The sequence below is a fragment of the Mycobacterium sp. E2479 genome, from assembly GCF_001667925.1.
Taxonomy (GTDB): Bacteria; Actinomycetota; Actinomycetes; order Mycobacteriales; family Mycobacteriaceae; genus Mycobacterium.
The window spans coordinates 57672-173014 of sequence record NZ_LZJR01000086.1; the positions used below are offsets into that span (position 1 = coordinate 57672).

General features: G+C 65.1%; 97 protein-coding genes and 2 pseudogenes (2 of these 99 cut by a window edge). 52 read left to right on the forward strand and 47 right to left on the reverse strand.

Annotated elements, in window-relative coordinates:
- The 7 genes in view from mbtG to A5686_RS12555 are tightly spaced (at most 6 nt apart) and all read right to left on the reverse strand, a layout consistent with a single transcriptional unit that may run on beyond the window.
- A protein-coding gene (gene mbtG / locus A5686_RS12525) for an NADPH-dependent L-lysine N(6)-monooxygenase MbtG (RefSeq protein WP_067934506.1) crosses the window boundary here: on the reverse strand, window positions 1–1286 show its 5' portion. The gene continues 1 nt to the left of window position 1, outside the view; the window shows 1286 of its 1287 coding nt (coding positions 1–1286); the start codon lies at window positions 1284–1286; its stop codon straddles the left edge of the window (only 2 of its three bases are visible, at window positions 1–2).
- Window positions 1283–5722 (reverse strand): non-ribosomal peptide synthetase, encoded by a 4440-nt coding sequence (locus A5686_RS12530; protein ID WP_067934508.1) that lies wholly within the window; start codon window positions 5720–5722, stop codon window positions 1283–1285. The genes mbtG and A5686_RS12530 overlap by 4 nt, the downstream gene beginning before the upstream one ends.
- A complete protein-coding gene (locus tag A5686_RS12535) occupies window positions 5719–12294 on the reverse strand; it encodes a non-ribosomal peptide synthetase (protein WP_067934510.1) in 6576 nt (2191 codons plus the stop codon). Before A5686_RS12535 ends, A5686_RS12530 begins: the two co-directional genes overlap by 4 nt.
- A gap of 1 nt (window position 12295) precedes the next feature.
- Window positions 12296–15343: a mycobactin polyketide synthase MbtD gene (gene mbtD / locus A5686_RS12540; RefSeq protein ID WP_067934720.1), complete on the reverse strand. Its 3048-nt coding sequence runs from the start codon at window positions 15341–15343 to the stop codon at window positions 12296–12298.
- On the reverse strand, window positions 15343–16674 hold the full coding sequence (locus A5686_RS12545) for a polyketide synthase (RefSeq protein ID WP_067934512.1): 1332 nt from the start codon (window positions 16672–16674) through the stop codon (window positions 15343–15345). Before A5686_RS12545 ends, mbtD begins: the two co-directional genes overlap by 1 nt.
- 6 nt (window positions 16675–16680) lie before the next feature.
- Window positions 16681–17442 (reverse strand): thioesterase II family protein, encoded by a 762-nt coding sequence (locus A5686_RS12550; protein ID WP_067934513.1) that lies wholly within the window; start codon window positions 17440–17442, stop codon window positions 16681–16683.
- Window positions 17439–20954 (reverse strand): non-ribosomal peptide synthetase, encoded by a 3516-nt coding sequence (locus tag A5686_RS12555; RefSeq protein WP_067934515.1) that lies wholly within the window; start codon window positions 20952–20954, stop codon window positions 17439–17441. Before A5686_RS12555 ends, A5686_RS12550 begins: the two co-directional genes overlap by 4 nt.
- Before the next feature lie 104 nt (window positions 20955–21058).
- Here A5686_RS12555 and A5686_RS12560 point away from each other — a divergent pair, with 104 nt between their 5' ends.
- Window positions 21059–22723 (forward strand): (2,3-dihydroxybenzoyl)adenylate synthase, encoded by a 1665-nt coding sequence (locus A5686_RS12560; protein WP_067934516.1) that lies wholly within the window; start codon window positions 21059–21061, stop codon window positions 22721–22723.
- 39 nt (window positions 22724–22762) lie between these two features.
- Here the strand turns inward: A5686_RS12560 and A5686_RS12565 are convergent, their stop codons facing one another.
- A complete protein-coding gene (locus A5686_RS12565; protein WP_067934518.1) occupies window positions 22763–23827 on the reverse strand; it encodes a 3-deoxy-7-phosphoheptulonate synthase in 1065 nt (354 codons plus the stop codon).
- A 363-nt stretch (window positions 23828–24190) separates the two neighbouring features.
- Between A5686_RS12565 and A5686_RS12570 the strand changes: the two genes are divergently transcribed.
- Window positions 24191–24556 carry a cupin domain-containing protein gene (locus tag A5686_RS12570; RefSeq protein ID WP_067934521.1) on the forward strand — a complete coding sequence of 122 codons (366 nt, stop codon included), beginning with the start codon at window positions 24191–24193 and terminating at the stop codon, window positions 24554–24556.
- Here A5686_RS12570 and A5686_RS12575 read toward each other — a convergent pair.
- The 3 genes from A5686_RS12575 to A5686_RS12585 form a co-directional block, all read right to left on the reverse strand.
- Window positions 24553–25170: a TetR/AcrR family transcriptional regulator gene (locus A5686_RS12575; RefSeq protein ID WP_067934522.1), complete on the reverse strand. Its 618-nt coding sequence runs from the start codon at window positions 25168–25170 to the stop codon at window positions 24553–24555. The two genes, A5686_RS12570 and A5686_RS12575, sit on opposite strands and share 4 nt — an antisense overlap.
- 102 nt (window positions 25171–25272) lie before the next feature.
- The gene (locus A5686_RS12580; protein WP_082947612.1) at window positions 25273–26019 is read right to left on the reverse strand and encodes a DinB family protein; all 747 of its coding nucleotides are present in this window, start codon (window positions 26017–26019) and stop codon (window positions 25273–25275) included.
- A 141-nt stretch (window positions 26020–26160) separates the two neighbouring features.
- Window positions 26161–27819: an NAD-dependent malic enzyme gene (locus tag A5686_RS12585; RefSeq protein WP_067934524.1), complete on the reverse strand. Its 1659-nt coding sequence runs from the start codon at window positions 27817–27819 to the stop codon at window positions 26161–26163.
- 1070 nt (window positions 27820–28889) lie between these two features.
- Here A5686_RS12585 and A5686_RS12595 point away from each other — a divergent pair.
- The gene (locus A5686_RS12595; protein WP_067934723.1) at window positions 28890–30263 is read left to right on the forward strand and encodes a PPE family protein; all 1374 of its coding nucleotides are present in this window, start codon (window positions 28890–28892) and stop codon (window positions 30261–30263) included.
- A 72-nt stretch (window positions 30264–30335) separates the two neighbouring features.
- Complete coding sequence (locus A5686_RS12600) at window positions 30336–30821, forward strand: hemerythrin domain-containing protein (RefSeq protein WP_067934725.1); 486 nt, start codon at window positions 30336–30338, stop codon at window positions 30819–30821.
- 109 nt (window positions 30822–30930) lie between these two features.
- Here A5686_RS12600 and A5686_RS12605 read toward each other — a convergent pair whose 3' ends face one another.
- On the reverse strand, window positions 30931–31368 hold the full coding sequence (locus A5686_RS12605) for a group III truncated hemoglobin (protein ID WP_067934527.1): 438 nt from the start codon (window positions 31366–31368) through the stop codon (window positions 30931–30933).
- Complete coding sequence (locus A5686_RS12610) at window positions 31361–32095, reverse strand: metalloregulator ArsR/SmtB family transcription factor (RefSeq protein WP_067934726.1); 735 nt, start codon at window positions 32093–32095, stop codon at window positions 31361–31363. Before A5686_RS12610 ends, A5686_RS12605 begins: the two co-directional genes overlap by 8 nt.
- A gap of 130 nt (window positions 32096–32225) precedes the next feature.
- On the opposite strand from A5686_RS12610, the gene A5686_RS12615 reads away from it, so the two are divergent.
- From A5686_RS12615 to A5686_RS12640, 6 genes are all read left to right on the forward strand, one after another.
- On the forward strand, window positions 32226–33206 hold the full coding sequence (locus A5686_RS12615) for a nitroreductase family protein (RefSeq protein ID WP_067934529.1): 981 nt from the start codon (window positions 32226–32228) through the stop codon (window positions 33204–33206).
- 89 nt (window positions 33207–33295) lie between these two features.
- A complete protein-coding gene (locus tag A5686_RS12620) occupies window positions 33296–36091 on the forward strand; it encodes an aconitate hydratase (RefSeq protein WP_067934728.1) in 2796 nt (931 codons plus the stop codon).
- Between the two features lie 44 nt (window positions 36092–36135).
- Window positions 36136–36462 (forward strand): carboxymuconolactone decarboxylase family protein, encoded by a 327-nt coding sequence (locus A5686_RS12625; RefSeq protein ID WP_067934531.1) that lies wholly within the window; start codon window positions 36136–36138, stop codon window positions 36460–36462.
- Window positions 36463–36467: 5 nt separating this feature from the next.
- Complete coding sequence (locus tag A5686_RS12630) at window positions 36468–37589, forward strand: mandelate racemase/muconate lactonizing enzyme family protein (RefSeq protein ID WP_067934532.1); 1122 nt, start codon at window positions 36468–36470, stop codon at window positions 37587–37589.
- A 111-nt stretch (window positions 37590–37700) separates the two neighbouring features.
- Window positions 37701–38156: an OsmC family peroxiredoxin gene (locus tag A5686_RS12635; RefSeq protein WP_067934534.1), complete on the forward strand. Its 456-nt coding sequence runs from the start codon at window positions 37701–37703 to the stop codon at window positions 38154–38156.
- Window positions 38157–38172: 16 nt separating this feature from the next.
- Window positions 38173–38646, forward strand: a complete 474-nt coding sequence (locus tag A5686_RS12640) for a hemerythrin domain-containing protein (RefSeq protein ID WP_067934535.1) — start codon at window positions 38173–38175, stop codon at window positions 38644–38646.
- Window positions 38647–39053: 407 nt separating this feature from the next.
- Here the strand turns inward: A5686_RS12640 and A5686_RS12645 are convergent, their stop codons facing one another.
- From A5686_RS12645 to A5686_RS12660, 4 genes are all read right to left on the reverse strand, one after another.
- Complete coding sequence (locus tag A5686_RS12645; RefSeq protein ID WP_067934730.1) at window positions 39054–40472, reverse strand: wax ester/triacylglycerol synthase family O-acyltransferase; 1419 nt, start codon at window positions 40470–40472, stop codon at window positions 39054–39056.
- Between the two features lie 573 nt (window positions 40473–41045).
- Window positions 41046–42575: a fatty-acid--CoA ligase FadD4 gene (fadD4, locus tag A5686_RS12650; protein WP_067934537.1), complete on the reverse strand. Its 1530-nt coding sequence runs from the start codon at window positions 42573–42575 to the stop codon at window positions 41046–41048.
- 176 nt (window positions 42576–42751) lie between these two features.
- Window positions 42752–43357: a nitroreductase family protein gene (locus A5686_RS12655; RefSeq protein WP_067934539.1), complete on the reverse strand. Its 606-nt coding sequence runs from the start codon at window positions 43355–43357 to the stop codon at window positions 42752–42754.
- 44 nt (window positions 43358–43401) lie between these two features.
- The gene (locus A5686_RS12660; protein ID WP_067934732.1) at window positions 43402–44487 is read right to left on the reverse strand and encodes a dihydrodipicolinate reductase; all 1086 of its coding nucleotides are present in this window, start codon (window positions 44485–44487) and stop codon (window positions 43402–43404) included.
- 126 nt (window positions 44488–44613) lie between these two features.
- On the opposite strand from A5686_RS12660, the gene A5686_RS12665 reads away from it, so the two are divergent.
- Together A5686_RS12665 and A5686_RS12670 are read left to right on the forward strand one after the other, a co-directional pair.
- On the forward strand, window positions 44614–45522 hold the full coding sequence (locus A5686_RS12665) for an enoyl-CoA hydratase (protein ID WP_067934542.1): 909 nt from the start codon (window positions 44614–44616) through the stop codon (window positions 45520–45522).
- Window positions 45523–45560: 38 nt separating this feature from the next.
- Window positions 45561–45977: a PaaI family thioesterase gene (locus tag A5686_RS12670; RefSeq protein ID WP_067934544.1), complete on the forward strand. Its 417-nt coding sequence runs from the start codon at window positions 45561–45563 to the stop codon at window positions 45975–45977.
- Here A5686_RS12670 and A5686_RS12675 read toward each other — a convergent pair.
- On the reverse strand, window positions 45956–46975 hold the full coding sequence (locus tag A5686_RS12675) for an acyl-CoA dehydrogenase family protein (RefSeq protein WP_067934733.1): 1020 nt from the start codon (window positions 46973–46975) through the stop codon (window positions 45956–45958). The two genes, A5686_RS12670 and A5686_RS12675, sit on opposite strands and share 22 nt — an antisense overlap.
- Window positions 46976–47081: 106 nt before the next feature.
- Between A5686_RS12675 and A5686_RS12680 the strand changes: the two genes are divergently transcribed.
- Window positions 47082–48239, forward strand: a complete 1158-nt coding sequence (locus tag A5686_RS12680; RefSeq protein WP_067934545.1) for an acyl-CoA dehydrogenase family protein — start codon at window positions 47082–47084, stop codon at window positions 48237–48239.
- On the opposite strand, the gene A5686_RS12685 is transcribed toward A5686_RS12680, so the two are convergent.
- A complete protein-coding gene (locus A5686_RS12685) occupies window positions 48228–49016 on the reverse strand; it encodes a TetR/AcrR family transcriptional regulator (RefSeq protein ID WP_064951555.1) in 789 nt (262 codons plus the stop codon). The genes A5686_RS12680 and A5686_RS12685 overlap by 12 nt on opposite strands.
- Before the next feature lie 311 nt (window positions 49017–49327).
- On the opposite strand from A5686_RS12685, the gene A5686_RS12695 reads away from it, so the two are divergent.
- Window positions 49328–50515: an amidohydrolase family protein gene (locus A5686_RS12695; protein ID WP_067934548.1), complete on the forward strand. Its 1188-nt coding sequence runs from the start codon at window positions 49328–49330 to the stop codon at window positions 50513–50515.
- Window positions 50516–50549: 34 nt separating this feature from the next.
- Here the strand turns inward: A5686_RS12695 and A5686_RS12700 are convergent, their stop codons facing one another.
- Genes A5686_RS12700 through A5686_RS12715 form a run of 4 tightly spaced genes read right to left on the reverse strand, consistent with a single transcriptional unit; the run spans window position 50550 to window position 54485 of the window.
- On the reverse strand, window positions 50550–51374 hold the full coding sequence (locus A5686_RS12700; RefSeq protein WP_064951552.1) for an enoyl-CoA hydratase/isomerase family protein: 825 nt from the start codon (window positions 51372–51374) through the stop codon (window positions 50550–50552).
- Window positions 51375–51418: 44 nt separating this feature from the next.
- Window positions 51419–52498, reverse strand: a complete 1080-nt coding sequence (locus A5686_RS12705) for a hydroxyacid dehydrogenase (RefSeq protein ID WP_067934550.1) — start codon at window positions 52496–52498, stop codon at window positions 51419–51421.
- A gap of 28 nt (window positions 52499–52526) precedes the next feature.
- On the reverse strand, window positions 52527–53642 hold the full coding sequence (locus A5686_RS12710; RefSeq protein WP_067934551.1) for a TauD/TfdA family dioxygenase: 1116 nt from the start codon (window positions 53640–53642) through the stop codon (window positions 52527–52529).
- 48 nt (window positions 53643–53690) lie between these two features.
- A complete protein-coding gene (locus tag A5686_RS12715; protein WP_067934553.1) occupies window positions 53691–54485 on the reverse strand; it encodes an HpcH/HpaI aldolase/citrate lyase family protein in 795 nt (264 codons plus the stop codon).
- An 89-nt stretch (window positions 54486–54574) separates the two neighbouring features.
- Here A5686_RS12715 and A5686_RS12720 point away from each other — a divergent pair, with 89 nt between their 5' ends.
- Entirely contained in the window at window positions 54575–55720 is a 1146-nt protein-coding gene (locus A5686_RS12720; protein WP_067934555.1) for an acetyl-CoA acetyltransferase, read from the forward strand.
- Complete coding sequence (locus A5686_RS12725) at window positions 55720–56124, forward strand: Zn-ribbon domain-containing OB-fold protein (protein WP_067934556.1); 405 nt, start codon at window positions 55720–55722, stop codon at window positions 56122–56124. Before A5686_RS12720 ends, A5686_RS12725 begins: the two co-directional genes overlap by 1 nt.
- A gap of 21 nt (window positions 56125–56145) precedes the next feature.
- Here the strand turns inward: A5686_RS12725 and A5686_RS12730 are convergent, their stop codons facing one another.
- Window positions 56146–57669: a class I adenylate-forming enzyme family protein gene (locus A5686_RS12730; RefSeq protein ID WP_082947620.1), complete on the reverse strand. Its 1524-nt coding sequence runs from the start codon at window positions 57667–57669 to the stop codon at window positions 56146–56148.
- 108 nt (window positions 57670–57777) lie between these two features.
- On the opposite strand from A5686_RS12730, the gene A5686_RS12735 reads away from it, so the two are divergent.
- Window positions 57778–58644 (forward strand): SDR family NAD(P)-dependent oxidoreductase, encoded by an 867-nt coding sequence (locus tag A5686_RS12735; RefSeq protein ID WP_067934560.1) that lies wholly within the window; start codon window positions 57778–57780, stop codon window positions 58642–58644.
- Window positions 58645–58647: 3 nt separating this feature from the next.
- Here A5686_RS12735 and A5686_RS12740 read toward each other — a convergent pair whose 3' ends face one another.
- A complete protein-coding gene (locus A5686_RS12740) occupies window positions 58648–59475 on the reverse strand; it encodes an enoyl-CoA hydratase/isomerase family protein (RefSeq protein ID WP_067934735.1) in 828 nt (275 codons plus the stop codon).
- Between the two features lie 53 nt (window positions 59476–59528).
- On the opposite strand from A5686_RS12740, the gene A5686_RS12745 reads away from it, so the two are divergent.
- The 9 genes from A5686_RS12745 (at window position 59529) to A5686_RS12785 (ending at window position 68454) form a co-directional block, all read left to right on the forward strand.
- Entirely contained in the window at window positions 59529–60779 is a 1251-nt protein-coding gene (locus A5686_RS12745; RefSeq protein WP_067934561.1) for a hypothetical protein, read from the forward strand.
- Window positions 60780–60782: 3 nt separating this feature from the next.
- Entirely contained in the window at window positions 60783–61589 is an 807-nt protein-coding gene (locus A5686_RS12750; RefSeq protein WP_067934562.1) for an enoyl-CoA hydratase/isomerase family protein, read from the forward strand.
- On the forward strand, window positions 61586–62833 hold the full coding sequence (locus A5686_RS12755) for an acyl-CoA dehydrogenase family protein (RefSeq protein WP_067934564.1): 1248 nt from the start codon (window positions 61586–61588) through the stop codon (window positions 62831–62833). The genes A5686_RS12750 and A5686_RS12755 overlap by 4 nt, the downstream gene beginning before the upstream one ends.
- Window positions 62830–63645: an enoyl-CoA hydratase/isomerase family protein gene (locus A5686_RS12760; protein ID WP_067934737.1), complete on the forward strand. Its 816-nt coding sequence runs from the start codon at window positions 62830–62832 to the stop codon at window positions 63643–63645. The genes A5686_RS12755 and A5686_RS12760 overlap by 4 nt, the downstream gene beginning before the upstream one ends.
- Window positions 63642–64442, forward strand: coding sequence for an enoyl-CoA hydratase/isomerase family protein (locus A5686_RS12765; RefSeq protein WP_067934565.1), 801 nt, complete (start codon window positions 63642–63644; stop codon window positions 64440–64442). The genes A5686_RS12760 and A5686_RS12765 overlap by 4 nt, the downstream gene beginning before the upstream one ends.
- Window positions 64439–65890 (forward strand): class I adenylate-forming enzyme family protein, encoded by a 1452-nt coding sequence (locus tag A5686_RS12770; RefSeq protein WP_067934566.1) that lies wholly within the window; start codon window positions 64439–64441, stop codon window positions 65888–65890. The genes A5686_RS12765 and A5686_RS12770 overlap by 4 nt, the downstream gene beginning before the upstream one ends.
- A 10-nt stretch (window positions 65891–65900) precedes the next feature.
- Window positions 65901–66452 (forward strand): SDR family NAD(P)-dependent oxidoreductase, encoded by a 552-nt coding sequence (locus tag A5686_RS12775; protein WP_067934738.1) that lies wholly within the window; start codon window positions 65901–65903, stop codon window positions 66450–66452.
- A complete protein-coding gene (locus A5686_RS12780) occupies window positions 66449–67207 on the forward strand; it encodes an SDR family NAD(P)-dependent oxidoreductase (RefSeq protein WP_067934567.1) in 759 nt (252 codons plus the stop codon). The genes A5686_RS12775 and A5686_RS12780 overlap by 4 nt, the downstream gene beginning before the upstream one ends.
- Before the next feature lie 113 nt (window positions 67208–67320).
- A complete protein-coding gene (locus A5686_RS12785) occupies window positions 67321–68454 on the forward strand; it encodes an amidohydrolase family protein (protein WP_067934740.1) in 1134 nt (377 codons plus the stop codon).
- On the opposite strand, the gene A5686_RS12790 is transcribed toward A5686_RS12785, so the two are convergent.
- The 5 genes from A5686_RS12790 to A5686_RS12810 are packed head-to-tail and all read right to left on the reverse strand — an operon-like array spanning window position 68451 to window position 74352.
- Complete coding sequence (locus A5686_RS12790; protein WP_067934569.1) at window positions 68451–69407, reverse strand: LLM class flavin-dependent oxidoreductase; 957 nt, start codon at window positions 69405–69407, stop codon at window positions 68451–68453. The two genes, A5686_RS12785 and A5686_RS12790, sit on opposite strands and share 4 nt — an antisense overlap.
- A 32-nt stretch (window positions 69408–69439) precedes the next feature.
- On the reverse strand, window positions 69440–70996 hold the full coding sequence (locus A5686_RS12795; protein WP_067934571.1) for a class I adenylate-forming enzyme family protein: 1557 nt from the start codon (window positions 70994–70996) through the stop codon (window positions 69440–69442).
- On the reverse strand, window positions 70993–72195 hold the full coding sequence (locus A5686_RS12800; RefSeq protein ID WP_067934573.1) for an acyl-CoA dehydrogenase family protein: 1203 nt from the start codon (window positions 72193–72195) through the stop codon (window positions 70993–70995). Before A5686_RS12800 ends, A5686_RS12795 begins: the two co-directional genes overlap by 4 nt.
- Window positions 72192–73148, reverse strand: coding sequence for an acyl-CoA dehydrogenase (locus tag A5686_RS12805; RefSeq protein ID WP_067934575.1), 957 nt, complete (start codon window positions 73146–73148; stop codon window positions 72192–72194). The genes A5686_RS12800 and A5686_RS12805 overlap by 4 nt, the downstream gene beginning before the upstream one ends.
- Before the next feature lie 7 nt (window positions 73149–73155).
- Window positions 73156–74352, reverse strand: a complete 1197-nt coding sequence (locus A5686_RS12810) for an amidohydrolase family protein (RefSeq protein ID WP_067934577.1) — start codon at window positions 74350–74352, stop codon at window positions 73156–73158.
- A 265-nt stretch (window positions 74353–74617) separates the two neighbouring features.
- On the opposite strand from A5686_RS12810, the gene A5686_RS12815 reads away from it, so the two are divergent.
- Both A5686_RS12815 and A5686_RS12820 read left to right on the forward strand, forming a co-directional pair.
- Window positions 74618–75724 carry an acyl-CoA dehydrogenase family protein gene (locus A5686_RS12815; RefSeq protein ID WP_067934578.1) on the forward strand — a complete coding sequence of 369 codons (1107 nt, stop codon included), beginning with the start codon at window positions 74618–74620 and terminating at the stop codon, window positions 75722–75724.
- A gap of 10 nt (window positions 75725–75734) precedes the next feature.
- The gene (locus A5686_RS12820) at window positions 75735–76637 is read left to right on the forward strand and encodes a TIGR03619 family F420-dependent LLM class oxidoreductase (RefSeq protein WP_067934580.1); all 903 of its coding nucleotides are present in this window, start codon (window positions 75735–75737) and stop codon (window positions 76635–76637) included.
- A gap of 7 nt (window positions 76638–76644) precedes the next feature.
- Here A5686_RS12820 and A5686_RS12825 read toward each other — a convergent pair whose 3' ends face one another.
- A complete protein-coding gene (locus A5686_RS12825; RefSeq protein WP_067934582.1) occupies window positions 76645–77082 on the reverse strand; it encodes a nuclear transport factor 2 family protein in 438 nt (145 codons plus the stop codon).
- Window positions 77083–77133: 51 nt separating this feature from the next.
- Between A5686_RS12825 and A5686_RS12830 the strand changes: the two genes are divergently transcribed.
- The 3 genes from A5686_RS12830 (at window position 77134) to A5686_RS12840 (ending at window position 79524) form a co-directional block, all read left to right on the forward strand.
- On the forward strand, window positions 77134–77769 hold the full coding sequence (locus tag A5686_RS12830) for a cysteine hydrolase (protein WP_067934584.1): 636 nt from the start codon (window positions 77134–77136) through the stop codon (window positions 77767–77769).
- 88 nt (window positions 77770–77857) lie between these two features.
- Window positions 77858–79051 carry an amidohydrolase family protein gene (locus A5686_RS12835; RefSeq protein WP_067934586.1) on the forward strand — a complete coding sequence of 398 codons (1194 nt, stop codon included), beginning with the start codon at window positions 77858–77860 and terminating at the stop codon, window positions 79049–79051.
- Entirely contained in the window at window positions 79048–79524 is a 477-nt protein-coding gene (locus A5686_RS12840; RefSeq protein ID WP_067934588.1) for a MaoC family dehydratase, read from the forward strand. Before A5686_RS12835 ends, A5686_RS12840 begins: the two co-directional genes overlap by 4 nt.
- Before the next feature lie 49 nt (window positions 79525–79573).
- Here the strand turns inward: A5686_RS12840 and A5686_RS12845 are convergent, their stop codons facing one another.
- Together A5686_RS12845 and A5686_RS12850 are read right to left on the reverse strand one after the other, a co-directional pair.
- Window positions 79574–81970, reverse strand: coding sequence for a CaiB/BaiF CoA-transferase family protein (locus tag A5686_RS12845; protein ID WP_067934590.1), 2397 nt, complete (start codon window positions 81968–81970; stop codon window positions 79574–79576).
- Entirely contained in the window at window positions 81967–83427 is a 1461-nt protein-coding gene (locus A5686_RS12850; RefSeq protein WP_067934592.1) for an aldehyde dehydrogenase family protein, read from the reverse strand. Before A5686_RS12850 ends, A5686_RS12845 begins: the two co-directional genes overlap by 4 nt.
- Before the next feature lie 198 nt (window positions 83428–83625).
- On the opposite strand from A5686_RS12850, the gene A5686_RS12855 reads away from it, so the two are divergent.
- From A5686_RS12855 to A5686_RS12890, 8 genes are read left to right on the forward strand one after another with little or no spacing between them, the layout of a single operon-like run.
- The gene (locus A5686_RS12855; RefSeq protein WP_067934594.1) at window positions 83626–84858 is read left to right on the forward strand and encodes a cytochrome P450; all 1233 of its coding nucleotides are present in this window, start codon (window positions 83626–83628) and stop codon (window positions 84856–84858) included.
- Window positions 84858–86069 (forward strand): acyl-CoA dehydrogenase family protein, encoded by a 1212-nt coding sequence (locus A5686_RS12860; protein ID WP_067934596.1) that lies wholly within the window; start codon window positions 84858–84860, stop codon window positions 86067–86069. The genes A5686_RS12855 and A5686_RS12860 overlap by 1 nt, the downstream gene beginning before the upstream one ends.
- Complete coding sequence (locus A5686_RS12865; protein ID WP_067934598.1) at window positions 86066–86614, forward strand: MaoC family dehydratase N-terminal domain-containing protein; 549 nt, start codon at window positions 86066–86068, stop codon at window positions 86612–86614. The genes A5686_RS12860 and A5686_RS12865 overlap by 4 nt, the downstream gene beginning before the upstream one ends.
- Window positions 86614–87027, forward strand: a complete 414-nt coding sequence (locus A5686_RS12870; RefSeq protein ID WP_067934601.1) for a Zn-ribbon domain-containing OB-fold protein — start codon at window positions 86614–86616, stop codon at window positions 87025–87027. Before A5686_RS12865 ends, A5686_RS12870 begins: the two co-directional genes overlap by 1 nt.
- A 21-nt stretch (window positions 87028–87048) precedes the next feature.
- On the forward strand, window positions 87049–88155 hold the full coding sequence (locus A5686_RS12875; RefSeq protein ID WP_067934603.1) for an acyl-CoA dehydrogenase family protein: 1107 nt from the start codon (window positions 87049–87051) through the stop codon (window positions 88153–88155).
- Complete coding sequence (locus tag A5686_RS12880) at window positions 88152–88604, forward strand: MaoC family dehydratase (protein WP_067934606.1); 453 nt, start codon at window positions 88152–88154, stop codon at window positions 88602–88604. The genes A5686_RS12875 and A5686_RS12880 overlap by 4 nt, the downstream gene beginning before the upstream one ends.
- Window positions 88601–89770 carry a lipid-transfer protein gene (locus A5686_RS12885; protein ID WP_064951520.1) on the forward strand — a complete coding sequence of 390 codons (1170 nt, stop codon included), beginning with the start codon at window positions 88601–88603 and terminating at the stop codon, window positions 89768–89770. The genes A5686_RS12880 and A5686_RS12885 overlap by 4 nt, the downstream gene beginning before the upstream one ends.
- A gap of 21 nt (window positions 89771–89791) precedes the next feature.
- Window positions 89792–90394 carry a TetR/AcrR family transcriptional regulator gene (locus A5686_RS12890; protein ID WP_082947613.1) on the forward strand — a complete coding sequence of 201 codons (603 nt, stop codon included), beginning with the start codon at window positions 89792–89794 and terminating at the stop codon, window positions 90392–90394.
- Window positions 90395–90443: 49 nt separating this feature from the next.
- Here the strand turns inward: A5686_RS12890 and A5686_RS12895 are convergent, their stop codons facing one another.
- From A5686_RS12895 to A5686_RS12910, 4 genes are all read right to left on the reverse strand, one after another.
- Window positions 90444–90929 carry a hypothetical protein gene (locus A5686_RS12895; RefSeq protein WP_231986369.1) on the reverse strand — a complete coding sequence of 162 codons (486 nt, stop codon included), beginning with the start codon at window positions 90927–90929 and terminating at the stop codon, window positions 90444–90446.
- 57 nt (window positions 90930–90986) lie between these two features.
- The gene (locus tag A5686_RS12900) at window positions 90987–92225 is read right to left on the reverse strand and encodes a cytochrome P450 (protein ID WP_067934612.1); all 1239 of its coding nucleotides are present in this window, start codon (window positions 92223–92225) and stop codon (window positions 90987–90989) included.
- Window positions 92222–93454, reverse strand: coding sequence for a CaiB/BaiF CoA-transferase family protein (locus tag A5686_RS12905; RefSeq protein WP_067934613.1), 1233 nt, complete (start codon window positions 93452–93454; stop codon window positions 92222–92224). Before A5686_RS12905 ends, A5686_RS12900 begins: the two co-directional genes overlap by 4 nt.
- Window positions 93455–93590: 136 nt before the next feature.
- Entirely contained in the window at window positions 93591–94121 is a 531-nt protein-coding gene (locus A5686_RS12910) for a nuclear transport factor 2 family protein (RefSeq protein ID WP_082947622.1), read from the reverse strand.
- 107 nt (window positions 94122–94228) lie between these two features.
- Here A5686_RS12910 and A5686_RS12915 point away from each other — a divergent pair, with 107 nt between their 5' ends.
- The 3 genes and pseudogenes from A5686_RS12915 (at window position 94229) to A5686_RS12925 (ending at window position 97672) form a co-directional block, all read left to right on the forward strand.
- The gene (locus A5686_RS12915; protein ID WP_067934619.1) at window positions 94229–95842 is read left to right on the forward strand and encodes a class I adenylate-forming enzyme family protein; all 1614 of its coding nucleotides are present in this window, start codon (window positions 94229–94231) and stop codon (window positions 95840–95842) included.
- A gap of 154 nt (window positions 95843–95996) precedes the next feature.
- A pseudogene (locus A5686_RS12920) lies at window positions 95997–96562 on the forward strand (SDR family oxidoreductase).
- Between the two features lie 30 nt (window positions 96563–96592).
- Window positions 96593–97672, forward strand: a complete 1080-nt coding sequence (locus tag A5686_RS12925) for a dihydrodipicolinate reductase (protein WP_197520563.1) — start codon at window positions 96593–96595, stop codon at window positions 97670–97672.
- Here the strand turns inward: A5686_RS12925 and A5686_RS12930 are convergent.
- Window positions 97669–98451: an SDR family NAD(P)-dependent oxidoreductase gene (locus A5686_RS12930; RefSeq protein ID WP_067934622.1), complete on the reverse strand. Its 783-nt coding sequence runs from the start codon at window positions 98449–98451 to the stop codon at window positions 97669–97671. The two genes, A5686_RS12925 and A5686_RS12930, sit on opposite strands and share 4 nt — an antisense overlap.
- Before the next feature lie 107 nt (window positions 98452–98558).
- Between A5686_RS12930 and A5686_RS12935 the strand changes: the two genes are divergently transcribed.
- Window positions 98559–99371: a mycofactocin-coupled SDR family oxidoreductase gene (locus A5686_RS12935; RefSeq protein ID WP_067934624.1), complete on the forward strand. Its 813-nt coding sequence runs from the start codon at window positions 98559–98561 to the stop codon at window positions 99369–99371.
- Here A5686_RS12935 and A5686_RS12940 read toward each other — a convergent pair.
- Genes A5686_RS12940 through A5686_RS12950 form a run of 3 tightly spaced genes read right to left on the reverse strand, consistent with a single transcriptional unit; the run spans window position 99333 to window position 102203 of the window.
- A complete protein-coding gene (locus A5686_RS12940) occupies window positions 99333–100055 on the reverse strand; it encodes an alpha/beta fold hydrolase (RefSeq protein WP_067934625.1) in 723 nt (240 codons plus the stop codon). The two genes, A5686_RS12935 and A5686_RS12940, sit on opposite strands and share 39 nt — an antisense overlap.
- Window positions 100052–101155, reverse strand: coding sequence for a dihydrodipicolinate reductase (locus tag A5686_RS12945; protein ID WP_231986372.1), 1104 nt, complete (start codon window positions 101153–101155; stop codon window positions 100052–100054). The genes A5686_RS12940 and A5686_RS12945 overlap by 4 nt, the downstream gene beginning before the upstream one ends.
- A gap of 16 nt (window positions 101156–101171) precedes the next feature.
- Window positions 101172–102203 (reverse strand): hypothetical protein, encoded by a 1032-nt coding sequence (locus A5686_RS12950; RefSeq protein ID WP_067934627.1) that lies wholly within the window; start codon window positions 102201–102203, stop codon window positions 101172–101174.
- A gap of 245 nt (window positions 102204–102448) precedes the next feature.
- Here A5686_RS12950 and A5686_RS12955 point away from each other — a divergent pair, with 245 nt between their 5' ends.
- The 3 genes from A5686_RS12955 (at window position 102449) to A5686_RS12965 (ending at window position 105156) form a co-directional block, all read left to right on the forward strand.
- The gene (locus tag A5686_RS12955) at window positions 102449–103222 is read left to right on the forward strand and encodes an SDR family oxidoreductase (protein ID WP_067934629.1); all 774 of its coding nucleotides are present in this window, start codon (window positions 102449–102451) and stop codon (window positions 103220–103222) included.
- A 4-nt stretch (window positions 103223–103226) separates the two neighbouring features.
- Window positions 103227–104030 carry an SDR family NAD(P)-dependent oxidoreductase gene (locus A5686_RS12960; protein ID WP_067934631.1) on the forward strand — a complete coding sequence of 268 codons (804 nt, stop codon included), beginning with the start codon at window positions 103227–103229 and terminating at the stop codon, window positions 104028–104030.
- 88 nt (window positions 104031–104118) lie between these two features.
- Complete coding sequence (locus A5686_RS12965; protein ID WP_067934743.1) at window positions 104119–105156, forward strand: dihydrodipicolinate reductase; 1038 nt, start codon at window positions 104119–104121, stop codon at window positions 105154–105156.
- Between the two features lie 68 nt (window positions 105157–105224).
- Here the strand turns inward: A5686_RS12965 and A5686_RS26625 are convergent, their stop codons facing one another.
- From A5686_RS26625 to A5686_RS12985, 5 genes are all read right to left on the reverse strand, one after another.
- On the reverse strand, window positions 105225–105683 hold the full coding sequence (locus A5686_RS26625; RefSeq protein ID WP_156750051.1) for a hypothetical protein: 459 nt from the start codon (window positions 105681–105683) through the stop codon (window positions 105225–105227).
- A gap of 9 nt (window positions 105684–105692) precedes the next feature.
- Complete coding sequence (locus tag A5686_RS26630) at window positions 105693–106166, reverse strand: SDR family NAD(P)-dependent oxidoreductase (RefSeq protein WP_082947615.1); 474 nt, start codon at window positions 106164–106166, stop codon at window positions 105693–105695.
- An 84-nt stretch (window positions 106167–106250) separates the two neighbouring features.
- Window positions 106251–107246 carry a hypothetical protein gene (locus A5686_RS12975; RefSeq protein ID WP_067934632.1) on the reverse strand — a complete coding sequence of 332 codons (996 nt, stop codon included), beginning with the start codon at window positions 107244–107246 and terminating at the stop codon, window positions 106251–106253.
- Between the two features lie 47 nt (window positions 107247–107293).
- Window positions 107294–108358, reverse strand: a complete 1065-nt coding sequence (locus A5686_RS12980; RefSeq protein WP_067934634.1) for a dihydrodipicolinate reductase — start codon at window positions 108356–108358, stop codon at window positions 107294–107296.
- 12 nt (window positions 108359–108370) lie between these two features.
- The gene (locus A5686_RS12985) at window positions 108371–109609 is read right to left on the reverse strand and encodes a cytochrome P450 (protein WP_067934745.1); all 1239 of its coding nucleotides are present in this window, start codon (window positions 109607–109609) and stop codon (window positions 108371–108373) included.
- A gap of 116 nt (window positions 109610–109725) precedes the next feature.
- Here A5686_RS12985 and A5686_RS12990 point away from each other — a divergent pair, with 116 nt between their 5' ends.
- The gene (locus tag A5686_RS12990; RefSeq protein WP_067934636.1) at window positions 109726–110799 is read left to right on the forward strand and encodes a dihydrodipicolinate synthase; all 1074 of its coding nucleotides are present in this window, start codon (window positions 109726–109728) and stop codon (window positions 110797–110799) included.
- Here the strand turns inward: A5686_RS12990 and A5686_RS12995 are convergent.
- Window positions 110791–111936: an ABC transporter substrate-binding protein gene (locus tag A5686_RS12995; RefSeq protein WP_067934638.1), complete on the reverse strand. Its 1146-nt coding sequence runs from the start codon at window positions 111934–111936 to the stop codon at window positions 110791–110793. The genes A5686_RS12990 and A5686_RS12995 overlap by 9 nt on opposite strands.
- A gap of 146 nt (window positions 111937–112082) precedes the next feature.
- On the opposite strand from A5686_RS12995, the gene A5686_RS13000 reads away from it, so the two are divergent.
- The 5 genes and pseudogenes from A5686_RS13000 to A5686_RS13020 all read left to right on the forward strand — a co-directional run.
- On the forward strand, window positions 112083–113207 hold the full coding sequence (locus tag A5686_RS13000; protein WP_067934639.1) for a dihydrodipicolinate reductase: 1125 nt from the start codon (window positions 112083–112085) through the stop codon (window positions 113205–113207).
- A gap of 55 nt (window positions 113208–113262) precedes the next feature.
- Window positions 113263–113895, forward strand: a complete 633-nt coding sequence (locus A5686_RS13005) for a TetR/AcrR family transcriptional regulator (protein WP_067934641.1) — start codon at window positions 113263–113265, stop codon at window positions 113893–113895.
- A gap of 120 nt (window positions 113896–114015) precedes the next feature.
- Window positions 114016–114369, forward strand: a pseudogene (locus A5686_RS13010) (amidohydrolase); the annotation flags it as partial.
- 130 nt (window positions 114370–114499) lie between these two features.
- Complete coding sequence (locus tag A5686_RS13015) at window positions 114500–115294, forward strand: SDR family oxidoreductase (protein ID WP_067934645.1); 795 nt, start codon at window positions 114500–114502, stop codon at window positions 115292–115294.
- A protein-coding gene (locus A5686_RS13020) for an aldehyde dehydrogenase family protein (protein WP_067934647.1) crosses the window boundary here: on the forward strand, window positions 115288–115343 show its 5' portion. The gene runs 1417 nt beyond the window's last position; 56 of the gene's 1473 nt are visible here — the first part of the coding sequence; its start codon is at window positions 115288–115290; the stop codon falls past the right edge of the window. Before A5686_RS13015 ends, A5686_RS13020 begins: the two co-directional genes overlap by 7 nt.

Consider the following 115343-nt stretch of genomic DNA (forward strand, 5'->3'; position numbering starts at 1 on the left):
CAAAGCGGTTGACGCTCATCGTGTCTGCGTCCCACCGAATACCTGGACGGGCTCACGGTGGATCCCAACACCCGGTCGGATAGCAGTCCAAGGCAGCTCAGGTTGGGAAAACCGGGGCCCTGGGTGAGTCCTGATAAGTTCGGCAGGAACAGCTTTGGTGTCACGTCTGCGACGGCCAGGTCATAACCTATCGACTCCTGCAGCCGCTCTGAGGTCAGCGGCCCACCCAGACCGAGTTCTAGCAGATCGAGTGCGTCCTGACTGAACAACGTTGCGAACCAAAGCGAGTCAGCGCCCGACCCGTCGATCACGAGATCAAACCCGTGTACCGTCTCGAGATTCTCGCCGCCGCGGTTGGTGGACAGCGTCAGCCGGATCTGCCCCTCCTTGCCTACCGCATGCGCGACACGGCCCCGCAGGTGGTGAATGCGATCGTCGGCCAGCAGCGCTTCCTGCACACTGGACGAAAACACCCCACGGTCGGTGCGGGCCAACGCATCGCGGCGTTCGTCAAGGGTGAGGGCCGGCCAGTTGGTGGGATCGGAGAACAGCGAGTTCTCGAAAAACCCCTCCCCGCGGGTGAACAACGTGGCCTGTGGTGAAATCACGGTGATGCTCGATACGCGGTGGCGGAACAGTTCATAGAGCATCGCCGCGGCCGTCTCACCCCCGCCGATCACCGCCACCCGCTCCGCATTGATCCGGTCGTGATTGGCGGCGCGATCCCAGAATTGGGCAATCGACAGCATGCGCGGATTGCCCGGAAGCAAAGACCTTTCGGCCTGGCCGGGGCCGGTGATCATCAACGCATCGGCGTGCACCGTGGTCTCGTGGGTGTGCAGCGCCCAGCGGTCCCCGGTGATCGCCAATCGCTCGACGTCTCCGTGCACCACGTTCATTCCCACATGGTCGGCGACCCAACTCAAGTATTGGCTCCACCGGCGATGCGTCGGCGCCGGTCTGCCGCGGTCGATCCACTCGGCGAACGACGCGGTTGCGATGAGATATGACTGCCAGCTATAGCGGGTCATCCGCTCGTCGAGTTCGGCATTGCGGCGCGGCACCAGCGCGGAACGGTAGGGAAACCCGACGTCCTTTTCGGGGCTGGTGCCCAAGCGGTGCGCGCCATCGGTCCAGCCGCCGCTGGCCTGCCAGTTCGCCGCGACGCCGATCCGCTCCACGGCGACCACGTCGGGGACCTCGACGCTCATTTCGCGCAGCGTGAAGGCTTTGGCAGCCACCGCCACCGCTTTGGCGCCGGCACCTAGGACCGCCAATGTGCTCATCTCACCATCTCCCGCAGTGAATCGATCCAAATCTCCTGTAGTACAGCGATATCCGCGTCATCGAGGATGTCGGGCAGGGCGCGCCACTGCGCTGCCAGTACCCGCTCCCCGCCATAGGTCAGCACCACCGCCGCGATGGCGAGCTCATGGCGCACGGCCAGCTCTGGCTCCGGCACCGGCGACGTCCCCGCGAGTAACTCGCGCTCGAGCCGCAGTCCCGTGCCGCCGTCGGTGTGGGCGGCACCGAGATAATTCAGCAGCAGTTGCGGTGGTGAAAAACCGGCCAGGCGCTCGGCCGTGTCGTCGCGTAGGTAGCGCAGCAACCCGTAGTCGAGCCCGTCGCCGGGGATCCCCGATAACCTCTGCCCCACCTCGTGCGGATCGGTCGAGTGCAGGCGTACCGGGTAGATGGAGCTGAGCAACCCGACCGTGTCGCTGGTGTCGATGGTGTGTGCACCCGGGCCGTCCACCAAATTGTCGGCGCGGCCATGTGTTTCGAGTGCGAGCAACGGCGGCGCGGTGCGTTGACCGCGCCGCTCGCGCCAGCGTGTCACCGTCGCAGCGGTGGCGGCCACCAAGAGCATGGGCAACGACAGGCCCGATCCCAATAGCCGTCGCGTGACTTCGGCGTCGGTGGCCACGTTACGAACGATCAGGTTGCGGGCCCGGTCGCGGCTTGGATCGATCCGGCGGGCACCGAGGTCGGGATCGTCGCCGTCCAGTTGGGATGCCCAGAAGTCCACCGTGTCCAATCGGTGTGCCCGAGCGGTGAGCGCGTCTGCCCAGCGCCGATAGCTGGTGGGTTCCCGAATGGGTGCCGGTGAGCAGCCGTCGGCCGAGGCCGCTATGGCGGCACCGAGTTCGCCGAGGACGACCCGCCACGACGCCGGGTCCAGCGCGACGACGTGCGCGGCCACCAGCAGAACGCTCTCTCCCGCCGGCGGGCGTAACCACACCACCGACAGCAGCGTTCCGTGTTCGGGGTCCAGTCGGTCGACCGCCTGAGCGACCTGGGCGGGCACCGCGGCAACCAGATCGCCAACCACCTCAACCTCTTTGACGATGCCGGCGATATCGAAGGCCGGTACCGGCTCCAACGTCATGGTGGAACGGTTTACCCGGGTGCGCAGCACTTCGTGGCCCTCGATGATGCCGGCCAAGGCCGCATCCAACTGTTCGCGGCGCACTGTCTCGGGCAAGCGGATGGCTTCGGTTTGGGCGAGCCTGCGCGGGTCGCCGAATTCGTAGAGCCACCGGCCGTTGGGCAGCAACGGCATTGGCCCTGTTCCGGTGTCCACCTGCTGGGCGGCGGCCGTGGTCTCCGAGTCGATCGCTTCGGCCAATTCGCGAACATTGCTGCACTCGAGGATAAGCCTGGCGCGCAGCGCTATTCCACGTGCTCGAGCCGCTTGTACCACCGACAGCGCCATGATGCTGTCTAAGCCAAGTTGCAGGAAGTCCGCCGTGACGTCGACGCGCGGTTGCCCGAGCAACTCGACGAGCAGTTCGGCCAGCGCGGATTCGGTGGCGGTCTCGGGCATCGCCGCGCCGACCTCGGACCCCTCCTGATCGAGAGCGGCCAAAGCCGCTTCATCCAGCTTTCCGTTGGCGGTCAAGGGAATGTCGTCGACCAGGACGATTCGCTGTGGAACCATGTAGCGCGGCAACCGCCTACTGAGCATGCTCCGCAGCTCGGCCGTCGCGGGCCGGCCGGTGGCCGTGTCGGCGGCCACGTACGCGGTGAGCCGCGTGGCGCCCCGGTGCTGCTGTGCCAGCACTGCAGCGTGCCGCACGGCCGGGTGCGATTCGAGGGCGGCGGCGATTTCGGCGGGTTCGACGCGGTGGCCGCGGATCTTCACCTGGGCATCGGCGCGTCCGACGTATTGCATTGAGCCATTGGGCAATCGGCGCACCAGATCTCCGGTGCGATACATCCGTTCTGCCGGTACAAACGGGTCGGCGACAAAGCGGGCCGCGGTCTCTGGAGCGCGGCCCAGATAGCCGCGGGCCAGCTGGGCACCGGCCAGATAAAGCTCGCCGGTCGCTCCGCAGGGCGCCGGGCGCAGCGCGGAATCCAGCACGTAGCCACGGGTGTGCCGGGTCGGCCGCCCGATGGCCGGCTCGTCGTGCTCGGCTATGACGGCGACCACCGCCTCGACCGTGGTCTCGGTGGGTCCGTAGCAGTTGTATGCCGTCATCGACGTGGCGCCGCACATGTTCCGGATCCGGTCCCAGGCCGAACTGCCGACGGCCTCGCCGCCCAATGCCAGCACGCTCAGGGACGCCTCGATCAGCAAACCAAAAGCCTGCAGTTGCGCAAACATCGAAGGCGTGGTGTCGATCATGTCGACACCGTGCGCAGCGATCAACGCGACAAGCGCCTCGGCATCGGTCTGGGTCTGCTCGTCGACGACATGCAGGCCGTGCCCGTCGAGCAAGCCGACCAGCGGCTGCCACGCGGCGTCGAACGCGAACGACCATGCGTGGGCGATGCGCACCGGCCGGCCCAGCTTGTGTGCCGCGGGCCGCAACACGAGGTCCAGATGATCGTCGGCGTAGGCGCCCAGCGCACCGTGAGTTCCGATGACGCCCTTGGGTTCTCCGGTCGTTCCCGACGTGAACACGACGTACGCGGCCTGGGCGAGTGGAACTTCTACCGGGTTGAAGTCGTCGCCGTGCGGTTCGCCGGCCTCCAGCAGCTCGTCTGTCAGCTTGTCGTCCAACACGATCAGCACGCCCGATTGACGCAGGATCGAGTTCACCCGTTCGGAGGGCATTCCCGGCTCCATCGGGACGCACATGCCGCCGGCTTTGAGCACGGCGAGTATCGCAATGACGTAACGCGGCCCCCGGTAAAGCCGGATTCCCACCGGCGTTTCGGCTTTGACTCCATTTCGGGCGAGTCGTGCCGCCAGCCGGGTGCTGAGAAGATCCAGTTCGCGATAGCTCAGCGTGCCGCCCACCCAGCTGATCGCAACGTGGTCCGGTGTCCTCGCCACGACGTCAGCGAACCGGGCGTGGATACTCAACGGCGATATCGGCTTTGGCGTGCCTGCGGAGTTCGGCGGGTCCGCCTCATCGTCCAGCAGGACACTGACGTCACGCAGCGGACACTCCCAGCCCCGCAGCAACCTTGCGGCGGTGGTGAGCAACCGCTGCCCGAAGGTGGCGGCCGGAACGGCGCCCAGCGCCCCGTCGATCGCTTCGATCAGCACCACCAGCTCGCCGCCTTGCAGATGGGCGGCGATGGCAATGGGGAAATGTGACAGGGTTTGCAGGGCGGACGGGCGGAACGTCACACCGCCCGCGGACAATTGGCCACCTGCGGTCAGCCGGTCCATCGGAAAATTCTCGTAGACCAGCAGGGTGTCGAACATTTCGCCGACCCCGCCGAGGGTCCGAAGTTGGGCATGCCCGAGATGGCTGTGCTCGCGCAGCAGCGCGGCGGTGCGCTGCACCGCGCGGCACTGCTCGCCGACCATCGCGGCCGGATCGAGACGCACGCGCAACGGCACGGTGTTGATGAACAGACCCACCATGGTCTCGACGCCGGTCAATTCGGGCGGCCGACCGGAAACCGTAACCCCGAAAACCACATCGTACGTGTCGGTCAGCCGTGACAACACCAGCGCCCAGGCCATTTGCAGCACGGTGTTGATGGTGACGCCGCAGGATCGGCTCTCGTCGAAAAGTCGCGCGGTGGTCTCGGCCGGCACCCGCAGCTCGGTCGTGCGCGGCAGCGCCGTCTGTCGGTCCTCGGTCTGCTCGATGGATCCCAGCGAGGCGGCCAGCAGGGTGGGTCCTGGCATACCCGCCAGGTGTTCGCGCCAGACCCGGTGGCTGGCTTCCGGATCGCGGCTCGCCAGCCAGCCGATGTAATCGCGGTACGGCCGCGGGGGCGCGGGCAGCGCCGACGCATCGCCGCCGGCCTGGTACAGGATCATCATCTCGTTGACGAAGACCGGCAACGACCAACCGTCGATCACGATGTGATGGGCGGTCAGCACCAAACGCCATTGCGCGCCAGGCAATTCAATCAGTAAGAAGCGGAGCGCCGGCCCGCGTTCCAGATTGAACGGTCGCCGACGTTCGCCACTTTCCAGCGCCGGCACGTCGTCGGGTGTGGCGGCGATCAAGCGCCAAGGCAGCTCGACGCGGGACGGCACGATCTGCACCGGTCGCGGGATTCCCCGGCTGAAGAAGCTGGCCCGCAGATTCGGGTGCCGCACCAACATCTGCTCCGCGCAGCCGCGTAGCAGCGAGACGTCGAGTCCGCCGAAGATGTCCGCCGCTATTCCGATCACGTAGGGGTCGTCAGCCGCTTGCCCGTCGGCGAATTCGGCGAGCGTGGTCAGCGAATACAAGCCCTCCTGCAGCGGGCTCAGCGCCATCACGTCGTCGATGTCGGGCGCGACATCGGTTCTGGCGGCCGTCATGTCGCACCTTCGCGCGACGACGAGAAAAGTTGCGTCACGGCAGCCAAATCCGATGGCGATAGTCCGGAGGTACTCATCGGCTCGAAACGGATGTCGGTCGCCGTCTCGTCCCGTGCGATGTCGGCCCCGTCGTCGCTCGGGGCGTCCAGCGCGGCGGCCAACTGCTGCACCGTCGGGTTCTCGAAGATCATGCGCGGACTCACGGCCAGGCCCGCCGCCCGCGCCCGCGCGGCGAGCTGGACGGACAGGATGCTGTCGCCGCCGAGGGCGAAGAAATCGTCGAAGCGCCCGATTTCCGGGGTCGACAACAGTTCCACGAATACCTTGGCCAGCGCCCGTTCGGTGTCGGTGCGCGCGGGTTCGGCCTGGCCGCCGGTGCTGACCGCCGGCCGCGGCAGTCCGGGTCGGTTCAGCTTGCCCGATTCGGTTTTGGGGAGGACGTCGAGCACGGTCAGCGACGACGGCAGCATGTAACCCGGCAGGACCGTGGCGATCGCAGCACGCACCTCCCCTGCAAATGTCGCCTTCTCCGCGTCGTCGGTGATCGACCGTTGGGGCACAATATATCCGGCCAACGACGTGCCGCCGTGCACCTCCCAGGTGCGCGACGCCGCGGCGGCGACTCCGTCGGCTGCCGCCAGCGCCGCCTCGACCTCCGCCAGCTCTACGCGGAAACCCCGCACCTGCACCTGGTGGTCGGAACGTCCGATGAATTCCAGTTGGCCGTCCTCGGTCCATCGGGCCAGGTCGCCACTGCGGTACAACCGCGATCCCGGCTCCGTCCCATGGGGATTGGCGATAAATCGCGCGGCGGTCAGGCCCGGGCGTTTCCAATAGCCTCGGGCCAGCTGGTCACCGGCGTAGTACAGCTCGCCCACCACGCCGACCGGCACGGGACGCAGCCCGTCGTCGAGCAGGTAGGCTTCGGCACCCGGGACCGGCCTTCCGACAAGCGGATTCGGCAAACCCAACGGTCCGCGGGACACCGCGCCTGAGGTCTCGGTGGAACCGATGTTGTTCAGCAGCTCGGTGCCGGCTCCGGCGTCATCGCCGCACACCGACACCAGCCGGTGCAGCAGCGCCGTGCTGACCGGTTCGCCACCGCACACCAGCCGTGACAGTGCGCGCACGGCGTCGGGCCGGCTATCCACCAACGCCGAGACCAAGCTGGGCACCGCGGTCACCTGGGCCACCGAATGCCGGTTCATCAAGTCCCCGAGCATCTCCGGATCGCGGTGCTCGGCATCGTCGGCCAGGATCATGGTCGCACCGGCCGCCAGGCCGGCCAGCATCTCCATGCCGCCTTCGAGGAACGTGATCGATGCCTGTGCCAATCGGACGTCGTGCGTTCGCGGCGGGTAGTGCCGCAACTGCCAATCGAGCCGGGCCGCCATCGAACGATGGGTTCCCACTGCGCCTTTCGGCTTGCCGGTGGACCCGGACGTGAACACCAAGTGCATCGGGTCGTCGGGGTGCGGTAGCGGCAACCCGCTTGACTGCGGGCTGATCTCGTCGTTGTCGACCATGGCGCGTACCTGTGGATCGTCCAGCGAGATCAGCTCGACCCCGGGCACCTGCGGCATGCTGTCCACCGCTTCGACCGTGGCGACCACGACCGGCGGTCGCACGTCGTCGAGCATGAATTGCTTTCGCGCCAGCGGATAACCGGGGTCGATGGGAAAGTAACCGGCGCCGGCCTTCATGATGGCCACCAACGCCACCACCAGCTCCACGCTCCGCCGGGTCGACAACCCGACCAACGATCCGGGACCCACCCCGTTCTTGACCAGCAGCGCGGCCAAGTTGTCCGAACGGCGGTGCAGGGCAGCGTAATCGATGCTCTGTTCGCCGCAGCGTACCGCGATGCGATCGGCGCCCCACGCCCGGCTGGGTTCCAGCAATTCCGGGATGGTGCGCGGCCGGTCGCGCGGCGGCCGCTCGCCGCGGCTCCATTGCCGCAGAATGCGGTGCTGCTCCCCGACCTCGACCAGCTGGACCTCCCGCAAACTCTGGTCGAGGTCGTCGGCAAACGCGGTGAGCGCCCGGGTCAGCCATTGGGCCAAGCGCTCGACGGTGGTCCTGGCGTAGAGCTCGGTACGAAAGATGACATTGCAGTGGTAGCCGATGTCGCCCGAACCGTCGGTACCGAAGAAGTTGACGCTCAGATCGGCGTGCGCCATGTCGAAGATCGGGTCCAGCGACGTGCACACGGTGTCCTGCTCTTCGCTGCCCTGGGTCGCGGTCTCGATGACCCGCGTGGCGGACAGGTGATCCCGGACGTGCACGACGACCTGGAACAGCGGGTTTCGTGACAGCGAGCGCACCGGGCTGACGCTGTCGACCACGCGGTCGAACGGCAGGTCCTGGTGCGCGTAGGCGGCCAGGGCGGTGTCCCGGGCCCGCTCGAGCAGTTCACGCAGCGTCGGGTTGCCGCCCATGTCGTTGCGCAGCACCAGGATGTTGACGAAAAACCCGATCAGCTGGTCCAATTCCGCTTCGGTGCGGCCCGCGACCGGGGTACCCAGCGGAATGTCGGTTCCCCCACCGGCTTTGTGCAAAACCACGGCGACGGCCGTTTGCAGCAGCATGAATTCGGTGATGCCCAGCTCGCGACACAGCTCACCGAGCCTGGCGCGGGTTTGCGAGTCGATGTGAAAGTCGACGGACTCCCCCTCGCCGCTGGGCACCGGCTGGCGCGGAAAGTCCGGACGCAGGCCGGTGTCCTCCGGCATCCCGGCCAGCTGCCGCGTCCAGTACTCCCGCTGCTCGGCGGCGATCGGCGATTCCTGGCCGCCCGCGTCCCCCAGGAACGTGCGCTGCCACGCCGCGTAGTCGGCGTACTGCACATGAAGCGGCGCCCAGGACGGCGCTTGTCCGCCGCGCCGGGCCCGGTATGCCGTGATCACGTCGGAGAACAGCACGCCCGCCGACCAGTGGTCGGAGGCGATGTGGTGCACGACCAGCGACAGCACGTGCTGCGCCGTGTTCTCGGTGCGCAGCAGCGCGACCCGGATCGGCAATTCGGCGTCCAGCGCGAAGCAGTGGCACCGCTCGACGTCGAGCTGCCGTTGCAGCCAGGCGTCGTCGGGTCCCTCCTCGCGGCGCACCGGAAACTCGAGGTCGGTTGGGCCCACCACCTGATAGGGCACACCGTCCAACTCGACGTAGCTGGTGCGCAGGATCTCGTGTCTGGCGACGACATCGCCGATGGCGGCGATCAGCGCATCGATGTCCCACGGCCCGGTCAGCTTCGCCGCAAACGGGATGTTGTTCACCCAGCTGGGCCCGTCGACGCGGTAGGCGAACCAGCTGCGCAGCTGCGACGCCGAGAGCGGCATGGGCTCGTCGTGCGCAGTGGTGATCAGCCTGGGTCGCCGCGGCGTGAGTTCACCCGAACCCAACCGGTCGATCCGCTCGGCCAGCGCACCGACCGTGGCGAGTTCGAACACGTCACGAATGCCGATTTCCACGCCGCACTCCGCGCGAATCGCGATGACCAGTTTGGTGGCCACCAGCGAGTGGCCACCCAGGTCGAAGAACGAGTCGTCGACGCCCACCCGCTCATGGCCGAGCAGGCCGGAAAACAGTTGCGCGATGCGGTGTTCGGTGGGAGTGGTGGGATCGCGGTATTCGGTGACCACCGCGATCTGAGGTGCTGGCAGTGCGGCATGGTCGATCTTCTGGTGCGCGGTGATCGGGATTTCGTCGAGCACCACATAGGCGGCCGGGGCCATGTAGTCCGGGAGCGCTGCGGCCACCCGGGCCCGGATGCGCTCCACGTCAACCGTTTCCGTGCCGGAGCCCTGAGCCGGCGTCACGTATCCCACCAGGCTCTTGCCCAATTGGGGCAGGTCCATGGCCAGCACGACCGCCTGCCCAACGCTGGGGTCGACCGAGATCGCGGCCGCGATCTCCCCCAACTCAATGCGGAAACCGCGGATCTTCACCTGTTCGTCGGCGCGGCCGACGAACTCGATGTCCCCGTTGGCGTTGCGGCGGGCCAGGTCGCCGGACCGGTACATCCGCCCGCCGGGCGTGAACGGGTCGGCGACGAATCGCTCGGACGTCATCTGCGGCCTGCGGTGATATCCATGCGCGACATGTGTTCCGGCGATGTAGATTTCACCGATCACGCCGACGGGAACCGGCTGCAACGCGTTGTCGAGCAGGTACACCTGGGTGTTGATCTTAGGCCGGCCGATGGGCACCACGCGGGTACCCTGGGCGCCCTCCACGGGGTAGCTGGTGCAGTTCACCACGGTCTCGGTCGGCCCGTAGAAGTTGTACAGCGAGGCGTCGAAGGTGGCGTGGAACTTGTCGGCGACCTCGCCGGGCAGGGGCTCTCCACCGATGGGCACGCGCCGCAGGGTCCGCCACTGGCCGACGCCGGGCAATGACAGGAAGAGCCCCAACAGCGACGGCACGAAGTGCATCGACGTAATGCCCTCATGCGCCAGCAGGTCGGTGAGGTAGCCGATGTCGCGCAGCCCATCGGGCCGCGGAATCACCAGGCGGGCGCCCATGATCAGCGTGCCGAAGATCTCGCCCATCGAAACGTCGAAGCTGGGCGAGGCGACCTGCAGCAGACGATCGGTGTCGTCGACGCGGTATTCGTCGCCGAACCAGACGAAGTATTCGGCGATGGGTGCGTGCGGCACGGGAACGCCTTTGGGCAGCCCGGTGGAACCCGAGGTGTAGATCAGGTAAGCGGTGTTTTGTGGGCTGAGCGGTCGGACCAGCTCGGACGGCGCGGTGACCGGATAGTCTGCGGCCATAACCGGTTCACGCAACACCAGTTTGGCGTCCGCGTCCTCGAGAATGAACGTCAGCCGGTCCTCCGGGTAGGTGGGATCCACCGGCAGATAGACCCCGCCCGCTTTGAGCACCCCGAGCGCGGTGATCACCAATTCCGGAGACCTGTCCAGCAGTACCGCGACGCGATCCTCGGTGCCGATTCCTTGCGCGATGAGCCAGTGCGCCAACCGATTCGACTCTTCGTCGATTTCCCGGTAGGTATAAGGGCGGCCCTCGTAGACGACGGCGACGGCGTCGGGCGTCAGGCCGGCCCTGCGGCCGACCAACTCGGGCAAGGTGCTCGCCGGGGTGACGAATTGCTCGCCGGTCGAAACGGCGCGCAGCCACTCGGCGTCTTCGGCACTCATCAATGCGCAGGCCGACAGCTTCGCGTCGGGCTCAAAGAGCAGACCGTCGAGCAAGGCTCCGTAGTGGCGCAGCAATTGCTCGACCAGCGGCCGATCCAGCACCTCAACCAGGTATTCGGCCTCGACGAGGCCGCCGCCGGAGCCGTCTGGCGTCCGATCCAGCTCGACCATCAAACTCAGCGGCAATTGGTTGAAATGTCCGCGCAATTCACCGCGTTCGCAACGCACGCCCGGCGGGCAGAAGCCGACACCGTCGGGCTCTCGTTGCCCGAAGCTCACGCGGGTCATCCGGTCGGCGCCATGGCGACGATCGGGATTCGATTCCCGCACCAGCCAGTCCAGGTCGGCCCGCGAATGGGCGAAGGCGCCCACCGCCTCGACGCGGGTTTGGTGCAACAGCTCGCGAAACGTCTGGTGCGGCGCAGGCCGCAGCCGAATCACCACGGTGTTGCCGTAATAGCCGATGACGTCCTCGGTGCCCACGCCGCGGTTGAGCACCGGGGCCGCGACCAAGAAGTCGGTTGACTGGGTATAGCGGTGCACGAGCGCGGCGAAGGCGGCCATCAACACCATGTACGGGGTGGCGCCCGTTTCGCGGGCCAGCGCGGCCGCCCGATCGACGATGTCGACCGACAGCTGCGCGGACGCGCGCTGCGCGCGCCAGGTGGTGGGCACCACCGAACCGTTGGGCCCGGGAAGCTCGAGGGGCTCCGGCAGGTCGGCCATCAGCGGTCGCCAGTAGTCCAGGTCCGACTGGCGAATGGAGGTCGGATCCGACGAATGATCCCTCGGTACTGGCCCATCGGCGAAGGTGTCCGGGTCGGTGTATGCGCGGGTCAGATCCGCGAAGAACGGCTCCCACGAGCCGTCATCCCAGGCGATGTGGTGCGCGGTGATCAGCAGCATCAGCTCGTCGTCAGTCAGATGCGCCACCGTGATTCGCAACGGCGAATCCTTACTCAGGTCGAATGGCCGACGAAAGTCGCGCTGCGCCAGCACATCCAGCCGCAGCCGGCGCGCTTGATCGGTCAACTCGGCCAGGTCGTGCTCGGCCCATTCCGGTCGCAGGTCCTCGCGGATCACCGGATGCGGGACGCCCTCGCCGTCTGCTGCGTACGTCGTGTGCAACACGGGGTGCCGCCCGGCGACGGCGTCGACCGCATGGTGCAACCGCGCGGTGTCGACCGTGCCGGAAAGGCGGTAGGAGACGCAGATGTTGAGCAGCGCGCTGTCGGGATCGGCGGACTGCACGAACCACATCCGGTGCTGGCCCACCGACATGCGTGGCCCGTCGTCGGACACCTGCGCCGGGGCCGTCGTCCTGGCCAGGCCGCGTTCAGCGAGCATGCGGCGCAGTAATTCCAGGCGCTGTTCGTCGAGTGGGGTGCCGACGCCGGTGGTATTTGTCACGCTAGGAGTCCAGCCTTTCTAGCATCGCGAGCGTTGAGTGATGTGCACCGTTGGCGACGCCCGCGCGCCCGAATGAGGGTGGCGTCGCGGGCCCGCCGGTCGAGTCGGCACGCAACGCCTCGATCAGCTCTGTCACGGTGATGCCGCCGAGCATGCGGGACACCGGAACCGAATTGCCTACCGTGCGGCGCAGGCGCTTACGTAGATCGAGTGCGAGCAACGAGTCCACGCCCAGGTCGATGAGCGATGTGCCCGGGTCAATCGAGAGCGAATCGCCCAGGTGCAGCGTTGCGGCCAATTCGGCCCGCACTATCTCGGCGAGCGGCTTCTCAACCGAGACTTCACGGTCCGCACCGTCGCCGCAGGGCGAGACGATGAACGGCATTGGCATTCCCTGGCTTTCAAAGAACACCTGGAGCCGCTTGAAGTCGGCGTCGAAAATCAGTGGATCGCCCGCGTAGCGATACAGACTGGCTTCGATCGCCTGCTCCGGCTCCATTGCCACTAAACCTGATCGTTCGGTGCGGGTGATCTCGTGGCCCGCCACTACGCCGGCACCGTGCCACAGGCCCCATCGGATCGCGGTGCAGTCGCGTCCCGTGGCACGCAACTGGGCGGCCAACACGTCGAGCATCCGGTTGGACGCCGCGTACGCCGCGTGGGCGTGCCCGCCCCAGACTCCGAATACCGATGAGCAGGCCAGGATCCGGCAATCCGGCCGCAGCGGCCACACGTCGGTCAGCGCCGCCAATCCGTCGACCTTGGCCGCGCAGACCGCCGCCACATCCGAACCGGTGAGATCCGAACTCAAGCGCGCCTGCGCGATGCCTGCGGCGTGAATCAGCAATGACGCGCCCGACCCCGCATAATTCGCCGCGATGGCGGCCAGCGCGGCGCGATCGGTGATGTCGCACCGGGGGGCACGCACTTCGGCATCATGCCGGCCACCGAGTTCACGCAGTACGGTCGGATCAACGCCGTTGCGGCTCAACAGGGTGATGGTCCGGGCGCCGCGCCTCAGGCAATACCGCGCGTACTGCAATCCGATGGCCCCGCTGCCACCGGTGATCACCACGTCGTCCAGCGCAGCCGCATCGAGCGGTCGCCGCGTCGTCGACTCGCGGCACGCACTCAACGTCCGGCCGTAGAGTCGCGGCGATTCGGCGCCCCGCAACGCGACCTCGGCCGCCTCGCCGAGCAGCACCTCGACGACGGCTTGCGCCGTGGCGGGATCGACATCGCGGTGCGTGAGGTCGAGATGCCCGAAGGCCTGGTCCGGGAACTCGAAGCTGACGCTGCGATGCATGCCCGCCAGCGCAGCCTGCGCCGGAGAGGCGGGGGCATCGTCCCGGTCGATCTGTTCGGCACCGGCGGTGAGTAACCAGACGGCCCGACACCTAGGGCCGATCAACGCGGGGTAATCGGGCAGGCCCGCATCGGGCCGACCGGCGATCTGCTCGATTGCCGCGGGGGCGTCGAGCTCGTCGAGTTCCGGGGCGGCCACCACGAGGACTTCCGCCTCGTTCGGTGACACCGCTCGGCGGTCATCATGTCCCGCAACGGCGTCGACGAGTCGCTGCGTCAGGGCACCTGGACCGAAGAAGCCGATGTCCACGGTGGTTACGCTCGTCGTGATCGGTGCCGACATCGGCCGCCACTTTTCGACAGCCACGGTGAGCGCCGGCGCAGGCGCCGGTTCGGTCACTCGTTCCGGTGCCGCCCAGAGGTGCACCGCCCGCATCGGCGCGTTCGGGAACCCCCGCAGCGCGGGCCGCTCGGCACCCGGGACCGCGTCGGCCCACCTTGAGCCGGGGTCCGCGATCGCAATGGCGGCGATGTTCGCCGACAGCGAATCGGTGATGGCGCGGTCGCGATGCCCCGAGCCGACGATGACGCTCGCCTCGTCATCGACGATGCCGCCCAGAGGATACAGCAATGACGGGTGCGCCGAGAGCTCCACGAACGCGTCGGCCCCGCAACCGCGGGCATACTGCACAGCGAGATCAAATCGCACGGTGCCGCAGAGGTTTTCATACCAATAGTCACCGAAGTCGGTGGTGTCAGCCAACTCGGCGCCCAGCGTGGAGCCGATGAATCTCACCGGCCCGTCGCGGAATGCCGACTTCGGCGTCAGCTCGGCCAGACTCGCTCGCAACGGCCGAAGCGCGCTGGTGTGTCCGGGATAGTCGACGGACAGCTGCTGGCTGAAAATGCCACGCTGTTGGGCCAGCCGCACCGCGCCGGCCACCGCCTGCTGGTCACCGGCGACGACGGTCGACGACGGGCCGTTGACCGCCGAGACTTCCAGCCAGCCGGGCGCCTCCGCCAGTAGCGACTCCGCGATGTCGAGTCCGGTCCCGAGCACCGCCATCGCGTAGCAGCCGGTCAACTGGTCGACAACCGTGGCGCGCGCAACCACCAACGCGACCGCGTCCGACAAGGCAAGCGCTTCCGCCACATACGCGGCCGCCACCTCGCCGAGGCTATGACCGATGGCGATATCGGGCAGCACCCCGTAGGACCGCCACGCTTCTGCCAGGCTCACCGCGTGGGTGAACTGCGCCGCCTGAATCTCGGAGCGCGACCAGCCGCGCTCTTCATCGCTGACCAGATATGGCAGCGGAGAAGGGAATCCGGCAGATACGAAAGCTTGCGTGCACCGATCGGCGGCCGCACGGTAAGCCGGCAGCTGCCGGTACGCGTCGGCTCCCATCGCCTGCCATTGATTGCCCTGGCCCGGGAACACGAACGCGACGCGCCGCGGCGTCGTCTGGGCGCAGTGCGAGACCAACTCGTGGTCCTCGTCGCGAGCGATCGCGGACAGTGCCGCGACGAGTTCGGTGCGGTCCGCCGCTCGCACCACCGCACGGTGACGTCTCACCCGGCGCAATCGCAGCAGGGTGGAGGCGACCGCGGCGGTCAGATCTGGCGAGTCGTCGACGCGACCCAGGTAGTCCGCGATCGCCGAGGCGTCCCGGCGAATCAGCTCCGGGTCGTGGGCGCTGAGCAGCACCGGAACGCGCCCGTCCGGAAGTCGATGGGTGAGCATCATGCGACCTCGGGGACGGAAACGATCAGATGTGCGTTGGTGCCCGCGATCCCGAACGCGGAGGCCGCGGCGGTACGTTGCCCATCGATGGCCGGCCACGGTGTCAAAGTCTGCGCCAATCGCAAACCCTGTTTCTCCCATTCGATTTCGGGGCTTGCTTCGCTCGCGTGCAGGGTGGGTGGCACGGCGCCGTGTTCCGCAGCTACCAGCACTTTGGCCAGCCCCAGCGCGCCGGCCGCGGCCAGCGAGTGACCCACATTGGATTTCACCGAACCCAGCCATGCTCCGCTGCAAGGTTCGGTATCGCCGTAAGTCTGGGCAAGCGACCGCAACTCGGTTCGGTCACCGAGTCGGGTTCCGGTGCCATGGCCCTCGATCATTCCCACCTGGGCCGGTTTGATCCCGGCCTGGCTGATCGCCCGCCGGAACAGCCGTACCTGGGCATCGCCGCTGGGCGCGCTCAGACCGGCACTGCGCCCGTCCTGATTCATAGCCGTGGCCCGCACCTCGGCGACTATCTGTCGACCAGCGCGCAACGCGGCCGATTTACGTTGCAGCACAAACATCGCCGCCCCCTCGGCCCACACGGTCCCGCTGGCCCGCGCGCTGTAGGGGCGGCAGTATCCGTCGTCGGAGAGTGCGTGTTGTTTGGAGAACTCGACGAAGAAGCCCGGCGAACCCAGCACGTTGACCCCACCCGCGATGGCCAGATCGCAGTCGTCGTTCTGCAGGGAGCGCGTCGCGACGTGGAAGGCCACCAGCGCGGATGCACACGAGGAGTCCAGGGTCAGTGCCGGCCCGGTCAACCCCAGCGTGTAGGCGATGCGGCCCGAAATCACACTGAGCGCGGTGCCGGCCAGCAGATGACCGCTGTGTTCGGAGAACGTGGCCATCTCGGGTCCGTAGCCGGTGGCCGAGGCGCCGACAAAGCAGCCCACATCGTGTCCGGCCAGGTCGTCTGGATTGATGCCACTGTTTTCGCACGCGCGCCAGGCCACCCGCAACGCAACCCGCTGCTGCGGGTCCATCACGACCGCCTCGCGGGGTGAGATGCCGAAAAACTCTGGATCGAAAGTCGTTGCCCCGGTGAGGAAACCGCCGCGGTCATGGATCTCTTTGAAACCGCTGCGCCGCGAGCCGGCGAGCAGTTCGTGCACCGCCCAGCCGCGGTCAGTGGGAAAGGGGCCCAGCGCCTCACGGCCGTGCGCCAGCAGATCCCAGTAACCGTCGGGTGTTTCGATGCCGCCGGGTGCCTCGACACCCATCCCCACGATCACGACCGGATCGGCGTCCTCGCCGTCGAGGCCCCGGGCAAAACCATCGTCAGACATTGCTGATCACCCGGCATTCACCTGTGCGGCGATCGCGTCGACATGGTCGTAGACGTAGAAGTGCCCGCCGTCATACAACGACACCGCGAAGGATCCGGCGGTGTGCCTTTCCCACTGCTCAAGCACGCCGGCGGTGACGCGATGGTCGTCACGGCCACCCAGTACGTGAATGTCGGCGCCGATGCGGACATCGCGGCTGGGTTCATACCCGTTGAAGGCCTGGTAGTCGGCGCGCACCGCGGTGGTCAGTAGTTCGCAGAACTCTTCGTCGGCGAGCAGTTCGGGGTCGGTGCCGCCCAAATCGGCGATTTCGGCCAGCAGCCCGTCGTCGGTGGTCGGCAGTTGGGGCATGTCCGCGACGACGCACGGCGGCGGACCGGCCGATACCCAAAGCTTCTGTACGGCCGCGCCATGCCTTTGGGCCACAACGGCGAACTCGAAGGCGACGACGGCACCCATGCTGTGCCCGAACAACTTCAGCGGCGCGACGCTGGGCCACGGCGCGGCCCGGAACAGGCTGGCGGCCAGATCGTGCACGCTGTCGTGGGCGGGTTCGGTGAGGCGGTCAGCCCGCTGGGGGTACTGCATGACATAGGTGTCGCCACCGGCGGCCAGCGCGGCCGCCAGCACCCGGTAGCTCGCGGCGGCGGCACCGGCGTGCGGAAATATCACGGTGGCACCGGTGGACGACGCGTCGCCGTGCGCCCTGGTCAGCTTGATCCAGGACGGGAACGTGGCAGACACGGTGATCAGGTCATTCAATGTCATTGTGCCGTATACGATTTCGTAGCTTGTCGAGCGGCCGCCAGAACCGACTCGGCGTCCATCCCGACGACCTCCAGGTACAGCTCGGCGACCTGGTCCAGCCGGCCGGGATCGTTCTCGCCGGCGCTGAGCACCGCGGCCAGCGCCGACACGGTTCGGTTGGCGAAGACGTCGGCGACGATGATGTCCGGTGCGTCCAGCCAGGCCCGAATCCTCGCCACGGCTTGGGTGGCGAGCACCGAATCACCGCCGAGTGCGAAGAAGTCGTCGTCGATTCCGATGTTTTCTTGGCCGAGTAGATCACCGACGATCAGTGCCAGTGCGGACTCCAAGGGCGTCGACGGTGACCGGTAGCCAGGCCGCCGTACTTGCCCGACGGCGGTCTTCAACTCACGCGCGGCGGCGCGCCGGTCGAGCTTCCCGGCATCGGTGAAACCGATCCGCTCCACAACCATGATGTGGCGTGGGACCATGTACGCGGGGACCAGCTCACCAAGAAGCTGCCGGATGCGTTCGGCGGTCAAAGAGGAGTCGTCGGTGCACACCTGCGCGGCGAGCACATCCGATTCCCCGGATACGGCGATCAGGGCGGCCACCGCCGTCCGCACGCCGGGCACGCGCCGCAATGCGGTCTCGATCTCGCCCAACTCGACGCGATAACCGCTGATCTTCACCCGCTCGTCAGCGCGGCCAACGAATTCGAGGGTGCCATCTGGCCAGTAGCGGACCAAATCGCCGGTGCGATACCAGGTTCGGTCGTCGTGCTCGACGAAACGTTGCGCGGTGAGATCGGGACGTCCGCGGTAGCCGCGCGCGATGCCGCGCCCGGACACCCAAAATTCCCCGGGGACCCAGTCGGGGCAATCAGCGCCGGTGTCGCCGACGACGCGACAGGCGTTGTTGGGAAGCGGGACACCGAAGGGCAGGGCCGTCCAATCTTGCGGCATCGAGTCGGTTACCTCGAAAATGGTGTTGTGCACCGGGGTTTCGGTGGCCCCGCCGAGGCCCGCGAAGCGCAGGTTCGGCGCTTCGGTCCGTAGGCGGCGTACCACCTCGGGTCGCACCCAGTCGCCCCCGGTGGGGATCACCCGCACCGACGACAGCCGCCCGCGGCCGACTTCACTCAGCATCTCCAGCCAGCCGGGCATGAAGTGCAGCACCGTGACTTTGTAAGTGTCGATGAGCCGGGCCCAGGCGTCAGGATCGCGCCGCTGCGCTTCGTCGACCACCACGATGGCCCCACCGGTGCGCAGGGTGACGAACACGTCCATCACCGAGATGTCGCCTTCCAGTGTCGACAGCGCCAGGCATCGATCCGCGGGGCCGATCTCGAAGTGGTGGCCGATGAATTCCACCGTGTTCATGGCCGCGTCGTGGGTGACCTCAACACCTTTGGGCTCGCCGGTCGAGCCCGATGTGAACAACACGTAGGCGAGTTCGGCGGGATCGATTACCGCTGAAGCAATCTGAGCAATCGGGCACCCGTCGTTAACCACCTCGGCTATGACCAGTTCGGGTACCGGCATGGACAGTCGTTGTCCGCCGCACACCAGGGCCAAGCTCACCCGCCCGGTTTTTAGGATGCGCTCGGTGCGATCACGGGGCTGGTCGACGCCGATCGGCAGGTAAACGGCGCCGACCGACAGGATGCCGAGCAACGCCGGAATCTGCTCGGCGGTCTTCGGGCCCATCACCGCGATGGTGTCGCCGGCGGCGATGCCGGCGGTGCGCAGCGCCGCGGCCACGGCCCACGCCTGGTCGCGCAGTTGCGCGTAGCTGAGGTCACCGGTACTGGCGAATATCGCCGGGGCGTCGGGCTGCCGCTCGGCTTGCCGAAAGAACCCGTCGTGCAACGCTTCTCCGCTGGCCTGGGCGGTGCGAGCATTGGCCGCATCACGTACCGCGCGCTGTGCCTCCGGCAGCGCCGGGGGCCCCGGCGCCTCCCATGCGTCGTCGGCGGAGGCCAGCCGGTGCAGCTCGTCGATGTGGTAGGCGAACATGGCGTCGATGACACCCGACGGGAAGATGCCCTCGCGCACATCCCAATTCACCAGGACCCCGCCGTCGAACTCGGTGACCTGCGCGTCGAGCAGCACCTGCGGCCCCTGGGAGATGATCCATCCCGGCGTGCCGAACTGGCCGACCACGTCGGGACTGAACAGCTCGCCGAGCCCCAGCGCGCTGGTGAAGACCACCGGCGCGAGCACCTGGGTACCGCGGTGGCGGCTGAGGTCGCGCAGGACCGACAGCCCGGGATAGGCGGAATGCGCGGCGGCCGTGCGCATCGCGTCCTGCACCGCGCGTGCCCGCGCGGTCGCGGTGTCGGCGCCGATTAGATCGATGTCGAGCAGCAACGAGGAGGTGAAGTCGCCAACCAGAAAGTCGACGTCCGGGTGCAGCGCCTGGCGCCCGAACAGCGGCACGTTCAGCAGAAAGCGTGAGGTGGTCGACCAGCGGGCGACAGTGTTGGCGAATCCCGCGGCCAGCGCCATCGCTGGGGTGACGCCGCGCGCTCGAGCGCGGGCGAACAGCGCATCGCGTGTCTTGGGGTCCAGCCAGTGCCAGCGTCGGGTGCTGTGGTTGGCGCCCCGGCCACCGGTCGACGGCAACGCGGGCGGGTCTGGCAGCTCCGGGAGGCGCCGCGCCCACCAGGCCCGGTCGGCCTCGCGTGCCGGCTGCGGCTGTGCGCTTGCCGCCTCGATAGCTTGGCGGTACTGGCGGTAGGTGTAGCTCAGCTGGGGGAGATCGCGGCCGCCGTAGCAGGCGGCCAGATCGGCCATCAGCGTGCGATAGCTCATCGCGTCGGCCGCCTGCATGTCCAGGTCCACGTGCAGGCGCGACCGCTCGCCCGGTAGCAGCGTCACCGCCAATTCGAACACCGCGTCGTCGAGCTGCTGATGAGATTTGGTGGTGCGGATCGCGGTGAGCCGCTGTTCGGCCTCTTCGGCGCTCAGCGAGCGCAGGTCCTCGACGCTGACCGGGAAGGCGCCGCTCTCGTTCACCGGGGTGATGCGCTGATTTCCGTCGGGTAGGAACCGCACCCGCAACATCGGATGGCGACGCGCCAGCGCGGTGGCCGCCGTGCGCAGGCGCTCGGGGTCGACCGGGCCACCGTCGAACTCCACGTACAGATGACCGGCAACACCACCCAGCTGCTGGTTGTCATGGCGACCGACCCACATCGCGTGCTGCATCGGGGCCATCGGGAACGGCTCGTCCGCCCCTGACAGGTCGGCGTCGCCGGGAGCCTCGGCGGTCAGGATCGGCTGGCAGGCGCCCTTCCGGTCGGCGCCGACCAGAGCGGCCCAGGCTTCGATCGTCGGGGTCTCGGCAAGGGTGGCGAAGTCGATGGCGATGCCCTGGCGCCGCCAGCGGCCGGCCAACGTCATGATCCGAATGGAGTCCAGGCCCTGGGCGATCAGGCTGCGACCCGGCTGAACTGCATCGACGTCGACGCCGAGCAAATCGGCCACCTCCGCCCGGATATTCTCCGAGCGTGCCGAGGCGTGCACCACAGACCCTCCCCGATTAGCACAGGCTGCCCTAATTTTTTGGTTACCCTATCCTTACTCGCGGCATCCCCGCTACTAGCCCTGCCCGGAGTCCCGCTAGAGGAGCCATGAGCCCGAACACACCGCAGCCGACGCCCGGAGTCCTCGACGGGTTCGTGCCCTTCCCAGCGGATCGGGCCGCCGCCTATCGGGCCGCCGGCTACTGGGCGGGACGGCCCCTGGACACGATCCTGAGCGACGCGGCCCAGCAATGGCCCGATCGAGTCGCCGTCCTCGACGCCGTGGGCGATGACGCGATCAGCTATGCGGAACTCGACGACTTGGCTGACCGCGCGGCCACCGGACTGCGGGGCGCGGGTATCGCGCCGGGCGACCGGGTGTTGCTGCAGTTGCCGAACGGCTGCCAGTTCGCGGTGGCTCTGTTCGGCCTGCTGCGGGCAGGAGTGATCCCGGTGATGTGCCTGCCCGGACATCGCGCCGTCGAGCTTGGGCATTTCGCCGCGGTCAGCGAGGCCACCGGACTGCTGATCGCCGATACCACAGGGGGTTTCGACTATCGGCCGATGGCGCGGGAGCTGACCGAGGAGCACGCCGAGCTCAAACACGTCATCGTCGACGGCGACCCGGGGCCGTTCATCTCATGGGCCCAACTGTGCGACCAGCCGGCAATCGGTGCGCCGCCATCGTCACCCGACCCGGGATCGCCTGCGCTGCTACTGGTTTCCGGCGGAACCACGGGAACACCCAAACTCATTCCCCGCACGCACGACGACTACGTTCTCAACGCGAAGGCCAGCGCGGAACTCTGTGGGCTCACCTCAGCCGACGTCTACCTGGCGGTGCTGCCGGCCGGCCATAATTTCCCGCTCGCCTGCCCGGGCCTGCTCGGCGCGATGACCGTCGGCGCTACCACCGTTTTCGGCACCGACCCCAGCCCCGAGGCGGCCTTTGCCGCCATCGCACGCCACGGTGTCACGGTGACCGCCCTGGTGCCCGCGTTGGCCAAGTTGTGGGCGCAGGCCTGCGATTGGGAACCCGTGACACCAAAGACGCTGCGGCTCTTACAGGTTGGTGGCGCCAAGTTGGAACCCGAGGATGCCCATCTGGTGCGCGGCGCCCTGACCCCGAGTCTGCAGCAGGTGTTCGGGATGGCCGAAGGACTGCTGAACTACACCCGGTTAGACGATCCGCCGGAACTCACCGAGCACACCCAGGGGCGGCCATTGTCGCCCGCCGATGAACTGCGCGTCGTCGATGCGGAGGGGCGGCCGGTGGGCCGGGGCGAGGAAGGCGAACTGCTGGTCCGCGGGCCCTACACATTCAACGGCTACTTCCGCGCCGAACGCGACAACGAACGCAGCTTCGACCCCGACGGGTTCTTCCGCAGCGGCGACGTGGTGCGGCTGCGTCCCGACGGCTATCTGGTGGTGACCGGCCGAGTCAAAGACGTTATCTGCCGTGGCGGAGAGACGATCTCCGCGGCAGACCTCGAGGAGCGGCTGCACAGCAACCCGTCGATCCTCTCGGCCGCGGCCGTCGGGCTGCCCGACGCCTACCTGGGCGAGAAAATCTGTGCCGCGGTGGTTTTCAACGGACCCGAGCTATCGCTGGCGGAGTTGAACGACTATCTCGACGCCCGTGGCGTGGCCGCGCACGCGCGGCCCGATGTCCTGGTCCCGATGGACTCACTGCCAACCACGCCGATCGGCAAGATCGACAAAAAGGCCATCGTCCACCAGGTTTCGGCTCAACAAACTCACGCGCGACGGTAGGGCCGCGGGCGTTTCCCACCCTCCGGTAGGGGCGTGCGATCAGCCCATCGCCGCGTAGAGGTCGGCCAGCAGGCCCGCGGTGGTACGGAAGTCCATGCACTGGTCGGTCACGGACTGGCCATAAGTCAGCTCGCCGCCGCCGAGCGATTGGGCGCCGGCCACCAAGAAGCTTTCCAGCATCAGACCGGCGATACCGCGCTCGCCGGCGGCAAGGCGTGCGGCCACCTCCGCGGTGACCTCGGCCTGTCGCTCATGGTCTTTGGCGGAGTTGGCATGGGAGCAGTCGATCATGACTTGGGTGGAAAGCCCTGCCTGGCTCAGCAGCTCGATCGCGGCGGTCACCGAGGCGGTGTCGTAATTGGGCCCGGCCGTGCCGCCTCGAAGGATCACGTGACAGTCGGGATTGCCGACGGTCTCGATGATGGCCGCGCGACCGACGTCGTCGGTACCGAAGAAATGGTGTGCTGCCGCAGCGGCTTTGACGCCGTCGATGGCGACCTGGATGTTGCCGTCGGTGCCGTTCTTGAACCCGACAGGCATGGACAGGCCGGACGCCAGCTGGCGGTGTACCTGCGACTCGGTGGTCCGGGCGCCGATCGCGCCCCAGGCGACGGCGTCGGCGATGTACTGCGGGCTGGTGGGCTCCAGGAATTCACATCCCACCGGCAGGCCAACGTCGATGATGTCGAGCAATAGCCCACGCGCAATGCGGATTCCACGTTCGACGTCGAAGCTGCCATCCATGTTGGGATCGTTGATCAGTCCCTTCCATCCGATGGTGGTGCGCGGCTTTTCGAAGTAGACCCGCATCACGATCTTCAGTCGGTCCACGTACTCGGCCGCGATCGGCGCAAGCCGGCGCGCGTAGTCGAGCGCGGCGACGGGATCGTGCACCGAGCAGGGTCCGACGACCAGTAACAGCCGGTCGTCACCGCCGGCCAGGATCGCCGAGATCTCGTCGCGGTCTCGTTGGACGGCCCGCGCACGTCGAGCCGTCAACGGCATCTCGGCGCGGATCACGGCCGGAGCCGAGAGTTCGCGAAACGAAACGATGCGATGATCGGACGTATCGGTGGCCGTCTTGTCGCACTTGAGGATGGACATGGAGGGTGTGTGCCTTTCTCTGCCGGCTGCCAGGGCACGCCCGCTGATTCCCGATGCCCTGAAAAGCGAAAAGCAGCGACCTTGTGGTCACTGCTGGGCTCCGGGTATCAGTCGTGCGGTTGCGTCAACCAGACGCTGCATCGCCGGCTCCACCCGGAGCCACGATAAAGCGCCAGTACGCGCGCACGCCGATGTTCACGTCGGCGAAGATACCACGCTAAGGCGGGAGCGTTGAGCGCCGGGGTGCGCGCAATCAGCGCAGATCGAGCGCGGCGATCTGATCGAGGAACGCGCGCGCGGGCGCCGACGCGCTCGCCATACGAAACCGCCCGCAGTCAAGAGCGGACGCACGAAAGGAGAATTGTGGCTCACGCCCTCTTCGCGAACGTCATCGCGCCCGAGGACATCGTTTGGCACGAGACCGATCTCGGTCCGAACTTTTGGATAAGCGACGAGCTGGTCGGCACGGAGTACTCCACGCTGTTCAGCGCGCAGCTGACGAAGTTCGGCCCCGGTGGCGGATCCGCACCGCATCACCACGACTACAACCACGCGTTCTACTTTTTCAGCGGCACCGGCCGCGTACAGCTTGGTGAGCAGTTCTGGGAGACCAAGCCGGGTACCGTGGTCAAGGTTGCTGCGAACGTCGTACACAGTCTCGTCAACGCCGGCGCCGACGACCTGGTGTTCCTCGTGGTCTACGACCCTCCGCATGTAGCAACGGATTAGCCGCCATCGTCTGCGCGCAACGCATCGATCAGTCGGTCCATCACCGCACCGGCGTCCGCGCGGGCCTTACGCTGATCGTCGGCGCGCGCGATGTAGAGCGTCGCCTCGCGCAGCGCCCCCATGATCGTCAGGGCGGTCGCCTCGACGGGCTGGTGTGGGATGCTGCCGGACTCGATGGCGTCGGTGAGTAGCCCGGTCACGAATCCGATGTTGTAGCGCTGTCCGATGTCGCTCCAACGTTCCCAACCCAGGATCGCCAACGCCTCGAGCAGCACGATGCGCTGGATCTCGGGTTCGGCGCACGCGTCTAACCAAAGACCTGAACAAAGTCGCATGATCTCGACCGGATCGGAGTGCCCCGAGGCCGCGACGGCCTCCCCCATCCGAGCGGCCATCTCACCCTCCACTCGCTCGAATACCGCCGCGAATAACTCTGTCTTGTCAGCGAAATGGTGGTACAGCGCTCCGCGCGTCACCCCCGCGTTGCGGACGATCGTTTCCAAGGATGCGTCGGCGAATCCCACCGACGCAAACAACGGCCGGGCGGCACCGATCAACGCATCGCGCGTCTCGGCCGCACGCTCGGCCTGCGTGCGGCGACCATCCTTCGCCATCAACCCGTACCTTTCACACCTGCGTATGCATTTTCATACATACCGTATGAAAGGTCCGCGACCCTGCTACCGGCCGATGTGGCGTCGCGGTTTGCGGCCGCCTCAGAACACCCTGAGCCGGCGAACGATATCCAGCGATGACGGATCACCCTCGGTCTGCACGCCCAGATCCTCCCATGTGCCGCGCTGGGTGACCCACCGTACAAAGACCTGCGAATCGGTCGTGATACGCGCCGCGACCTCGGGGCGCTCGCCGATATGCAGGGTTCGCCCGCACAGCCCGTCGAGGCTTACCTCTACGCTGGCGGGTAAGTCGTTGAGCAGGCGCACATTCTGTTGCGGCAGTGCCGCTTCAATCCAGTCAAGAGTGGGGGCAAGCCGCAACTCGTCGACGGGCGGGGCTTCTCCCTGCAATGGCCCATCCGGCGGGAAGAGGTCATATCGCACGTGAATGAAGGACTCGAAGACAAAGGTCGTCGGCACGACCGAAGCCGGATAGGTCCCGACGTCCCCTATAGGTATGTCGATCTCCTGAGTCTCGATCGCGGCCAGTACCTCCAGCCCTTGCGCACTGACCGATTCATAGTCGGCCACCACCTCTTTGGGTGTCATCGAACGTCGCGAGGCGACATAGAGATCCGCGGCGCGTTCGGCAGGTAATTCACCAGGGCTGGGCAGTGTCGACGGATCGACGGCCAGCCAGAAGCTGCATGCCATGTGCGACAAAAGGTCCTGCACCGACCAGCCGGCGCATCCACTGTCTTTCTCCCACATCGCATCCGGCAGCTGCGAGCACAGCTCCAAAACGATCTCGCGTTCTTCCACTATGGCGTCGAGCGTGGCACCCATATAACCCAACCTTTCAGATACATACCGTATGTATGAACATACACACTGTATGTATGAGGTCAAGAGCTCGGTTGCGGGAAGTAGCGCCGCACGGGACTACGACCTCAAGCAACGGATCTAAGACCGCTCTGTCAGCCGGCGTCACGGCCTCGCTGACGCCGGGTACTCGGGGAGCCAACGCACCGCGGCGATGCGTTCGCTGAGTTCCCCGTCGCTGCGCGCAGGGGCGACGCCGTCCGCGACGGCTTGCACGGCGACGGCGTGCGCGATCCGGACGGCGACATCGGGCACGTCTGACCATGCGGGCAACAGCGGCTGGTCGGGGTCGGTGAGGGCCGGCGAGGCCTCGCCCAAGGTCTCTGCGGCGACCCGCAACATCTCGTCGGTGACCCGGGTCGCCTGAGCCGCGGTGACGGCGAGCCCCATCGCAGGGAAGATATAGACGTTATTGCATTGGGCTACGGCGTGTTCCGTGCCGTTTCGGTGTAGCGGCGCGAAGGGTGACCCGGTGGCGATCAGGGCGCGTCCGTCGGTCCAATGGTCCAATTCCGCTGGGTGCGCCTCGGCTCGGCTCGTCGGGTTGGACAGCGGGAAGATGATCGGTCGTTCCGCCTTGCTTGCCAGTTCGCGCACGATGCTCTCGGTGAAGGCACCCGCCGCGGTCGACAGGCCGAGGAGCACGCCCGCCTCGACATGGTGAACGACATCGGCGAGCTGCGCGGGCCCTGACAGGCCCCATCCCGCTACACGACCGGCCGGCTGCGCGAACTCGCGCTGGGCACCGGAGAGGTCGGTGCGGTCATCGGTGAGCAGGCCAACCACGTCGACGACCCAGATGCGCTGTGAGGCAGCCTGTTCGGATAACCCCTCGTTCACCATTTGACGACGAATCATGTCCAGCACCCCGATACCGGCCGAGCCGGCGCCCAGCATGACGACCTGTTGCTGAGAAAGCGGACGGCCGGCGACTTTGGCGGCGCCGTGCAACGCGCCGACGGTGACGGCGGCCGTCCCCTGGATGTCATCGTTGAAGGTGAGCAGTTTGTCGCGGTAGCGGGCCAAGATCGGCAGGGCGTGCGTGGTCGCGAAGTCCTCCCACTGCAGCAGCACGTTGGGAAGATGTTTGCGGACGGCGGCGACAAACTTGTCGATGAACGCGTGGTAGTCGTCGTCGCCGACGCGCCGGTGCCGCCAGCCCAGGTATTGGGGATCGTCGAGGAGCTCGCTGTTGTCGGTGCCGACGTCGAGCACGATCGGAAGCGTCCGCGCGGGGTCGATGCCACCGATCAGGGTGTAGAGCGACAGCTTTCCGATCGGAATGCCCATTCCCCCGATGCCCTGGTCACCCAGGCCGAGAATGCGCTGACCATCGGTCACCACGATCACATCGACCTCGCGCTGCGGCCGATTGTTCAGCACCTCGTCCAGGCAATCACGTTCGGCGTAGGAAACGAACAACCCCCGCGGCCGCCGGTAGATCTCGCTGAAACGCTGGCAGGCCTCACCCACGGTGGGCGTGTACACGATCGGCAGCGCTTCGGCGATGTGGTCGTGCAACACGCGATAAAACAGGGTCTCATTGCGGTCCTGCAACGCCCGCAGATAAATGTGTTTATCGAGATCGTCACGCCGAGTAGAGAATTCATGCCAGCAATGCTCGGCTTGCTGCTCGAGCGTCTTCACCGCCGTCGGCAGTAGACCCAGAAGACCCAGTCGCCGCCGCTCGGCCTCGGTGAAGGCGGTGCCTTTGGTGGTCAACGCATCGAACAGTCTGGCCGGCCCGCGGAGCTCATCGGGCATCGTCAACCTCCCTTCTCTGGGAATTTCACGGCCAGGCGGAGTATCGAAACCATCATCGACGATCGAGGGTGCTTTGTCTGCGCATAACCGATGTCACCGCGCCACCGCAGCTGGGCCGCCTGACCCAACGTGAGATCGACGCCAGGACGGCCGTCATGAATGGGCGAGTCGCTGATCGTCATCACGAGAACCACCCGAATGATCGCGAGCCCCTGACGCGGGCGTGGCATCGCAGCTGGTAGCGTAAGCGGCACTGTGAGTTTCAGAGTTGCAAAGCCTTCACGGTGGTCACGACGGCAATCTGCGTCGGCCATCGTTGCTGCACTGGCCCTACTCGCAGCTGCGTTCGGTTGTGGGGCTTTGCAAGCCGAGACGACAACCGACACGATGCAGCCGGGGGTGGTGGCATCATCGGCCGGCACCGTTTCGGACGGGATGCAGCTCACCAACGACTCGGTTCCTGTCCGGCGTCTCGGCGTTGGCCCCAGCGTGAACGATGACAAGGCGTTCAAAGGCAGCGGGTTAAAGCGGGGTCGGCCAACCACTTTGGCGCTTTCCACGCCACGCTCGCCCGGATCTGCGGTACCGCCGATGACGGGGTTTGTTCGGTCTCAGCAGCGGCCCGATGGACCCCCGCGCGCGCCGGCATCTACCCGCGTTGAGCAGAACCTTCTGATTCGATTCTGCGTCGCCCGCTGCTGATCAAGCACTACGGCTTTTCGGCGAGCTACGCCATGGCGCCAGCTTGAGCGAATAACCGCAATAGGGTTCGCGTGCTCGGCGCAGACTGATCCGCTTGTCATGGCAATTTGGGTCGACGCGATCTTCGCTATCGAAGCCACATTCGCCCGCAATCGGTTTGCCGGTTCGGCCGAACCCCAAGGCCACGCCGCGAACCGCCAGCGATGTGGTTCGTCGCGCCGCCTTTGCGCGACGGCTGGGCGATTTCAATCATTCACCACCTGCTCGGACTACTGACCGCATGTTGTGTGCGACGGCACCAACGTCCACCGCGATGCCATGAATCGGCGAGGTCAACCAAGACGGGCACCAAGAAATTAGGGATGGACATGGATTTTGGCGCATTGCCGCCCGAGATCAACTCGGGGCGGATGTACGTGGGGCCCGGGCCCGCAAGTTTGCTGGCAGCCGCCGCCGGTTGGGAGTCGCTGGCCGCGGAGCTGACTGACGCCACTAGCGGCTACCACACCGTAATCGCGGCCCTTACCGACGAGTTTTGGTCTGGACCGGCGTCGATGTCGATGGCGGCCGCGGTAATGCCCTACATCGCCTGGATGACGGCGACCGCCGAGCAATGCGGGCAGGCGGCAACGCAGGCCACGGCCGCCGCAGCAGCATTCGAAACCGCGTACGCGGTGACGGTGCCACCTCCTCTGATCGCCGCAAACCGCGCTCGGTTACTGGCATTGATTCAGACAAACATCTTCGGGCAGAACACCCCGGCCATCATGGCGGCCGAGGCCGAGTACGGCGAGATGTGGGCCCAGGACGCCGCCGCGATGTACACCTACGCCGCTAATTCCGCTGCGGCATCGAGGCTTTCGCCGGTAGTGCCGCCACCGCAGTCGACCAATCCAGCCGGCCCCGCCGGACAGCTCGGCGCCGTCACCCATGCAGCAGCCCAGTCCGGTACTGGCGCACAGTCAACGACGACGCAATGGGCCTCGACGGTGCCCCAGACTTTGCAAGGCCTCTCAACTCCCGGCTCATCCTCGACTGCCGGCTTATCACAGGCGGCGATGGGCACGGGAGCGTCGCTGGGATCCTCGGGAGCCTCCGCCCCACTCAGCTCACTGTCGGGTGTGACCGGGGCCTCCGGGAAGGGTGCGACCAAGACCGTGAGCAGCGGTGCGGGCGCCGCCTCGGGAGCGGCCTCGGCGCTCGCCGCTGCCCCCGCGGCGGACGGTGCCGCGGCGGGGCTGGCCTCCGAGGCGGCCGGGTACGGCGCCGACGGCGCCGGTCTGATCGCCGACGGCGGTGGTATCGGGATCGACCTCTACGGCCTCGATCTGGACTACCAGGGATTGGCGCTGGACGAAGCGGGCGCCGGGTCCATCTTGGGGGCCGAGGGCGTCCAGGGCATAGCCGGCTTGGGAGGCACGGGCGCCGCGGCCGGTTTGGGAGGCCTCGAGCCCCTGGCGGGATTGGGTCAGGGCGCCTCGGCGAGCGTGGGCCAAGCCAGTTCGCTGAGCACCTTGTCCGTACCCCCGAGTTGGGCGACGACGGTTTCGTCGGTCGCCCCGCTTCCGGGGCTCAACAGCGGTGCCATGCCGGGCGGGTGGGCCGTCGCACCCGGGGCATCGCCGGGCACCGCAGTGTCCAAGCTGCCGTTGGGCGGCATGGTCGGGCGCGAATCGGAGGGAGCGGTTCAGCGCGTCGGCATGCGCGTCTCGCTCATTCCGCATTCGCCGGTGGGCGGATGACCCGCCCGTGTGAAGGCCGAAGCCGGCGAGAGGTGACCTACCCGGCTGCAGACGCACATGGAGGAGCAAAAGATGCCCGACCGGGTGTTATCCGCCGAACTGATGCGCCAACACCGCGAAATAGGCACCGCTATCGAATGTTTCATCGACGCACTCGATCGCGGCAACCGGCAGCCCGAGCTACTGAGGGCGACGATGGATGCGCTGCGTCGGCACATTTACCTCGAGGAGATCTTCCTGTTCCCGCCGATTCGAAAGGCCGGAATAATGATGCCCGTCTTCGTGATGATGCGTGAACACGGCGAGCTGTGGCGGACGATGGAAACCCTCACGCAGCTGCTTGCTGACGGAACAGGCAGCCCGCGGCTTGAGGACACTTGCGAAGAGCTGCTGGACCGCCTCCACAAGCACAACTTCAACGAGGAGCCGGTCGTATATCTGCATGCCGACTACGATTTTCCGGCGCCAACGAGCGCGCAGCTGACCCGCTTCGTCGACACGGGCCGCATTCCCGATGGCTGGGTGTGCCAGCAGGCGGGCACGAAACGCACACGGTAACCGGCTATTGCGGCTTGCCTTTCGATCCTCGCTGCCTCCACCGAGCCGGTCACCCGGGGCGATACGGCACTTCCCTGACGTTCTCTCTGAGTAGCGCGCTCCATCAGCCTCAGCGCGCGACAAGGATGTCGAGTTCTGGCGTGTCCGAGCCTGTCAGCCGTCGGTGCATGGCCCAGGCGATCCGGGCGCCCTGGATCTTCGCGCGTTCGGCGTTGGGTCCCCGGAACATCGCGTCGACGGTGTCAGTCCACATGGTCAGCCAGCGGACAAAATGACGGCTGCTCAACGGGACTCTTTGATGGACGCGGCGATGGGCGTGCAATGCGCTGCCTTTGTACAGGCCGGCGCGGAACAGCACAGTCTCCCAGAAGTCGGCCATCACCGGGATGTGCGATTCCAGACCTGTCAACCGCAACTCCGTGAAGGGCTCGGCGAGGACGTCGTCGGCCATCACCCGGCCGTAGAACCGGCGCAGCAGCGCCTCCACGTCCGCGCGGACGCACACGTCGGAGACCGCATGGCCCACAGGGTTAGAGAGCTCACTCATCCGTGATCACCCTGGCAAGACACAACTCGGGTTCGACGAAGGGCTCCAGCTCGGCTCGCATCCCCGGCGCGGAGCCAACCGACTTTTGCGGACCTGCCAGGCCCCGCAGCAGCCCCCGGTGCAAGGCGCACGTCACCTCCGGGTGAGCACGGGCCAGATCACGAACCGGGCAGCTGTGCAGGCGAATTGTCCGCTGGTTGCCGCGGGTCGATTTTTTGGTGGGAACCAACTCGGGACCGAATCCCATCCGGTCGAACACCGCCGTGATCGTCGCCGACCGCTCGTCAGCCGCCTCCCTCGATGCAGAACCGCCTGGAACATGTTGCCCCGCAGCGTCTTCGTGCGGACTCTCATCAGCGATTCGCTCGGCCCATCGCCGACCGGCGGCTTCGGCGCGGCGACGCCGCTTGTCGGCGGTATCGCCGAGTTCAAATGCCAATATCTCGGCAAGCACCCGATAGTCCAGCCGCTCGCGCACCGCACGGTATCCGGTGCGGGGACGACCCACACCGGTGCGCGTGATCCGGGTACGTTCGACGAGTCCCTCACCGCACAGCGCGTCGAGATGGAAGCGCACCGTGGTCGTGTGCAGCCCGAGGCGAGCGGCGAGTTCGACTGCATCAACTGGTTCGTCGTGCGCACGCACCAGTTCGAGAACTCGCTGGCGCTGCCGGTTACGCCCCAAGCGATGCGATCGTCCGGCCTCGTCCTCGTGGTGCTCACCCAACGCATCCATCCTCTCGTCCGGTTGCCTAACAGCTATTTAAAGGATATTATTCATTCATAATAGCACGGAAGGCCCGGGCCGTCTCCGGTAACGAACGACATTCGGGCAGTAGGGAAGCCGGAGGTGCGCCGTGTTGGACACGATGGTGGAAACCAAGGTCATGGTGAACGTGGTCCGGCTGGCCTGTCGCGCCCCGTCGCTGTACAACACCCAACCCTGGCTGTGGGTGGCCGACGGCGATTGGCTGGACCTGTTTCTCGATGCGAGCCGTGTCGTGCACACGGATCGATCAATGCGAGAGGCCCACATCAGCTGTGGCGGGGCGCTCGAACACCTCCGGGTGGCGATGGCGGCCGCGAGCTGGATTGCAGACGTCGAGCGATTTCCCGACTTGGGCAACCCTACGCACCTCGCGCGGGTGAAATTCGCCCCCGCAGACGAGGTGACCGACCGTCAGCGTAGCCGCGCCGACGCGATCCTGAAACGCCGGAGCGACCGGCTTCCGTTCCTCGCACCGATCGACTGGGAATCGTTTGAGACCGTGCTACGCGGCAGGATCGATACCAGCTCGGTGCGATTAGACGTATTACCGGAAGAGGTGCGTCCGCGCCTTGCCGAAGCCGCCGCATTCACCGAGTCGCTGCGCCTGTATGACTCCGCGTACCATCTCGAACTCGATTGGTGGACAGCGCCCTTCGAGGTATCGGAAGGCATACCTTATAGCTCCCTGGTTTCGGCGGCCGAATCGGATCGGGTAGGAGTCAATCGCCACTTTCCCTTCACCCGCAATCTGGACAGGCGCGCCGGGGTGACGCGGGATTTCTCGAAGATCTTGATGCTGTCCACCGACGATGACAGCCACGCCAACGCGTTTGCCTGCGGCGAGGTGCTCTCGCGTGTCCTACTGGAATGCACCATGGCCGGCTTGGCCACCTGTCCGGTGTCGCAACTGACGGAACTTTCGGTCAGCCGTGAACTGCTCGCGGCCCTCACGGATCACATCGACCTGCCCCAGGTCCTCGTCCGCGTGGGTATCGCACCGGCTCTCGACGGCGCACCACCCCCCACGCCGCGGCGTGCGCTGGCCGACGTGTTGCGACTGGCGAGTTGAGTCTCGGCGGTGGCAGCGGCCACTCCCGCTGAACCGCCCCGTTGACTACGGTGGTGAAGAGTCGCCGACAAACCGGTGAGGTGAATGCGATGGCGTCGAACAGCTTTGGAACCCTGGATCGGCTCACGGTCGATGAGAAGACGTACGTCATCCACCGCCTGAACCGCATCGACGGTGCGGAGAAGTTGCCCTACAGCCTGAAGGTCTTGTTAGAGAACCTATTACGCAACGAGGACGGCCGGCTAGTGACCGCCGACCAGATCAGCGCACTGGCGGGCTGGGATCCCGCGGCCGAGCAGGGCCGGGAGGTGGCCTACACCCCGGCACGGGTGCTGATGCAGGACTTCACCGGGGTGCCGTGTGTGGTGGATTTGGTGGCGATGCGCGACGCGATCGCCGAGCTCGGCGGCGACACCAACCGCATCAATCCACTCTGCCCGACCGAGCTGGTGATCGACCACTCGGTGATCGCCGACGTCTTCGGCCGCCGGGATGCGTTCCGGATCAATGCCGAACTGGAGTTCGAGCGCAATGCCGAGCGGTACCAGTTGCTGCGTTGGGCGCAGCAGGCGTTCGACGACTTCTCGGTGGTGCCCCCGGACACCGGCATTTGCCACCAGGTCAACCTCGAATATCTGGCACGAGTGGTGTTCACCCGCGACAGTGCGGACGGACCGCTGGCCTACCCCGACACCCTGGTCGGCACCGACTCACACACCCCGATGGTCAACGGTCTAGGTGTATTGGGCTGGGGTGTCGGCGGCATCGAGGCCGAGGCTGCCATGCTCGGCCAGCCGATGAGCATGCTGGTCCCGCCGGTCGTCGGCCTCAAGCTCAGCGGCGAACTGCCGGCCGGAACCACCGCCACCGACCTGGTCTTGACCGTGGCCGAACTGCTGCGCCGCACCGGCGTGGTGGGCAAGTTCGTCGAATTCTTCGGCGCCGGTGTGGCAAATGTGCCGCTGGCCAATCGGGCCACCATCGGCAACATGAGCCCGGAGTACGGCGCGACCTGCGCGATCTTCCCCGTAGACGACGTCACGTGCGACTACCTGCGGCTGACGGGCCGTTCCGCACACGAGATCAAGCTGGTGGAGGCCTACACCAAAGAACAGGGCATGTGGCACGACCCCGACCACGAGCCGGCGTACTCCCAGATCCTCGAGCTGGACCTGGGCAGCGTCGAGCCGTCGATCGCCGGGCCGAAGCGTCCGCAAGACCGCATCCCCCTGCGGCTCGCCCCGCATGCAGTCTGTGCGTTGCTCGGGGGCGCGGAGACAACAGAAGCAGCCTTGTCGGATCTCGATGAGGCGTCAGCGGACTCTTTCCCGGCCAGTGACCCGATCGCCTTCGGCCGCACCAGCAGCCCCAAGGGCAAACCGCGCACACCGAACACCGACTGTGCCGAGGATGAATGGCCGTCGACTGCCGTGGCCGTCGAACTCGCCGACGGCACCCGCACCGAGGTGGACAACGGCCACGTGGTGATCGCCGCGATCACCTCATGCACCAACACGTCCAACCCGTCAGTAATGATCGGCGCGGCACTGCTGGCGAAAAGGGCAGTGGAGAGGGGCCTGGCCACCAAGCCCTGGGTCAAGACCTCGCTGGCGCCCGGTTCCCGCGTGGTTACCGACTACTACGAAAATTCCGGGCTCACAGCGTATTTGGACAAGCTTGGATTCAATCTGGTGGGCTACGGTTGCACCACCTGCATCGGCAATTCGGGGCCGCTGATCCCCGAGGTGAGCCAAGCGGTGATCGACAACGACCTGACCGTCTGCTCAGTGCTGTCGGGCAACCGCAACTTCGAGGGCCGCATCCACCCGGAAACCCGGATGAACTTCCTGGCTTCCCCGCCGCTGGTGGTGGCCTACGCACTGGCTGGCACCTTGCACACCGACCTGCTTGTCGATCCGATCGGTACCGGCAGCGACGGCGAACCGGTGTATCTGCGCGATATCTGGCCTTCGGCCGAGGAGGTCGACGCCGTCGTGCGCGACAACTTGCGGGCCGAGATGTTCGCCGAGAGCTACGCAGACGTGTTCGCCGGCGACGAGAACTGGCGATCCCTGCCGGTCCCCGACAGCGACACCTTCCAATGGGACGCCACCTCGACCTACGTGCGTCAGCCGCCCTACTTCGACGGCATGACGCGCGAACCCCAGCGAGTCGGCGACATCACCGGCGCGCGGGTGCTGGCCAAACTGGGCGACTCGGTCACCACCGACCACATTAGTCCGGCGGGGTCGATCCGGTTTGACTCGCCGGCCGGAAAGTACTTGTCCGAGCACGGGATTGAGCGCAAGGACTTCAACTCCTACGGATCGCGGCGGGGCAACCACGAGGTGATGATCCGCGGCACGTTCGCCAACATCCGGCTGCGCAACCAGCTCGCACCGGGCACCGAAGGCGGTTTCACCCGCGACTTCACCCGGCCCGACGGCCCGGTGGCGACCATCTACGACGCCTCGGTGAACTACATCGCCGCCGGCACTCCCCTGGTCATCCTTGCCGGCAAGGAGTACGGCTCGGGCTCGTCGCGGGACTGGGCGGCCAAGGGCACCCTGCTGCTGGGGGTGCACGCGGTGCTGGCGGTGTCCTACGAGCGCATCCATCGGTCCAACCTGATCGGCATGGGCGTGTTGCCGCTGCAGTTCCCGGACGGACAAGGCGCCGACTCGTTGGGCCTCACCGGTGAGGAAACCTTCGACATCACCGGGGTGAGCGCATTCAACGACGACCTGCCCCGCAGCGTGCACGTCAAAGCCGGCGACATCGAGTTCGACGCCAAGGTACGCATCGACACCCCGGGCGAGGCCGACTACTACCGGCACGGCGGCATCATGCAGTACGTGCTGCGAAAGCTGCTCGGCAAAACGTGATCCAAACCTCTGGCCGGACGAAATAATTCGATAAGGAGACGCTCATGGCGGACGGCATCTACCCGCAGGCCACCCAGGAGATCTACAACCGTCGCAAGAAACTCGCCCCGCACACCCACGAGGCGTTCGAAAAGTTTTCCCGCGCGGTGTTCGCCGAGGGCGCGCTACCGGAAAAAACCAAACAGCTCATTGCCGTCGCGGTGGCACACACCACCCAGTGCCCGTACTGCATCAAGGGCCACACCAAGCTCGCCCACCGCAAAGGCGCCAGCGACGAGGAGATCATGGAAGCCGTCTGGGGGGCCGCCGAAATGCGGGCCGGCGGTGCATACGCCCACTCCACCCTGGCCCTCGAGGAACTCGCCAAATAGCACGCATGCCTTTCCCCGCCGCAGTCATCGCCAAGATCGAGACGGTTCCACTGAGTATCCCGCTCAGGGCGGGCAGCACACCCGGAGCCTCCCTCTGGGGAGACGCGCTGTCGGCGGCAGACTCACTGCTCGTCAAGGTGACAACGCGCGACGGAGTGGAAGGCTGGGGCGAAGCGTTTGGTTTTCGTGCCGTCGATTCGGCCAAACTTGCCGTCGACGAACTGATTACCCCGCTGTGCATCGGCCAGGATGCCTCGCGGATCGGGACCCTGATGCTGGGGGTTCAAAAGAAGCTGCACGTTTTCGGGCGCGGCGGCGCCTTGACCTATGGGCTCTCGGCGGTGGACATCGCCTTGTGGGACATCGCCGGTAAACTCGCCGATGCTCCCGTGTCTGTGCTCCTCGGTGGCGGAGCAGCCAGCTTGCCTTGCTATGCGAGCCTGGCCTGCTATTCCGATCCCTCACTGGTCCGCGTCGTGGTTCGACAGGCGATCGACGCCGGCTTCCGCGTAATCAAGCTGCACGAAGCGGGTATGTCGGCAATACGCGCGGCCCGCGAGGAAGCCGGCCCCGACATCGAGCTCATCGTGGACGCGGGCTGCCCCTGGACCTTGGCCGAAGCCGGTGCTGTCGCCGAAGAACTCAGGGCGCTGCGACTCAAGTTTCTCGAGGAGCCCCTGTGGCCGCCGGAGAATTTCGACGGTCTGGCCGAACTGCGACGAACCACGGGCATCCCAATCTCGTCCGGCGAAAACGTTTCCACCCTAATGGAATTCGAGCGAATGCTGGCCGTGGGGGCCGTGGACTTCGTTCAACCGAGCCCGGCCAAGATGGGAGGCATCAGCGAGTTGTGCAAGGTCTTTCCGCTAGCGGCCGTCCACAACATCCCGGTGATGACGCACTCCTTCTACGACGGCCCCGGGTTACTCGCGGCGCTTCATGCGACGGCTGCGCTGGGCAGCGCCGACTCCATGATCGAGTGGCGCCGGTTCGGTCTGGAAGCGTCCATCTACGGCGACGCCCTCGCGCCGAGGGAAGGCCGGATTTCCGTCCCGCGGGGACCGGGACTGGGAATCGAGCCCGATCCCGACGTTGTGAGCGCTTACCGCCGGCGAACGAAGCCATGACGATGGTCCGTCACGAGGGATCGCTCCGACCAACGCGCGAGCTGACGGCCTAGAGTTTACACAAACAAGGTTGTATAAATACCTAATAAGCATAAGAAGGGATCGCCGAATATGAGCATCGCGGAACGGGCAGCGCGGACCACATGGGAAGGCACCCTGGCGTCGGGCGAAGGCAAGTTGTCGCAGGGCAGCAGTGGAGCCCTGGACGGCCTGCCGCTGACTTGGGCCTCCCGCACCGAGCAACCCGGCGGCAAGACCAGCCCGGAAGAACTGGCCGCGGCGGCGCACTCGTCGTGCTTCTCGATGGCGTTGGCCTTGAAATTGGGCGAGAACCAGACTCCGCCACAGCGCCTCGAGGTCACCGCCACCGTGACCCTGGACGCGGTCGATAAAGTTCCGACGATCACCACGTCGCAATTGAAGGTAAGGGCAAGCGTTGCCGGGCTGGATGCCGAATCTTTTGCCGCCGTGGTCGATCAGGCCGCCGCTCTGTGTCCGGTATCGCGATTGTTCGCCGGTGCGACGATCAGTGTCGACGCCGCGCTCGATCAGACGGCACCCGACTGACGCGGAGGAGACACCAATGGCCAGCCTGACGCTATCTACCGAGCTGACACGAGAACACCACGAAATCGATGATGCGATAAAGGGTTTCATCGAAAAACTTGACTGCGGCAGCCTGCAGCGCGAACTATTGACCGACACCCTCGAAGCGCTGCGCCGGCACATCTACCTCGAGGAGGTCTTCCTGTTCCCGCCGCTTCGGGAGGGCGGGATCGTGATGCCGATCTTCGTGATGATGCGCGAGCACGGTGAGCTGTGGCACACCATGGGCACGCTGACGGACCTGCTTGCTGACGGGAACGACAGTCAGCGACTGAGGGATACCTGCACCCAACTGCTGGATCAACTTCACCAGCACAACTCCAAGGAGGAGCCGGTCATCTACCCGAACGCCGACACCGACCTGCCGCCGCAAACGAGTGCGGAGCTGACCCGGTTCATCGAAACCGGGCGCACTCCCGAGGGATGGGTGTGCCAACAGGCGAGCGCGTGAGGTTTCTGGTCTGACGGTCTATCCGACGAGCTGCCGAAGTATCGAAGGAGGATGCTCGATGCGCGTGCTGGTGGAAATGCGAGCGTTGTGAGGGCGGTGCCCGTCTGTGTGAACATTGCGCCCGAGGTGTTCGAGCTCGACGATGACGAGTAAACCGTCGTCTTGACCGACCCGATCACCGTCATCAGGAACCGCTTGCCGAGCGGGCGGCGCGTGCCCTCGCGCGGCGACATCCCGCGAAGATCAGCAGCAGCTAGTCTCGTCAGCCTACGAACCTCTGACTCGAAGGGGCCGCAGGCGATCTCGGCTCCATTCGAATCACATTGATAACAGGAGTATTTGGGCTATCAAGGCTCCTTTTCTGCGTGACGCATCATAGCCACACGGTCTGCGGAGGCGCGACGTGGTTAGACGTTGGCGACGAGTGACAGCCCTCGACGGCCATGTATTCGTTTGCGTTGCTTGCTGATCGCTACCAGACGTGCCACCGCCTGTTCGATTCCGCGAGCCAACGCATCAATGTCGGATACGGCTTCGTAGTCTGCGAGGACGCCAAAAAACAGGTCCTCGGCATAGCTCAGCATTGCCACCCCGGTTCGCAATTGCATCGCAATCGGCGGGACCGGGAACACACTGACCACCGGCCGGTCCATGAGTCGCAGTGGCTGACGGGGCCCGGGGACGTTCGTTGCGAGGGTGGTCACGCCGCGCTGCGGTAGCTGGATCAACAACCGGACCGCCCATGCGGTCAGGGGAAATGGAATGCGATTGGCCATCGACACGAATGCATGACCCGCCTGCCGCTGGCCGTTTGACTTCGTACGGTCCAAGCGGGAATGGACGGTCCGCAGCCGCTCTATCGGGTGCTCCTCGTCGACCGGTAGGTAGGGCAGCATCACCGATACGCGGTTATCCGTCTTGTCCAACGCCTCGGCAGTCCGCATCGACACCGGCACCAGCGCGCGAAGCGCATCCGGAAGCGGCTCTTCGCCCCTCTGCACAAGGGTGTTGCGGTAGCTCTCCGTGATTGCGGTCAGCGCAACGTCATTGATGGTGACATCGAAGGTTGCGCACACCTGCGCGACGTCGGCGAGGGGCACCCGCGCGACGCCGTAGCGGCGCAGCGTGGTTATCGGTCCGTTGAGGGACGTCGTTGTGGGGCGTAGCAAGCCGGCGGCGATCTGCGCGGCACCCAGGGCCGTGCGGGCGGCGGTGGCCGTCATGGCGGTCGTCGTATGCCACACTCCACCCAGTATGTTCCGTGGGTTGAAGCCCGGCATGGTCCGTGAGATTCGTTGCGCTTCAGATTCTTTAGTGGCGTGGATAGAGCTTAAGAAGCTCTCATGGGTGCCGCTGGGATCGGGGTCGCACAGCCCGACAAGCATGTGGGTGGCCGCGATTCCGTCGGCCATGCAGTGGTGAATCTTGGTGAGCATCGCCCACCGGTTTTCGCTGAGCCCTTCGATGATCCAGATTTCCCACAGCGGACGATCCCGGTCGAGGCGCCGGGAAATCACGTCGGCAGCCAGCTGGAACAACTCCCGGTCATCGCCGGGCCGCGGCAGCGCGATGTGCCGTACGTGACGGCCCAGGTCGAAGTCCGGATCGTCCACCCATTCGGGTGCACCGAGGTCGAAGGGACGAGTGCGCAGGCGCTGTCCGAATCGGGGGCACATCCGGACCCGTTGAGCAAGAGTCGCCATCAGCGCCTCACGGTCTGGGATCGGCCCCCCGATGACCGCCAGGCCGCCGATCGCCAAACTCACGTGCCGGTCCGCGTCCTCCGCCTTCAGAAAGCCGGCGTCAAGCGTTGTCAGTTGATCCACGGCCGCCACCTCCCAACTTATCTGCAACTAGTGGTAACACCAATCTTCCGTCGCCCGTCGCCGTGACACCAGGGCCAAAAGTCCCCGAAGTCGAGGCGCTCGTGCACCCGGCAGCGTCAGACAACTTCATGTTCCGTGACTCAAAGGCGGTCTGGCGCTGTGCATTAAGCATCAACGCCATCGGGTCAGACGGTGCTGTCACCATCGTGGCCTTGTCATCCCGAGCGACCTTTCTCCAGTTGCTCCGCGCTATTTAAAGGATACTATTCATTTATAATGGGGTATGCGCAAGAGGAGGTCGGTCACACCGGAAGCCGGACGCAGTCGTGTTCGATACGCGGCCGACCGCCGAAATCAGGGTGGGTGACGGATAGTGCGCTCTTTCATGAGATCTCGGAGGCGGGCGATTCTTCGGAGGTACTTGCGCAAGGCGTGGCGATGAACCCCGGGACCGGCACCGAACCGGCCTGCCTACGTTCTCAATCCTTGGGATCCCAGCGCTGCCGTCCGCACTGGCGATGACACCTTGCGTGGCGGTATACACATTCAGGTATCCGAGAGGCCTCACGTGATCTAACTCTGGGTATCTCCCGCGTACTTCTCGACGAGCCCCCGCTTGTAGAGCTTCCCGGCGTCAGTCCGCGGTAACTGCGTCTCGAAATGCAGCGACCGCGGACACTTGTAGTGCGCCATGCGATTCCGTAGCCATGCAATGAGTTCCTCGGCAAGTCGGCCCGACGCCCGGGCGGGATCCGCCAACTGCACGACGGCTGTCACCGACTGTCCCATCACCGGATCCGGCACGCCGAACACTGCGGCGTCGACCACGAGTGGGTGACTGATGAGAAGATTTTCGGTCTCCTGCGGGTAGATGTTTACTCCGCCGGAGATGATCATGTGGTTGCGGCGATCGGTGAGGTACAAGTAACCCTCGTCATCGAGGTAGCCGACGTCGCCAACCGTGACCCACCCTTCGGGACTGCGGGCCGCAGCCGTTTTGGCTTTGTCATTGAGGTACTCAAACGGGTAACCGCCCTCATAGTAGATTTCACCGACTTGCCTCGGCCCGAGTTCGGTGCCCTCCTCATCGAGGATGTGCGGTGTACCAACCATGGGTCTGCCCACGGATCCTGGATGCGCCAGCCAGTCGTCGGCTCGGATGAACGAGATTCCGGCGCCTTCCGATGACCCGTAGTACTCGTCGACGATCGGCCCCCACCAGTCGATCATCTGGCGCTTGATCTCGGGCGGACACGGGGCAGCGGCGTGGACGACGCGTCGCAAAGTCGATAGGTCGTAGCGCATCCGAGTTTCGTCGGGCAGCCGCAGCATTCGCACGAACATTGTCGGTACGAACTGTGCGTGCGTGACGCCATGGCGCTGGATGGCCTCGAGCGCGTGTTCGGCGTCGAACTTCTCCATCAGAACCGTTGTGGCGCCCGCGGCCTGCGCCGCCATTGTCCACATGGCCGGCGCGGTGTGGTAGGTCGGGGCAGGGCTCAAGTAGATCGAGTCGTCGCGCACCCCGAGGGCCTCGAAGACGGGCGTCGACAGATTCGAAAGACCCGCGCCGCGTGGGGCCGGCGGCCGGCGGATTCCCTTCGGGCGACCGGTGCTGCCCGCGGAATACTGCAAAAGCTGACCATCGCTTTCATCGGCGATCGGTGTCGCAGGTTCGGCCGCCACGCATTCGGGATAGCGCAGCCAGCCTTCCAGGTCATCGTCGGCAATCAGCGCAACCGGTGGTAGACCGGCGGGCAGGTGCCCGGGCAATTCACGACACACACCCCGCATCACCCGTGAGGAGATGATGGCCTTCGCTCCACTATCTGCCACGATGTAGGCGATCTCGGAGTGGCTCAGATGCGTGTTGACAAGCGTGTAGTACAACCCGCTTCGCTTGGCGGCCCACATCGCGGCGTGGATGCGCGCGTTGTTCTCCATGAGCACTGCGACGGTGTCGCCGGCGACCAGGCCCGAACGTCGCAGGAAATGGGCCAGCCTATTAGCGCTGGCTTCGAGGTCCGCGAAGCTCACGATGGTGCCGGAATAGTGAAGGACCACAGCGGGTTTGGTGGACGTTGCGTGATCACGCAACTGCATGAAGGCCCCTCTGGCTCTGGCGGAGAAATGTGTTCGCGTCCGTGGCGCCGCGGAACGCTTCGACAAGCGGTGACAAGACCTCGACAGCGCAATCGCCGTCCGCAGGCACCGCGGCGGTGCCCGGGCATCGGGGAGCCCGGCAGCGATCAGTGCCGGGCCCGACGCTTCCGACGCCGTCACATCTTCTTCCAGGGTTGATCCCAATGATCGATCGCCGCGACCTCGCTAAGCGGTTTGCGCCGCACCGGATGATGGCCGCCCTTGGGCCAGCCCACCGTAAGCAGGGTTGCGATCTTCCAGTCGTCGGGAATGCCGACCATGGACCGCAGCTGGTCCTCGCAAGACCCGTGCCACAGGGTGATCGCCGCGCCTAGTCCTTGTGCGCGAGCGGCCAGGAGGAAGTTTTGCACCGCGGGAAAGATCGAGCCCCCCTGCTGTAGCTCAGTGGTTCCTCGCTGTGGCTGGACACAGAACAGCACTAGCACTGGGGCCGCACCACCAACGCTCATGTGCTCAGCCATCGTTCGCAAAACGCGTGATTTGGGATCGTCAGCCCCGTTGTCGGGCACCGATATCCGATAGAACTCGGTCATAACGTCCCATGTCCGGTGGGCCGCCTCCGTGACCAGATCGCGCACCCTGCTCGACCTCAAGAGGACGAATTTCCACGGCTGCTGATTGCCTCCGGACGGAGCCCAACTCGCCGCACGCAGACAGGTGTCGATGACCTCGTCCGAGACAGGATCGTCACGATAGCGCCGCACGGCCGACGCGGTGCGCATGACCTCCCACAGGTCCGCCGACGCCAGTGGGAGAACTCTGTCGCTCACGCCTTCACCCCCGCGGGCAGCACGCCTCGCCAGGTTGCGCCGCGCACCGGGCCCGTGACCAGCGGCAAATCAAGCGTCGACAGCAAGCCGGTCGGGGCGGCCATCACCGCGGGGATGGCGTTGAGTTCGCGCATGACGGTCGCGTAGGTCAGGCCCCTCATGTTGTTGCCGCGACCATGCATCTCGATGTCGACGGTGTAGGTGGGTAGACCGTCGACGATGACCCGGTAGCCGCCGTGCGGTGACGGATGCCGCGGCCAATCAGGCGCAGCCCCCTTTCCCATTCTGGTGACATGTTCCAGCACGACTCGTTCCTCTCCGTTGACCATTCCGGCGAGTTTGAATCGCATGCCGCCCATGGTCCCAGGTTCGATCCACCCAGACGCAACCTCGTATCGCTCTGCTGCCAACCACTTTTCGATGGATGTTTCGACGCTCTCGAGCGGGAGTCCGACGCCGTCGGCGACCAGGTGGACAGTGGGTGCCCACAACGCGGCGAGACGGTCCGGGTCGAACAGCGGTGCTGGGTGGTCAGGGGGGTGCCCGAATCCCATGAAGTCGAACATGATGTCGGGTTGATTGATCGGACCGTAGTCGAGTAGCTCGAGCATCGTGATGCGGTCGACACGACTACTGAAGCCCGTCATAGTCAGCGCGATCACGTCGTTCGCCCAGCCGGGGTCAACACCGCTGTTGAAGAAGCTGGTGTCGCCCTCTACGCACGCCGCCGCAAGCAGTTCAACCGTTTCCTTGTCGGCCGCCGGCGGGTAGCACATGGGGACCAGCGAGGTGCACACCACATGCTTGCCCGCGCGCAGGCAGCGCGCGATGTCCTGCGCGGCATCGTGATAGCGGTAGTCACCCGATGCGAAGTAGGCCACCACGTCCGCCTTCATCGACAGCGCGGCTCCGATGTCCCGGGTGGCGATGACGCCGGTCGCGGGCATCCCGCACAGCTCGCCCGCATCCTTGCCGTCCTTGGCTTCGGCGTGCACCACCACGCCGGCAAGCTCGAGGCCTGGGTGCGCGATGAGGGCACGCAACGCACCGACCCCGACCTGGCCGGGACCCCACAGAATCACCCTTGGCTTCCGCTGACCTTCCGCCATCTGCACCCCTTCCGGCCAACACGGACCCGAACTGTGAGAACATCACTTCTCATATATTGATAACACCATTACCAGTAGCAGACGAGAAAGAGGCGAGCGGTGAGCGAGTACGAATTCCTGAAGTGGGACACATTCGACGACGGCATGATTGTTCGGATCTCGTTGAACCGCCCCGACCAGCGCAATGCCCAGAACCGCGGCATGCTTGTCGAACTCGATGACGCCTTTGCGCGCGCCGAGGCCGATGACACCGTTCGCGTGGTTATCCTCGCCGGCGAGGGCCCGATGTTCTCGTCCGGTCACGATATCGGCTCCAAACAGGCTCGCGCCGAGTTCAGCCCGGGGCCTGGCCAGCATCCGACCGTGACCGTCAACGGCGGTACCCGCGACGGCGCGGAGAGAACCATGCTGCAGGAATGGCATTACTTCTTCCAGAACAATCTGCGGTGGCGCAGTCTGCGCAAGATCACCATCGCCCAGGTCCACGGCGACGTTTTCTCCGCGGGGCTGATGCTGATCTGGGCTTGTGACCTCATCATCGGAAGCGAAGAGGTGCGCTTCGCCGATGTGGTCGGCACCCGGTTGGGGATGTGCGGGATGGAGTATTTCGGCCATCCGTGGGAATTCGGTCCGCGACGCACGAAGGAGCTCATGCTCACCGGCGACGCAATCGACATCGAAGAGGCTTACCGGCTGGGCATGGTCAGCAAGATCTTCAAGCGCGACGAACTGGCCGAGCGCACCCTGGATTTGGGACGACGCATCGCACAGGTGCCGACGATGGCGGCCCTGCTGATCAAGGAGTCGGTGAACCAGTCGGTTGACAACATGGGCTTCTACAACGCATTGCAGTCCTGCTTCGCCCTGCACCAGTTGAACCACTCCCACTGGGCGCAGATCCGCGAGGACAAACTCCCCACCGCGGGCGAGGAGCAGGGGGTGCCGAACTGGCGGACGGCTCCCCCGGTTGTCCTGGCCGTCAAGGACAAGGTGCGGTCGGACGCGTGACCGATATTGCTTCACCCACCGAACCGACGCCGCAACCCATGAACGTCACCATCGCGGGCCACCTCTTCGCCGGGTTGCCGTTCTACGACGTCGTCGATACCGACGACTCGGTCGTCGTCGATCTGCACAACCGTCCAGACCTGAGGAACATCCGCGGCGCGCTGCAGGGCGGGTTGGTCGCCACAGTCATCGACATCGCTGGCGGGCGGCTGGCGGTCAAGCACGCCGGGGACGCCGACGGTGCAGGCACCGCTGACATGTCCATCCATTTTCTGGCTCCGATCGTCGAAGGCCCGGCGCGCGCGACCGCCACGCTGGTGCGCGCGGGCAAGCGGTTGATAGTCGTCGGCGTTGACGTTCACGACGTCGGCCGAAACCGGCTGGCGGCGCGCGCGACGCTCAGCTTCGCGGTGCTGGCGCGCCGAGATCCAGGTCAACCCGCAGTGGCCCCGTAGCGCTCGTCGGCCACTCGGTCCAATGCGACGGCGGGCTCGCCGAAAACCATTGCCCAGCCCCGCACCCGGCGATAGTAGAGCTGGATGTCGCCTTCCATACCGAATCCGTATCCGCCGTGGATGTGCAAGCTGCGGCGCGTCGCGTCGCGCGCGGTTTCGTAGGCGAACGCGAAGGCCATGGCCGCCAGTTCGCGAACACGGTCCGGCTCGTCGGCGAATGCGCACGCCGCTTTCAGCCCGAGCAACCGCGCTCCGTCGGCGGCGGTGGCGCTGTCGGCCAACGGATGTGACACAGCCTGGAAGGTGCCGATCGCCGTCCCGAACGCATGGCGTTGTTTGGCGTAGTCGACACCGATCTCCACGGCCTTCCTGGCCGCACCCGCCAGCGCGACAGCGGTCAGTGTCAGCCACAGGTCGAGCGCCCCGGAGAACAGGTCGTGTGCCTGCTCTCCGGCGGCGAGCACGAGCGATTCAGGGCCAATCACGATGTCCGCCAGCGGCATTGACGCGAGATTTCTCACCGCGGTGCTGTTATTCCCGGTCGGCACTGCCAGCAGCCGCCCCTCGGCCAGGGCAATCACATGGTCTGCGACCGCGCCGGCGGGTACCAGTCCCAATTTCACTCCGCACCCGGCGCGAGGCGCGAAGGTGACCAGTTGGTCACCGGCGAGGACCGTGCTCAACAACTCTTTACCGGCCTCGCCCGAAGCGGCTAGCAATCGCGCGGCGACCTGCCCTTCGATGATCGGAGCCGACGCGATGGCCCTGCCGAACTGTTCGGCGATCAACGCGAGTTCCAACTCCGAGGCACCCCATCCCCCCGCCGCCTCGTCGACGGCCATCTCGACTGCCCCGGTCTCCAGCAGCGCCTTCCACAGCTTGAGATCGAAGCCCGACGGTTCCGCGGCCCGCACACGCTCGGAGGTCGACTCGCGCGCCAACAGTGCGGCGAACGAATCCACCAGCTGCCTCTGTTCGCCCGTCAAGCTCAGGTCCACGATCACCCGTCCCAATCACCCGCGGATATGGTTACTCTCAAATTTGAGAGTAACATTGTCGCGCACTGTGCCCGATTCGCGCGCGACTACAGATTGGCGTGCATACATGCATTTTCAGCTCGACGCAGCCTCCGCAAGCTACCGGGACGGCGTCCGCGCGCACCTGCGGGACGTATTGACCCCCGAATTCGAGGAGCAGATCTACCAGAGCGGTGTCGCACACGACGACGGATTCGCCAAAGCACTCGTCGAAAAGGGCTATTTCGCACCGTGCTGGCCTGTCGAGCTCGGCGGACAGGACCGCGGCATATGGGACGATCAGGTTCTCAAAGAAGAACTCATGCGCTTCGACGCGCCGATGTACCTTTCCGAGACGACCAGGATGGTGGCATCGATCATCCGCGAGATCGGTACCCCGCCAATGAAGGATCGCATCCTCGCCGGCGCGATCAACGGCGACATCACCATCGCCCTCGGCTTCACCGAGCCGGAGTGCGGGTCGGATGTCGCGGCGGCGGCCACCAAGGCCGTCCGCGACGGCGATGATTGGGTGATCAACGGCTCAAAGATGTTCACCACCAACGGTCACATCGCCGACTACATTTTCCTGCTCGCACGGACGAATCCCGATAAGCCCAAACACAAGGGCCTGACGATGTTCCTGGTGCCGCGTGATTCCAACGGCTTTGCGGCACAGGCGGTATGGACGCTCTCCGGAGAGCGAACGAACATCACTTTCTACAGCGACGTCCGCATCGGCGACGAGTGGCGGATCGGCGAAGTCGACGGTGGTTGGCAGGTGCTCGGGCTGTCCTTGCAGGATGAGCACGCGTCCGGCTGGGGCCCGCACCTGATCCGGCTGTTGCACCATGCGGAACGCTGGGCCACCACCACGTCCGACGACGGCTCGCGTCCCATTGCGAACGCAGACGTCCGGCGCCGGCTCGCCCGAGTCGCCATCGAGAGCGAGGTGTCGATGCTGTTGCAGCGGCGCTGCGTGTGGATGCTGGAGCAGGGCGAGATGCCGGTGGCCGAGGGACCGATGTCCAAGGTGTTCAGCACGGAGGCCCTTGAACGCGCCAGCCAGGACATCATCGAACTCGTGGGCCCAGATGGCCTTCGGAGCTATCTCGAACCGACCGCGCCTGAGCACGGTCGGTTCGACCACTCACTGCGCTTCTCTTTGGGCACCACGATCTACGCGGGCACCAGCGAGGTCCAGCGCACCATCATCGCCCAACGCGGGCTCGGCCTACCCCGTTAGCTTCTTGACCCGGCGAGCCGACGACGCACTGGGTCCCGCCTTGCGCGCGGGCCGGGCCTTGATGTCGTTAGCGGGCGGTGTCACAGCTTGTTTGCACCACGCCCACAATTGATCCTCGGTGAGCTTGGTTCCCTTGCCGCCCAAATGAAAAACGCCGATTTGAGCGAGCGCGGTGAGAGTGGTGTTCAGCAACGTGGTCAGCTGCGCGGGGGTCAGATCCGTGCGCACGAGTCCCGCCCGGGCACACGACGTGATGATCTTCGTCAGCAGCTTCAGGTGGGGCTCCCACACCTTGGCGAAGTCGTCCGGACGCTCGATTTCCAGGCTCAGGTTGTAGATGGTCATGACGCGGCCGCCGACAGCTTCCGACGACTCTGCCCGCGACAGGACACCGCGACAGAACGCCTCGAGTTGCTCCATCGGGCCGTCGGCCGCGGCAACGTCCTGCCGGATGTCCTCGGTGAACTGACTCGTGACGTTCTCGTAGAGCGCCAACATGAGTTCTTCTTTGCCGGCGAAGTGTTGGTAGAACGCCCGCAGGCTCAGATTGGACCTGTCGATGAGTGTCTGAATCGTGAAGTCGGCCTTGCCCGACTCCTCCACCAATTCCAGCGCGGTGGCCAGAAACCGCGAACTGCGGGCCAGGGCACGGGCCCTCGCGGTGCTCAGGCGCCGCTCGATCGTGCGCTGCTGCCAGCTACCCGGCAGCTCGACATCGGTATCTACCAATTCCAAGCCGGTTTCGACGTCTGAACCGGCGGGCTTCTTCGTAGGCATAATGCGGCCAGAATACGCGTTCTCCGTCAGAAATGCGCAATCTACCTACCCGTGTATGTTGATTGTCACTGCATGTAAGTGCGGATTTCCGCCCTATCCCTTCCTCGCCACCACGCGACCGCTCTGTCGGCCCTCCGGGCCACGAGCGCGCCTCCGACGACGGCCTCGGTCGGCACCGCATGGGTAAGCCATATCAGGCGCCGGGCGACTCCGACCCGATCCGATGCGGTACCGTGGAAACGGTCATTCTCGATTGCGGGAACTATCATGCCCGTTCTGAAGTCGTGGGCCGTTGTCGAAGGAGTGCAGCGTTGAGCGCAGATATCCTGATCGTCTCGCCGGACGACCACCTGGTGGAGCCGGCCGATCTCTGGACCAGCCGGCTGCCCGAGCGCTATAGGGACATCGGGCCGCGGATCGTACGCACCCGGGGCCGCATGGATCCGAGCGTCACTTCGGATGTCGCGTTCGTCGAAGACGACGAGGGACGCGACGCGGACATCTGGCACTACGAGGACGCGGTCATCCCGATCCCGCTCATCAGCGCGGCCGCCGGCTATGAGCTCGACGAGCTGAGCACCGATCCCATCACCTACGACGAGATGCGCCCAGGCTGCTACCGCCCCGCGGACCGGCTCGCCGACATGGACCTCGCCGGCATCGAAGCCTCGGCCTGCTTCCCCAACACTCTCGTCCGCTTCTGCGGCCAGCGTTTCCTGTACGGCAAGGACAAGGAACTCGCCAGGCTCTGCGTCGAGGCCTACAACGACTTCCAGATCGACGAGTGGGGCGGCAGCTCCAACGGTCGGTTGATCCCGCTCGGCATCATCCCGCTGTGGGACGTGGAACTGGCCGCCAAGGAGGTCGACAGGGTGGCGGCCCGTGGCATGCACGCGGTGTGCTTTTCCGAGCTGCCTTCTCGCCTCGACCTACCGTCGATTCACAGCGGCTACTGGGACCCGTTCTTCGCCGCCTGCGAACGAAACCAGGTGGGAATCATGCTGCACATCGGGTCGAGTTCTTCGCTCACCAAATCCTCGCCGGACTCGCCGCACGTCGTCACTAGCGCGCTGATGGCGGTCAACTGCACCATCGCCATGGTCGACTGGCTGTTCTCCGGCAAGCTCAGGCAGTTCCCGGACCTCAAGCTGGCCTTCGCCGAGGCGCAAGCGGGCTGGATCCCCTACTACCTGCAACGTGTCGACGAGGTCTGGGAGGACCGACGCGCCTGGGGTGGCATTCACCCGCTGCTGACCGAACCGCCGAGCACCCAAGTGCCCGGCCGAGTATGGTTCTCCACCTTCGGTGATTCGGTCGCATTTCGCATCCTCGATCTGGTCGGCGAGGACCAGCTCATGTTCGAGACCGACTACCCGCACAACGACACCAACTGGCCGCACAGCATGGAGGTCGCCAACAAGGCGACGGAGGGTCTCGACGAGGCGACCAAGCGAAAGGTGTTGTCCACCAACGCGAAGACGTTCTTTGGGATGGTGTAGCGCCGGCCCAAGCGCTACCAACCGCTATTAAGCGCTACAGCGCCTTCCACTCCGGCTTACGCTTCTCGAGGAAGGCGCGCGGCCCCTCGATGGCATCTTTCGTCAGCGCCACCTTCATCCGGTAGTTCTCGGCCAGTAGCTCTGCCTCGTAGATGGGCATCGTCAACCCCTTGCGCACCGCCATTCGTGAACCCCGCACCGCCAGCGGTGCATTCGAATTCACCACCTCGGCGATCTCCCACGCGCGCGCCATGAGCGCGTCGTGGGCGACCACCTCGGTGAAGACGCCCAAATCATAGGCACGCTGCGCGTCAAGCTTTTCGTGCTTGCCCATCAAGATCAACCGCATTGCCACCGGCAGCGGCAGGATCCGGGCAAGCCTGACCCCTTCGCGCCCGGATGTCACACCGATACTGACGTGCGGGTCCATCAACGTCGCGCGTTCAGACGCGACGGTGATATCGGCCGTAGTCACGAGGTCCATGCCGGCACCGCAGGCAATGCCGTTCACCGCGCAGATGATCGGCTTGGTCATGTGGAGCCAGGGCGGGGTCGCCTCCTGCGGTGCGTCCCACTGCCGCATCGAGCTCAGGATGGGCTCGCCCTGGTTGTCGATTCCCGCCGCGTTCTCCATGTCATGGTCGGCGGCCTTGTTGACGTCTGCCCCGACGCACAGGGCACGGCCGGAACCGGTGATGATTACCGTCCAGATGTCCTGCGAACGTTCGATTTCCGCATAGGCCACGGCTAATTCGGCGATCATCTGGTCGTTGATCGCGTTGAGCACCTCGGGACGGTTGAGGGTCACACACGCGGTGTGACCGCGAACCTCGACCTCGATCGTGTCGTACTGCGTCACCTGGTCAGGCTCCTTCTCTCAAAGCCTCCGCGGGAGGGCTGTTTTCACTCTGCGGCGGCAGCGACGCGAGCGGTCGGTTTGATACCCAGGATGTCGTGAAATCTTTCGCAGTAGCGAGGCCAGACATCGGGGTTCAGCAGGCGCGGCGGCATCGCGCCGGCGAAAATCGTCTGCCATTGCACCGCAGTCGCGACGGCGATGTCCCGCGCCGCCTCCACGGTGATGCCCGCGGTGTGCGGCGTCGCGACGACGTTATCGAGCTGCAACAGCGGGTTGTCCTGCCGTGGTGGCTCCTCGTGGAACACATCGAGGCCCGCTCCCGCGATGCCTCCGCTGACGAGTGCGTCGAGCAGTGCCTCCTCGTCATGGACCGGCCCGCGCGCCGTGGTGATGAAAAAAGCGGTCCGCTTCATCGCGGCGAATTGCGCTGTGCCGATGAGCCCTTGCGTCTCGCTCGTCAATGGGCAGGTCACCTGCACGAAGTCCGAACGCTCGATCAGCTCGGCAAGGGTCACCCGCCGCACGCCGCGACCTTGCGCTTTGGCATCGTCGAGGTACGGGTCGAAGACCAGCACCTCCATCCCGAATGGCGCACACAACTCTACGAGTCGGCCCCCTATGGCGCCGAGCCCGATCACACCGAGCGTCTTGCCGAGTAGCTGACTGCCTTGCACGGCAAGTCGATCTCCGAGGGGGCCGGCCCGCAAAGCCCGGTCCGAGACGGTGATCTTCTTCGCGAGGTCGAGCATGAATCCCAGTGCGTGCTCGGCCACCGCCTCGGCCCCCGGGCCGGAGTTGTTGCATACCGCGATTCCCGCGCGGGTGCAGGCATCGACGTCGATGACGTCGTATCCGGCCCCGGCCGAACAGACGGCGAGCAGGGAAGAACAGCGCTCGATCAGCTCCTTTCCCGCCAGCCACTGCGCGCCATCGGCCACGGCCGCGACATCGGTTCGCGTGGCAACTTGATAGCCGTGCGCTGACTCCAATGTGGCCCAACCCGTTTCGGCGGGTGCGCTGAGATCGAGTTTGACGACGTCGATGTCGGAGTGTTCGAGGATGTCCCCTGCGGCGGGGTCAGTCCACCGCTCGACAACCAACCGCGGTCGTGGCGCGCCGGTCATGTAGCTTGTGCGCCTGTCACGCCACCGGTCATGGCCGCGCCTTGGGTTTGGCCTGGGCTGCCTTGAACATGTCAGCCAGCGCGACGTCTACATTGCGGTAGTCATTACGGGCGATCGCGCCGTCGCGCCCGGGCACCACGTCATAGCCCAGCCGCAGATCCTTGTTTTCCATGTGGAAATACTCGCGACCGATCGGCAGACGACGATCCTCGCGCGCGACCTCCATCCAGGCGCGCAGGAAACAGCGGGCTTTCTTCGGGTCGTTACTACTGACGAAGTCGGACCGCGAGTGGCACATGGCGAAGTTGTTGGCCACCGCCGCTTCGCCTGATTCCAAACGGAATTCGACCTGCTGCTCGACGAGTACGTTGCGCAGCAGCTCGACGGCCTCTTGTTGCTTCGAGGTGAACGCGCGCCCAAGGGTCTGCATGGCCGGGAAGATGCTGCTGTAGGTAAAATTGATGCAGATTCGTCCGTCGATCTGCGAGAAGACCGGGACGTCGTAGGGCGTGATGTCGGGCTGATCGTCGGGTTGTTCGCTGCGCCGGTGATGTGGAAACCCTTGGTAGAGCACGTCAAGCAAATCCGGGCGTTCGGCCAGGATGCGGTTGTGCGCGGCAGGTCCGCTCGCAAACTGGCTCTCCCCGCCCTGTGCCGCCGGATATACGCACAGCAGGGACAGGATGTCGGCGGCGTCGTTGTGCATGGCCAGTTCCGCGCGGGATTTGGTGCCGCGTGCGGGTTGCACACCGCCGGGCAGGATCTCCTCTTGAACGCGCACCATCCGGTGCCCGAAGGAGTTGTTCGACACGAGATATCCGAGGTGTGTGCAGAATGCCCAGTAGATGCGCTCGAGGTCCTCGATCGGATGCTGTTCGACCGGAAATCCGCGCACGCACGCAAGGCCCTTGCCGAACATCAAATCCTGGTAGAGCCGCGCCAGATCGTCGTCGAGGTCTGGGTGCCGGGCGTCCTCGGGCGTGATGTCATCTCGGTCCTTTTTTGCGGTTGTAACCAGGATCGATTCCAGCGCAGCCACATTGCGGGCGGACAGGTCGAACGCGAAATCTTCCTTGCTGGTGAAGTCGGCGCCGGTCCAGGCCATTGGGTCGGTGACGGGTTTGGTGTAGATGGCTGTCGGCATCCGGTCCTCCTGATGTGTTGACGTCGCCTCGGCTATCGGTGTCATTCGTCAAGCTGGTTCCCGTGATGGGCCCTCCAGTCCGCGGAGCGCTTGTGCGCGGGTCGTGGCCGCCTCGGTCATCATCCCGATGTCAGTCCCCGCCGAGATAAATCGCAATCCCAGTCCCACGAACCTCTTCAGCAGGTCAAGGGACTTAATTCCGGCTATCCCGAGCGCCACGCCGTGACTACGACAAGCCGCCGCGACCGATTCTACTGCACGGTGGAAATGCTCATTCTCATACTGTCCGTGTATCCCCATTTCGGCGGTCAAGTCACTCGGCCCCAGGAGGATCATGTCGATGCCGTCGACCGACGCGATGGAGTCGGATGCCTCCACGGCCTCCGGGGTCTCGATCATCACCGCCACGACCGTGCGTTGTTCGAGCGACTCCACCAGTTGCGGCGCCGGTCGTGGTTGATACCCGCTGACCGCATTGGCGCCAGATACTGACCGATTACCGATAGGCGGAAACCTCGCGGCGCGAACCACGGATTCCGCTTCTTTTTTCGAATTAACGTGCGGCACAATGATTCCTACCGCGCTGCCATCGAGAACCCGCGCTATAACGCTCGGATCGTGGGAAGGAACTCGCACCAGGCCGGAAATCCCGGCACCCAGCGCGCTCACACATAGCATCTGCGCCGTATCCAGGGATGTCGACGTGTGCTCGAGATCGACGTACACGGCGTCATACCCGCATGCCGCCGCGACAGCCGGAACGTCGGGAGTGCGTGTGTTGAGCAGCGCCAGGCACAGCACAAGTGCGTCTCCTCGCAACGCATCGCGCAGCGCTGTCGTCATAGGCCCACGTTAGCCGACCGAGAATAGCGTTTCCATATTTCCGTCAACGAGCATTATCGGCTGCAGCGATGATGTGATAACCATTAGCTATGCCGACCAACCGCGTCGCGATCGTGGGTGCAGCTCTTTCCGACTGCGGTCGGGTTCCCGACAAGACCGCGATGGCACTGATGGCGCAGTCCTCGCGCCGAGCCATCGCCGACGCGGGCCTAGGCAAGCACGATATCGACGGCTTCGGCGGGCACGGCACGCTGCTGCCGCCGGTGGAAGTCAGCGAATACCTCGGCCTGCGACCGGCTTGGGTCGATGCGACGAATGTCGGCGGATCATCCTGGGAAGTGATGGCCGGGCACGCCGCCGCCGCGATCGCGGCCGGCGAGATCGAGGTCGTTCTGTTGACCTACGGATCGACCGCCCGTTCCGACGTCAAGCGCCGGGTACGCGGGTCGGCTGCTGCACTGGGCACCGGCGGCGTATTGCAGTACGAGGCGCCGTACGGCGCCACCCTGATCGCCAAGTACGCGATGGCGGCCAGGCGGCACATGATCGAATTCGGCACCACCGTGGACCAGTTGGCCGAAGTCGCCGTGGCGGCCCACGAGTGGGCGGCCATGACCGACAACGCATTTGAGCGTGACCGCATCACCCTTGCAGACGTCGCCGCCGCGCCAATGCTGGCCGATCCGTTTACCTCCAAGCATGTGTGCCTGCGCACCGATGGCGGTGGCTCCGTTGTGCTCGCCAACGAGCGGGTGGCTAAAGCTTGCGCGAAGGAACCGATTTGGATCCTCGGTGCTGCTGATGCGACGTCGCACGTCAGCATGGGCCAGTGGCCCGATTTCACGACGTCGGCGGCGGCACGCTCCGGCCCGAAGGCGTTTGCGCAGGCGGGCGTGCGCCCGGCCGACATCGATGTGTGCCAGCTCTACGACTCCTTCACGTCCACCGTCCTGCTGACCGTGGAGGACCTCGGCTTCTGCGCCAAGGGCGAAGGCGGGTCCTTCATCGAGTCCGGGGCCCTTCGCCCTGGGGGCGCGCTGCCGACGAACACCGATGGCGGCGGCCTGGCGTCGTGCCACCCCGGCATGCGGGGCATGTTCCTGATGGTCGAGGCGGTCAGACAGTTGCGGGGAGAATGCGGACAGCGCCAGGTCAGCGGGGCCCGGCTGGCATGCGTCCATGCGATGGGTGGTTTCTTCACCCATAGCGCCACGATGATTCTCGGGAGGCAGTAGTGACGGCTCCTGATCGGCCCACGACCGATGCCGACAGCCAAGCATGGTGGTCGGCCATCCAGGACCGAAGGCTGACGGTCAACGGCTGCCGGTCCTGCGGTCAGACCTCCCTCTACGCGCGGCCGTTCTGCCCGCATTGTTGGAGTGAGGACGTCGAGTTGGCGGTGGCCAGCGGTCGCGCGCGCCTGTACACCTGGAGTGTCATCCATCAGAATGGCGCACCCTTCGATGCGCGCACGCCCTACGTGCTGGCGATGGTGGACCTCGCCGAGGGGCCCCGGCTGATGACAGTCGTTGAGAACTGCCGCGTGGAAGACCTCCGCGCCGAGATGGAGTTGGTGATCGCCTACCGCGAGGGGGAAAACGGGTTCGTCGTCCCGGTATTCCACCCGGCAAGCCTGTAGGGCCCCTGCGGGGCACCACCCTCACCCGGTCACGACAAGACGCGCGGCCAGCAAACGCTGCCGGCCTGCGGACCGCGCATCGAGTGTGTTCCTATCGATCTTCCCATTGGCGTTGACGGGAAGTGACTCCTCCCAGAACACCAGTTCCTCGGGCAGCTTGTATTTGGGCAACCCCGCCGACACGAGCGCATTGGCGACGTCCGACAACGACATCTGGACATCGGTGTCGAGAACCATTGCCATTGCCAGCCGCTCCCCGGTCACAGCGTCGGCGACGGAGTATGCCGCGCATTCTCGTACTCCGTCGATCCGCGCGACAGCCTCTTCGACCTCCGCTGTGGGAATCTTCATCCCGTTGCGGATCACGATCTCTTTGATCCGGCCGATGATCCGTATCCGACCGTCGGTCAGGTCCGCCACATCGCCTGTGCGGAACCAGTCCCCGTCGAAGGCTTCGGCGTCGTCCGAGGCGTCGGTGTATCCGAGGAACGCATGCGGACCACGGACACAGCATTCCGTCGGGTCGCCGGCGGAGCCGACCCGCACATCCACGTCATTGAGCGGGACGCCGTCATCGGCGTGGCGCACCTGTGCGGGCTCGCCGCGCAGGCCCGAGGTGCTCACCGGCACTTCGGACGATCCGTATGCCCGCATGACGATGATGCCGAACTCGTTCTCGATTCGCTCCACGATGCGCCGATCCAACATGGTGCCGCCGAGATACACTGCACGCAAAGGGATTTTCCTGTTTCGGGCCACCGCCTCGTCGAGCATCCGGTTCAGCAGCCGATCAGGGCCGCCGTACCATGTCGCAGCGGAATCGACCAGCAGATCACACGTCGCCGCCGGGTCCCATCGGTCCTCGAGAGTCACCGGTGCCGCGAGCATCGGACCGATGAACAGCGCCTGCACCACCCCGGTAACCGATGCCAGCGGGCTGATCAGAAAGATCCGGTCGTCCGGACCCAGGCCCGCCCCCGCGATGTAGTTCGCCGACGCCTTGATCAGCGTGCTCAAGGAGTGGATCACGCCCTTGGGTCGAGACGTCGTGCCCGAGGTATAGAGCACAAAGCAGGGCTCGTCGGCCGACCGCGCTGGACGCAACGCCTGCGCGGCACCCACCGGCTCGCCGGCGCACGGTTCGATCCAGCAACAACGCCCAGCCAGGGCTGGTTCAGCGCCGGCGGCCCAGTTCGGCGCTGCGCCGAATTCGGCACCGGTGCGCGTGAGAATGTCCGCGATCTGTCTGGTTCCCGCACTGCGCGGCACGAGCAGCACCACCGCATCGGCGCGCAGCGCCGCGTGGACCGCTACCACCGAGTCCACATCGTTACCGACAACCACGACAATCGCGCTGCCCGGCGCCACGCCGGCATTCACCATGGCGTGGGCGGCCGCATCGACCCGCTTGTCCAGTTCACCGTAGGTCAATTCGGTTCCCCGATCGACGACGGCCGTCCGAGCGGAGTGCCGCGCCGCGGTGGATCGCAGCACGTCGACGGGCTGCGCTGTCCAGAAACCGGCTGCGCGGTAGCCGGGTCGCATTTGTTCGGCTCGCCGGCGCGCATGTCGCAGCAACTCAGTCGGGCCGCTCATGGTGCTTCCTCCGATGCAAATGATTGTTCTCGATTGAGTAAATGTAACCTCTCACACATGCAGTCAATGACTTTCGACAACCAGGTAGCCATCGTGACCGGGGCCGGCGGCGGTTTGGGCCGCTGCCACGCCTTGGAGCTCGCTCGGCGCGGTGCGCGAGTCGTGGTCAACGACCTGGGTAGCGCGGTGGACGGCAGTGGTGCCTCGACATCGGCGGCCGAAAGCGTGGTCGATGAGATCGCCGCCGCAGGTGGGACGGCGATCGCTAACCATGACTCGGTCGCCACCGAGGCGGGGGGCGCGGCCATCGTGGCGGCGGCGATGGACGCCTTCGGGCAGGTGGACATTCTGATCAACAACGCGGGAATCCTGCGCGATGCCGCGTTCAAGAACATGACGGCCGATCAAATCGACGCGGTGATTACAGTCCACCTCGAGGGCACGTTCAACGTGACGCGCGCGGTATGGCCGATCATGCGCGAGCAAAACTACGGACGGATCGTCCAGACGACTTCGGGGACCGGGCTTTTCGGCAACTTCGGTCAGGCGAATTACGGCGCGGCGAAGATGGGCGTGGTCGGGATGATGCACGTGCTGGCCATCGAGGGACAGCGCAACGGTATCGCCATCAACGCCATCGCACCAATCGCGCGTACGCGGATGACCGAGGACATCATGGGCGAGGCGGGTAAGGCCATGGACCCAGAACTCGTCACCCCGGTGGTCGTCTACCTGTCACACCGCAGCTGTGATCGAACGGCCCACATCTACTCGGTGGGCGGCGGCCAGGTTTCGCGTGTCTTCATCGGAGTCACCAAGGGCATCGAGGATGGTGGGCTCACCGCAGAGGCCGTGGCCGACTCGATCGACCGGATCGACGACAGTTCGACATTCACGATCCGCGGGGGGCCGACGAAGGGCTGAACCTCAGAACCCTTGGAATCGCGGCGTGCGTCGCTCGGCGAACGCCCGTAAACCCTCAGTCAAGTCCGCAGTCTGCGACACGACCTCCTGCGCCCACGCCTCCTGTTCGAATGCGCGATCGCGACCGGACTCCGACGACACCGCCAACAATCGCTTGGTGAGTGCGAGCATCACCGTCGGGCCGGCGGCGAGCCGTCCGACGATCTCTTCGGCCGTGGCGTCGGCGTCGTCGGGCGCGACGACGCGGTTGACGAGCCCCAGGCGCTCGCACGTCGCGGCATCGACGGGCTCGCCGAGCATCAGCAGTTCTGTGGCCTTACGCAGCCCCACGATTCGGGTCAGGAGGTGAATGGCGCCCGAATCCGGCAGGATCCCCCGGTGCACGAACGCTTCGACAAGCTTTGCCTCCGTGGACATGACGACCAGATCGCACGCCAGCACCAGACTGGCCCCCGCGCCCGCAGCGGTGCCCCGGACCGCGGCGACCACTGGTTTGTCGCAGTCCAATATGGACGCAACCAACCGCTGCCACCCCTGCTGGAGCATCCGAGCGACATCGCCGGGCCGCTTGTCGGCAACGGGTTGCGCGGACGGGTCGGCGTCCGACGCCCGTGGCGCCAGGCCCGCGCCCGCACAGAAGTGTCGCTCGCCCGTCGCGCGCAACAGCACGGCACGAACACCGGGATCGTTGTGCGCCCGCGTGAATGCATCCGTGAGCGCATCACGAGCTAAGGGCGACAACGAATTTCCGACATCGGGCCGGTCGATGGTAATTCGTTGCACTCCGTCGTCACCGACGGCCACCACGATGCCCGGCGCTTCGTCTCTCATCATCGCGTCCCCTGCGTTAACTGCGTTTCCGTTTTTCGGGTATCTTAATTCTCATGCCGGAAACCGGTCACATTACCGACGAGGGACTGGCCCGGCTGCGCGCGACAATCGGTATCGCCGTTCCGCATACCCAGCCGCCTCATTACTTTCGCCCGAACGAGGACAGCTTCCGCCACGTGGCTGAGAGCTACGGCGACGCCAACCCGCTGTGGGCCGATCCCGAGTACGCTGCCAAATCCGTGTGGGGCGAGTCCATCGCCCCGCCGGCGCTGGTCGGCGGTGACACGTTGATCGGTGAGGACGAGGTGACCACGCTCTCCGATGAAGACCGCGAACTGACCAAAGGCGATCCGTTGCGCGGCGTCCATGCCTTCTACGCCTCGTCGTCGCGCGAATGGTGGGCACCCTTGCGCGCTAACCACCGGGTCTTCCGGCGCAACGCTCTGGTCGCAGCGTTGGACAAGACGAGCGAATTCGCCGACCGCGCCGTCCACGAATGGTCGGCACAGGTGTTTCGCGACGACGAAGGCGTCATCCTGGGTGGCCAGTATCGCAACATGATCCGGACCGAGCGCAGCAAGGCGCGCGGGCGCAAGAAGTATGACGAAGTCGAACTGAAGTCTTGGAACCCCGATGAGATCGCGGAACTGGACGAGAGATACGCGCACGAGTCGCCGCGCGGCGCCGAACCGCGATGGTGGGAGGACGTCAATGATGGCGACGACGTCGGGCCGTTGACGAAAGGCCCGCTCACGGTCACCGACATGGTCTGTTGGCATGTCGGCATGGGGACCGGAATGTATGGCGTGCGTCCCCTGCGGCTGGCATGGCGCAACCGGCGCCGCATTCCTCGCTTTTATACGCCCAACGAATACGGTGTGCCCGATGCGCAGCAGCGCGTGCACTGGGAGCCTGACGCCGCCCGCAATGCGGGTAATCCCACCACCTTCGACTACGGTCGCATGCGCGAGACGTGGCTCATCCACTTGTGCACGGACTGGATGGGTGACGACGGATGGCTGTGGAAGCTCGGCTGCGAGTTCCGGCTGTTCAACTACGTCGGCGACCTGCACACCATCACTGGAAGGGTGGTGCACAAGTACCTCGCCGCGGGTGACCGTCCCGCCGTCGACCTCGAGCTGGCTGCGACCAACCACCGTGGCCAGGTCACGGCGCCCGGGTACGCGACGATTTTGCTGCCCAGCCGCGAGCACGGACCCGTCCGGCTTCCGGATCCACCCGGCGGGGCGAGGAACCTCGCGGAGCTGCTCACCGTGGTGTCAGCACAATTCACCGAGCGCTGAGACATGAGTTACGACAGCGTGCCCGGTCTGCGCGCCGAACAACAGGGCCCGGCCCTGCGCCTGACGTTGGACCGTGCCGACCGCCGCAACGCGGTCAACGACGTGATGCTCGACGCGTTGATCGCGCATCTGGCCGCCGCAGGCACTGACGAATCGGTGCGTGTCATCCGCATCGACGCCGAGGGGCCGGACTTCTGCGCCGGATCGGATCTGATCGCCAACAACGCTCGCTCGGAGCGCAAGCCGCGGGTGGGCAGTACACAGCGCCGGTTGCCAAACAAGGCCAACCGCCTAATCCCATTGATGCTCGAGACGCAGGTCCCCATCGTGTCGGTGGTGCGCGGTTGGACCGCCGGTCTCGGGTTCCACATCGCGATGGCCGCCGACTTCTGCGTGGCCGCCGACGATACGCGGTTCTGGGAACCGTTCATGGCCCGCGGCTTCACCCCGGACAGCGGCGCGGCCTGGCTGCTGCCTCGGCTGATCGGCATGGTTCGCACGCGCCAGCTCTTAATGCTCGGCAGGGAGATCTCGGGGACCACCGCGGTCGAGTGGGGCATCATCCACGATGCCGTTGCTGAGAGTCAATTAGAGTATGCTGCAAGCGAATTGGTCACCGCCCTTTCCGATGCCCCCACAGTGGCACTGGGTCTGACCAAGTGGCTGCTGCAGAGCGGCAACGGGCTCGACCTCGACCGCCACCTGCAGAACGAGGCGATGGCACTCGAACTGTCCAGCCGCAGTGAGGATTTCCGCGAAGGGTTGGCCGCTTTCCGGGACAAACGCGATGCAAAGTTTCAAGGGCGATGACCGCACTGCCGATCAACGAAGCCACCAGCGCCGCCGACGCCGTCGCGGTGGTCGAGCGATGGGTCGAAACCGAGGTGCCCGCCACCTGGCGGACGGCCGCCGCCAACGGACCCGCTGCGCTGCGGACGGTGCGCAGTTCGGCGGACTATCGGAAGTGGTATCCGGTCTTCGCCACATCCGGCCTCGTCGTGCCGACGTGGGCGCGCGAACACGGCGGCCTGGGTGTCGGCAACGAGGTCGCCCGCGCGGTCGAGGAGGTGCTCCGTCCGCTGCGGCTCACGCGGCTGAATCCGTTGGGGCTCAACAATGCCGCGGCGGCGCTATTCAGCCACGGCACCGAGGAACAGCGGCTGCGGTTCTTGCCGCCGATTGTGCGCAACGAGGAGAAGTGGTGCCAGCTCTTCAGCGAGCCCGGGGCCGGGTCCGACCTTGCGTCGCTGGCCACCCGCGCCGTTAAGGACGGCGATACCTGGGTGATCTCCGGGCAGAAGGTGTGGACCACGTGGGCCGACGAGGCCGATTTTGCGATCCTGCTCGCCAGAACCGATCCGGAGGCGCCCAAACACCAGGGCATCACCTACTTTCTGCTCGATATGCACCAACCTGGCGTTGTTGTGAGGCCGCTGCGCCAGATTACCGGCGAGTCGGAGTTCAACGAGGTGTTCATCGACGACGCACGAATTCCCGACGCGCAGCGCGTGGGAGCGGTCAACGACGGATGGCGAGTCAGCGCATCAACGTTGTCCAGTGAACGACAGATGGTTTCGGGTTCCGGGTCGGGAGGCATGGGCCGGCTCGGTGGCTCCGGCGCCGAACGCCTGATAACTCTTGCACAGGAGACCGGCCGGTGGGACGACCCCGTCATCCGTAACAAAGTCATGCGGTTGTGGGCACAGGAGCAGATCCGGGGCTGGACCAACGCCCGCGTGCGCGCGGCGCTTTCGGCCGGCCAGTCCCCCGGCGCCGCATCCTCGATCGGCAAGGTGCACCAGGCCACGTTGAACCAACAGATTCAGGACCTCATGGTCGATCTGCTGGGCACAGACGCTGTCGCCTGGCCGGCCACCGACGACCCCGATGCCCTGCCACGCGATGTACACGGAATGATGCGCAGCCTCGCCAACGCCACCGAGGGGGGCACTACTGATATCAACAAGAACATCTTGGGTGAGCGTGTGCTCGGGTTGCCCAAGGAGCCGGACCCATGGAAGGGCAAGCCCTGGAAGGATATCCCGCGCTCGTGACCAGCTACCAGCGGCTGGTGGTGGAGGTATGCGACGGCATCGGCTGGCTCATCCTGAACAGGCCGGACGCGGGCAACGCCTTCGACTCGTTGATGCTCGACGAACTCGAGTCCGCCTGGGCCGCGCTGGACGGCGATCCCGACGTTCGGGTAATCGTGAATACCGCCAACGGGAAGGCATTCTGCACCGGAATGGATGTGGTTCAGGTCGCGCGCGACAAGGAGGCGATGCGCCGGCACTCGCGGCGCACCAGGGATGCCGAATTGAAGATCTCGTCGTGGCACTGCGGCGTGTGGAAGCCAGTGATCGCGGCCGTCAACGGGATTTGCGCAGGAGGTGGTCTGCACCTGGTGGCCGACGCCGACATCGTGATTGCGGCCGACGGAGCCTCATTCGTCGATCCGCACGTCTCGGTCGGCCAGGCCGTCGCGTACGAAGCGATCACGTTACTGCGTAAATCGCCGATGGAAGCAATAACCCGAATGGCGTTGAGTGGTAACGGCGAACGCATCTCGGCGCGGCGCGCCTACGAGTTGGGCATTGTGTCCGACGTGACACCGGCCGACCAGCTCCGCCCCGCGGCAGCGCGGCTCGCCGCCGCGATTGCCACGAATGCGCCGACGGCCCTGCGCGCCACAAAGAAGGCGCTGTGGCATTCTCTGGAAGTCGGTTTGACCCAAGCCCGCAACGACGCCGCCGAGGAAATCTGGCGGTTGCGCAATCACCCCGATCACGGCGAGGGCGTCCGGGCATGGCGCGAGAAGCGCACGCCTCAGTGGCAACCGCTGTCGGACGCAGTGGAGGCTTCATGACGTATCAGCGGCTTGTCGTGCAGCGGCGCGGGCCGGTCGGTTGGATCATCAACGACCGGCCGGGCCGGCTCAATGCGTACGACGTCGTGATGCGCGAGGAATTCCCCAGGGCATGGGCGGAATTGAACGCCGACCCCGAAGTCCGGGTCATCGTTCATACCGGTAATGGGCGGGCCTTCCAGGTGGGCGCCGATGTCGAAGAGCTCGACGGCGAGGCCGTGTTGCAGTTTCAGGAAACGATGAGGACCTTGGACCTGAAGTTGACGGCGTGGCACTGCAACGTCGACAAGCCGGTAATCACGGCCGTCAACGGGGTTTGCGCCGGCGGCGGGTTGCACTGGGTGGCCGACGCCGACATCGTCATCGCGTCGTCGGATGCGAGCTTCGTCGACCCGCACGTGTCGATTGGCCAGGTGAGTGCACTGGAGACGATCGCCCTGATGCGAAAGATGCCCGCCGAGGCCGTGTTACGGATGGCGCTGGTCGGCAGCCACGAGCGGCTGAGCGCCCAGCGGGCATACGAGCTCGGCATGATCAGCCAGGTCGTCGATCCGCCCGACAGGCTGCGCGAGGTCGCCCAGGAGCTGGCCGAGAAGATCGCCAAGAATTCTCCCGCCGCGATGCGCGCCACCAAGCGGGCGCTGTGGGGCGCTTTGGAGTACGGCCTCACGGATGCGTGTCGGGCCGGCGCCAAGCACCTGACGTCGATGTGGGGACACCCGGATCAAAACGAGGGACCGGTGGCCTTCGCGGACAAGCGAACTCCGAACTGGGCGCCATTGGAGGCCGATTCGTGAGTCTCGCGCAGCTGCTGGACGCCCTACCCGAGGTCGCGGTGCACACGCTGGACGCCGATGTGTCCCGCGATGAGCTGAAGGCCAGTGCCGACCAGCTCAGCGGGTTGCTCGCCGAGAGGGGCCTGACGCAGGGGCAGGTTGTCGCCGCGATGCTGCCCAACGAAGCCACCACCATAGCGGCGCTGTTCGGCGTGTGGCGCGCCGGCGGCGTGTACACGCCACTGAATCCCAGGGCTGCGGACGCCGAGATCGTGACTCAACTCGAGACGTTGCGCCCCGTTGCCATCGTCACGACTTCCGAACTGGCCGAACGCTTCACGACTTTCCAATTGCCCATCGTGAGCGGCAAGGACCTGTCGTGGGCGGCGACCGCCGGCACACACCACCAGGGCGATCCCCGCCAGTACGACGCAGATGTGGCCCTGCTGCAGTTCACTTCTGGCACAACCGGCCCACCGAAGCCGGTGCCGCTGCGTCACACCACGGTGCTCGACCTCATCGATCGACTCCTCGCTAAACTTCGCGGGACGAAACCAGCCACTGACAAACCGAAGCGCCCTCCGATGCCGAACCTGGTGCCGCTGTCGCTGTCGCTGTGGGCCGGCATCTATCAGGTGTTGTTCGCATTCCGGGCCGGGTCGGGCGTTGTTTTGATGGACCGCTTCTCGCCTACCGACTTCGCCGCGCTGGTCCGACGGCACCAGCTGCGGTCCACGGTGCTGCCGCCCGCGGCACTCACTATGGTCCTGCACGACGACTCGGTGAACGACTTGTCGCCACTGAAGATCGTGCGGTCGATCACCGCTCCACTTTCGCCGGTCCAGGCGGGCAGATTCCGGGACAAATTCGGGGTGATCGTGCTGAACTCCTACGGCCAGACCGAGCTGGGTGGCGAGGTGGTGGGCTGGTCGGCTGCGGACGCCCGCGAATGGGGTGAGACCAAACTCGGGTCCGTCGGGCGGCCACTGCCAGGCATCGACGTCACGATCGCCGACGACGAGGTGATGGTCCGCACGCCCACGACCGCCGCCCGAAAGATCGATGCCGCCTTCTTGGACCGGCTCACCGACGACGGCTGGTTCCACACCGGTGACTTGGGTTGGTTCGACGACGACGGGTTCCTGTGGCTCGATGGCCGCGTGTCGGACATGATCAACCGCGGTGGGCTCAAGGTGTTTCCGGGCGCCGTCGAGGACGTGTTGGTGGCGGCCGACGGAGTGCGCGAAGCGGCCGTGGTGGGTATCCCCGACGAGCGGGTTGGCGAGGTGCCGTGGGCGTTCGTGGTGAAAGGCGACGAGTCGATCTCCGAAGGCGGTCTCGTGTCGTGGTGCCGCGAGCGCCTGACGCCGTACCGCGTGCCCGTGCGCATCGTGTTCGTCGAGCAGTTGCCGCGAAACGACGTGGGCAAGGTGGTCAAACGCGAACTCGCGGCGCTCGCCAAAAGCTGAGGTGCCCAACATGTCAACAGTCGTTCTCGGCCCCGGCGACCCGCTGACGACCGCGCTCACCGACGGACTCGGCGCTGTCGCAGCAGAAATCGATGCGCCACTAGCGCCCCCGATCGACGCTGTCGTAGTCGTCGTCGGCCCCGGCTCGACGACGGTGGATGCCGGCGAGACGATGTGGCGGGCGCTCGTTGCTCTGCAACATGCCCATTCCGCCATGAGGCAGCACGGCGGCCGAATCGTGCTCGTCGTTCCGACGATCGGCATCGCGGGGGCCGCCGGATTGGTGGGCTACACGACGGCTATTGAGGGTATCCGGGCGATGGCGAAATCGGCAGCGCGGCAATGGTGTTCTCACGGCGTGACAGTCAACCTCGTCGCAGCGCCGGTAAGTCTGTTCGCGCCGGGCGTTGACGCGTCCCATCTGACCGCGCCGGCGTTCTGTGATGACCACACGCTGATCCACTCCCTTGTGGAGACAACGAAGTTCCTGCTCCGTCGCGACCTGGATCACCTCGTCGGGGCGACCATTGTTGCGGACGGGGGTTCGGTGATGGTGCCGTGAGGCTGGACGGTCACACGGTCCTGGTGACCGGTTCCGGGGCAGGTGTGGGACGTGGTATCGCGAGGGCCCTCGCCGCCGAAGGCGCGCATGTCGTGGTGGCAACCCGCGCGGAATCCGGATGCGATGTTGTCGGCGGGATCTCCGCACGAAGGCAGCGGGCAACCTGGACGCGTTGCGACGTAACCGTACCCGAACAGGTCGCGGAGGCTGTGAACGCCGCTCTTGCCGCCACCGGCCGGCTCGACGCGGTAGTACACAACGCCACGAGCAGCAGTTCCAGCCAGCCGCATCGGCTCGAGGAGGTGAGCCGGCCGCTGTGGGAAGACCACTACTCGGTGTCGATCGGCGGCGCCCAGAACTGCGCGGCCGCGGCATTCGATGCGCTGAAAGCACGTGGCGGCACCTTCCTGGTCATGACCTCGCCGGCGGGTATCGAGGGCAGCGCCACGCTTCCCCTCTACGCGACGATGAAGGGTGCGCTTCGCGGTTTCGCGAAGAGCCTGGCCCGCGAATGGGCGCCCCACGGAATTACCGTCAATGTGGTTTCACCGCTTGCCTATTCGCCTGCGATGACCGCCGCGATCGAAGCCGACCCAGCGATGGAAGAACGCCTGTCGCGACGGGTGCCGCTAGGCCGGATCGGTGATCCCGAGCGAGATATCGGGACCGCCGTCGCATTTCTGGTGGGCCCGGCCGCCCGTTACATCACCGGGCAGACCCTGGGCGTCGACGGCGGCCATTTCATGAACCTGTAGCGCCGATCGCAGTCGAATACGGTCGTTTGCTAGTGTGAGAATCATAATTCTCAATTACAGGAGGCGTTGTGAGTGACGACAAAGCATTCGAAGTGTGGGACGCCGACAACCACATGTACGAAACGATCGACGCCTATACGCGATATCTGCCGGAGAAGTATTCCGACGCGCTGAAGTTCGTCGACGTCAACGGCCGCAAGAAGCTCCAGGTCCTCGGTGTCATCACCGAGACCATTCCCAACCCGACCTACGAGGTGATCCCCACCCCTGGCGCGTGGGCCGATTACTACCGCGGGATCAACCCGGAGGGCAAGACGCTGCGCGAACTCGCCGAGCCGATCCGTTGTCCCGACGAGTTCCGGCGCCCCGACCTGCGCCTGGCGTTGATGGACCGCCAAGGTGTCGACGGCGCGGTGATGTTCCCGACCACGGCCGGGATGCTCGAAGAACGGACGAAGTCCGACACGGAGCTCACCCATGCGGTCACTCACGCCTTCAACCGCTGGCTGCTCGACGAGTGGACGTTCAACTATCAGAACCGCATCTTCGCGGTCCCGGCGATCTCGCTCAATGATCCGGCGAAGGGCGTCCAAGAGCTCGAGTGGTGCCTGGAGAACGGAGCGAAGACGGTCCTGATTCGGCCGGCGCCGGTACCGCGGGAGGACGGCACCTCGCGTTCACCCGCCCTGCCCGAGTTCGACGACTTCTGGCGGATGGTCGAGTCATCGGGTATCGCGGTCCAGATGCACAACTCCGACGCCGGTTACGACCGCTACCTCTCCGACTGGGAGGGCGGCGACGAGTTCCAGGGCTTCCAGCTGACGAAGTTCCGCGGGTTCATCTACGAGGAGAGCCGCCACATCTTCGACACGCTCGCCGCTTTCATCGCGCACGGGGTGTTCGAGCGGTTTCCCGGCCTGCGCATCGGTGTGGTCGAAAACGGCGGCTCGTGGGCCCAGCGCTTGATGGATGTATTCGATCGGGTGTACCGCAAGAAGCCACGTGAATTCAGCGAGCACCCCTGTGATGTCTTCCGCAGGCATGTGTGGGTGAACCCATTTCACGAGGAGGACATGTCGCATCTCATCGACATCCTCGGTGCGGATCGCGTGATGTTCGGATCCGACTACCCGCATCCCGAGGGGTTGGCGGCGCCGACGGACTTCGTCAAGGAACTCGAGCATTTGCCCGCGGTCACCACGGCACGAGTGATGGGCGGCAACCTCAGGGAGCTCATCGGCCTCTAGCCAAGTTCGGCAAAGCGCTCGAGGTAGGTCCAGGCAATGTCCGGCGGAATGCCGCCACACAACGGTGCGATGTTGAACATCTCCCCCGCCTTTACGCGCTCCCTCGCCTCGCTTACGGACAGGATCACGTGGGAGGACGCCGCGCTACGCAGCTCGTCGACGGTCTTGGCGGGTGTGATGTTCGCCGACACCGTGCTGGCCGGATTCCACTCCGAGTACGCCATCGCGTCGTGCAACAGATACTTGCCAATCTCGTCCCATGCGGCATCGACGTCGTCCGCGACGAAACAATTTGTGGCCGTATCGCGTTCGGGAAGCAGCGTGAATCCCGGCTCGAAACCACTTTCGCGGCAGGCCTGCTCGTAGGCCTCCTTCATTCCCGGCACCACCCCGTTGGCGAGCAGTCCGAGACCGTTGCGCCCGGCCCGCCTGGCAGCGGCCAGGCTCGCCCCACCCCACATCATCATCGGCCCTGCTGGCGTGCGCGGTCGCGGCGTCACCCTCATCCGGCGGCCGCCGTGTTCGACCTGCTCGCCGGCCAGTAACCGACGAAGGATGCCGAGCTTCTCGTCGGCCAGTCGGCCCCGATCCGACAGTGATAGACCGAAGTGGTCGAACTCCTCTGCGCGGTAACCGATCCCGAACACATAGCTCGCGCGGCCCGCGCTGATGTGGTCCAGGACCGCCATGTCCTCGGCCAATCTCGCGGTGTCATAGAACGGGAGGATGATCACCAGGTTCAGCATCAGCTGTTTGGTGCGTGCGGCGATCGCCGCGCCCAGCATCAGGGGCGAGGGCAGGTAACCGTCGTCGGCGCAATGATGCTCGCACAGCACCGCCGCGACACAGCCCCGGGTTTCCGCCCACGCCGCCATCTCGCTGGCCGCGGCGTACAGCTCTGTCGGATGCGCCCCTATCGACGGCGCCCGCATGTCGAACCTCAGCGTGAACATTATTGGCCCGATGTCCTCCCGTTACTCTGGATTCACCGACTCCCGAACTGGGTGCGTAGTTCGTTCTTGAGCACCTTGCCGGTGAGGTTGCGAGGTAGCGCATCGACGATTTCGAGTCGTTCGGGCGTTTTGTGCTTGCTCAGCCCGCGAGCTTGACAGTATTCGAAGACCGACGAGAGCGTCACCGCCGCACCTGGGTGCACGACCACGACGGCGCACACGCGCTCGCCCGTTCGCTCATCCGGTACGCCGATCACCGCGACGTCGGCCACCGCCGGATGGCTCGCCAGCACCCCCTCGATCTCGAGTGCCGAGATGTTCTCCGCGTTACGGATGATCGCATCCTTGATGCGCCCGGTCACGATGACGTTGCCCGTGTCGTCGATTCGCCCCAAATCACCTGTGCGAAACCACCCGTCGGCATCGAACGCTTGGGCATCCAGGGAAGCATCGACGTAGCCGAGGAAGCATTGCGGCCCTTTGAGCCGCAACTCCCCATCCTCCCCTGGCGCGACCTGTCGCTCGCATTCGTCGACGACCCGTACCGCAACGCCTGCCACAGGCTTTCCAACCGTATGATCCAGCAGCTCCGGGGGCCCGTTCGGCGCTTGCGAGGTAGCGACCGGAAATTCGGTCAGGCCCCAGGAATTGGCCACGCCGTCCACTGAAAACGTCTGCCGCACTTGGTGACCCAACTCCGCAGTGATCGGCGCGCCTCCGCCAACGCAGCCGCGCAGCTGGGGATAGAGCGGCTTGTCGCCGTGCCTGGCCTGCGCCGCCATGAAGGCGACAAAGAAGGGAGTGGCGCTGCCCAGCAGCGTCGGGCGATGCGCGGCGATGGCCAGGGGGGTCTCAACGGGATCGAAGGCGTCAAAGAGCACCAACCGCATGCCGGTGCGGAGGCTGGCGGCGAGCATGGCGGCTCCCCCGATGTGCGATACCGGAAATGCGATCGGGTTGACATCGCTACTGGACGCTCCGACGATGCCGACGACGCCTGCCGAGCCGGCGATGACCGAGCGGTCGCAGTGCCGCGCGCCTTTCGGGGCCGCCGTCGTGCCCGACGAATAGTAGATCCACCGGGGGTCCTCATCAGATGTCGGCGACGCGGGAAGAGCCGCCGGATCGCCGGCGGGCAGCCGAAGCACATCGGTGATGGGCGCGTCGTGGTCGATGACCAGCACAGCCATCGAATGCTCATCGGCGAGCTGACGCGCGAGCGCGGTATGGTCGAAGCCGCGCCACAATCCGGGCACGATGATGACCTCTGTCTTGAGTTGCCTTGTTGCGAAACGTAGTTCGCTCTCCCGCCATATCGGCAGGATCGGGTTCTGGACCGCACCGAGGCGCGTCAGAGCCGCCATGACGACCATCGTCTCGATCGTGGTCGGCAGTTGCCATGACACCACCGTGCCCGGCCGAATTCCCGCCTGCGCCAGCGCCGCTGCGCAGGTCAGCGCGGATTCACGCAGCTGTCCGCACGTCAGGGCACGCCCGTAATCGTCGGCGACCACCACGCGTTCGGGGTACGCCCGCGCTGCCGTCTCGAGCAGGGACCAGTAGGTCTGCGCTGCAGGTTGCGCGGTCATCGGCTCGGCAGATGCAGCCGACGCTTGGCGAGGATGTTGCGCATCATCTCCGAGCTACCGCCCGATATCGTGTAGGCACGCGACCACAGCCAGCACTCACGCAACCGTTGTTTGGCCTGTCGCACCTCATGATCGGCTGCGCCCACGGACGACGCCGTTGCGGCCAGCTCTGCGCCAAAGGCCGCGACCCGGTGATAGGTCTCGGCAAAACTCAATTTGGCGATCGAACCGTCGCCTGGTTGCTCGTCACCCGATGTCAGCCGCTCCACGTGATCATCGATGAATGCCTTGGCGACCTCCGCCTCGACCGCCAATTCGGCCACCCGCTGGCGGATATCGTCGGACTTCAGCGCCGGTGCGCCGTCGATTTGTGCATGACTGGCCACCGTGACTAGATCATCGATCAACAGTTCCAGCAGAATGACGTTTCCGCCGATGCCGAATCGTTCAAAGTCCAGGCCCGCCATGATGATCGACCAGCCTTGACCCACCTCGCCGATGATGCTCTCGGCACCGAGCCTGACTCCGGTGAGGAACACCTCGTTGACCTCGATCGCGTCGCCGATCGTGCGGATCGGACGAACCTCGACGCCTTCCGCCGAGAGCGGCACGGCAAACACCGACAGCCCGTGGTGGCGTGACGAGGTGGGATCCGTGCGGATCAACGCAAGGCCCATGTCGGCCCAGTGGCCGTCGGTGATCCAAGTCTTCTGCCCGTCGATAAGCCAGCCGCCATCGTCCTGCCTTGCGCCGCGGCTGCGGACCGCGGCGATGTCGCTGCCGGCGTCGGGCTCACTGAGCAGCTGGCACCACACGTGCTCGCTGCGCCGGATCGGTGGCAGCAGCGTTCGCTTCTGCTGCTCGGACCCGAAGTCCAGGAGCACGTGGGCGGCGAGGTTCACCTGATCCACCGGGCGCGGTGCGCGGGCGCGCAGAATTTCTTCGCTCACGATGCGGTCATGCAGCGGGTGATGATCGGCGCGACCGCCGTATTCGACCGGCCAGTCCGCTCCGACGAGCCCCGCCTCGAACAGGCCGGCAAACCACCTTCGCAGCTTGGCTTCCTGTTCGGCCGTCTCAGGAGCTCGGTGGCCCTCGCGCGCCTCGATCGCCGGTGCGTGTTCGGTGATGTGTGCTCTGACCCGATTCCTGAACTCTGCCAGCTGCGTCTCAGTGGGCCGATCCCCGAACGTGCTCACCAACCCGACACCTCCGCCAGCAGCGCCCGGCTCGATCGGGCCGTGCCCACCAAGTGACCGTTGGTGAAGACCCGCCGCAGCTCGAAGTGCAGCGGGTACTCCCAGGTAAATCCGATACCACCCGATAGTTGCATGCATTCGTCGACCGCGGCTGGCGCGTTTGCGGCTACAAAGGCATGCGCCGCTGCACTCAACACGGTTGCCCTCGCGTCGGCCGAGGCGAGAGCGCGGGCGCCCCGCATGACGACGGCCCGCGCTTTGACCTCGAAAACCAGGAGCTCGACGAGCCGGTGCTGAATCGCTTGGAAACTGGCAATCGGCGCGCCGAACGCCACGCGCTCCCGCAGGTACGCCGTCAACCGCTCCAGGGTCATGGACAACGCGCCGACGGAGTCGGCCGACACGAGCAGCCTGGCCATCGCGGTCAGCTCGTCGGCCCGTTCGGGCGACCCGATCAACGCGAGAGGCGCATCGCTCAGATCGACACGCCATACCGTTCGCGTGACGTCCAGCAAGTCACCGTCCACCTCGAACCGTGCGGGATCCAGGTTGCGTATCAGGTGGATCCCGTCGCGCCTCAGGAGGACAACGAAATCGATGTCATCGCGGATGACCCGCACGGCGTCATCGTGGAGGGCCAGACCCGCCGTCTCGGTACCGGCCAGCAAGCCGGGCAGCAGCTGCTCCCTGACGTCGTCCGACGCCGAGGCGACCGCGGCAGCGGCCAACGTGGTGCCAAACCATGCCGACCTATCCTGTGCTCGTCCGAGCTCCTCTGCCACGACACACGTTTCGACCGGACGCCAGCCAGCCCCGCCCCTCCCCGCATCGACGAGCAGCCCGGTCCAGTCCATGGCAGCAAGGTCCTTGACGGACCCCTTGTCCGCGCGCCCGGCCAGAAACTCCCGTGCCGACTCCTGGAGAAGGTCGAGGTCGACGTCTCCGTCTGCCATCGGGCCGTTAACTCCGGGAGAGCAGCTGATAGGCGTTGTCGCGCATGATCCGCCGCTTGGCGTGATCATCAAGCGGGTCAAGGAGTTTCACGAAGTCGGCGGGCTCGGCCAAGCCTTCGGCGTGCGGATAGTCCGAGCCCATTACCAGGCAGTCGTCGTATCCCAGGCCCGCGACGATCGATGGGATATCGTCCTCGGGGTACGGCACGACGCGGACATGGCGACGGAAGATCGCCGACGGCCGCTCCGTCAGCTTCCCTCCGATCCACGGACCGTTGCGGCCCATCCCCCGGCTCTTGTCCATGTGCCTGGTGAAGAATGGTACCCATTCGGCCCCGTGCTCGGCGACGAGGACGTGCAGACCCGGGAAGCGACCGAAGAGGTTGTCGAAGATGAGCGCCGACAACGTTTCCTCGATCGGCCGCTGGCCATAGATATTCATCCACTGCCAAGCCGACATGTGCCAAGAGGCGGGGTCGGAGTTCTGCCCCCACGCGGGTGAGATCGCATCGAAGTACCAGAACGGCATGATGTGGAACACCAAGATGCAACCGGCCTCTTGCAGGCGCGCGTAAATGGGGTCGAAGTACGGGTCCCCGGGTGATCGTCCGTAGGCCGGCCCGGTCGGCAGCAGCACAAATTTCGCACCTTGCGCGATGATCGCCTCGGTCTCTGCGATCGCAGAATCCAAGTCACGCAATGACATCAGCGCGGTGGCGAAGATCTTGCCGTCGTAGTTGAAACCCCACTCCTCGTCAAACCATCGGTTGAACGAGCGCAGATTGGCATACAGTGCCGGTGTGTCATCGACGTAGTGCTCGGCGGCCAGGGCCATACCGCTCGGATAGATGACCATACCCTCGATGTTCTGGTCGGCCATGACGCCCAGGCGTGCGGCACGCTCGATGAATTCCGCTCGCATGGGTTGCGGCTCGTAGGACTCTTCAGGGTTGCCCGATCCCATTTGCTTGAGCATCTCCTTGAGCGAACCGGGCCGGTACGCGACATCGAGACCCAAACCCCCTTCGCTGTTGAAGGTGGCGACGCGATGCCCGGCAAGGATCACCTCCACGCCGTCCGCACCCCGCACGGTGGTGATCGCCCGGTCCCGAAACTTCTCCGGCAGGTAACGGGTGAACGCGTCCCTTGTCTCGTAGCAGTGGGTGTCGCAGTCAAAGATGCCGTAATCGAGTTTCGTCGTCACCGCTTCGCTCCTTCGAACGAGAATGAATATTCTCTATTTTCAAAAAACATACTATCCTGATCCGACAATGCCCATCCCGGACCGGATGACCAGGACGCCTTCGCTTAGCGGCCGGCCCGGTCGCGGCCGCATAGAGGAAAATATGACCCAATCAATGCCGCTGACCGACAACATGATCGGTGGACCTGGATGAGCCTTTGGGTTGCCCTTCCGCTCGAACGGGTTCACCCCGCGGTCCCGATGCGGTCGGCGCGAGAGGTCGCGCGTGCCGGGCAGTGACGTCGATGACCTTCGCAGGATGGTTCGCGACTACCTGACTGCGATGTCACCCAGTGAGACGGTTCGCAAGCTGATGGCAACCGACACGGGGTACGACGAGGCGTCCTGGCGCCGAATGGCCGGAGAGTTGGGCCTGCACGGCATCGCCGTTCCCGAGAAGTGGGGCGGGGCCGGCGCCGCCATCACCGAACTTGCGGTGGTCTTCGAGGAAATGGGGCGCGCCCTGTTGTGCTCCCCCTTTTTCGCCACCGTCGGGCTGGCGACACAAGCCGTTCTCGCCAGCGGCGACACCGGGGCGAGCGAACGGTTTGTCCCAGCGTTTGCCGACGGCTCGATGACCGCCACGCTGATCCTCAATGGCCGACTCGGTGCATGGGAGCCCGCGGCCGTGATGTTGCGGGCCGTCCGCGACGGCGGCGGCTATCGGATGCACGGTGAGGCGCCGCTCGTGATCGACGGCCACACCGCCGACGTGGTCCTGGCGGCCGCCACCACGCCGGCGGGCATCTCGTTGCTCGCGGTGCGCGGCGACGCGGAGGGTGTTCATCGCACGCCGCTGGCCGGACTCGACCGCACCCGCAAGGTGGCCCGGGTGAGCTTCGACGGCGCGAAGGCCGAGCTGATCGGAGGCGACGGCGGTGCCGCGAACTTCCTGGCGCGCGCATCGGATCTCGCTCTCGTCGTCCTGGCGGCCGAACAGGTCGGCGCCGCGCAACGCTGCCTCGACATGGCCGTCGACTACGCCAAGAACCGAATTCAGTTCGGTCGACCAATCGGCAGCTTCCAGGCGATCAAACATCGGTGCGCGGACATGCTTGTCCAGGTGGAGGGTGCGCGTTCGGCCGCGGCGCATGCGGCCGACGTGGCCGACACCGACGGCCTGCCGGCCGCGGCGTCGGTCGCGAAAATGGTGGGTTCGGAAGCCTTCCTGCACGCCGCTCTCGACAACATGCGCATCCATGGCGGCATCGGATTCACCTGGGAACACGATGCCCACCTGTTCGTCCGGCGCGCCAAGGCCACCCAGTTGATCTTCGGGGACCCCGACTACCACGCCCAGCGCCTAGCCGATCTCTTCACTGCTGCGGAATGAAAGGACCCATGTGACCGTCTCCTTCTCCCTCGAACTGCCCACCCAGCGTGTCGAGGCGGTTGACGAATTCGTCAGCGCCGAGGCCATCGCCGACATTGCGCGAGCTGCCGAGGCAAGCGGATTCGCGGCGGTCCACGTCACCGACCACCCCGCACCCGACGCGAAGTGGCTCGATCACGGCGGCCACCACGCGCTTGATCCATTCGTCGCGTTGGCGTTCGCCGCCGCTGCAACGTCCGGCGTGAAGCTGCTGACCAACGTCTACATCGCCGCCTACCGCAACCCGTTTCTTGGCGCGAAGTCGATCCAAAGCCTGGCCGTGCTGTCGAAGGGCCGACTGATCCTCGGGACCGCCGCGGGGTACCTCAAGCCCGAATTCAGATCTCTGGGAATCGATTTCGACAACCGCGGAGCATTGCTCGACGAGGCGTTGGACGTGCTGGACAAGGTGCTCACCGGTGAGGACATCGCCTACGAGGGAACGTCGTTCACCGCCCGCGGTGTCCGACTGCGCCCGTTGCCGGCGACGCGACCACCGGTATGGGTCGGCGGTAACAGCAAGCCCGCCGTCCGCCGGGCGGTATCGCGCGCGCAGGGATGGGCGCCTTTCAACACGTTCGGTTACGCCGCGGCGTCGCGGACCGCGGAAATCTCGACGATCGACGACCTAGAGCTCGCCATCGACTGGGCCAAGCAGTACGCGGCTGAAATCGGCCGCACCACGCCGCTGGACATCTGCTTCTCTGCCGGAAACCTGTTGGACGACAGCCGATCGGCCGACGAACGTCACGCGACCATCGCCAGGCTTTCCGCGTCGGGGGTCACCTGGCTCACCATCGCGCCCCAGGGTGCCGACCGGGCCGAATTCATCGATCGTTCCCGCGCGTTCGCCAAGCAGTTCATCACGGCCTGACGCCTCCTCATGCCATCAGGCTGTCGGCCGCGAATGCGTCCACACTGATACGGCGATGGGCGAATAGCCACCGACCGTTCACCGGGACCAGCACGTCGCGGTAGCGGCCCCAGTGGTCGAGCCCGACATCCGTGTGAACGGCGAAGTAACTACTGACCTCGACCCTGTCGCGGGCGACCGACCCGAACCGGACGCTGGCGACATGGTGCCGGACATGTGTCGGTGCCCGGCGCGCCGATCGCGATGGCCGGGTCACCGCGGCGCCGAGACCGGCCTCGATTTCCGCCGGACCGGTCAGTGGCTCGGCGGCTCCGGTGAACTGCAAGACCCCGTCATCCCCGAAGCAAGCGGCCAGTGCGTGGAGATCGAATCGATCGGTGGCCGCTGTGTAGTCGGCCAATGTCTGCCGCACCGACTCCCGCACTTCGAGTTCCCAAGCCTCCATCTAACCTCCCAAGTTAACGTTTGTTGTCGGCACACGATAACGTGTGTTCTCATGCCACAACCACGGCTGCAAGACCTGCTGACGCCTGCCACCACGGCGCTGGTTACCCAGGAGTGCCAGGGCGGGGTGATCGGGCCGCAGGCCGGCTTGCCGTTTCTCGCCGAAGAGGCCCGCCGCCAAGCGATTCCCAACATCGCCAAACTGCTGACCGCGGCAAGGGCGGCCGGTGTCGCAGTCGTGCATTGCCTGATTCAGAAGCGGCCCGACAACCTAGGGTCGAACACCAATGCCCGGCTTTTCATCGCCGGGAAATCGTTCGCGGCCGACTTGACCCCTGGCAGTCCCGGCGCGTCGGTTCTGCCCGAACTCGGACCTGCACCCAGCGATCTGGTGCTGACCCGGACCCACGGAGTCGGGCCCATGACGGGTACCGATCTCGACTCCGTGCTACGGAACATGAACATCAAGACCATTGTCGGAGTCGGTGTTTCGGTGAACATCGCCATTCAGAACTTCGTGATGGACGCGGTGAACCGCAGCTATCAATTCGTGCTGCCGCGCGACGCGGTCAGTGGGTATCCGCGAGAGTATGCCGAGTCCATCATCGACAACACGTTGGCACTGCTCAGCACCGTGACCACTACGGATGCCGTGGTGGACGCGTGGAAAGACATCTGCACACCCTGACCCGATCTGGATGTTCGGGACCGATGGTGATAACGTCGTTCTCAAATAGCGTAAATGATCATATTCGCTGCTCAGGAGGAGAAGTTCCATGTCTTCCCGTTCCTTGCCGTACCCGGTTTTCGACATCGACAACCACATGTACGAGACGACGGACGCGCTCACGAAGTACCTGCCGAGGGAGCATCGCGGAAAGGTCGGCTACGTCGAGGTCAACGGCCGGCCGAAGCTCGTGGTAAAGGACCACATCAGCCATATGATTCCCAACCCGACGTTCGAGCGGGTGGCCCGGCCGGGAAGCGCCGAGGACTACTTTTTGGGCAACAACCCTGAAGGCCTCAACTTCCGCGAATTCATCGGCGAGGCAATGAATGTCATCCCGGCCTACCAAGCTCCGGCACCCCGACTGGAGCTGATGGACGAGTTGGGCATCGACCAGTGCGTGATGTACCCGACCCTCGCCAGCCTCATCGAGGAACGCACCACCGATGACGTCGTCCTCACCCACGCGATCATCCACGCGCTCAACGAGTGGATGCACGAGCACTGGACGTTCAACTACCGCGACCGGATCTTCCCCACCCCCGTCATCTGCCTGCCGCTGGTGGACGAGGCCATCAGGGAATTCCACTGGGGCGTGGAGCGCGGTATGAAGACGTTCCTCGTCCGGCCTGCGCCGGTACCCAGCCGCTTCGGCGGCTCGCGGTCCATGGGGTTGCCCGAGTTCGACCCGTTCTGGGAAGAGGTCGTCAACGCCGGCATGCCGGTCACGATGCATGCCTCCGATAGCGGATATCAGAAACACCTCATGGAGTGGGAGGGCGGCGACGAGTATCTGTCGTTCAAGCCGAGTGCGCTGCGCGAGGTCGTGATGGGCCACCGGGCCATCGAGGACACCCTGGCCGCGATGATCTGCCACGGTGCGCTGTCACGCTTCCCGGACTTGAAGATTTTCTGTGTCGAAAACGGCAGCGGGTGGGTGCGCAATTTGCTCGAGCAGCTCAACACGGCGTACAAGATCATGCCCAAGGAGTTCGACGAGCATCCCGTCGAGGTGTTCAAGCGCAACATCTACATCCACCCGTTCCTGGAGGACGACCTTCAGGGAATCATCGACATCATGGGCGAGGACCACGTGATGTTCGGCTCGGACTTCCCTCACCCCGAGGGCATCGGTGACCCACTGAGCTTCGTGGACCGTCTTGACGGGATACCGGAATCGGTACAGGCAAAGATTATGGGCGGCAACGCTATTGAGCAGCTGGGCCTCAAGGTCCCGGCGTGACGCAAGCACCGGCCGCTCCCACGGTGTACAACGGCATCTCCGAATTCGAGGCGCACGTCGGTGAGCACCTCGGCTACAGCGACTGGCGACAGGTGACTCAGAACGAGATCAACCTGTTCGCCGAGGCCACCGGCGACCATCAGTGGATTCATGTCGATCCGGAGAAGGCAGCAGCCGGGCCCTACGGCAAGACCATAGCCCACGGATATTTGACGTTGTCGCTCGTACCCATTCTGGTGCAACAGATTTACCGGGTAACCGGGCTGGCAATGCAGGTCAACTACGGTTCGGACAAGCTACGATTCCCCGCTCCCGTTCCGGTCGACTCCCGCATCCGGGCCGGGGCCGAGTTGCTCAAGGTAGAGCGTGACGACAGGGGCGGCCGGGCCACGGTGCGCGTCACCGTCGAAGTCGAGGGAAACGATCGGCCGGCGTGTGTGGTCGACACGATCGCCGCGATGGTCGACGCCTAATCCGGCCCCGGAAAGCGGTACGCCCTCGCAAATAGCCGGGGACCAAACATCAAGCGTTCAGGACACGTTCGCCGATGATCCGTTGTTCACGCAATGCGGCGATCTCCGCATCGGAAAGCCCAAGCGCCCCAAGGACCTCGGCGTTATGCTGCCCAAGCGTCGGGGCCGCCGTCCGGTGCTGGTGCACGGGACCCGGTGAAATCCGAAATGGCCAGCCGGGAAATCTCTGGCGACCGGTGATCGAATGGTCCAGGTCCTGGTAGAAGCCGCGCGACTCAAGCTGTCCGACGTCATACATCCGGTCGGCGGCAAGCAGCCGCTCCGCGGGCACCCCAAGGTGCGCGAGCGTGGCAACGAGCTCGTCCGCGGGCTGCGTGCACGTCCAGCTGGTCATGATCTCGTCGAATTCGTCGTGGTGTTCCCTGCGGGCCTGCGCGGTCATGAACCGCGCATCGTCGCGCAGGTCATCGCGGTCGATGGCATCCAGCACCGAAAGCCAGTCAGCATCGTCGCGCACGGACAGCGCCACCCACTCGTCGGCGATGCTGGTGGGGTAGACGCCTTGGGCGTATTCGCGGTGGCGGTTTCCCTCGCGAGGACGCACCGTGCCCGTCAACGAGTACTCGATGACGGGTTCGGCGGTGACCGCCGCACCAATCTCGATTTGTGCGGCCTCGATCAGCTGACCTTCGCCGGTGCGGCGTCGATGTTCGAGGGCGGCCAGCAGCGCGACGCAGGCGTGCACGCCGGCAATCGGGTCAGCGGGCCCCTGCAGATTGCACGGCGGTCCGTCTGCGTACCCGGTCACGGCCGACATCCCCGCCACCTGTTCGATGTTCAGTGCCCAGCCCACGTAGTCGCGCCACGGTCCCTCCAACCCGAATCCGGGCATCCGCACCATGATCACGGCAGGGTTGACTTGCGAGATGGAGTCGTAGTCCAGCCCAAATTGCTCCACCACGCGCGGCGAGAAGTTCTCCACCACCACGTCGGCCTCGGCGGCCAGGCGCAGCGCCAGCTCCCGGCCTTCAGCGGAGGTCAGGTCCAATGTGATGTCGCGCTTGTTGAGATTGGTTCCCTGCCATAGGGGCCCGCGCTCGTACCAGTCGTCGCCCTCGCGCAGCAGCGCACCCGAGTAGCGATGCCCATCGGGGCGCTGAATGGATTCGACCTTGACGACATCGGCACCGAACGCGCCGAGGTAGCACGTCAGATACGCGCCTGCCCAGAAGGTGCTCAAGTCGAACACCTTCAAACCGGCGAACGGCAGCGCGATGTCTAGGGCGTTCGTCTCGCGCTGGGCCGCGTTGCGTTCACTCCACCCGGCCGGCACTCCCCTTCGGACGTCGGGAGCGGGCAGCGGCGGCGGGACCGGGGTCTTCGAAAGCCGGAACGGCGCACCGGGTCTCGTGAATCGCCCTGCGCCCGAGCCGGCTTCGAGGAAAAAGCCCCGCTCGGCGTACTGCGGAGAGCTCAGGATGGTATCGCCGTTCGTGACCGGCGCCGCCGGTATCCGCATGGCCTGACTCAACTCGACGAGATCGGCAACGGACATCGAATCGAGGAAGGGCTGCGCCTTCGCGAAAAACTCATCGCGCTCAGGCCCGCCCAGCATGATCGCCAGCTGATGCTCGCCGAACTCGGGCAGCCCGATCATCGCGCACACATCCAGCCAGTGCTGACCCGTCAAACAGTTGATCCCGATCCAACCGTCGGCGGCCGGCACGATTCCCAGCATCGGTGCCGCTTTGGAATTCGTCGGTAAGCCAAGGCTTTTCAGGCGTGCAGCCATCAGCATCGGATAGGGCAATGTCGACAGCAGCGACTCGAACATCGACACATCCACCTCGACCGGCCGACCCGTTCGGGCCGCGGCGATCCGCAGCGCCGTCAACGCGCCCAGGGCCGCGTACCCGCCGGCGATGTACTCCGGGATTCGGGCACCGGCCTGCACCGGCTCCCGACCGGGCTCGCGCACGTTGACCCATCCCGCCGCAGCTTGCAGGGTCAGCGGAGTCGTCACCCTGCTGGACAGCGGTCCGTCCTGACCGAAGTTGGAGATCCTGACCACGACAAGATTCGGGTTGAGCCGTTCGAGGGTGTCCCCGTCCAGGCCCCAGTCCGAACGCTCCGTCGTGCCTACCGGCAGGTTCTCCACCAGCACGTCTGCCGCAGAAATCAATTCGTGGACTGCTGCGATGTCGTTTTCCCTCGTCAGATCGATTGCGGTGCCGCGCTTTCCTGCGTTCAAGTACTCGAACAGCCCGCCATGCGGCGGATCCGGATTTTCGGACGGGAACGGACCCCATCGACGCAGGGGGTCACCTTGTAGGGGCTCGATCTTGCACACGTCGGCGCCGAGATCGACGAGCAGCTTCGCGCAGTAGGGGCCTGCGATCTCGGAGGCCACCTCGACGACGCGCAAACCGGCCAGCGGCCGGTTCACGCGGGTATCCCGATGGCCTTGGGCTCCATGTAGGCCCGCAATCCCATTACACCGCCCTCCCGGCCGATTCCGCTCTGCTTGAAGCCGCCGAACGGGGCGTCTCCGGGGATCGTTCCGTTGATCGACACCTGCCCGGTCCTGATCCGGCGGGCGATGGCGACCGCGCGGTCGACGTCGCTTCCCCACACCGCACCACCCAGACCATAGGCCGAGTTGTTGGCGATGGCGACCGCGTCATCGTCGTCCCGGTACCGCAACACGGTGAGTACGGGACCGAACACTTCCTCTTGCGCGATGTAGGAATCCGCCGATGCACCGCGAAGGATCGTCGGCTCGAAATAATAGCCGCTGCCCAAATCCTTCGGTGTGGCTCCGCCGGCCACCACGGTTGCACCGTCGGCTTCGGCGCGCTTGACGAATCCCTCGACGCGGTCGAGATGTTCGCGACTGATCAGCGGTCCCATGGTGACGGCCGGATCGACGGGGTCACCGATCACGACGGTGCGAGCCAGCGCGGCGAGCCGGTCCACCACCTCGTCATGAATCGCGTCGGAAACCAGCAGCCTGCTGTTGAGGATGCAGGCCTGGCCGGCATGCATAGTGCATCCCTCGAACAGCAGCCGCTCCAACAATTCGTCGGTGACGTCGACGTCGGGCAGTAGTACGGTCGCAGACTTGCCGCCGCATTCCAGCAAAACGCGCTTCATCGAGGTCGCGGCGGCCGCCATCACATCGCGGCCGACGGCCGAGCTGCCGGTGAAGCTGACCATGTCGACCCGAGGATCCAATGTCAAGCTCCTGCTGGCCTCGACACTGGTCGGCGTCACCACGTTGACGACGCCTGCCGGAATGTCGGTGTCCTCATCGATGATTCGCGCCAACGCCAACCCTGCCAGTGGCGTCAGCGGCGAAGGCTTGAGCACAAGTGTGTTGCCGGCCGCCAGCGCCGCACCTAGCTTCATGACGTTAAGGGTGTGCGGGAAGTTCCATGGCGTCATAGCGGCCACCACACCGAGAGGCTCGTAGCGCAACAGCGTGGTGCCCGCGGCACCCCACGCGTCCAGCTGAGCCTCTTGAGGCTCGATCGCGAGTTCGGCGGCGTGACCGACCATGAATGCCGGACCCTCGACGTGAATAATCCGCTCGTTTGCCGTACAACCCCATTCGGCCTGCGCCAGCGCGTAGATCTCCTCGCCTCTGGCCATCAAGGCATCGCTGAGTTGTCGCAGGCATCGCGCGCGTTCCGCGGGTTCGGCCGATGGCCACGCGCCGGCGTCGAATGCGGCCCGCGCCGCCGCGATCGCTTGCTGGACCTGTGCGACGCTCGCGTCGGGTGCGGTGCCGATCACTTCCTCGGTGGCGGGGTTGACGACGTCGTAGCGCCCACTATCCGCGTCTACCCACCGGCCATCGATGAAGTGCCCGTATGCGTCGAGGAGAGACCGAGAGCCAGCCATCGCCTGCCTGCCTTCCTGACTGCTTGACCGCGCCGCAGCGGTGCAACGCCATTGAAAACTTACATACTTCGACTGTGTGTACACGGCTACCACGACGCCGTCAACAGGCAATTAACCCTAATCTATCGCTATATACGCTTCGATTGACAGGTGCGTCGCGTGTACGGTAGACACCTTGGAAACGGACATTCTTTCCTAATGTGTCCGAGCAGCTCTCTGTGTCGAGGAAGGCCTGCTGTGCCCACTACCACCGTTCCGTTGCACTCACCGGACTTCTACGCCGGCGACCCCTACCCGGTCTACCGGGAGCTTCGCAACACCACTCCCGTCGTGTGGAACGACGTCACGAACTTCTGGGCGCTGTTGAAGTACGAGGACATCCGTTACGTCTCGGGCCACCCGCTGACGTTCTCGTCAACGAAGGGCATCTCGATTCCCGATCCCGCCCAGCCTGCACCCGTTCAGGAGGGCAACCTCATCTTCACCGATCCCCCGCGTCACCGGCAGCTTCGCAAGCTAATCAACTCCGGTTTCACGCGCCGCCAGGTGCAGTTGCTGGAGCCCAAGGTGCGCGAGATCGTGAAGGGAATCGTAGACAGCGTCGACCCGTCGCGCGAGTACGAATTCGCCGAAGAGATCGCCGCACCCCTTCCCACCCGGCTGATTGCCGAGATGCTCGGTGCCCCGCCCGAAGACTGGGAGCAGTTCCGCGCATGGTCGGACGCCGCGGTTGGCACGGCCGACCCGGATATCGAACTGGACTCGGTCGTCGCACTCGGTGAGTTGTACGAGTACTTCACCAAGCTCATCGCCGCACGACGTTGCGGCGAGGTCAGTGGGCAAGACGATCTGCTGAGCATCCTGGCCGCGGCCGAGGTCGACGGCGAGCAACTCACGGACGCGGATCTGCTGAACTTCTCTTTCCTGCTATTGGTCGCCGGCAACGAGACGACCCGCAACCTCATCGCACTCGGCACGTTGGCGCTCATCGACCACCCCGATCAGTTCGCCCTGCTGCGAGCGAACCCGGCGCTGCTGCCCTGTGCTGTCGAGGAAATGCTGCGATTCACCAGCCCGGTCACCCATATGGCCCGCGAGGCCACCGAGGACGTCGAAATCCGCGGTCAGCAGATCAAGGCGGGCGACACCGTTGTCATGCTTTACGGCGCCGCCAACCGCGACGAAGAGATTTTCGGGCCCACCTGTGAAGAGTTTGACATCACCCGTAACCCGAACCCGCACATCGCATTCGGTGCGGGCGAGCACGCCTGCCTTGGGGCTCAGCTCGCTCGCCTCGAAGCCAGGGTGATGTTCGAGGTGCTGTTGGGCACCTATCCGACCATCGAGCTCACCGGTGACGTGTCACGACTTCGCGCCACCATGGTGCCGGGGGTGAAACGCATGCCGATCCGACTGGGAGCCGGCAACTGATGGACTTCGACTACACGCCCGAGCAAGAACAGCTGCGACACTACTATCGGACGCGCCTCGAGGCGGTGATGACACCGGAGCGTCGCGCCGCCGTCGCCAACCTCACCGAGGGGGGTGCCGCAATGACCGAGTGCCGGCGCGCCCTCGGTGAAGCCGGGCTGCTCGGAGTCGCCTGGCCGGTGGAATACGGTGGCGGCGGGCTAACGGCACTGGAACAGTACATTTTTTCGGAGGAGGCGCGGCGAGTCAACGCGCCGTTGCCGATGATCACGCTCAACACGGTGGGCCCCACCCTCATTCAATACGGAACCGACGAGCAAAAGTCCAAATTCCTGCCCGCAATCCTCAAGGGCACGGTCGATTTCGCGATCGGCTACTCGGAGCCCGGCGCCGGCAGCGACCTCGCGTCGCTGCGCACCACCGCTGTGCGCGACGGCGACGAGTTCATCATCAACGGATCGAAAATGTTCACCAGCGGCGCCGAGTTCGCCGACTACATCTGGTTGGCGGCGCGCACCGACCCAACTGTCAAGAAGCACAAGGGAATCACATTATTCATCGTGCCGACCGACTCACCGGGCTTTTCCTGGAAGCCACTTCACACCATGCCGGGTGTGTCCACGTACTACACGTTCTACGATGACGTCCGAGTCCCGAAGAGTGCCGTCGTGCTCGGCGAAAACCAGGGTTGGACGCTCGTGACGAACCAGCTGAACCTGGAACGCGCCGCCCTCGGCAACCTCGGTGCGCTGGAACCGCTCTTCAATAAGACGCTCAAATGGGCGTCCACGACACCGCTCGACGACGGCTTGGTCATCGACCAGCCCTGGGTGCAGCAGGCGCTGGCCCGGGTCGAAGCACAAGTCGCCGCCTACCGGATGCTGAACTTGCGCGTGAACGCGACGATGAGCTCTGGGGCGCTCGGCATGGGCGAAGCCTCCGCGGCAAAGGTATTCGGTACCGAGCTCACCCAACAGGTTGCTCGGGAACTTCTCGACGTCGTGGGGCAGGCGGGTGTGCGCAAGGGCACGGCGGCCCCGCTCAAGGGCGAGCTGGAAAGCGCCTACCGCCTTGCGGTCATCAACACATTCGGCGGCGGGGCAAACGAGCTTCAACGCGACATCATCGCTATCGCCGGTCTCGGGATGCCGCGCGCGCCCCGCGACATGCGGGCCGCCAGCGCATCGGAGAAAGGAAGCTCCAACCCGTGACCGAGACAACGAAAGACGAGCTGCGCGAACGCCTCGATGCCCTCATCGGAAAGCCGATCAGTTCAGGGCAGCCCGTCAAGGCGCCAGATCCCGTTAACGCGGCCATGATTCGGCACTGGGCGTACGCGTTGGACGATCTGAACCCCGCATACCTGGATCCGGAGTTCGCCGCTTCCTCCCGCTACGGCGGCCTGGTCTCACCTCCCGTCATGCTGCAGTCGTGGACCATGGCCCCACCCAAACTGGTCGGCATTCACGAACGCGGCGGAGTCCCGGTCGAGCTCAAGGAGAACCCGCTGCAGTTCCTCACCGACGCCGGCTACACCGGCACCGTCGCCACCAACTCCGAGTTCGAGCTCGAGCGATACCCGCGCGTCGGCGACGACATCACCGCCGAAACCGTTTTCGAGACCATCTCCGATGAGAAGAAGACAGCGATGGGCATGGGATACTTCGTCACCTGGATTACGACCTACCGCGATCAGAACGGTGAAGTGATCGGCCGCCAACGGTTCCGTACCCTGCGATTCAAGACAGGAAGCTGATGGCCAACAGACTTGCCCCTTCGATCAGTCCGGACACCGAGTTCTTCTGGTCAGGACTCAAAGACCATAAGCTGCTGATCCAGCGGTGCACGGACTGCAAGACGTTACGGGTGCCGCCTCGCCCGATGTGCGGAAGCTGTCAATCACTCAACTGGGATTCCGTCGAATCGACCGGGCGTGGAACGGTTTACAGCTTCATAATGCCGCAATATCCGCCGCTGCCGTTCCTCCAGTACCCCTACGTGGTGGCACTGATCGAGCTCGACGAAGGCGTGCGCATCGTCTCGAACCTGTGCGACATCGAGCCAACGACCATCGAGGTCGGGCTACCAGTCGAAGTCTTCTACGAGAAGTTCGAAGCAATCCCGAGCGGCGAAGAGCTGGTGCTGCACCAGTTCCGGCCCGCGCGCTGACAAGCGAGGCGTCAAGCGAGCATGGACTTTTCCTTCACCGAAGAACAAGAGACCGTCGGCAAGGTGGCCCGTCAGCTGTTCGAGCACCGAGCCACGCCCGAACATCTCACCGACCTGGAATCGGGCCCGGTCCGGCACGACCCCGCGCTGTGGCGCGAGCTGGCTGCGTCGGATTTGCTGGGCATCGCGCTACCCGAGGCCATCGGCGGTAGCGGTGGTGGCTTCCTCGACCTCGGCGTCCTACTCGCCGAGGTCGGCTGGAGCGTAGCGCCGGTCCCCGTTTACGCGACGCTCGTGCTGGGCGCGGACACGATTGCGCGACACGGGGACTCAGCACTTCAGCAGCGTTACCTACCGAAGGTAGTGGATGGCAGTGCAATCCTGACCGCAGCACTCACCGAACCGGGCAACTCCGATCCCACCGCGCCACGCACCGCCGCGCGGGCCGATGGGGACACCTGGATCCTGGACGGCAACAAGGAACTCGTGCCCGCGGCGCAACTTGCCGACGCCATCGTGGTTTCGGCCCGGGCCGACGACGGCGCGGGCCTGTTCGTCGTCGACTCGCAGACCGACGGCGTCACCGTGACGGCGGCGGACACCACCGACGGTGAACCCTACGGAGACGTGGAACTCGCCGGCGCCATCGGACACCGGCTCGGCGTTGACGGTGCCCGCGCGGTCGGTTCGCTGTACACCCGGGCACTTATCGGCCTATGCGCCATGCAGGTCGGCGTGGCCGAACGAGCGCTGAGGCTCGCCGCTTCCTACACCAGCGAACGTGAGCAGTTCGGCAGGCCGATCGGCTCGTTCCAGGCGGTGCAGCAACGGCTGGCCGATGCGTTCATCGACGTCGAGGCCATTCGCTGGACGACCTGGCACGCGGCGTGGTTGATTGCCCAGGGCCGGCCCGCCGGCCGCGAAGCGTCCATCGCCAAGTTCTGGGCGGCCGAAGCGGGGGCACGGGTCGTCGCGTCGGCCCAGCAGGTGCATGGCGGCATGGGTATCGATGTCACCTATCCGCTTCACCGTTATTTTCTGTGGGCCAAGCAGATTGAGCTTTCACTCGGCTCGGCCTCCCAACAACTGGCCCGGCTCGGCGCCGCCTACCCGGAAGGAAGCAAATGACCTCCACCGTCGACCGCACCACAACGCTGGCATTCAACTCCATCAACGTCGGCGACGAAATCACGCCGATGGACGTTCCGGTGACCACCACGCTGATAGTCGCCGGCGCCATCGCGTCCCGTGACTACATGCCGGTGCACCACGACCGGGACTTCGCGAATTCGCAAGGCTCTAAGGACATTTTCTTGAATATCCTGACGACCAACGGGCTGTGTGTGAAGTTCTTGCACGACTGGGCGGGTCCCGAGGCGATGATCAGGAAGCTTTCCATTCGTCTCGGCGTGCCGGCCTACCCGAATGATCCGATGCGCTTCACGGGATCAGTTACGGACAAATCGTCGACCGACGGCGAAGGACTGGTCGAGGTTACCTTCAAGGGCACCAATAGCCTGGGGGACCACGTCTCCGGCACCGCGGTGCTCAGCCTGCTCAAAGGCGTGGATGCATGACCGACGGCATTGGCGGCAAGGCTGCCCTCGTCGGGATAGGCCAAACCGAATTCTCCAAAGAATCGGGCCGAAGCGAGATGCAGCTCGCCTGCGAGGCGGTGAAGGCCGCTATCGACGACGCCGGGCTGCGCCCCTCCGAGATCGACGGCATGGTCACCTTCAGCGTCGACGACAACGAGGAAATCGAGGTCGCCCGCAATGTCGGAATCCGCGACCTGACCTTCTTCACCAGGGTCCCCCACGGGGGCGGGGCGGCCGCGGGAACCGTGATGCAGGCCGCGATGGCTGTCGCGACGGGTGCGGCAGAGGCGGTAGTGTGCTACCGCGCCTTCAACGAGCGCTCCGGCTTCCGCTTCGGCGGGGCCGGCCGCCAGCCGGGCGTAACACCGTTGTGGATGGCGCCGTACGCGCCGTTCGGGTTCATGACCCCGGCAGCCTGGGTCGCGTTGCACGCCCAACGGTACATGACGACCTACGGCGTCACCAACGCCGACTTCGGCAAGATCTCCGTCATCGACCGCAAGCACGCGGCGAACAACCCCGACGCCTGGTTCTACGGAAAACCGATAACCCTTGAGCAACACCAGCAATCGCGATGGATCATCGACCCGGTGCTGAGACTCCTTGACTGCTGCCAGGAAAGCGACGGCGGCGTCGCAATGGTTGTGACGAGCGTCGAGCGGGCGCGAGACTTGGCCAAGCCGCCCGCCGTCATCACGGCCGCCGCGCAGGGTGCCGCCTACGACGGCGAAGTAATGACGAGTTATTACCGCGAAGAGATCACGGGCCTGCCTGAGATGGGTGTCGTCGGCGCCAAGCTGTGGCGAGACTCCGGCCTCAAGCCGCAAGACATTTCGACGGCATTCCTCTACGACCACTTCACACCCTTCGTCTTCACTCAACTCGAGGAACTGGGGTTCTGCGGACGCGGGGAGGCAAAGGACTTCGTCTCGGTCGACGACCTGTCCATCGGCGGCCGCATGCCGATCAACACCAACGGTGGGCTGCTGGGCGAGGCCTACATCCATGGCATGAACGGCATTACCGAGGGCGTGCGGCAGGTGCGCGGCACGTCCCACAATCAGGTGGACAACGTCGAACACGTGCTCGTCACCTCGGGGACGGGCGTCCCGACGAGCGGTTTGATCCTCGCGCCCGATCGCTGAGTACGGAAGCGAGGCAGCCTGGTGACGCACGCGACCGCGGTCGACACACGCGCAGTACTCATCTCGGCCGCGTTCGCATGCTTTCGCACACAGGGCTTGCGGAAGACGACGATCGTCGACATCGCCAGGGCCGCAGGTGTTTCCAGGAGCACGTTCTACGAGTATTTCCGGGACAAGGAAACGATCGTCGAGTCCTGCGCGGAAGCGGCCTCGCAGAGCTTCTATCGCAGGCTGGCCAAGGCGATCGACCGCCACGGCGGGAGCACGCTAGAGGACAAGTTGGTACGCGCCGGCGTCTTTGTCACCCAGGCCCGTCGGGTGGTGGAGCCCGAGTCGTATTTCGACCAAGAAGAGGTCAACCTGATGTTGACCAAGAACGCCTCGACTCTCCTGCGGGAATGCAGCGAGTTTCTCGCGCCCTATGTCTCGGCCGCGCGGCTCACCGGCGAGGTGCGCTCTGACCTCGACATCCGCGCGGCAACGGAGTGGTTCGCTCGGATGTTGTTCTCGCTGTTCACAACTCCGTCGCCCTATCTCGACATGGGTAACGACGACGCCGTCGCCGACTTCATCCGCGGCTACGTGGTGCGCGGATTCTTAAACGGCCGGTTCAGGACGCGCTAGTCGCTCGCGGGCAGCGTTGCACCCTTGGCTCTGCAGCCGCATCCGGAAATCATCTCGAAATGCTGCCTTCACGGAGGAAGTTGACGGTGTATGCCTGGTACGTCAGACCGTTGGGATCGAGGCCGATGAGCTCGACGAAGGGGTACCACTCCGGGGAATCGACGAACCAGTCCCAACGAGTGATGTGGCCCTCCTCGTTGGTCCACGCGTAGTCCCATTCGTGGAGTTCGAGCACGGTCCCGTCGGCCAGCGTTCCCGCATAGGTGTCGCGGACCGCGAACCCCCAATCTGCGGCCGCGCAGTCAAACCGCGTAACGATCCGAAAGTCGGGCAAGTGCTTCCACCACATGCGAAATTCGCAAGTGGGCATGTCACCATCCGGCGCGAAGTTCTGCATCGCCTCCAGGACCTCATCAGACGCGAGGTTCGCCATCGGGCTCTCCGCCCCGTTGTTGAAGAGGGGGCACATCATCACCGCGTCCGGTGCGTAGATCCACTCATCGCCGTAGCTGATCTTCTTGGTCTCCGGAGCCATCGCGTACGTTTCCCATTTTGCATGGGCGATCCTGCGGTGCAGTCGCTCGATCCGACATCACGTTGTCCCCTTCTTACGCACGGGAACATTGGACCAGCCACAGACATTCGACATCGCGACCCGCCGCAACCCGCTGCGATCGATTTCGTACTCCGGGATGAGGTCAAGCAGAGCCTCCAGCGCGATGCGGCTCTCCATCCTCGCCAGCGCCGCCCCCAGGCAGCTGTGCACGCCGTAACCGAACGCGAGGTTGAAACCCATCTTGCGTTCCCGGTCGATGTCGAGTCGATCGGGATCCGGAAACATCCGCTCATCGCGTGTCGCCGCGCCCGTAACGAGCAGGACGGCGCTGCCCGCGGGAATTGTGCTGCCGTGCAACGTGACATCGCGGGTGGCGGTGCGGATCTGATACTGCGACGGTGCCTCGTAGCGCAATAGCTCTTCGATCGCCGCGGGAATCCTGCTCCGGTCAGCACGCAGCTTGTTCCACTGGTCCGGAAAGTCGGCGAAGGCAACCATGGCGTTGCCGACGAGCTTGGTCACGGTCTCTGCGCCTGCTCCCCCGAGCATGGTCGCGAACCCGGTGATATCCACGTCAGTGAGCTTCTCCACCTGGCCGTCTCGCTCGATCTCGGTCTCGATGAGTCGGCTGATCATGTCGTCGCGGGGCTCGGCGCGACGCTGCTGGACCAGGTTGTAGTAGTAGATCCCGGTCTTTGTGGAGGCCTCGAAACCTGCTCGGGTGGTGGCGATCTCACCTGGGCGTCGTTCAATGAGCAGATCGAGCCAGACCCGAATCTGGTCGCGGTCCTGCTTCGGCACACCCAGCATGGTGGTAATGACCTCGTTCGGAAACAGTGCCGAGAAGTCGGCCACCACGTCGAAGGAGGATGCGTCGAGCGCGTGAATGCGTTCGTAAAGCTTTTCGCGCACCATGTCTTCCAGCGAGGCGATGGCGCGCGGAGTGAAAACGTTGCTCACCAGCTTTCGCATCTTCTGATGTTCGGGTGGATCCATCGAGATGATCACTTTGGGAACTGGCAGTGCGTCGTCGTGCGCCTGAACCATGTCCAACGTGGCGCCCTTAGCCGATGAAAAGGTTTCGTGGTCTTTGGTTGCGCGCGCAACGTCGTCGTAGCGGGTCAGCGCCCAGAAATCCCACTTCGCGCTGTAATAGACCGGAGCCGTGTCGCGCAACCGCCGGTAGGTGTCGAACGCTCCGTTGAAGAAGTCTTCCGAGAAGGGGTCGAACTCGACGGAGTCACCGGAAACAACCTGCGGCGCGGTCGGGCTCATAGGATCGCTCCGGCTTCCTTATAGCCCATGATGGTGTCCCAATCCAAGCCCGCATCCATCAACACCTCTTCGGTGTGTTGGCCGTGCTCGGGTGCCCCCGACGGTACAACGGCCTGTTCGTCGAATTGAACCGGGTTCGTGGGCAGTGAGTACGGCGAACCATTCATCGTCATGGTGTTGGCGATATAGCCATTCGCGGTCACAGCCGGGTCGTGGCACAGCTCCCCCGGCGTCTGAACCACGCCCCAGGCGCCGGAAACGTCGGCCAGCGCTTCACGCCATTGTGCGAGTGTACGTTGCGCGAACGCATCGTCCATCAGCGAGATCAGCTCTGCGCGATTAGCGAAACGCGCAGCGGGATCGGCGAATCGGACATCATCGATCAACTCGGGTAGACCGATGGCGCGCATCGTTTCCGGATAGAACTTGTCCAGTTGCAGCATCATCAGCTGGACGTAGCGGTCATCTTTGGTGCGGTAGGTCCCCACTAAGGGATTGGGTGCGTCGGCGTGGCTGTACTTCGGAACCGCGCCGCCGCCGTGGATCTGGCTTACGGCGACATCGGGGCTGAGGTTCCAGGCCGCCAATCCCAGCAGGGAAACATCCACCACCGATCCCCGGCCGGTAGTGGCCTTTTTGTACAACGCGGCCGCGATTCCGCCCGCGATCGTCATCCCCCCGAGCAGGTCGCCAAAGGCCGGCCGCGAGCGCACCAGCTCATCAGCGTCTTCAGTGAGCACGGTGGCAATACCGCCGCGCGCCCAGTAAGAGACGCCGTCATAGCCCGGCTTGTCCGAGTCGGGCCCCTTCGGCCCGTGGCCCGACCCTCGCACGTAGACGATGCTGGGGTTGGCAGCCGTGATGTCGTCGACGTCGATGCCCAGTTTTCTGCGGCGGCTTGGCAAATAACTGGTGAGAAAGACATCACACGTCGCGGCAAGCTTGCGGATGACGTCTTGGCCACCGGGGGTACTGAGGTCGACGCCGATCGACTTCTTACCCCGATTGGGTATCTCGATCATGTAGTTGACCGTGCCGCCGCCCTCGTCGACGATGCCCATCGTGACGAGCCCGCGCTGCGGGTCACCGCCCTGGCGCGGCTCGACCTTTATGACCTCGGCCCCCCACTCCGCCAGGACGGCGCCGGCCGACGGCACGAAGGTCCAGGCGGCAACCTCCAGCACGCGGACACCGCTGAGAACTTTGTCGATGGAAATGACGGCCTCCATGGGGTGCGGTGCGAGGGTGCGAGCACACAAACAGATCAGCAACGGCGATAACGCTCATTTGCATTCTACGAGAATCCCAGTTTCGTACCTATTTGTAAACCGCATCGGCCGACGACCGCGGTGCGAGTACCCAGGGCTACGGGCGCGCCGACAGTCGTGCGGGCAGCGCCGGGTCTCCGTTGTCCCAGAAGGCGCGCCACGTCGGCATCCGCTGAGGCATGGCCGCGCGCAATTGAATGTCGGTCGGCCAGCGCATGAACTCCGGACCTGGGCGCTCCGTCACATCGACCGAATACCAAGGGTGTTCACGTCGCTTGACGAAGCACCACCGGCCCTCGCGGCGCTCGTAGACATCGTCGTAACGCATCGTGATCACGTACCACCCGTCACCGTCCTCGTGTTCCGCGCGGCAGTAGACAGATCCGATCGCATGGTCGGCGTCGACGAGGTCGAAGTGATGACCACAGATCAGGTGAATGCTCCGGTAAAACCGCCGCAGCACACGGTCGTACCAACGCTTCAACGCCGCCCTGCCTGCGCCCTCCGCACCCGCGTCGACATCGTCGACGAACAAGTCCACCAGTGTGTCGAGGTCACGGGCGTCGAGGGCCATCGCATACCTGCTCGGCAGCTGGCCGATTGCGATGCTGGACTCCAGCCGGTCCAACCGTTCCTCGGCGCTCGGACTCGACGAATCTGACGCCATGACGGAAAGTGTAGCCAGCAATGAGAACAGGTGTTCTCGTAATCCGGAAAGCCTACTATCCTGCGCTCATGCCCTTCCCGAACATTTCGCCCACGATTCCGACACTGGTGAGGTCATGCTCGGGCCGGTTCGGGGACAGGCCCTTCCTTATCGCCGACGGGCAGGAATTGACCTATACCGAGCTTGACCGGCGCTCGGCCGCACTAGCGACTAATCTGCTCGCCGAGGGCATCGGCAAGGGCGACCACGTCGGAATCCTGATGCCCAACAGCATCGACTGGGCATTGGCATGGTTTGCCACGACACGCATCGGGGCGGTCGCCGTTCCGCTCAACACCTTCTACAAGGGTTCCGAACTGGCCTGGACTGTCCGCCATGCCGACCTTCGGGCGATTCTCACGTGGTCGCGGTTCCGCAACCATGACTTCCTCGCTCGTCTGCAGGATGCGCTGCCCGGGCTGGCCGATCAGCGCGAACCGGGCCGCATCGCGGTACGCGAGGCCCCATTCCTCCGCACGGTTGCGGTGTGGGCGCCATCCGATCGGGCCTGGACGACAACGATCACGGACGGGGACACGCAGTCGCATACCGACACCGACTTTCTCGTCTCCGTCGAATCGTGTGTGACACCGGCCGATGACGCGATGATCATCTACACCTCAGGCAGTACCGGCGACCCCAAGGGACCCGTACACAGCCAGGGCACACTGGTCCGCCACACCTACAACCTCACGTTTATGTACGCCGTCACCCACGACGACGTGATGTTCACCTCCATGCCCTTCTTCTGGGTGGGCGGGCTGATCACCGGATTGCACGCGGTGATCCACCACGGCGCGACGCTGGTGACCCAGCCCGCATTCGACGCAGCAGAGGCGTTGGAACTCATGGAGCGACACCGCGCGACCATCGCGCTGGGCTGGCCGCAGCAGGGTAAAACATTGGCCGAACATCCCGAGTTCTCTGCCCGCGATCTGAGTTCGGTGCACCGCACCAGCATGCCCGCGATGGTGCCGCCCGAGCGTCAGCCCAAGGGCTCCAGCGGCCTTGGGATGACCGAGCTGTGCGGCAATCACCTCGGCGTCGACCCGTATCTGCCGCAGCCGCCCGAGCGCTCCGAAACCGGCGGCCCACCCATCGAAGGGTTGCAGCATCTGCTCGTCGACCCTGACACAGGACAGCCGGCGCCCGTCGGCGCGCCGGGCGAAATATGGGTTCGCGGTTACTCATTGATGCAGCGTCTGCACAAACGTGAGCGCGAGGAGGTGTTCACCCCGGATGGCTACTACCGGACGGGTGACTGCGGAGTTGAGTACGACGACGGCTGGATCAAGTTCACCGGACGGCTGGGGGATCTGATCAAAACCAGCGGCGGCACCAACGTCACGCCGAGCGAAGTCGAACTGGCGCTTGGTGACTGCGACGGCGTGCTTGAGGCGTACGTCGTCGGGGCAGAAAGCCCGGAGCACGGGACGGTAGTCGCCGCGGCCGTGGTGCCGCGCGGGGAATCGACTCTCGACGGCGAGTCCCTGCGGGCTCAGCTGCGTGACCGGCTGTCCACCTACAAGGTGCCCAAGTTCATCTGGGTCACCGCAAAACAGGACCTCCCGTTCACCGCGACCGGCAAGGTCAAGAAGTCGGAGTTAGCGCAGCGGCTCAGCGGGTTGCTGGCGCACCCCTAGGGCGCAGCCGGCTGGCCGTCGGGCATCTCGGTGGCCATCAGCGTCAACGGAACGCCGCACCCATCAAGGACAATTTCCAATCTCGGAGAACAATAATTCTCATTGCGGTAGATTTGCCGCGGCACACTCGACCACCGCTGCAGAGAGGCGCTTCGTGGCACTCGAACAGTTCAAGTTAGACGGTCAGGTTGCGATAGTGACGGCGCCGGGCGCGGCGTCGGCGAAGGCATCGCCAAGGTACTCGCGGAAGCGGGCGCCACCGTCGTCGGTTTAGGGCAACAATCCACGGATGCCGGCCCGCCCCGGAAAGAGATGCGCGGACAGCGAGCGCGTGGTGCGGACGGCGGTCGATGAGTTCGGCCGCATCGACATCCTGGTCAACAACGTGGGATTCGCGACCTCGGCCCATTTCTGGGCCGCACCGACGACAACCTCCGACAGACCTTCGACTACTGCGAGCTTGCACCGAAAATCCGCGTCAATGCCATCGCCCTTGGCGCGTTTATGACGACCGGGCTGCAATCCAGCTTCGACCTGATGCCGGGCTCCGAGGAGAAACTGAAGGAGTTGACGCCGTTGCATCGTATCGGCGACGTCGCAGACCTCGGCCGACTGACGTTGTATCTGTGCACTCGCGATTGCTACGCCACCAACTCAACCTTCATCGTCGATGGGGGCCTACAGGGGCCGAATTCATCCCTCCCCATCCCCGATCTGTAACCAGCAGCACCCGACAAAGGAGCAATCACATTGGCGGACAGGGTCTTACGCGTAGCAGTTATCTCGACAGGCGGCGTGGGCAGCATCGCGTTACGCGCGATCAACCGCCGCGCGCACCTCGATCTGGTCGGTGTATGGGTGCACAGCCCCGAGAAGACCGGCCGCGACGCCGGCGAGGTTGTCGGGCTCGGCCCCATCGGCGTAACGACCACTGCCGATCTCGACGACATCATCAAACTCAAGCCCGACTGCGTGGTCTATGCGGCCACAAGCGCCGACATGGATGCGGCGGCGGTCCGCGATTATGTCTGCTTTCTGAAGGCCGGCATCAACGTCGTCACCACCAACACGCCGGGAATGATGTTTCCCGACAGGTGGATTCCGGAATTGGCCGATCAGGTGCGCGCCGCGGCACTCGCGGGCGGCGTCACGATATACACGTCAGGTATCGAACCGGGATTCGCCGGCGACCAGTTCGCCGTCATACTGTCGACCTTGTCCAACACCATCCGCTCGGTTCGCGCGCAGGAGATCTTCGATTACTCGGCTTACCCCAACGAGTACTTGATGTTCGACGCGATGGGCTTCGGCCGTCCGCTGGACTTCACCCCGATGCTGGAGCTTCAGGGCGCACAGCAGTTCGCCTGGGGACCACCTATTGGCCTGGTGGCGCGCGCATTAGGAGTCGAGCTCGACGAGGTCACCGAAAGCTATGAACGGGTGATCACGCCGCGCGACCTGCACGTGGCGTGCGGACTGATTCCAGCAGGCACCTGCGGAGCGGTGCGGGCCGAGACGACCGGGGTGGTCAACGGCCATCCGATGATCACCATCGAGCACATCAACCGTATGGCGCCCGACTTGGCACCCGAATGGGCCTCGGCGCCGAACGGCACCTATCGCATCGTCATCGAGGGCGAACCCCACATCCACTGCGATCTTCGCTTCGGCACCGAAGACACCCCGGCATCGGGGAACGACAACGCGATGGAGGCGACGGCCATGCGCGTGGTGAATGCCATCCCGTACGTCATCGACGCGGCCCCCGGCATCGCGACCTCACTGGATCTGCCGATCACCGCGCCCCGCGATGCTTTGGATTTCGGCTAAACGGTGAACATCGGGCCGCGGGGTGCGCCCCTGACCTCGTTGCCGCCGTCGATCGCAAAGCTCTGCCCGGTCATCCAACTCGACTCAGGGCCCGCCAGATAACGGACGCCGGGCGCGATATCGTCGGACACCCCAAGTCGGCCCAGCGGAACGCGCTCGAGGAAGCTGCTGGTCAGCTCTTCCAGGTGAATGTAGCCCTGGGTGGTGGCCGCCTCGGTCAAGCCCGGCCGGACGGCGTTGACGCGAATTCCCTTCGGACCGAGCTCGGATGCCGCGACGCGGATCATCATCTCCAGCGCGGCTTTGCCCGCCGAGTAGTGGCCCAGACCCTCCATCGGAATCTTCGACGACGTGGACGAGATGAACACGATCGATCCACCGTTCGTCATGAGTGGCGCCGAGTAACGCATCGCGAGGAAGTTCGACCGCAGATTGCCCATCACGAAATTGGTGAAGGTCTCAAGGTCCTGCTCGATCAGCGGGCCGGTGCCCCCGATGGCCACGGTGCCGACCACGATGTCCAGCCGCCCCTTGACGTGGTAGGCCGCCTGCGCGGCTGCCGCGACGGTAGCCTCGTCCTCCGGATCACCCTTATGGGTCACGATTTCGGCGTCCGGTGCGACGGCGAGGATCCCGTCACGGGTCGCATTGAGGCGCTCCCCCGATCGCCCGAGAAGATAAAGCGTCGCACCATCGGCGGCCAACAGCCTCGCGCTCGCTTGGGCAATTCCAGCCGATGCGCCGAGGATGAAAGCGGTCTGACCGTCGAGTGCGCCCATTGCATCACTCCTTCGTTGAGTACCAAGGGTAGAATACTAATTCTCGCTTAAAGGTAAAGCTGGTTCTCTGCGCTGGTGCGTTGGTGTACCGTACCGGTGTGCCAGACATGACCGGCAAGGTCGTCCTCATCACCGGTGCCGCCCGCGGCCAGGGCCGCGCGCACGCCGTCAGGCTCAGTGCGGATGGTGCCGACACAATCCTCGTCGACATTGCCGGCCCATTGCCGCCCAGCGTCCCCTACGATTCGGCCACCCCGGACGAGTTGGCGGAAACCGCCGACCTTGTCGCCGCCAACGGCAGGCGTGCCGTCACGGCGATGGTGGACACGCGCGATCACCCGGCCCTGTGCGCGGCCGTCGACAAAGGAGTGGTCGAGCTGGGCCGGCTCGACGTGATCGTTGCCAACGCGGGCATATGTTGTCCAGCCCCCTGGGATCAGGTCTCCCCCAGCGATTTTCAGGACACCGTCAACATCAACCTGGTCGGTACGTGGAACACTGTGATGGCCGGCGCCAAGCACATCATTGCCGGAGGACGCGGCGGGTCGATCATTCTCATCGGATCGGTAGCGGGGGTGAAGATGGAGCCGTTCATGGTCGCCTACACGGCAAGTAAGCACGGCGTCACGGGGCTCACTCGCTCGTTCGCGGTGGAACTCGGCCGTTACAACATCCGGGTGAACAGCCTGCACCCGGGGTCGGTTGCGACGCCGATGGGCAGTGGCCGGATGATCGAAGCGATGCAACAGGCCGCGGAGTCCTACTCCCTCCCTCAATTCGGCTTCAGCAAGCAGCTCCTGCCCAATGCGGTGACGATGCCCGAGGATGTCGCGAACGCGGTCGCGTGGCTGGCCTCAGACGAGTCGAAATTCGTTACCGCCTCAGCTATATCCGTCGACGTCGGGGTTGCCCAGGCCTAGCAGGATCGCGGTCAGCTCCGCCGGCCGTGAGTAGAAGGGCGAGTGGCCGCCGTCCAACTCGACGATCGACGCCCCGATTCTGTCGACCGCATTGCGCCGAGCCCACGACTCTCCCACCGCACGGTCGTCGCGCATGAGTACGTAGGTCGTGGGCGCGTCGGGCCACCGACCGATCGGGCAACGCTCGGTGAACACGGTGAATGATTGGTGCCGCAGTTCGTCAAAAGCCCGCCGTGCGAGTGCTTCCGGACAGTCGTGGTAGAAGCCGTCACGCACGGACTCCCAGGTCAATCCGAAGGGCCTGGCACCGTGCTCTGGTGGCTCCGGGAACGTGATGGCGTCGGGGTTGGCGGCCAGATGTTCGACGAACGACTGGCCGGGCACCGGCAGCAGGCCAGCGACGAATACCAGCCGGGACACCGGGTACAGCGTGGCGAGGACGGGCGCACACAGTCCCGAAATCGAATGCGCCACCACCACAACATTCGTCGGTGCCCAGTCCTGGACGGCACGCTCTATCGCGTCGAGCGCCACTCGCGCCCAGTCCCCCGCGCCGGCCGAGTCGTCGTCGACCGGCAGGTCCGGTGCGACGACCTGGTGGCCCTGCCGCACAAGCTCTTGAGTGACCGCGTCCCAGGACGATCCGAAATGCATCCCGCCGTGCAGCAGGGTGAAAAGGGTCAACGTGCCGCTCGCGAGAGTCTGCCGACGATTTCAGGCCCGGCCAAAGGCAATTCGATGACGCCGGGGGCGGCGTCCACCACGCGAGGAATTGCATTTACGGCGGCCATCGCCGTGGCCGTGATTCCGGGATTGACCCGGCCTTCCTCGGACTGTTCCAAATACAGCTCCAGGCTCACGCTGGGGTCGCCCTGAACGCGGAACACCATCCCGCCCTGTCCCTGGCGTGAGGGTTTCGGCCAGCGGTCGGGCCATGGCGTCGAACTCACCGTCGCGAAATATTGCACTGCCACCACTTTTCGGTCGTCGACGACCCCCGACAACTGCCAGCGATGCGCGCAAATCGTTCCGGACGGCACCACGCCGATGGCGGTTGACAGGTCGGCTGGAGCGAGCAGGGTCTCCCAGTCCAGTTCTACGCGGTCGAGGTCGATGCCGAGTACGCCCGCGATATAGCGCACGACCGTCTCCCAGTCATGATTCACCTTGCCGGAGGCTATCCGGGCGGGCACGTGGCCGTCGGGCTTGCCGAAACCCATCGACTCGTGCAACACATCCCAGATTGGATACGACTTATCCAGGTCGAGCGCGTATTCATCCATCCGGTACGAATCCACCCTGCCCACGCCGGAAAGCAGGGCGGTGGGCAGGTTGAGACTGATGAAGCCGGGCTCGCTACCGGTAGCGTAAAACGTCGAATTGCCTTTGCGCGCCGCTTGATCGAGCGCGGTGCGCCAGCGGGGTGGCGCAGCGGGCGGATACACGAGTGGGATCGTCGAGATCGTCACGACATTGATCCCCGCCGCCAGCAGCACGGCAATGTCGGCGACCGCATCATCCTCCCGACGGACCGCTGTCGCGCAGTAGGTCACGCAGTCGGGTTTCAGTCCAACGATTTCCGCGACGTCTCCTGTTGCCGTGACGCCAACATCCGCCAAGCCGCAGAGGCCGCCCGCATCGGATCCGATCTTGCCCGGCGTGGAGACCTTCACTCCGACGAGCTCCAGTGCGGGGTCGAGAATCGTGGCCCGCAATGCTTCCCGCCCGGTGAGTCCCGTGCCGATATGAGCGACGCGATAGCGGGCGGCCGTGTGATCACCCATCAAGACTCCCTGCGGTCTACTTGTAGAAAGGACCGGGCTTGCCCGATCGCTCGAGATGCCCGTACGGGTCGTACACCTTGATATTCGGATACGGGTTCTGCTCGTAGGCGGGTTTGGACAATCCCGCGACCCGCAACCCGGACAGCGCCGCCAGCGGCGCCGCGAAGGAGACGAGACCCACCGCCAAGGAAATCAGCAGCTGGCGCGTCAACGTGACCGTGCTACCTCCGGGCCGCGCCGGGAGCCGCCGGGCGATCCGGTTGATCAGGATCAGCTCGCCACTATTGTCGCGGACGCACATCACGGCGACCATGCCGAAGATGATGGAGTCGTAGACCGCCATGATCAGTGGGAAATGAATATGGCCGATCTGCAGCGTTGGACCGACGGCCTCGGTGTAGAAGAAGATGCCGAAACGCATCCAGGTGAACTGGATCAACCCGTTGATGGGGACTGCGACGATTGTTGCGCCGATGAAGACCCCGACCAGACGATGGCGGGCCAGCCAGGCGTTGCGTTGCATCGGCGGGTCGATGAATCGGTCATGCAATTGCAGGAATCCCAGACCATTGAGCAGGTAGTAGGCGGCATATCCGCCGAGAAAGGCCAACGCGGGCTCGAGGTTCGGCGAGATGTTCACATACGGCCACGACAGGGGGAAGTGCAGCATGCGCGGGTCGAAGATCGCGAAGGTCGCCCAGTTGGCCAGGGGATCCAGCGCTCCGGTGATGAGGCCGGCGAACGCGATGACCACGGTCCAGTGCACCTTGCGCTGCCGGACCGAGAGCCATACCAATGTCGCGATCAAGCCGATCGCCATCGGAATGGAACTGAGGGCGACAGCCAGCGGCCAGTTGTCGAAACCGAGGAACGGCGGATACGGCGGCGCGGTCGGGTCGGGATTGGTGGTCCGCGGGTCGCCATGTGTGCCCGATTGGATGCTCGCTACTGTGACGACCGCGAAGGCCAGGTAGGCGACGACGAAGATTGCCCACCCCACCCAGGTCCGCGACGATGAATGCGTCCTGGAATCAAGGGTATTCGTCATGTCGCGACCGTGTCCGCGGGCATTCCGCTGTCGCCCTTGATCACGGGCATGTTCGTCCACGTCCCCTGGTCGTCGCGATACCATCCAGCCGGGCCAGCACGACCTTGCCCTCGAAATTGAGGTAATCAAGATGAACGACCACGCGGCCTCCTATTCGGCGGGCGGGGCTCGTCTCAAGCACCCCGGACGAGAATAACAATTCTCGCATGAGAGAATCGGCTGACTCTCTGGCGAAGGAAACGGGTATGGCCGACCGACACTCCAACATCGCGGGGACGCGGATGCTGATCATCGGGGCATCGTCCGGTATCGGACAGGCGATGGCCCTCGCCGCCCACTCCAGGGGCGCCGAGGTGGCGCTCGCGGCGCGCCGGTTGGACGTCCTGTCCGAGCTGGCCGATCGGCTGAGCGGTTCGGCGTACGAGCTCGATGTGTCGGACCCGCGTGCCGTCGAAACGGTTATCGGCGACGTCGCTGCCAAGTTCGGCAGCCTCGATACGGTGGTATTCACCAGCGCTGTCGTGCCGTTCGCGCTGATCGAAGACACCGATGTCGCGACCTGGCTGCATGCCTACGCCGTCAACGCCGTCGGTGCCTCCCACGTGCTGCGGATGGCGCTACCCCACCTGGCCGAAAACGCCACGGTTGTCGTCGCATCGAGCCATGACGTCGGTCGTCCACGCCCCGGTGTGGCCGCCTATCACGCGAGCAAGGCCGCTCTCGACGAGATCCTGCGCTCCTGGCGGGCCGAGCACCCCGAGCTCGCCCTGATCCGGGTGAGCGTCGGCCCCACGTGTGACACCGAGATCCTGCGCGGCGCAGACCGCGACCTGCTGGCCGACCTGTACCGGGCCTGGGCGCAGGGCGGCCAGATTCCAGCCGAGATGTCCGCCGTTGAGGATGTCGCCAACGCGATGCTGTCCCTGATCGCGGTTTCGCGTGCGAACCCTACGGTCGTCAGCGAGATCGTGCACCTGGCGCCGCGAATCATCAGAAACCCTACGCCCCCGAGAGGATGACTTAATGGACCTTGGTTTCGAGGGCGCGACGGCCGTTGTGACCGGCGGAAGCAAGGGGATGGGGCTCGCGATCGCCGAAACCCTTGGGGCCGAGGGGGCCTCGGTGGCGATCATGGCGCGCGGGCGGGCAGCGCTGGACGCTGCGGCGGAGTGCGTCCGCCGTGCCGGCGCCCCCGAAGTCCTGGCTATCAGCGCCGATATGGCCGACGCCGAGTCCATCGCGTCGGCGTTTACATCGGTCGCCGATTCCTGGGACAGCCTGAATGTGCTGGTGCACACCGTCGGTCCGAGTGCCGGCACCTTCGAGGAGCTCACCGACGATGACTGGCACGCCGCATTCGATCTCGGCACGCTGTCAGCCGTGCGCTCGGTCCGGGCCGCACTGCCGTTGCTGCGAACGGCTGACTGGGCTCGCATCGTCACACTTTCGGCGCATTCGATCCAGCGCCAGAGCGCGCGACTGGTCGCCTACACGGCGGCCAAGTCGGCACTGTCGAGTTTGACCAAGAACCTGTCCAAAAGCCTGGGCCCCGAGGGCATCCTGGTCAACTGCGTCTGTCCCGGCACCATCGTGACGGCCAGCTTCACCGAGATTCTGCGTGATGTCCTCGCCGCGGACGGGCTGGACTCGTCGGACCCGAAAGACGTGATGAAATGGGTCGAAAAGACCTACGGTCATCCCTGCGACATCGGTCGCGCCGGGCTACCCGAAGAGATCGCCTCGGCCACCACCTATCTGGCGTCGCGGCGAAACGGCTACGTGACGGGAGCCACCGTCAACGTGGACGGCGGATCGGACTTCATCTGATCAACATGCGAAGGGAGTCTATAAGGTGACCGGCGAATCCCGACGGCTGCGAATAATCCAGTGGGCGACCGGTGCGGTGGGCACCGAGATGATCAACACGATCCTCGACTACCGCCCCGACCTCGAACTGGTCGGGGCGCGGGTGTATTCAGATTCCAAGCACGGCGTCGACGTCGGGACGCTGGTCGGACGGAGCCCCATCGGGATCACCGCCACCACCGACGTCAGCGAAATCCTGTCCACGGATTGCGATCTCGTGCTCTATGCGCCGTCGTTCACCAGTCTCGACGACGTGTGCGCGCTGCTGGAGAGCGGGAAGAACGTCGCGACCGTCTCATTCCTGTTTTACCCCCAGCGCATCGGGCAAGCCGACCGTCGGCGGCTGCTGGCGGCCTGCCGCAAGGGCAACAGCACCATCCACGCCAGCGGCCTCAACCCGGGCAACCTGTCGGGCGTGCTGCCGCTGGCGCTGTCCGGCATGAGTCGCACGATCGATCGACTCACCCTGCAGGAGCGCGCCGACTGGTCGCTGTGGGAGAGCACCGAAATCACGTTTGACGGAATGTGGTTCGGTCGCCCAGTCGACCACATCACCCCGACCGCAAACGACTTCCTGACCTTCAACACCGCCCTGTTCACCCAGCAGACATGGTTCATCGCCGATACATTGAACGCCGCGATAGACGACGTCACGGTCAGCGTCGACGCAGTGCCGGCAACCAAGGACTTTCAGATCTTCGACCATGAGGTGCGCGCTGGTACGACCGCTGGTCAGCGCTGGAACTTCGTCGGACACCGCGACGGTGAGCCGCTTATCGAGTTCGAGACACTATGGACGGTGGGCGGCAAGTATCCGGAGCACTGGCCTAAACCGGACGATGGGTGGACCCTTACGCTCGAAGGTGATCCATCGATGCGCGTGCACTTCTTTTGCCTGGCCAGCTATTCACGGCCGGCGTCGGTCGCCGAGCATGTCCGCGCGGGCTTGGTCGCCGTTGCGCTGCAGGTCGTCAACGCCATACCCGCGATATGTGCCGCACCCGCAGGTTTTGCCACCATGGCCGATCTGCCGTTGATCCGTAGTTATACCGGCTTCGGTGATCCGCCCATCGTCGTCGCGGACTGACATCGGCGGGTGCCGATCGCGTCAGCGGGCGTCGTCGGCAACCACCCGAAGATCGGCTCTCCGACCGGTCACGGGCCGCGTTGCGAGTTATCGGGAGCCGCCGCGAAAACATGCTCCATTTCGTCGAATATGCTGCCGGGCACGAACATCTCCGACTCATCGAGGATCCGGTCGAGGTTGGCCGCCACGTCCTCGGCGGCGAAGGCGCCATCGCCGCCGAACCAACCGCAAGTCACACCGATCTGCAATGCGGCCACCCGTCCACGGAAGGCGCTGAGAAGCCGATGCGTCAGCGTGCAATCCTCGCTGGCGAGGTAGGCAACGACGGGCGCCACTTGATCGAGGCGCAAGGTCTTCAAGAACGCGCGCGCTTCGGCAGTGTGGCCGGCCTCGCCCATGAGCGCCATGGCCATTCGAGTGTCGCCCATTGGCATGATCGCGTTGGCATGTATACCGCATGCGACACCCTCGAGCGCCGCGACGTTCATCAACCCGAGCATGCCCGTCTTTGCCGTGGCGTATCCCAACAAGCCTGGCTACCCGAAGACTCCTGCTGCGGACAAAACGAACACCAGTCGGCCGTATCCGGCGTCGCGCATCACCGCGAAACCCGGTCGGACGACATGAAAAGCGGCCAACAGGTGATGGCGCAGCAGCGCCTCGAAGCGTTCGGTGGGCCAATCCGGAAACGTGTCGTCGTGAATGATGCCGGCGTAGGCGACGATCGCGTCTAACCGCCCGAACTCCCTGACCGCAAGGTCGACTGCGGCCCTTCCCCCTTGCTCGGTGCTGGCGTCGGAGTCGCACGCCACCACCCGCCCGCCCGCCGCGCGAATTGCGGCGGCGACGTCATCGGCCGGTTCCGGTCCGCCACCGCTTCCATCGGTTTCGGCTCCGTTATCGTGGACCACCAGCGCCGCTCCGCGGCGGGCCATTTCATGGCAGTACGCCTCGCCGAGGCCACGCGCACCGCCGGTGACCAGGACGATTCGATCGTCAAAGGTAATCATTTTGCCTCCCCTCCGGGTACGGCACCGCACGGTCCAGCGCGGTGACGATGCGGGGCGGCCGAACGGCTACCGTGAAAAACGTCATCAGACGAGCCCACGCGCCAGGGCGAACATGGCGGTGGCCGCGTCGAGTAGCTCCGGTGTCAGCATGTTTCCGGTGTACTCGACCCAGCACCAGCTTCGCGCCGGCCGCACCCCCGACGAGGCGAGTGTCACTGAACCGAAGACGTGCAGCGGGCTCCCACTCGATTCGAAGCCGAAGGTGTAGGAATCGGCGCCGATGTTCGCGTCGAGCTTGGTCATCCTTCCGGACTCGTTGAATATCGGCTTCGCAGCGATGTCCTCATGCACCGTGGTGACACCGTCTTTGAGCTGATAGCCCGGGCCGAAGGTCACGCCTTCGCGCCCCTGCCAGAAGCTGCCGCCGCCCAACTGCCCATCGTCGAATTCGTGCAGCCAGGACACCCACATGCCTTGCAGATGGCGGGCGATGGGGAGCTCGGTGTACACCTTTCCTGGCGGTCCGTACGCGAAGTCCTGGTGTGCGTAGCCGGAAACCTCGACGCCATCGACCTTGCCGGTGGCGTACATCAGCTCATGGCGGTAGTAGACGTCGTCGTCGATGCCTTGTTGCGCGGGCACGAATGTGAGGACGATATCGCTGACCGTCCGGCCATGTAACTCCCATCGGTTGCTCGCATCGTGCCAGTGAAACCCGTTGGCATCGCGCTCGATTCGTCCGCTGGGATACAGCAGCTGGACAGTCGCGCCGTCATCGACGTATTGCAGCGGCTCGAACCAGTCGAGCGTCGAGTACTCGGTGTAGAGGTGAGGTGCATCGATCCCGAGGTCCTTCGGCAGTGAGCGAAATCCGCACACTGGAGACACGACATGGGTCATTCCGGTAACGAAGTCGTCGCACCCACGCACCCCCCAATAGCTTTGACCGGATGCGTCGGCAACGACTGCCCCCAACCAGATGCCCGACAGTCCCATGCCCGGCGTGGGGACCCATTCGCGTCGGTAATGGGCGAGGGATGGGGGCTGGCGAATGACCTCGAAATCAATCGATTTGAGCACTCAATCCTCCTCGCCGGGATGCGACGGTTGTCGGGATCTTCGAGCAACTATCTTGTTGGCACGACACCGCGCTCAGTCCAGTGCGCGACGAACGGGGCGATAGTCGACAGGTCGTAGAGTCCCGGTCGTGCCGCAATCACGGCCGGGATCGCGTTGATGGCGTGCATGGCGGTGGCCAGGCAGCCCTGTTCGGCGTGATCCTCGCCGTGAGAACCGATCACGAGATGAAGACTCATGCTGGGCTTCCCCTCGACGGTCACCGCATAACCGATTTCTGTTGGCCAGTCGGGGGCCAGATCGTCAGCCATCCTGGTGAGATGTTCGACGGCGAGCGTGGTGTCGCCGCAGTCGACTTCGACGCCAAAACGCATGGCCCCCACGGTTCCCGCGGGAATCTCCCCGGCCGCCACCACCAGCGCCCGCGGCGTCGTCGCGACCTCACGAAACCCCACGACCGACCGGATCTCGAGACCGAGGGCCTGCGCAAGGACCGTCGCGCTGCCGATCCAGGCGCTCGCGGCGTAGTCGGTGTTCGTCAGCAAGGGGGTGGTGTCGCCGGGCGTGTGGCCGAATCCCATGGCGTTGAAGATCAAGTCGTGGCTGGCATAGGTCGAGTAGTTCAGCACCTCCCGCACACTGATCCGGTCGGCCCGCTCGGTGAGCCGGGACAGGACCGGTGCCAGCGACTCGCCGATGAAGCCCGGGTACAGGCCCAGCCCGAGAAACGAGGAACCCCCGGATTGGCAAGCCTTTTCGATGCCGCCGGCCAGAGATTCGTGCAGCGAACGGGGATGTATGAACCGGCTGCCGGTGGCCACGACATTCTTGCCCGACGCCAGCAGGTCGCAGACATCGGCGAAGCAGCCGGGTGTGTCGATCTCGACCTTGCCCATGTAGAGCACCACGTCGGCATCGGTGGCGACGACCGCTTCGCGATCGGCCGAGGTGAGCACGCCCGCTTCGGGCGCTCCGCACAGAACACCTGCGTCGACGCCGGCTTTGGCCGGGTCGTACACGCGCACGCCAACCAGTTCCAGGTCCGGCCGGCTCACGACGTGACGCAACGACATCATGCCCGTCACGCCCGTCGCCCACTGGATCACGCGAGTCATGTCAGGCAGTCCTCAATCCCACACCACGTCGAGACGTGGCGGCGAACGGAACATCGTGCCCGTCACAAAGGGCGCTGGCGCGTCTGGGTCAATCCGCAGGCCGGGCAGTGCGTCGAGCAGCGCGTTGAAAATCTTGGAGCTTTCCAGCCGGGCCAAGTGCATTCCCAGGCACACGTGCGCACCATGACCAAACCCGATGTGCGGCTTACGTTCCCGGAATATGTCGAAGGACTCGGCCTCATCCCAGCGCGTCTCGTCGTGGTTGGCACTGCCCAGGTTCACCATCATCGTCGAACCCTTCGGAATGCTCATGCCGAAGAATTCGACGTCGGCGCTGACCTCCCGGATGAAGTTCAGCAACGGTGTCTCCCACCGGACGCCCTCCTCGATCGCTTGCGGCAACAAGCTGCGGTCGGCGCGCACCGCCTCGAGCTGGTCGGTGTGGGTCAGCAGACCCAACGCGAGGCTGGCGGTCGACCGCGACGTGGTCTCGGCTCCTGCGGGGAGAAGATTGCGCATGAACCCGTAGATCTGCTCGTCCGACATCTTGACGCCGTCGATCTCGGCCTGCGACAAGATGGTCACCATGTCGTCCTTTGGCGACTTACGCCGGTCGGCGAGCACCCCGATGAAGTACTCCTTCATCTCCGCGGACGCCTTCATCGCGGTTTCCATGTCGGCGCGAAAGCCAAGCAGGTCGATGGCCAACCGGTGAAACTCGCCGATATCCGACTCGGGCAGCCCGAGAAGGGCAGCGATGATCCGGACTGGGATCGGCATGAACACCGCATCGACCAAGTCCGCGCGTTTGTCGTCACGGAACTTCGCTATCGTGCGATCCACCAACGGGCCGACAAGCTCGGTGTCCCAGCGCTTCATCGACGATCGGGCGAACGCAAATTCGTGCAACCGGCGATAGGTTGCGTGCTCGGGCTCCTGCATCTCCAGGATCGTCGGACCCTGCAGCGGCCTCACCATGTCCTCATAGATTCGGGTGCTGAAGGTGATGTTGTCGGTGAAAACGGCCTTGACTGCGTCGAACGAGTACGCCGTGAAGGTCTTCTTGCCGTCAGGGCCGCTCTCGGAAACGCCCATTTCCGGCCAGCCCGGGTGGACAGCCGCCTTTGCCCGCAGCTCCCGCAGCAGCGGATAAGGAGTCGCATCGCCGTCTGCGCCCATCCCGGCGTTGAACTTCTCCTGCGCCTCACGAATACGCTGCTCGATGTCGTCAGCAACCGTCGGCTCCACCACCTGCACCTCCCGTACGGTCGGCAAGACTTCCAGCTTCCCGGTTGCAAACCTACATGATGTAGGTTGAACCAACCAGAACCTGGCCAGATCGCGAAAGCAGAACCTGGAGAATTCGATTGGCTATTCGAGTTGCGCAGTGGGCGACGGGCGCCGTCGGTCGCGCCGCGCTGCAGGAGCTCATTGAGAACCCCCATTATCAGCTGGTGGGCGTACTTGTATACGATCCCGCGAAGGTCGGCCTCGACGCCGCCGCGCTGTGCGGACTACCGCCGACCACCGGCGTGGTCGCCACGGCAGACAAGGATGAGATCACCGCGCTGTGCGCGGATGTCGTCGTGCACGCGGCCAGCAAGGCGCATGCCATCGAGACGAACGCCGAGGACATCTGCCGCCTTCTGGCCGCCGGCAGCACAGTCATCACCACGACGTCGTATAACCACCTGCCCACCTATGGTGCGGACACCGAGGCGGCGTTCGCGAAGGCCTGCCAACAAGGCGGATCGAGGTTCCACGCAGCAGGTGAGAACCCGGGGTTCATGTTCGAGCGTTTGGTCGCGACGGTGACGGGGTTGAGCAAGACGATCGACCGCATCGACCTCTACGAGGCCACCGACGTGTCAGCCGTCGACAGTCGGCCCATGCTCGTCGACCTGATGGGCATGGGCAGGCGCCCAGAAGACGTCAGCATCGATTCCCCGATCATCAAGAAGCTGGACCTGGCCTATCGCCAAGCGCTCAATGCGACGGCCGACGTGCTCGGAATTACCCTGTCGCACATCGATGTGGCGGTCGACGCCACCACCCTGCCCTATGACATCGAGGTCCTCGCCGGCACGATTGACGCGGGAACAGTTGTCGGACAGCGTTTTTCGTGGGTGGGACATTGGTCGGGTCGACCGTTGCTGGCCATTCACGAGGAGTGGGTGTTGACGCGCGACCTTCCTCAGTGGGGCATGGCCCCCCTGGCGCCTGGTGAGAAGGCGCCGCTGATTCGCGCGGTCATCAGGGGTGAGCCGAGCTTCGAACTGCAACTCGACGTCGGCTCCGACGGCCAGGCAGCAGTGGGCCAGCACGCCATGCCGGGTCATCTGATGATCGCGATGGGCGCGGTTCGCGCCATTCCCTACGTGCTTGCCCAACCGCCGGGCATCGTGACCGCACCGGTGTTCGGTGCGATCCAATTAACTTGAGCTCGGGGCCACCGCGCGTGCGATGTGGTCGCTGGGCGCCGCATAAAACACATGCGCGCTGCCATCCGGTAGCACCCGTCGGGCCACAAGATAGTCCGAACCCATCCAGCCCTGTCTTATGAACCGTCCGAACCGAAGGAAGGTGCCCGGGGCGCCGCTGGCCGACGGGACGAGCTTCACCTGCTCCATACCGTTCTTAACCCCCTCGCCGGTCAGCGGGCGCGCGGCGGCGAGGCCCCGCACGATCACGGTGGCCGCGTCGTGGGACAGGCCCGGCATCGAGTGTGCGGGCCGGCGGCCGTATCGGGCCTCGAAGCGGTCGAGGAAGGCCTGGCCCACGGTGTTGCGCTCGTCGTAGCTGTCCAGGCCGATCCAGCCGGACAGGTGCCGCATCCATTCCGCGCTGATGTGGGCCATTTCGAAAGCCGTCGTCGTATACCGCGGGGGATCCCAGCCCGCGGCCAGCAGCGCATCCGTGAAGCCCCAGAGGCCGTGTCCGAACCCGACATGCACCAGTGCGTCGGGTTCCGATGCGCGCAGCGCGGTTACCGCCTCGGACTTGTCGGCTTCGACCTGGGGAATCGCCACCGTCGCAACGACCTTCAAACCCGCGGCATCGTATGCCCGTTGCGCAAAGCCGAGGTATTCCTTACCGATCAGCGAGGCCTCGTAGGCAATGGCGATGCGCGACCGGCCATCGCCGATCATCACCGCGGCCAGCATTACCGGCTCCTCGGGCATCGAGCCGTTGTTCAACGCGAAGCACCAGTCACCGAGCGCTCCCTCCGATCCCGAGAGGGTGACGATCGGTACTCGCGCCGTGGCCTCGACGTGCGAACGCAGCGGCACCACATTGTCCGATACCCACGGCCCGTAGATGGCAAGACAGCCCTCCGCCACAAGCTCATCGAAGGCTCGTTCGACCGCAAGGTAGGTGCCGTTCGGCAAGCCAACCACGTTGCGTGTCACAAGTTCGATCGGCCGGTCGAGCAGACCCGAGGACAGCGCTTCGTCCATCGCCAGCCGCAGGGCGTCAACACTGTCGTTGTCGGTGTCGCCGGTGGTCGGATAGTCGTTGAGCAGGCCGACTTTCAGGGGAGCGACTGAACCGTACGCGCGAACCTCGTCGTCTGCCATAGCGGCAACATACCGGATGAAGGTAGAGGGTATCGACGGGGACGTCAGACTTCATGCCTGCGGAAACCATCGTTTACGAAAAGCGCATATAGCGCTTTTGGCGTGTTAGCTTTTCCGGATAGGGGTCGCCGCTCTAAGGAGGAGCAATGACGCTCATGTCGCCGCTCGGAGCCAGTGCGCCACCGACGGAGAAGAAGTATCGCGTGATCCAGTGGGGCATAGGCAATGTCGGCACCTTGGCGTTGCGACACTTTGCGAACAACCCCCTCTACGAAGTGGTCGGGGTACTCTGCAATCGCCCGGAGAAAGTCGGCAGAGACGCAGGAGAACTCGTCGGGGTAGGGCCAATCGGCGTGCTAGCGACCACCGACAAGTCCGCCCTGGAGGCCCTCGACGCCGACTGCGTGTTCTACGCGCCACTGTGGTCGGACGTCGACGAGATCTGCCGCCTGCTGCGCGGGGGAAAGAGCGTCGTCGCCTCGGGCGGCGCGTGGTGGCATCGGACCGAAACCAACAGCGCGGACATCGACAAGATCGAAGCGGCGTGCCAAGACGGCGGTACTTCGTTCCATGGAGGTGGCATCCACCCTGGTTATGCGGCGGACCTGCTAGTTCTGACATTGGCCCGAATCGTCGGCAAGACCGACCACATCCACATCTACGAGGCGGTGAACTTCAACAAGGACACGTTGAAGTACCTGGACGAGATGGGGTTCGGGAAATCCCCGGCCGAGTTCGCCAAGGGCAATCTTTTCCAAGACGCTTGGTCATTGTTCGCGCAGTCGCTGACGATGGTCGTCGAAGGGCTGGGCAAAACTGTCGAGAAATTCACGACGGACGTGGAATTGGGCACGGCCATCCGCGATATCCCCTATGAGGGAACTCCGGATATGGATATGCCGGGCCTCAAAGGTGTGATCAAGAAGGGCACCGTCGCGTCCCAGCATCACCTCTGGACTGCATGGGTGGACGGCCGGCCATTCATTACCCTGCATGAGCTCTACTCGTTCATCGAACACGACGCAATCGACCCGAAGCCGGACTGGGAGCCGTACTACCACTACCGGGTGGTGATTGAAGGAGACCCAGGTACCGAGCTGATCCTGCGGGGCAGCCAGCATGCGCGAGACCACGCGAAACCCGGCTACATCGGTTACGCCTGGACTGCGATGGAACCGGTGAACTCCATTCCCGCCATCTGCGACGCCTCGCCCGGTTTCAAGTCGCACGCCGACCTCGGGCTCATGACTGTTCGCGGCATCGTGCGCTGAGAACGGCCCCAACCGGCAGTCAACATACAGACTAAATGTTGATACGATCGTCGACATGGCGAAGCGCGGCGGGACGGACGTGGATCGGCGCGCCCGAGGCGAGCAGACCCGTCGCGACCTGATCGACGCGGGTCGAGAAATCTTCGTGGAACTTGGATACTTCAACACGAGCATCGGTGACCTGGTGGCGAAGTCGGGTGTCGGTACGCGCGGCGCCTTCTACCACCACTTCAAAGACAAGGCCGAGCTGTTTCGCGCCGTGTTCGAAGATGTCGAGAACGACCTCACGCTGCGGTCCATCGCCGCTCCCCCGCCCGGGGCGGACCCATGGGAGCGGCTCACCAGCGGTTTGCACGGATTCCTCGAAGCGGCACAGGAACCCGCGGTACAGCGAGTGATGCTTATCGATGGACCGGTGGTTCTGGGCTGGGAGGCCCTGCGCAAAATACAGGAGGGCAATAGCATCGCCCTCATCAACGAGGTGGTCCGCGAGGCTATCGCAGCCGGCATCATCGACGACCAACCCGTCGGGGAGCTGACACACATGCTGGTCGCCGCGCTCGAGGAGGCCTCGCTTCTGGTCGTGCATGCCGCAAATCCCACCGCGGCCCGCCGTCGAGCCGCCAAGGTCCTTGACCGGCTTCTGCTTTCATTCGCGGTCAAGCCCCGAAAAATATTGCGGCGGTGATCGTTTTGACTGCCGCATGCGGACGGTCGCTGCCCTGATGAAAACGTTCATTTCCGAAAACTGAATACAGTTCTTCCGGTAACTGATAGCCTCGCTCTCAACCTCTGTGCAAGGAGACCCATGCAGCCCGAAGACATGATCTTGGTGAGCGTCGACGACCATCTGGTGGAGCCTCCGAACCTGTTCGAGGGCAGGGTCGCGAGCAAGTATGCCGACGAGACACCGCTAATCATTCGCCAACGTGACGGCTCGGAGGTCTGGACCTTCAACGGCGCGATCATTCCCAACATCGGGCTCAATGCTGTGGCCGGTCGCCCACGCGAAGAGTACGGCGTCGAGCCCACCGCCTTCGACGAGATGCGGCCGGGGTGCTACGACATCCACGAGCGGATCAAGGACATGGATGCCGGCGGCGTGCTCGGGTCGATGTGCTTCCCATCCTTCCCTGGCTTCGCAGGCCGGCAACACCGCACCCGCGAGCAGTGCACGGTGGGCGCTCTGCGCGCCGAGGTTGGTGACCACGACGTCGCGGTCCGCAGCTTTGACCGGGGCCGATTCGAATGCACCGCGGGCGCGACCCTCGGCTCCGAAAGTGCGAAGCTCGATGTCTGACAACGGACAACGCTCGGTGCGGGTCGCGGTCGTCGGCGCCTCTTCCGGCCTCGGCCGATGCATCGGCACCGGCCTCGCCCAGCGCGGCGCCCACGTCGCTCTGCTGGCACGCCGATATGACAGGTTGGTCGACGCGGCCAAGGAAGCCGGCAATGAGGCCGTGGCCGTCGCTTGCGACGTCACCGTTGCCGACAACTGCCAGAAAGCCATGTCTGAGGTCGTCGCCGCACTCGGTGGCCTCGATGCCCTCGTGTACACGACCGGCGTGGGCGTGCTGGCGCCACTGCGCGAGGTGACCGCGGATCAATGGGCGCAGTTGTTCGCCACCAATGTCATCGGTGCCTCGCTCATCACCGCGGCAGCGGCACCACACTTGGCCGCGGCGGCGGGCTCCGTGGTGTACCTGTCTTCACTGAGCGCGTCCTACACCACTCCGTGGCCATTACTCGGGGCCTACGCGGTTTCCAAGAGCGCACTGGACAAGCTCGTCGAGGCCTGGCGCACCGAACATCCGGAGATCGCCTTTACTCGCCTCGCCGTGGGCGACAGTCTCGGCGGGGCCGGCGACGCGCAGACCGAATTCAACAAAAGCTGGGATCCCGACGCCCTGGAATCGGCAATCAGATTCTGGATGGAGAACAAGTACATGCAGGGGGGCCTCGTTGACGCCGAGCACCTGACCGATGTCGTCAATTCCGTGATCCGCTGCGGCAATAGCAGTTTCATCCCCTATCTGACCTTGGCCCCGCGCGCCTCCGACGCAGTGAAGGAACTTCGGCAATGGTGAACCACGAACCGCGCATGCTCATCGACGGCAAGCTCGTCGAGTCCGAGAC

Coding starts and splice junctions, on each gene's coding strand:
- A5686_RS12530 (WP_067934508.1), bottom strand. CDS start 5,722: ATGACGGCCGCCAGAACCGATGTCGCGCCCGACATCGACGACGTGATG.
- mbtD (WP_067934720.1), bottom strand. CDS start 15,343: ATGCTCACCCATCGACTTCCGGACGGGCGCGTTCCGGTGCTGCTCAGC.
- A5686_RS12545 (WP_067934512.1), bottom strand. CDS start 16,674: ATGTCTGACGATGGTTTTGCCCGGGGCCTCGACGGCGAGGACGCCGAT.
- A5686_RS12550 (WP_067934513.1), bottom strand. CDS start 17,442: ATGACATTGAATGACCTGATCACCGTGTCTGCCACGTTCCCGTCCTGG.
- A5686_RS12560 (WP_067934516.1), top strand. CDS start 21,059: ATGAGCCCGAACACACCGCAGCCGACGCCCGGAGTCCTCGACGGGTTC.
- A5686_RS12565 (WP_067934518.1), bottom strand. CDS start 23,827: ATGTCCATCCTCAAGTGCGACAAGACGGCCACCGATACGTCCGATCAT.
- A5686_RS12575 (WP_067934522.1), bottom strand. CDS start 25,170: ATGGCGAAGGATGGTCGCCGCACGCAGGCCGAGCGTGCGGCCGAGACG.
- A5686_RS12580 (WP_082947612.1), bottom strand. CDS start 26,019: ATGGGTGCCACGCTCGACGCCATAGTGGAAGAACGCGAGATCGTTTTG.
- A5686_RS12585 (WP_067934524.1), bottom strand. CDS start 27,819: ATGCCCGATGAGCTCCGCGGGCCGGCCAGACTGTTCGATGCGTTGACC.
- A5686_RS12595 (WP_067934723.1), top strand. CDS start 28,890: ATGGATTTTGGCGCATTGCCGCCCGAGATCAACTCGGGGCGGATGTAC.
- A5686_RS12600 (WP_067934725.1), top strand. CDS start 30,336: ATGCCCGACCGGGTGTTATCCGCCGAACTGATGCGCCAACACCGCGAA.
- A5686_RS12605 (WP_067934527.1), bottom strand. CDS start 31,368: ATGAGTGAGCTCTCTAACCCTGTGGGCCATGCGGTCTCCGACGTGTGC.
- A5686_RS12620 (WP_067934728.1), top strand. CDS start 33,296: ATGGCGTCGAACAGCTTTGGAACCCTGGATCGGCTCACGGTCGATGAG.
- A5686_RS12625 (WP_067934531.1), top strand. CDS start 36,136: ATGGCGGACGGCATCTACCCGCAGGCCACCCAGGAGATCTACAACCGT.
- A5686_RS12630 (WP_067934532.1), top strand. CDS start 36,468: ATGCCTTTCCCCGCCGCAGTCATCGCCAAGATCGAGACGGTTCCACTG.
- A5686_RS12635 (WP_067934534.1), top strand. CDS start 37,701: ATGAGCATCGCGGAACGGGCAGCGCGGACCACATGGGAAGGCACCCTG.
- A5686_RS12640 (WP_067934535.1), top strand. CDS start 38,173: ATGGCCAGCCTGACGCTATCTACCGAGCTGACACGAGAACACCACGAA.
- fadD4 (WP_067934537.1), bottom strand. CDS start 42,575: ATGCAGTTGCGTGATCACGCAACGTCCACCAAACCCGCTGTGGTCCTT.
- A5686_RS12655 (WP_067934539.1), bottom strand. CDS start 43,357: ATGCGCACCGCGTCGGCCGTGCGGCGCTATCGTGACGATCCTGTCTCG.
- A5686_RS12670 (WP_067934544.1), top strand. CDS start 45,561: ATGAACGTCACCATCGCGGGCCACCTCTTCGCCGGGTTGCCGTTCTAC.
- A5686_RS12680 (WP_067934545.1), top strand. CDS start 47,082: ATGCATTTTCAGCTCGACGCAGCCTCCGCAAGCTACCGGGACGGCGTC.
- A5686_RS12685 (WP_064951555.1), bottom strand. CDS start 49,016: ATGCCTACGAAGAAGCCCGCCGGTTCAGACGTCGAAACCGGCTTGGAA.
- A5686_RS12705 (WP_067934550.1), bottom strand. CDS start 52,498: ATGACCGGCGCGCCACGACCGCGGTTGGTTGTCGAGCGGTGGACTGAC.
- A5686_RS12710 (WP_067934551.1), bottom strand. CDS start 53,642: ATGCCGACAGCCATCTACACCAAACCCGTCACCGACCCAATGGCCTGG.
- A5686_RS12715 (WP_067934553.1), bottom strand. CDS start 54,485: ATGACGACAGCGCTGCGCGATGCGTTGCGAGGAGACGCACTTGTGCTG.
- A5686_RS12720 (WP_067934555.1), top strand. CDS start 54,575: ATGCCGACCAACCGCGTCGCGATCGTGGGTGCAGCTCTTTCCGACTGC.
- A5686_RS12730 (WP_082947620.1), bottom strand. CDS start 57,669: ATGCGACCCGGCTACCGCGCAGCCGGTTTCTGGACAGCGCAGCCCGTC.
- A5686_RS12735 (WP_067934560.1), top strand. CDS start 57,778: ATGCAGTCAATGACTTTCGACAACCAGGTAGCCATCGTGACCGGGGCC.
- A5686_RS12740 (WP_067934735.1), bottom strand. CDS start 59,475: ATGAGAGACGAAGCGCCGGGCATCGTGGTGGCCGTCGGTGACGACGGA.
- A5686_RS12745 (WP_067934561.1), top strand. CDS start 59,529: ATGCCGGAAACCGGTCACATTACCGACGAGGGACTGGCCCGGCTGCGC.
- A5686_RS12750 (WP_067934562.1), top strand. CDS start 60,783: ATGAGTTACGACAGCGTGCCCGGTCTGCGCGCCGAACAACAGGGCCCG.
- A5686_RS12755 (WP_067934564.1), top strand. CDS start 61,586: ATGACCGCACTGCCGATCAACGAAGCCACCAGCGCCGCCGACGCCGTC.
- A5686_RS12765 (WP_067934565.1), top strand. CDS start 63,642: ATGACGTATCAGCGGCTTGTCGTGCAGCGGCGCGGGCCGGTCGGTTGG.
- A5686_RS12775 (WP_067934738.1), top strand. CDS start 65,901: ATGTCAACAGTCGTTCTCGGCCCCGGCGACCCGCTGACGACCGCGCTC.
- A5686_RS12785 (WP_067934740.1), top strand. CDS start 67,321: ATGTACGAAACGATCGACGCCTATACGCGATATCTGCCGGAGAAGTAT.
- A5686_RS12790 (WP_067934569.1), bottom strand. CDS start 69,407: ATGTTCACGCTGAGGTTCGACATGCGGGCGCCGTCGATAGGGGCGCAT.
- A5686_RS12795 (WP_067934571.1), bottom strand. CDS start 70,996: ATGACCGCGCAACCTGCAGCGCAGACCTACTGGTCCCTGCTCGAGACG.
- A5686_RS12805 (WP_067934575.1), bottom strand. CDS start 73,148: ATGGCAGACGGAGACGTCGACCTCGACCTTCTCCAGGAGTCGGCACGG.
- A5686_RS12825 (WP_067934582.1), bottom strand. CDS start 77,082: ATGGAGGCTTGGGAACTCGAAGTGCGGGAGTCGGTGCGGCAGACATTG.
- A5686_RS12830 (WP_067934584.1), top strand. CDS start 77,134: ATGCCACAACCACGGCTGCAAGACCTGCTGACGCCTGCCACCACGGCG.
- A5686_RS12835 (WP_067934586.1), top strand. CDS start 77,858: ATGTCTTCCCGTTCCTTGCCGTACCCGGTTTTCGACATCGACAACCAC.
- A5686_RS12850 (WP_067934592.1), bottom strand. CDS start 83,427: ATGGCTGGCTCTCGGTCTCTCCTCGACGCATACGGGCACTTCATCGAT.
- A5686_RS12855 (WP_067934594.1), top strand. CDS start 83,626: ATGTGTCCGAGCAGCTCTCTGTGTCGAGGAAGGCCTGCTGTGCCCACT.
- A5686_RS12860 (WP_067934596.1), top strand. CDS start 84,858: ATGGACTTCGACTACACGCCCGAGCAAGAACAGCTGCGACACTACTAT.
- A5686_RS12870 (WP_067934601.1), top strand. CDS start 86,614: ATGGCCAACAGACTTGCCCCTTCGATCAGTCCGGACACCGAGTTCTTC.
- A5686_RS12875 (WP_067934603.1), top strand. CDS start 87,049: ATGGACTTTTCCTTCACCGAAGAACAAGAGACCGTCGGCAAGGTGGCC.
- A5686_RS12880 (WP_067934606.1), top strand. CDS start 88,152: ATGACCTCCACCGTCGACCGCACCACAACGCTGGCATTCAACTCCATC.
- A5686_RS12885 (WP_064951520.1), top strand. CDS start 88,601: ATGACCGACGGCATTGGCGGCAAGGCTGCCCTCGTCGGGATAGGCCAA.
- A5686_RS12895 (WP_231986369.1), bottom strand. CDS start 90,929: ATGGCTCCGGAGACCAAGAAGATCAGCTACGGCGATGAGTGGATCTAC.
- A5686_RS12900 (WP_067934612.1), bottom strand. CDS start 92,225: ATGAGCCCGACCGCGCCGCAGGTTGTTTCCGGTGACTCCGTCGAGTTC.
- A5686_RS12905 (WP_067934613.1), bottom strand. CDS start 93,454: ATGGAGGCCGTCATTTCCATCGACAAAGTTCTCAGCGGTGTCCGCGTG.
- A5686_RS12915 (WP_067934619.1), top strand. CDS start 94,229: ATGCCCTTCCCGAACATTTCGCCCACGATTCCGACACTGGTGAGGTCA.
- A5686_RS12930 (WP_067934622.1), bottom strand. CDS start 98,451: ATGGGCGCACTCGACGGTCAGACCGCTTTCATCCTCGGCGCATCGGCT.
- A5686_RS12935 (WP_067934624.1), top strand. CDS start 98,559: ATGACCGGCAAGGTCGTCCTCATCACCGGTGCCGCCCGCGGCCAGGGC.
- A5686_RS12945 (WP_231986372.1), bottom strand. CDS start 101,155: ATGGGTGATCACACGGCCGCCCGCTATCGCGTCGCTCATATCGGCACG.
- A5686_RS12950 (WP_067934627.1), bottom strand. CDS start 102,203: ATGACGAATACCCTTGATTCCAGGACGCATTCATCGTCGCGGACCTGG.
- A5686_RS12955 (WP_067934629.1), top strand. CDS start 102,449: ATGGCCGACCGACACTCCAACATCGCGGGGACGCGGATGCTGATCATC.
- A5686_RS12960 (WP_067934631.1), top strand. CDS start 103,227: ATGGACCTTGGTTTCGAGGGCGCGACGGCCGTTGTGACCGGCGGAAGC.
- A5686_RS12965 (WP_067934743.1), top strand. CDS start 104,119: ATGATCAACACGATCCTCGACTACCGCCCCGACCTCGAACTGGTCGGG.
- A5686_RS26630 (WP_082947615.1), bottom strand. CDS start 106,166: ATGATTACCTTTGACGATCGAATCGTCCTGGTCACCGGCGGTGCGCGT.
- A5686_RS12980 (WP_067934634.1), bottom strand. CDS start 108,358: ATGACTCGCGTGATCCAGTGGGCGACGGGCGTGACGGGCATGATGTCG.
- A5686_RS12995 (WP_067934638.1), bottom strand. CDS start 111,936: ATGGCAGACGACGAGGTTCGCGCGTACGGTTCAGTCGCTCCCCTGAAA.
- A5686_RS13000 (WP_067934639.1), top strand. CDS start 112,083: ATGACGCTCATGTCGCCGCTCGGAGCCAGTGCGCCACCGACGGAGAAG.
- A5686_RS13005 (WP_067934641.1), top strand. CDS start 113,263: ATGGCGAAGCGCGGCGGGACGGACGTGGATCGGCGCGCCCGAGGCGAG.
- A5686_RS13015 (WP_067934645.1), top strand. CDS start 114,500: ATGTCTGACAACGGACAACGCTCGGTGCGGGTCGCGGTCGTCGGCGCC.